The sequence below is a fragment of the Mammaliicoccus sciuri genome, from assembly GCF_025561425.1.
Classification (GTDB): domain Bacteria; phylum Bacillota; class Bacilli; order Staphylococcales; family Staphylococcaceae; genus Mammaliicoccus; species Mammaliicoccus sciuri_A.
On record NZ_CP094824.1, the window covers coordinates 2,706,575 to 2,821,917 of the forward strand.

Annotated in this window: 97 protein-coding genes, 9 tRNA genes, 10 rRNA genes, 1 other RNA gene, 4 pseudogenes and 1 other annotated feature (2 of these 122 running past the window's edge); of the genes and pseudogenes, 14 read left to right on the forward strand and 107 right to left on the reverse strand. The window is 36.4% G+C overall.

Features of this window, described 5'->3' with window-relative positions:
* Nucleotides 1–647, forward strand: partial view of an amidohydrolase gene (locus MUA60_RS14290; RefSeq protein ID WP_262648848.1) — the 3' portion only. It extends 553 nt beyond the left edge of the window; the window shows 647 of its 1,200 coding nt (coding positions 554–1,200); its start codon lies beyond the left edge, outside the window; its stop codon occupies nt 645–647.
* Nucleotides 631–1,806: a M20 metallopeptidase family protein gene (locus MUA60_RS14295; RefSeq protein WP_262648849.1), complete on the forward strand. Its 1,176-nt coding sequence runs from the start codon at nt 631–633 to the stop codon at nt 1,804–1,806. The genes MUA60_RS14290 and MUA60_RS14295 overlap by 17 nt, the downstream gene beginning before the upstream one ends.
* A 75-nt stretch (nt 1,807–1,881) precedes the next feature.
* Here the strand turns inward: MUA60_RS14295 and tuf are convergent, their stop codons facing one another.
* The 30 genes and pseudogenes from tuf to MUA60_RS14445 all read right to left on the reverse strand — a co-directional run bounded on the left by tuf (nt 1,882) and on the right by MUA60_RS14445 (nt 32,886).
* Nucleotides 1,882–3,072, reverse strand: a complete 1,191-nt coding sequence (tuf, locus tag MUA60_RS14300; RefSeq protein WP_262648850.1) for an elongation factor Tu — start codon at nt 3,070–3,072, stop codon at nt 1,882–1,884.
* 136 nt (nt 3,073–3,208) lie between these two features.
* Nucleotides 3,209–5,290, reverse strand: coding sequence for an elongation factor G (gene fusA / locus MUA60_RS14305; protein WP_239740178.1), 2,082 nt, complete (start codon nt 5,288–5,290; stop codon nt 3,209–3,211).
* Between the two features lie 142 nt (nt 5,291–5,432).
* Nucleotides 5,433–5,903 carry a 30S ribosomal protein S7 gene (gene rpsG / locus MUA60_RS14310; protein WP_262648851.1) on the reverse strand — a complete coding sequence of 157 codons (471 nt, stop codon included), beginning with the start codon at nt 5,901–5,903 and terminating at the stop codon, nt 5,433–5,435.
* Nucleotides 5,904–5,988: 85 nt separating this feature from the next.
* Complete coding sequence (rpsL, locus tag MUA60_RS14315; RefSeq protein ID WP_037589923.1) at nt 5,989–6,411, reverse strand: 30S ribosomal protein S12; 423 nt, start codon at nt 6,409–6,411, stop codon at nt 5,989–5,991.
* A gap of 91 nt (nt 6,412–6,502) precedes the next feature.
* Nucleotides 6,503–6,757, reverse strand: a complete 255-nt coding sequence (locus MUA60_RS14320) for a ribosomal L7Ae/L30e/S12e/Gadd45 family protein (RefSeq protein WP_025904865.1) — start codon at nt 6,755–6,757, stop codon at nt 6,503–6,505.
* 135 nt (nt 6,758–6,892) lie between these two features.
* Nucleotides 6,893–10,510 (reverse strand): DNA-directed RNA polymerase subunit beta', encoded by a 3,618-nt coding sequence (rpoC, locus tag MUA60_RS14325; RefSeq protein ID WP_262648852.1) that lies wholly within the window; start codon nt 10,508–10,510, stop codon nt 6,893–6,895.
* A gap of 100 nt (nt 10,511–10,610) precedes the next feature.
* Entirely contained in the window at nt 10,611–14,165 is a 3,555-nt protein-coding gene (gene rpoB, locus MUA60_RS14330) for a DNA-directed RNA polymerase subunit beta (protein WP_262648853.1), read from the reverse strand.
* 206 nt (nt 14,166–14,371) lie between these two features.
* Nucleotides 14,372–14,980 carry a class I SAM-dependent methyltransferase gene (locus MUA60_RS14335; RefSeq protein ID WP_262648854.1) on the reverse strand — a complete coding sequence of 203 codons (609 nt, stop codon included), beginning with the start codon at nt 14,978–14,980 and terminating at the stop codon, nt 14,372–14,374.
* An 82-nt stretch (nt 14,981–15,062) separates the two neighbouring features.
* Nucleotides 15,063–15,425: a 50S ribosomal protein L7/L12 gene (rplL, locus tag MUA60_RS14340; protein WP_153653597.1), complete on the reverse strand. Its 363-nt coding sequence runs from the start codon at nt 15,423–15,425 to the stop codon at nt 15,063–15,065.
* 40 nt (nt 15,426–15,465) lie between these two features.
* A complete protein-coding gene (gene rplJ / locus MUA60_RS14345; protein WP_262648855.1) occupies nt 15,466–15,972 on the reverse strand; it encodes a 50S ribosomal protein L10 in 507 nt (168 codons plus the stop codon).
* A 42-nt stretch (nt 15,973–16,014) separates the two neighbouring features.
* Nucleotides 16,015–16,155 (reverse strand) — a sequence feature (ribosomal protein L10 leader region).
* 41 nt (nt 16,156–16,196) lie between these two features.
* Entirely contained in the window at nt 16,197–16,889 is a 693-nt protein-coding gene (gene rplA / locus MUA60_RS14350; RefSeq protein WP_262648856.1) for a 50S ribosomal protein L1, read from the reverse strand.
* Between the two features lie 114 nt (nt 16,890–17,003).
* The gene (gene rplK, locus MUA60_RS14355; RefSeq protein ID WP_025904858.1) at nt 17,004–17,426 is read right to left on the reverse strand and encodes a 50S ribosomal protein L11; all 423 of its coding nucleotides are present in this window, start codon (nt 17,424–17,426) and stop codon (nt 17,004–17,006) included.
* Between the two features lie 147 nt (nt 17,427–17,573).
* Nucleotides 17,574–18,122 (reverse strand): transcription termination/antitermination protein NusG, encoded by a 549-nt coding sequence (gene nusG, locus MUA60_RS14360; RefSeq protein WP_025904857.1) that lies wholly within the window; start codon nt 18,120–18,122, stop codon nt 17,574–17,576.
* Nucleotides 18,123–18,136: 14 nt separating this feature from the next.
* Entirely contained in the window at nt 18,137–18,316 is a 180-nt protein-coding gene (gene secE / locus MUA60_RS14365; RefSeq protein WP_025904856.1) for a preprotein translocase subunit SecE, read from the reverse strand.
* 14 nt (nt 18,317–18,330) lie between these two features.
* Nucleotides 18,331–18,471, reverse strand: a pseudogene (rpmG, locus tag MUA60_RS14370) (50S ribosomal protein L33).
* A gap of 50 nt (nt 18,472–18,521) precedes the next feature.
* Nucleotides 18,522–19,136, reverse strand: coding sequence for a sigma-70 family RNA polymerase sigma factor (locus MUA60_RS14375; RefSeq protein WP_262648857.1), 615 nt, complete (start codon nt 19,134–19,136; stop codon nt 18,522–18,524).
* Nucleotides 19,137–19,214: 78 nt separating this feature from the next.
* Nucleotides 19,215–19,733, reverse strand: a complete 519-nt coding sequence (locus MUA60_RS14380) for an NYN domain-containing protein (RefSeq protein WP_262648858.1) — start codon at nt 19,731–19,733, stop codon at nt 19,215–19,217.
* Complete coding sequence (gene rlmB / locus MUA60_RS14385) at nt 19,733–20,479, reverse strand: 23S rRNA (guanosine(2251)-2'-O)-methyltransferase RlmB (protein WP_262648859.1); 747 nt, start codon at nt 20,477–20,479, stop codon at nt 19,733–19,735. Before rlmB ends, MUA60_RS14380 begins: the two co-directional genes overlap by 1 nt.
* Nucleotides 20,472–20,861 (reverse strand): Mini-ribonuclease 3, encoded by a 390-nt coding sequence (locus MUA60_RS14390; protein ID WP_262650634.1) that lies wholly within the window; start codon nt 20,859–20,861, stop codon nt 20,472–20,474. Before MUA60_RS14390 ends, rlmB begins: the two co-directional genes overlap by 8 nt.
* A 13-nt stretch (nt 20,862–20,874) precedes the next feature.
* Entirely contained in the window at nt 20,875–22,278 is a 1,404-nt protein-coding gene (gene cysS / locus MUA60_RS14395) for a cysteine--tRNA ligase (protein WP_262648861.1), read from the reverse strand.
* Entirely contained in the window at nt 22,262–22,903 is a 642-nt protein-coding gene (cysE, locus tag MUA60_RS14400; protein WP_262648862.1) for a serine O-acetyltransferase, read from the reverse strand. Before cysE ends, cysS begins: the two co-directional genes overlap by 17 nt.
* Before the next feature lie 255 nt (nt 22,904–23,158).
* Complete coding sequence (gene gltX / locus MUA60_RS14405; protein ID WP_262648864.1) at nt 23,159–24,613, reverse strand: glutamate--tRNA ligase; 1,455 nt, start codon at nt 24,611–24,613, stop codon at nt 23,159–23,161.
* Nucleotides 24,614–24,628: 15 nt separating this feature from the next.
* Nucleotides 24,629–25,108, reverse strand: a complete 480-nt coding sequence (ispF, locus tag MUA60_RS14410) for a 2-C-methyl-D-erythritol 2,4-cyclodiphosphate synthase (RefSeq protein WP_262648866.1) — start codon at nt 25,106–25,108, stop codon at nt 24,629–24,631.
* Nucleotides 25,101–25,787 carry a 2-C-methyl-D-erythritol 4-phosphate cytidylyltransferase gene (gene ispD / locus MUA60_RS14415; RefSeq protein WP_262648867.1) on the reverse strand — a complete coding sequence of 229 codons (687 nt, stop codon included), beginning with the start codon at nt 25,785–25,787 and terminating at the stop codon, nt 25,101–25,103. The genes ispF and ispD overlap by 8 nt, the downstream gene beginning before the upstream one ends.
* Before the next feature lies 1 nt (nt 25,788).
* Nucleotides 25,789–26,847 (reverse strand): PIN/TRAM domain-containing protein, encoded by a 1,059-nt coding sequence (locus MUA60_RS14420; RefSeq protein WP_037589912.1) that lies wholly within the window; start codon nt 26,845–26,847, stop codon nt 25,789–25,791.
* A 22-nt stretch (nt 26,848–26,869) separates the two neighbouring features.
* Nucleotides 26,870–28,240, reverse strand: coding sequence for a DNA repair protein RadA (gene radA / locus MUA60_RS14425; RefSeq protein WP_262648868.1), 1,371 nt, complete (start codon nt 28,238–28,240; stop codon nt 26,870–26,872).
* Between the two features lie 155 nt (nt 28,241–28,395).
* Nucleotides 28,396–30,849 (reverse strand): ATP-dependent Clp protease ATP-binding subunit, encoded by a 2,454-nt coding sequence (locus MUA60_RS14430; protein WP_262648869.1) that lies wholly within the window; start codon nt 30,847–30,849, stop codon nt 28,396–28,398.
* 16 nt (nt 30,850–30,865) lie between these two features.
* Entirely contained in the window at nt 30,866–31,873 is a 1,008-nt protein-coding gene (locus tag MUA60_RS14435) for a protein arginine kinase (protein WP_262648871.1), read from the reverse strand.
* The gene (locus MUA60_RS14440) at nt 31,874–32,410 is read right to left on the reverse strand and encodes an excinuclease ABC subunit B (RefSeq protein WP_262648872.1); all 537 of its coding nucleotides are present in this window, start codon (nt 32,408–32,410) and stop codon (nt 31,874–31,876) included.
* Between the two features lie 14 nt (nt 32,411–32,424).
* Nucleotides 32,425–32,886: a CtsR family transcriptional regulator gene (locus tag MUA60_RS14445; RefSeq protein ID WP_025904841.1), complete on the reverse strand. Its 462-nt coding sequence runs from the start codon at nt 32,884–32,886 to the stop codon at nt 32,425–32,427.
* 175 nt (nt 32,887–33,061) lie between these two features.
* Here MUA60_RS14445 and MUA60_RS14450 point away from each other — a divergent pair, with 175 nt between their 5' ends.
* The gene (locus MUA60_RS14450; RefSeq protein ID WP_262642126.1) at nt 33,062–34,282 is read left to right on the forward strand and encodes a NupC/NupG family nucleoside CNT transporter; all 1,221 of its coding nucleotides are present in this window, start codon (nt 33,062–33,064) and stop codon (nt 34,280–34,282) included.
* Between the two features lie 55 nt (nt 34,283–34,337).
* Here the strand turns inward: MUA60_RS14450 and pdxT are convergent, their stop codons facing one another.
* Both pdxT and pdxS read right to left on the reverse strand, forming a co-directional pair.
* On the reverse strand, nt 34,338–34,913 hold the full coding sequence (gene pdxT / locus MUA60_RS14455) for a pyridoxal 5'-phosphate synthase glutaminase subunit PdxT (RefSeq protein WP_037589905.1): 576 nt from the start codon (nt 34,911–34,913) through the stop codon (nt 34,338–34,340).
* A gap of 1 nt (nt 34,914) precedes the next feature.
* Nucleotides 34,915–35,802, reverse strand: a complete 888-nt coding sequence (gene pdxS, locus MUA60_RS14460; protein ID WP_262648873.1) for a pyridoxal 5'-phosphate synthase lyase subunit PdxS — start codon at nt 35,800–35,802, stop codon at nt 34,915–34,917.
* Between the two features lie 111 nt (nt 35,803–35,913).
* On the opposite strand from pdxS, the gene pdxR reads away from it, so the two are divergent.
* A complete protein-coding gene (gene pdxR, locus MUA60_RS14465) occupies nt 35,914–37,302 on the forward strand; it encodes a MocR-like pyridoxine biosynthesis transcription factor PdxR (RefSeq protein ID WP_262648875.1) in 1,389 nt (462 codons plus the stop codon).
* 25 nt (nt 37,303–37,327) lie between these two features.
* Here the strand turns inward: pdxR and MUA60_RS14470 are convergent, their stop codons facing one another.
* From MUA60_RS14470 to metG, 44 genes are all read right to left on the reverse strand, one after another.
* The gene (locus MUA60_RS14470; RefSeq protein ID WP_262648876.1) at nt 37,328–39,211 is read right to left on the reverse strand and encodes an FUSC family protein; all 1,884 of its coding nucleotides are present in this window, start codon (nt 39,209–39,211) and stop codon (nt 37,328–37,330) included.
* A gap of 86 nt (nt 39,212–39,297) precedes the next feature.
* Nucleotides 39,298–39,412: ribosomal RNA gene (gene rrf, locus MUA60_RS14475) — 5S ribosomal RNA — on the reverse strand.
* Between the two features lie 198 nt (nt 39,413–39,610).
* Nucleotides 39,611–42,537, reverse strand: a 23S ribosomal RNA gene (locus tag MUA60_RS14480).
* A 274-nt stretch (nt 42,538–42,811) separates the two neighbouring features.
* Nucleotides 42,812–44,364: ribosomal RNA gene (locus MUA60_RS14485) — 16S ribosomal RNA — on the reverse strand.
* A 231-nt stretch (nt 44,365–44,595) separates the two neighbouring features.
* Nucleotides 44,596–44,710 (reverse strand): 5S ribosomal RNA (gene rrf / locus MUA60_RS14490).
* 198 nt (nt 44,711–44,908) lie between these two features.
* Nucleotides 44,909–47,835 (reverse strand): 23S ribosomal RNA (locus MUA60_RS14495).
* A 274-nt stretch (nt 47,836–48,109) separates the two neighbouring features.
* Nucleotides 48,110–49,662 (reverse strand): 16S ribosomal RNA (locus MUA60_RS14500).
* A 132-nt stretch (nt 49,663–49,794) separates the two neighbouring features.
* Nucleotides 49,795–49,870: transfer RNA gene (locus MUA60_RS14505), tRNA-Ala, on the reverse strand.
* A gap of 17 nt (nt 49,871–49,887) precedes the next feature.
* A tRNA-Pro gene (locus MUA60_RS14510) sits at nt 49,888–49,961 on the reverse strand.
* A 10-nt stretch (nt 49,962–49,971) separates the two neighbouring features.
* Nucleotides 49,972–50,048, reverse strand: a tRNA-Arg gene (locus tag MUA60_RS14515).
* A gap of 11 nt (nt 50,049–50,059) precedes the next feature.
* Nucleotides 50,060–50,148, reverse strand: a tRNA-Leu gene (locus tag MUA60_RS14520).
* Nucleotides 50,149–50,163: 15 nt separating this feature from the next.
* Nucleotides 50,164–50,238: transfer RNA gene (locus MUA60_RS14525), tRNA-Gly, on the reverse strand.
* 34 nt (nt 50,239–50,272) lie between these two features.
* A tRNA-Lys gene (locus MUA60_RS14530) sits at nt 50,273–50,348 on the reverse strand.
* Nucleotides 50,349–50,355: 7 nt separating this feature from the next.
* Nucleotides 50,356–50,431, reverse strand: a tRNA-Thr gene (locus MUA60_RS14535).
* A 5-nt stretch (nt 50,432–50,436) separates the two neighbouring features.
* Nucleotides 50,437–50,512 (reverse strand) — tRNA-Val (locus tag MUA60_RS14540).
* A 13-nt stretch (nt 50,513–50,525) separates the two neighbouring features.
* Nucleotides 50,526–50,640: ribosomal RNA gene (gene rrf / locus MUA60_RS14545) — 5S ribosomal RNA — on the reverse strand.
* Together the 16S, 23S and 5S rRNA genes with 8 tRNA genes alongside form the textbook arrangement of a ribosomal RNA operon.
* 283 nt (nt 50,641–50,923) lie before the next feature.
* Nucleotides 50,924–52,411, reverse strand: a complete 1,488-nt coding sequence (lysS, locus tag MUA60_RS14550; protein ID WP_025905552.1) for a lysine--tRNA ligase — start codon at nt 52,409–52,411, stop codon at nt 50,924–50,926.
* Between the two features lie 56 nt (nt 52,412–52,467).
* Nucleotides 52,468–52,956, reverse strand: coding sequence for a 2-amino-4-hydroxy-6-hydroxymethyldihydropteridine diphosphokinase (gene folK / locus MUA60_RS14555; RefSeq protein WP_107577064.1), 489 nt, complete (start codon nt 52,954–52,956; stop codon nt 52,468–52,470).
* Complete coding sequence (gene folB, locus MUA60_RS14560) at nt 52,957–53,316, reverse strand: dihydroneopterin aldolase (protein ID WP_126476463.1); 360 nt, start codon at nt 53,314–53,316, stop codon at nt 52,957–52,959.
* The gene (gene folP / locus MUA60_RS14565; RefSeq protein WP_262648878.1) at nt 53,309–54,100 is read right to left on the reverse strand and encodes a dihydropteroate synthase; all 792 of its coding nucleotides are present in this window, start codon (nt 54,098–54,100) and stop codon (nt 53,309–53,311) included. The genes folB and folP overlap by 8 nt, the downstream gene beginning before the upstream one ends.
* Before the next feature lie 129 nt (nt 54,101–54,229).
* Nucleotides 54,230–55,159, reverse strand: a complete 930-nt coding sequence (gene cysK, locus MUA60_RS14570; RefSeq protein WP_262648879.1) for a cysteine synthase A — start codon at nt 55,157–55,159, stop codon at nt 54,230–54,232.
* 96 nt (nt 55,160–55,255) lie between these two features.
* Complete coding sequence (gene hslO, locus MUA60_RS14575) at nt 55,256–56,134, reverse strand: Hsp33 family molecular chaperone HslO (protein WP_262648881.1); 879 nt, start codon at nt 56,132–56,134, stop codon at nt 55,256–55,258.
* A 65-nt stretch (nt 56,135–56,199) separates the two neighbouring features.
* The gene (ftsH, locus tag MUA60_RS14580; protein WP_262648883.1) at nt 56,200–58,308 is read right to left on the reverse strand and encodes an ATP-dependent zinc metalloprotease FtsH; all 2,109 of its coding nucleotides are present in this window, start codon (nt 58,306–58,308) and stop codon (nt 56,200–56,202) included.
* A 92-nt stretch (nt 58,309–58,400) separates the two neighbouring features.
* Nucleotides 58,401–58,937 (reverse strand): hypoxanthine phosphoribosyltransferase, encoded by a 537-nt coding sequence (gene hpt, locus MUA60_RS14585; protein WP_037590339.1) that lies wholly within the window; start codon nt 58,935–58,937, stop codon nt 58,401–58,403.
* Entirely contained in the window at nt 58,921–60,201 is a 1,281-nt protein-coding gene (gene tilS, locus MUA60_RS14590) for a tRNA lysidine(34) synthetase TilS (protein ID WP_262648884.1), read from the reverse strand. The genes hpt and tilS overlap by 17 nt, the downstream gene beginning before the upstream one ends.
* A gap of 88 nt (nt 60,202–60,289) precedes the next feature.
* Entirely contained in the window at nt 60,290–60,673 is a 384-nt protein-coding gene (locus MUA60_RS14595) for a S1 domain-containing RNA-binding protein (protein ID WP_262648885.1), read from the reverse strand.
* A gap of 83 nt (nt 60,674–60,756) precedes the next feature.
* A complete protein-coding gene (locus tag MUA60_RS14600) occupies nt 60,757–61,140 on the reverse strand; it encodes an FtsB family cell division protein (RefSeq protein ID WP_262648886.1) in 384 nt (127 codons plus the stop codon).
* A gap of 16 nt (nt 61,141–61,156) precedes the next feature.
* Nucleotides 61,157–61,423, reverse strand: a complete 267-nt coding sequence (locus tag MUA60_RS14605) for an RNA-binding S4 domain-containing protein (RefSeq protein WP_037590337.1) — start codon at nt 61,421–61,423, stop codon at nt 61,157–61,159.
* A complete protein-coding gene (locus MUA60_RS14610; RefSeq protein WP_262648887.1) occupies nt 61,420–62,586 on the reverse strand; it encodes a MazG nucleotide pyrophosphohydrolase domain-containing protein in 1,167 nt (388 codons plus the stop codon). Before MUA60_RS14610 ends, MUA60_RS14605 begins: the two co-directional genes overlap by 4 nt.
* A gap of 7 nt (nt 62,587–62,593) precedes the next feature.
* The gene (locus tag MUA60_RS14615) at nt 62,594–64,102 is read right to left on the reverse strand and encodes a polysaccharide biosynthesis protein (RefSeq protein ID WP_262648888.1); all 1,509 of its coding nucleotides are present in this window, start codon (nt 64,100–64,102) and stop codon (nt 62,594–62,596) included.
* On the reverse strand, nt 64,089–67,598 hold the full coding sequence (gene mfd, locus MUA60_RS14620) for a transcription-repair coupling factor (RefSeq protein ID WP_262648889.1): 3,510 nt from the start codon (nt 67,596–67,598) through the stop codon (nt 64,089–64,091). The genes MUA60_RS14615 and mfd overlap by 14 nt, the downstream gene beginning before the upstream one ends.
* Nucleotides 67,595–68,167 carry an aminoacyl-tRNA hydrolase gene (gene pth, locus MUA60_RS14625; RefSeq protein WP_049320978.1) on the reverse strand — a complete coding sequence of 191 codons (573 nt, stop codon included), beginning with the start codon at nt 68,165–68,167 and terminating at the stop codon, nt 67,595–67,597. Before pth ends, mfd begins: the two co-directional genes overlap by 4 nt.
* Before the next feature lie 120 nt (nt 68,168–68,287).
* Complete coding sequence (locus MUA60_RS14630) at nt 68,288–68,938, reverse strand: 50S ribosomal protein L25/general stress protein Ctc (RefSeq protein WP_262648891.1); 651 nt, start codon at nt 68,936–68,938, stop codon at nt 68,288–68,290.
* 130 nt (nt 68,939–69,068) lie between these two features.
* The gene (locus tag MUA60_RS14635) at nt 69,069–70,031 is read right to left on the reverse strand and encodes a ribose-phosphate diphosphokinase (RefSeq protein ID WP_262650635.1); all 963 of its coding nucleotides are present in this window, start codon (nt 70,029–70,031) and stop codon (nt 69,069–69,071) included.
* A 46-nt stretch (nt 70,032–70,077) separates the two neighbouring features.
* The gene (gene glmU / locus MUA60_RS14640) at nt 70,078–71,436 is read right to left on the reverse strand and encodes a bifunctional UDP-N-acetylglucosamine diphosphorylase/glucosamine-1-phosphate N-acetyltransferase GlmU (protein ID WP_262648893.1); all 1,359 of its coding nucleotides are present in this window, start codon (nt 71,434–71,436) and stop codon (nt 70,078–70,080) included.
* Nucleotides 71,437–71,625: 189 nt separating this feature from the next.
* Nucleotides 71,626–71,958 (reverse strand): septation regulator SpoVG, encoded by a 333-nt coding sequence (gene spoVG, locus MUA60_RS14645; protein ID WP_262648895.1) that lies wholly within the window; start codon nt 71,956–71,958, stop codon nt 71,626–71,628.
* A gap of 56 nt (nt 71,959–72,014) precedes the next feature.
* Complete coding sequence (locus MUA60_RS14650) at nt 72,015–72,392, reverse strand: RidA family protein (protein ID WP_025905572.1); 378 nt, start codon at nt 72,390–72,392, stop codon at nt 72,015–72,017.
* A 16-nt stretch (nt 72,393–72,408) separates the two neighbouring features.
* Complete coding sequence (gene purR, locus MUA60_RS14655; protein WP_025905573.1) at nt 72,409–73,233, reverse strand: pur operon repressor; 825 nt, start codon at nt 73,231–73,233, stop codon at nt 72,409–72,411.
* Between the two features lie 69 nt (nt 73,234–73,302).
* Nucleotides 73,303–74,151, reverse strand: a complete 849-nt coding sequence (gene ispE / locus MUA60_RS14660; RefSeq protein ID WP_262648896.1) for a 4-(cytidine 5'-diphospho)-2-C-methyl-D-erythritol kinase — start codon at nt 74,149–74,151, stop codon at nt 73,303–73,305.
* Between the two features lie 148 nt (nt 74,152–74,299).
* Entirely contained in the window at nt 74,300–74,563 is a 264-nt protein-coding gene (gene veg, locus MUA60_RS14665; RefSeq protein ID WP_025905575.1) for a biofilm formation stimulator Veg, read from the reverse strand.
* 99 nt (nt 74,564–74,662) lie between these two features.
* Entirely contained in the window at nt 74,663–75,553 is an 891-nt protein-coding gene (gene rsmA, locus MUA60_RS14670; RefSeq protein ID WP_262648898.1) for a 16S rRNA (adenine(1518)-N(6)/adenine(1519)-N(6))-dimethyltransferase RsmA, read from the reverse strand.
* 4 nt (nt 75,554–75,557) lie between these two features.
* Nucleotides 75,558–76,100, reverse strand: coding sequence for a ribonuclease M5 (rnmV, locus tag MUA60_RS14675; RefSeq protein ID WP_262648899.1), 543 nt, complete (start codon nt 76,098–76,100; stop codon nt 75,558–75,560).
* 54 nt (nt 76,101–76,154) lie between these two features.
* Nucleotides 76,155–76,919: a TatD family hydrolase gene (locus MUA60_RS14680; RefSeq protein ID WP_025905578.1), complete on the reverse strand. Its 765-nt coding sequence runs from the start codon at nt 76,917–76,919 to the stop codon at nt 76,155–76,157.
* A gap of 21 nt (nt 76,920–76,940) precedes the next feature.
* Complete coding sequence (gene metG / locus MUA60_RS14685; RefSeq protein ID WP_262648901.1) at nt 76,941–78,941, reverse strand: methionine--tRNA ligase; 2,001 nt, start codon at nt 78,939–78,941, stop codon at nt 76,941–76,943.
* Between the two features lie 232 nt (nt 78,942–79,173).
* Between metG and MUA60_RS14690 the strand changes: the two genes are divergently transcribed.
* Nucleotides 79,174–79,449: a transition state genes transcriptional regulator AbrB gene (locus MUA60_RS14690; protein ID WP_025905580.1), complete on the forward strand. Its 276-nt coding sequence runs from the start codon at nt 79,174–79,176 to the stop codon at nt 79,447–79,449.
* Nucleotides 79,450–79,514: 65 nt separating this feature from the next.
* Here the strand turns inward: MUA60_RS14690 and rsmI are convergent, their stop codons facing one another.
* Genes rsmI through MUA60_RS14735 form a run of 9 tightly spaced genes read right to left on the reverse strand, consistent with a single transcriptional unit; the run spans nt 79,515 to nt 85,851 of the window.
* Complete coding sequence (gene rsmI, locus MUA60_RS14695) at nt 79,515–80,357, reverse strand: 16S rRNA (cytidine(1402)-2'-O)-methyltransferase (RefSeq protein ID WP_262648903.1); 843 nt, start codon at nt 80,355–80,357, stop codon at nt 79,515–79,517.
* A gap of 1 nt (nt 80,358) precedes the next feature.
* Nucleotides 80,359–80,607: a GIY-YIG nuclease family protein gene (locus tag MUA60_RS14700; RefSeq protein WP_025905582.1), complete on the reverse strand. Its 249-nt coding sequence runs from the start codon at nt 80,605–80,607 to the stop codon at nt 80,359–80,361.
* Complete coding sequence (locus MUA60_RS14705) at nt 80,600–81,328, reverse strand: tRNA1(Val) (adenine(37)-N6)-methyltransferase (RefSeq protein WP_262648905.1); 729 nt, start codon at nt 81,326–81,328, stop codon at nt 80,600–80,602. The genes MUA60_RS14700 and MUA60_RS14705 overlap by 8 nt, the downstream gene beginning before the upstream one ends.
* A 51-nt stretch (nt 81,329–81,379) precedes the next feature.
* Nucleotides 81,380–81,712 (reverse strand): DNA replication initiation control protein YabA, encoded by a 333-nt coding sequence (gene yabA, locus MUA60_RS14710; protein WP_262648906.1) that lies wholly within the window; start codon nt 81,710–81,712, stop codon nt 81,380–81,382.
* Nucleotides 81,713–81,726: 14 nt separating this feature from the next.
* Nucleotides 81,727–82,533 (reverse strand): PSP1 domain-containing protein, encoded by an 807-nt coding sequence (locus MUA60_RS14715; RefSeq protein ID WP_037590307.1) that lies wholly within the window; start codon nt 82,531–82,533, stop codon nt 81,727–81,729.
* Between the two features lie 4 nt (nt 82,534–82,537).
* Nucleotides 82,538–83,464 carry a hypothetical protein gene (locus MUA60_RS14720; protein WP_025905586.1) on the reverse strand — a complete coding sequence of 309 codons (927 nt, stop codon included), beginning with the start codon at nt 83,462–83,464 and terminating at the stop codon, nt 82,538–82,540.
* 52 nt (nt 83,465–83,516) lie between these two features.
* A complete protein-coding gene (locus MUA60_RS14725; protein ID WP_025905587.1) occupies nt 83,517–83,846 on the reverse strand; it encodes a cyclic-di-AMP receptor in 330 nt (109 codons plus the stop codon).
* Between the two features lie 33 nt (nt 83,847–83,879).
* Complete coding sequence (gene tmk / locus MUA60_RS14730; protein WP_262648907.1) at nt 83,880–84,500, reverse strand: dTMP kinase; 621 nt, start codon at nt 84,498–84,500, stop codon at nt 83,880–83,882.
* A gap of 1 nt (nt 84,501) precedes the next feature.
* Nucleotides 84,502–85,851 (reverse strand): aminotransferase class I/II-fold pyridoxal phosphate-dependent enzyme, encoded by a 1,350-nt coding sequence (locus MUA60_RS14735; protein ID WP_262648908.1) that lies wholly within the window; start codon nt 85,849–85,851, stop codon nt 84,502–84,504.
* 211 nt (nt 85,852–86,062) lie between these two features.
* On the opposite strand from MUA60_RS14735, the gene MUA60_RS14740 reads away from it, so the two are divergent.
* Nucleotides 86,063–86,323 (forward strand): GNAT family N-acetyltransferase, encoded by a 261-nt coding sequence (locus MUA60_RS14740; protein WP_262648909.1) that lies wholly within the window; start codon nt 86,063–86,065, stop codon nt 86,321–86,323.
* Nucleotides 86,324–86,390: 67 nt separating this feature from the next.
* Here the strand turns inward: MUA60_RS14740 and rrf (MUA60_RS14745) are convergent.
* From rrf (MUA60_RS14745) to treP, 13 genes and pseudogenes are all read right to left on the reverse strand, one after another.
* A 5S ribosomal RNA gene (gene rrf, locus MUA60_RS14745) occupies nt 86,391–86,505 on the reverse strand.
* Between the two features lie 198 nt (nt 86,506–86,703).
* A 23S ribosomal RNA gene (locus MUA60_RS14750) occupies nt 86,704–89,630 on the reverse strand.
* A 197-nt stretch (nt 89,631–89,827) separates the two neighbouring features.
* A tRNA-Ile gene (locus MUA60_RS14755) sits at nt 89,828–89,904 on the reverse strand.
* Nucleotides 89,905–89,995: 91 nt separating this feature from the next.
* Nucleotides 89,996–91,548 (reverse strand): 16S ribosomal RNA (locus MUA60_RS14760).
* Nucleotides 91,549–91,847: 299 nt separating this feature from the next.
* Nucleotides 91,848–92,696, reverse strand: coding sequence for a patatin-like phospholipase family protein (locus MUA60_RS14765; RefSeq protein WP_262648910.1), 849 nt, complete (start codon nt 92,694–92,696; stop codon nt 91,848–91,850).
* Nucleotides 92,697–92,777: 81 nt separating this feature from the next.
* Nucleotides 92,778–93,374 (reverse strand): recombination mediator RecR, encoded by a 597-nt coding sequence (gene recR / locus MUA60_RS14770; RefSeq protein ID WP_025906091.1) that lies wholly within the window; start codon nt 93,372–93,374, stop codon nt 92,778–92,780.
* 2 nt (nt 93,375–93,376) lie between these two features.
* Nucleotides 93,377–93,697 (reverse strand): YbaB/EbfC family nucleoid-associated protein, encoded by a 321-nt coding sequence (locus MUA60_RS14775; RefSeq protein ID WP_025906093.1) that lies wholly within the window; start codon nt 93,695–93,697, stop codon nt 93,377–93,379.
* Between the two features lie 91 nt (nt 93,698–93,788).
* Nucleotides 93,789–95,480, reverse strand: a complete 1,692-nt coding sequence (dnaX, locus tag MUA60_RS14780; RefSeq protein ID WP_262648911.1) for a DNA polymerase III subunit gamma/tau — start codon at nt 95,478–95,480, stop codon at nt 93,789–93,791.
* A 69-nt stretch (nt 95,481–95,549) separates the two neighbouring features.
* Nucleotides 95,550–96,086, reverse strand: a complete 537-nt coding sequence (locus MUA60_RS14785; protein WP_262648912.1) for a GNAT family N-acetyltransferase — start codon at nt 96,084–96,086, stop codon at nt 95,550–95,552.
* Between the two features lie 91 nt (nt 96,087–96,177).
* An RNA gene (ffs, locus tag MUA60_RS14790) (signal recognition particle sRNA large type) lies at nt 96,178–96,446 on the reverse strand.
* A 54-nt stretch (nt 96,447–96,500) separates the two neighbouring features.
* The gene (gene treR, locus MUA60_RS14795) at nt 96,501–97,229 is read right to left on the reverse strand and encodes a trehalose operon repressor (RefSeq protein WP_262648913.1); all 729 of its coding nucleotides are present in this window, start codon (nt 97,227–97,229) and stop codon (nt 96,501–96,503) included.
* 28 nt (nt 97,230–97,257) lie between these two features.
* A pseudogene (treC, locus tag MUA60_RS14800) lies at nt 97,258–98,901 on the reverse strand (alpha,alpha-phosphotrehalase).
* Nucleotides 98,902–98,929: 28 nt separating this feature from the next.
* Nucleotides 98,930–100,366: pseudogene (gene treP, locus MUA60_RS14805) on the reverse strand (PTS system trehalose-specific EIIBC component).
* A 119-nt stretch (nt 100,367–100,485) separates the two neighbouring features.
* Between treP and MUA60_RS14810 the strand changes: the two are divergent.
* Nucleotides 100,486–101,232, forward strand: coding sequence for a serine hydrolase (locus tag MUA60_RS14810; protein ID WP_262648915.1), 747 nt, complete (start codon nt 100,486–100,488; stop codon nt 101,230–101,232).
* Here MUA60_RS14810 and MUA60_RS14815 read toward each other — a convergent pair.
* From MUA60_RS14815 to MUA60_RS14825, 3 genes are read right to left on the reverse strand one after another with little or no spacing between them, the layout of a single operon-like run.
* Nucleotides 101,221–102,129, reverse strand: a complete 909-nt coding sequence (locus MUA60_RS14815; protein ID WP_262648916.1) for a C40 family peptidase — start codon at nt 102,127–102,129, stop codon at nt 101,221–101,223. The two genes, MUA60_RS14810 and MUA60_RS14815, sit on opposite strands and share 12 nt — an antisense overlap.
* On the reverse strand, nt 102,126–103,226 hold the full coding sequence (locus tag MUA60_RS14820) for a dipeptide epimerase (RefSeq protein ID WP_204258118.1): 1,101 nt from the start codon (nt 103,224–103,226) through the stop codon (nt 102,126–102,128). Before MUA60_RS14820 ends, MUA60_RS14815 begins: the two co-directional genes overlap by 4 nt.
* 12 nt (nt 103,227–103,238) lie before the next feature.
* Entirely contained in the window at nt 103,239–104,162 is a 924-nt protein-coding gene (locus MUA60_RS14825; protein WP_262648920.1) for a S66 peptidase family protein, read from the reverse strand.
* A gap of 562 nt (nt 104,163–104,724) precedes the next feature.
* On the opposite strand from MUA60_RS14825, the gene MUA60_RS14830 reads away from it, so the two are divergent.
* Complete coding sequence (locus MUA60_RS14830; RefSeq protein WP_262648348.1) at nt 104,725–105,891, forward strand: IS256 family transposase; 1,167 nt, start codon at nt 104,725–104,727, stop codon at nt 105,889–105,891.
* Nucleotides 105,892–106,012: 121 nt separating this feature from the next.
* Here the strand turns inward: MUA60_RS14830 and MUA60_RS14835 are convergent, their stop codons facing one another.
* Nucleotides 106,013–106,705, reverse strand: a complete 693-nt coding sequence (locus tag MUA60_RS14835; RefSeq protein WP_262648921.1) for a hypothetical protein — start codon at nt 106,703–106,705, stop codon at nt 106,013–106,015.
* 599 nt (nt 106,706–107,304) lie between these two features.
* Between MUA60_RS14835 and MUA60_RS14840 the strand changes: the two genes are divergently transcribed.
* The gene (locus MUA60_RS14840; protein ID WP_394812728.1) at nt 107,305–107,412 is read left to right on the forward strand and encodes a putative holin-like toxin; all 108 of its coding nucleotides are present in this window, start codon (nt 107,305–107,307) and stop codon (nt 107,410–107,412) included.
* A gap of 177 nt (nt 107,413–107,589) precedes the next feature.
* Here MUA60_RS14840 and MUA60_RS14845 read toward each other — a convergent pair.
* Nucleotides 107,590–108,501, reverse strand: a pseudogene (locus tag MUA60_RS14845) (LysR family transcriptional regulator).
* 182 nt (nt 108,502–108,683) lie between these two features.
* Between MUA60_RS14845 and MUA60_RS14850 the strand changes: the two are divergent.
* The 5 genes from MUA60_RS14850 (at nt 108,684) to MUA60_RS14870 (ending at nt 112,235) form a co-directional block, all read left to right on the forward strand.
* The gene (locus tag MUA60_RS14850) at nt 108,684–108,881 is read left to right on the forward strand and encodes a hypothetical protein (RefSeq protein WP_262648923.1); all 198 of its coding nucleotides are present in this window, start codon (nt 108,684–108,686) and stop codon (nt 108,879–108,881) included.
* A 43-nt stretch (nt 108,882–108,924) separates the two neighbouring features.
* The gene (locus MUA60_RS14855; protein ID WP_262648924.1) at nt 108,925–109,917 is read left to right on the forward strand and encodes a GntP family permease; all 993 of its coding nucleotides are present in this window, start codon (nt 108,925–108,927) and stop codon (nt 109,915–109,917) included.
* A gap of 105 nt (nt 109,918–110,022) precedes the next feature.
* On the forward strand, nt 110,023–110,778 hold the full coding sequence (locus tag MUA60_RS14860) for an SDR family NAD(P)-dependent oxidoreductase (RefSeq protein ID WP_037589131.1): 756 nt from the start codon (nt 110,023–110,025) through the stop codon (nt 110,776–110,778).
* A gap of 36 nt (nt 110,779–110,814) precedes the next feature.
* On the forward strand, nt 110,815–111,237 hold the full coding sequence (locus MUA60_RS14865; RefSeq protein WP_037589130.1) for a lipocalin-like domain-containing protein: 423 nt from the start codon (nt 110,815–110,817) through the stop codon (nt 111,235–111,237).
* Between the two features lie 590 nt (nt 111,238–111,827).
* Nucleotides 111,828–112,235 carry a DUF7679 family protein gene (locus MUA60_RS14870; RefSeq protein WP_037589129.1) on the forward strand — a complete coding sequence of 136 codons (408 nt, stop codon included), beginning with the start codon at nt 111,828–111,830 and terminating at the stop codon, nt 112,233–112,235.
* Nucleotides 112,236–112,319: 84 nt separating this feature from the next.
* Here the strand turns inward: MUA60_RS14870 and MUA60_RS14875 are convergent, their stop codons facing one another.
* The 4 genes from MUA60_RS14875 to MUA60_RS14890 form a co-directional block, all read right to left on the reverse strand.
* On the reverse strand, nt 112,320–112,694 hold the full coding sequence (locus tag MUA60_RS14875; RefSeq protein WP_262648925.1) for a hypothetical protein: 375 nt from the start codon (nt 112,692–112,694) through the stop codon (nt 112,320–112,322).
* A 10-nt stretch (nt 112,695–112,704) separates the two neighbouring features.
* On the reverse strand, nt 112,705–113,214 hold the full coding sequence (locus MUA60_RS14880; RefSeq protein ID WP_262648927.1) for a sodium:solute symporter family transporter: 510 nt from the start codon (nt 113,212–113,214) through the stop codon (nt 112,705–112,707).
* Between the two features lie 52 nt (nt 113,215–113,266).
* Entirely contained in the window at nt 113,267–114,574 is a 1,308-nt protein-coding gene (locus tag MUA60_RS14885) for an LLM class flavin-dependent oxidoreductase (RefSeq protein ID WP_262648929.1), read from the reverse strand.
* Between the two features lie 491 nt (nt 114,575–115,065).
* On the reverse strand, nt 115,066–115,343 hold the 3' end of the coding sequence (locus MUA60_RS14890; protein WP_262648931.1) for an ABC transporter ATP-binding protein. Its footprint extends 823 nt past the window's final position; the window shows 278 of its 1,101 coding nt (coding positions 824–1,101); its start codon lies off the right edge, out of view; it ends in the stop codon at nt 115,066–115,068.

Sequence of the window (115,343 nt, forward strand, 5' to 3'; positions counted from 1 at the left end):
CAGATGATTTCTGGATTACTTTGAAAGGTAGAGGTGGACATGCTGCTCATCCTGATCAATTAATTGATCCACTCGCTGCAGGCATACAATTATGTAACGATTTACAATACATTGTTTCACGTAAAACAAGTGCACTCTCTCCTGCCGTACTATCCATTACAATGTTTAATGCTGGAGAAACGAATAATGTCATACCAGATACATGCAAAATTGATGGAACGATTAGAACTTTCGACTCAGATACACAAAATAGTGTCATAGAAGGCTTTAAGAAAGTATTAGAAGGCATTGCGACTTCTACAGATGTTACTTACGACTTGAAATATAGTAAAGGGTATCCTCCTGTCATAAACACGGAGCGTGAAACTGATCTTATATTAGAAGCGACTAAAGAGATTGATAGCGTTGAAGAACTCGTAGAATTAGAAGCAAGTCTAGGTGGAGAAGATTTTTCTTATTATCAACAGCGTGTTCCCGGTGCATTTTTCTATACAGGCACAAGAAATGAACATTTCAAAGCTGATTTCCCTCATCACCATCCTAAGTTTGATATTGATGAGCAAGGCTTAATAAACGCTGTACGCATCTTCTTACTCACAACATTTAAGTTTATGGAAAGGAATGATATTCATGACATTAACGACTGAAGTTAATCAATACATGGATGAATTAATAGAAATTAGAAGACATTTACATCAGCATCCCGAACTTTCATTTCAAGAAGAAAACACTAAGAAATACATAGATGATTATCTTGAAAACCTTGGAATTGAAGTTAAGAGAGATGTCGGTGGTAATGGCTTGTTAGGTTATATAAAAGGTGGCCATGACGGCCCAACAATTGCATTAAGAGCTGATTTTGATGCATTGCCAATTCAAGACGAGAAAGATGTACCTTATAAATCTAAAGTCGATGGTGTGATGCATGCTTGTGGCCATGACGCGCATACGGCAAGTTTACTCATCACTGCAAAAATACTTAAAAAGCACGAGCAAGATATTCATGGGAATGTCGTGTTAATCCATCAACATGCTGAAGAGTCACTTCCTGGTGGTGCAAAAGCGATGGTAGAAGCCGGTGCACTTGATGGTGTGGATTATGTCTTCGGAACACATACAGCAAGTCATATTGACGCGAATAAAGTTGGATTTTGTTCTGGACCAGCATATGCTGCAGCTGATTCATTTGAAATTGATATACAAGGACTAGGCGGACATGGTGCTATGCCTCAACTAGCTAAAGATCCAATCGTTGCTGCATCTTCATTGATTGTCCAAGCACAAAGTATCGTTTCAAGAACAGTAGATCCATTAGAATCGGCTGTCGTAACGTTCGGTACATTTAAAGGTGGTAATGCATTCAATGTTATTGCTGATAAGGTTCAATTATCAGGCACTATTAGAACGTATTTACCATACGTTAAAGATCAAATTAAAGAACGTTTGAACGGTATATTAAACGGTATCGAATCAAGTTATGGTGTTAAATGTCATTTGAAATATCACGACGGTTATCCACCAGTAGTAAATCATGAGAAAGAAACAGAATGGGCTAAAAAACTTGCATCAGAAATTGATTCAGTTGAAGAAGCTTTCGATTTCCCTCCTTCTTTAGGTGGCGAAGATGTTGGTTATTTCTTACAACATGTTCCAGGAACTTATTTCTTTACTGGTGTAGGTAACGAAGCACTTAAAGCAACCTATCCGCATCACCATCCAAAATTCGATTTAGATGAACAAGCACTACAAAATAGCGTCAAATTATTCTTATCAATTATTGAACATAGTGATGAATTAGAAAAATAAGCAATAAAAAAACCGAGACAACTTAATGTCTCGGCTTTTATTTTGTTTAATCAAGTTTGTTCAATCAATATCGAATTAAGCTTCGATGATTGTAACAACGCCTGATCCAACTGTACGTCCACCTTCACGGATTGAGAAACGAGTACCGTCTTCAATAGCGATTGGTGAAATTAATTCAACGTCCATTTCAACGTTGTCGCCAGGCATAACCATTTCAGTACCTTCTGGTAAGTTAACTACACCAGTTACGTCAGTAGTACGGAAATAGAATTGTGGGCGGTAGTTTGTGAAGAATGGAGTATGACGTCCACCTTCGTCTTTAGATAATACATAAACTTCAGCTTTGAATTTAGTGTGAGGTGTTATTGAACCTGGTTTAGCTAATACTTGACCACGGTTAACGTCTTCACGAGCAACACCACGTAATAATGCACCGATGTTATCTCCAGCTTCAGCGAAGTCTAATAATTTACGGAACATTTCAACACCAGTTACAGTTGTTTTAGAAGATTCTTCAGTTAAACCGATGATTTCAACTTCTTCACCAACAGTGATTTGACCACGTTCAACACGGCCTGTAGCAACAGTACCACGACCAGTGATTGAGAATACGTCCTCAACTGGCATCATGAATGGTTTGTCAGAGTCACGTTCTGGAGTTGGAATGAATGTATCAACAGCTTCCATTAATTCCATGATTTTATCTTCGTAAGCTTCGTCGCCTTCTAATGCTTTTAATGCTGAACCAGCAATTACAGGAACGTCGTCGCCTGGGAAGTCATATTCAGATAATAAGTCACGAACTTCCATTTCAACTAATTCTAATAATTCTTCATCGTCAACCATGTCAACTTTGTTTAAGAATACTACTAATGCAGGAACACCTACGTTACGTGATAAAAGAATGTGCTCACGAGTTTGAGGCATTGGACCGTCAGCAGCAGATACTACTAAGATACCGCCGTCCATTTGAGCTGCACCAGTAATCATGTTTTTAACATAGTCAGCGTGTCCTGGGCAGTCAACGTGCGCATAGTGACGTTTTTCAGTTTCATATTCGATGTGTGAAGTATTGATTGTAATACCACGTTCTTTTTCTTCTGGAGCGTTATCAATTTGGTCGTAAGAACGAGCTTCTCCGTCACCAGAACGTTTTGATAATACAGTTGCGATAGCAGCTGTTAAAGTAGTTTTACCATGGTCAACGTGACCGATAGTACCAATATTGGCATGTGTTTTTGAGCGATCAAATTTTTCTTTAGCCATTATGAAATCTCTCCTATTCATATTAAAAATTATTTTTTATTTAAGCCTCATGATGGTTACTCACCATCATGAGGATAACCTATAGTTAATTTATAAATCATTTTGATGAAAAAATCAATTTATTAAAGCGAATGTATTATTCACCTTTGTTTTTCTTGATAATTTCTTCAGAAATTGATTTAGGAACTTCTTCGTAGTGGTCAAATACCATAGTATAAGTACCACGACCTTGAGTGTTAGAACGTAAGTTTGTAGCGTAACCGAACATTTCTGAAAGTGGAACAAATGCACGAACAACTTGAGCGTTACCGCGTGCTTCCATACCTTCAACACGTCCACGACGACTTGTTACGTCACCCATGATGTCTCCCATGTATTCTTCAGGCATAACGATTTCAACTTTCATCATTGGCTCTAAGATTACAGGGTTACATTTTTTAGCTGCTTCTTTAAGTGCTAATGACGCAGCAACTTTGAAGGCCATTTCAGATGAATCGACATCATGATATGAACCATCATATAGTTTAGCTTTAACGTCAACTAATGGATATCCAGCTAATACACCGTTTTCCATAGCATCTTTAAGACCAGCTTCAACTGATGGAATGTATTCACGAGGAACTACACCACCGACGATAGCGTTTTCGAATTCGAAGCCGCCACCTTGTTCGTTAGGTGTGAATTCAATATGAACATCACCATATTGTCCACGTCCACCTGATTGACGAGAGAATTTACCTTGAACTTGTGCAGATTCTTTGAACGTTTCACGGTAAGATACCATTGGAGCACCAACAGTACATTCTACTTTGAATTCACGTTTCATACGGTCTACTAAGATATCAAGATGTAATTCACCCATACCACCGATGATAACTTGTCCAGTTTCATGGTCAGTGTGTGCGTGGAATGTTGGATCTTCTTCTTGTAATTTAACTAATGCGTTAGTCATTTTATCTTGGTCAGCTTTAGATTTAGGCTCAACAGATAAGTGAATAACAGGTTCTGGGAATTCCATTGATTCTAAGATAATGTTATCTTTTTCATCACATAAAGTATCACCAGTACCAGTATCTTTAAGACCAACAGCACCTGCAATGTCACCAGAATATACAGTAGAAATCTCTTCACGAGAGTTAGCGTGCATTTGTAGAATACGACCTACACGTTCACGTTTACCTTTAGTAGAGTTTCTTACGTATGAACCAGATTCCATTGTACCTGAATAAACACGGAAGAATGTTAATTTACCTACGAATGGGTCAGTCATAACTTTAAACGCTAATGCAGCGAATGGCGCTGAATCATCAGGTTTAGCAATTACTTCTTCGTCTTCGTTATCAGCTCTATGTCCGATAATAGGTTTAACATCTAATGGTGATGGTAAGTAGTCAATAACAGCGTTCAACATTAATTGAACACCTTTGTTTTTGAATGCTGTACCACATAATACTGGGTAGAATTCAACGTCACAAGTAGCTTGACGGATAGCCGCTTTAAGCTCATCAACTGTGATTTCTTCTCCACCTAAGTATTTTTCCATTAATTCGTCATTTGATTCAGAAACAGCTTCAATTAAAGCTTCACGAGCTTCTTCAGCTTGTTGTTTGTGAGATTCTGGGATCTCGATTTCGTCAATTTCAGTACCTAAGTCATTAGTGTATTGGAAACATTTCATTTCTACTAAGTCAATAATAGCGTTGAAATCGTCTTCCGCACCAATTGGTAACTGAATTGGGTGAGCATTTGCTTGTAAACGCTCATGTAGTGTACCAACTGAATATTCAAAGTTAGCACCCATTTTGTCCATTTTATTAATGAATACAATACGAGGTACTCCGTAAGTTGTAGCTTGACGCCAAACTGTTTCAGTTTGAGGTTCAACACCTGATTGCGCATCAAGAACAGTTACAGCACCATCAAGTACACGTAATGAACGTTCAACTTCAACTGTGAAGTCTACGTGTCCTGGTGTATCGATGATGTTTACACGGTGACCATCCCATTGTGCAGTAGTCGCAGCAGAAGTGATTGTAATACCACGCTCTTGCTCTTGTTCCATCCAGTCCATTTGTGAAGCACCTTCATGTGTTTCACCAATTTTATGGATACGGCCTGTGTAATAAAGAATACGTTCAGTAGTAGTAGTTTTACCAGCATCGATGTGAGCCATGATACCGATATTACGAGTGTTTTTCAAAGAAAAATCTCTTGCCATAGTATTCTTACTCCTTCCAAAACATTGGATATTTGGTTGTTGTTTATATAGATACTTTGATACCCTAAGTGTTTAAAAAACTATAGATGACCTATAAATAAGCCTCTTTATAATTTTAACGCTTAGGGTTCTAAGTTCTATCTTACCAACGGTAATGAGCAAACGCTTTGTTAGCTTCTGCCATTTTGTGAGTGTCTTCACGTTTCTTAACAGCACCACCAGTGTTATTGGCAGCATCTAAGATTTCATTAGCTAAACGCTCTTCCATAGTTTTTTCACCACGAAGACGCGCGTAGTTAACTAACCAACGTAAACCTAAAGTAGTACGACGTTCTGGACGTACTTCTACAGGTACTTGATAGTTTGAACCACCTACACGGCGAGCTTTAACTTCAAGTACAGGCATGATGTTGTTGATAGCTTCATCGAATACTTCCATAGCATCTTTACCTGAACGTTCTTGAACAAGTTCGAATGCAGAATAAAGAATTCTTTGAGCAGTACCACGTTTACCATCAAGCATGATTTTGTTGATTAATTTTGTTACTAATTTAGAATTGTGAATTGGATCTGGTAAAACAGCTCTTTTTGCAACTGGACCTTTACGAGGCATAATCGTAATCCTCCTTCCTCATTATAAAGTTTAATTGATTTATCGTCATTTAAAAAACTGTTATTTACAGAAATTTAATGTCAAATTATTTTTTAGCAGCTTTAGGTTTTTTAGCACCATAAAGTGAACGGCTTTGCATACGACCGTCAACACCAGAAGTGTCTAAAGCACCACGTACGATATGGTAACGCACACCAGGTAAGTCTTTTACACGTCCACCACGAATAAGTACAACACTGTGTTCTTGTAAGTTGTGGCCAATACCAGGGATATACGCGTTTACTTCGATGTTGTTTGATAAACGAACACGAGCATATTTACGTAACGCTGAGTTAGGTTTTTTAGGTGTCATAGTTCCTACACGAGTACATACACCACGTTTTTGAGGAGAGTATACAGTAGTCATTTTTTTCTTCATGCTATTGTAACCTCTGTTTAATGCTGGTGCAGTTGATTTTTGTGTTTTGCTAGTACGAGGTTTACGTACTAATTGGTTAATAGTAGGCATCTTTAATGTCCTCCTCTCTTCATTTCTTAATTCCACACATCCAGGTGGTTCATTTTAAGTCAAATAAAAATAGTAAGCACAGCTTACACATTTATTTAAGCAATGCAACAACTGTCGCATTAACTTCTATTCCATAGCGTGATCCAAGTTCTTGTCGACTAGGACTATAACTTATCGGAACGCCTGTCTCAAATGCTATCGATAACACTTTCGACAAAATATGAATATTGACATCTTGAGCAATGATTACTTGACGTACATCATGCTTCAATAATGCTTTAGTGGTCTGTTTTAAACCAATGACATAACTGTCTTGATTTAAGCTTAAGGCTTTTTCATTAGACATTTCATATCCTCCAAAGCGTCTGCTTTCATCAACCTTAACAATAATAACATTGCACAGTTATAAAGTCAATCATTTTTAAGGTGTTTTTATAATAAAATACAAGCTGTTCTAGGAACCTAGAACAGCCCATATATATTAGTCAGTCACAACTTGTTCTTCAGGTACTACTTCTTTTTCAACTTTTTCAAAGTCAACACCTGTATATCTTCTCATACCTGTTCCGGCAGGGATCAATTTACCGATGATAACATTTTCTTTAAGCCCAAGTAAGTCATCACGCTTACCTTTAATAGCAGCATCTGTAAGTACTCTTGTTGTTTCTTGGAATGAAGCAGCTGATAAGAAACTTTCAGTCTCAAGAGATGCTTTCGTAATTCCAAGTAATACAGGTTTAGCAGTTGCTGGACGTTTACGCGTCGCAAATACTTCTCTGTTTGCATCAGTAAATGTATGAATATCAACTAATGCACCTGGTAATAATTTAGTATCTCCTGCTTCAATAATTCTTACTTTACGAAGCATTTGTCTAACCATAACTTCAACGTGTTTATCTGAAATTTCAACACCTTGCATACGGTAAACTTTTTGTACTTCTTTAAGTAAGTAACTTTGAGTAGCATTTAAGCCTGCAACAGCTAGTAATCCTTTAGGTTCAATTGAACCTTCAGTCATAACTTCACCACGTTCAACGTATTGACCTTCTTCAACCTTAAGTCGAGCAGTACCTGGTGCGTTATAAGTACGGATTTCATTTTCGCCTTTAACTTTAATTTCTTGTTGACGATCTTTAACGATCGTAATTTCAGTTACTTCACCATTAATTTCAGAAATAACAGCTTGTCCTTTAGGGTTACGTGCTTCAAATAGCTCTTGAATACGAGGTAAACCTTGAGTGATATCGGCACCTGCTACACCACCTGTATGGAATGTACGCATTGTAAGCTGAGTACCTGGTTCACCGATTGATTGTGCAGCAATTGTACCAACTGCTTCACCAACTTCAACTTGTTCACCAGTTGCTAAGTTCTTACCATAACATTTTTCACATACACCGTGACGAGTGTTACATGTAAATGCAGAGCGAATATGCATCTCAGTAATACCTGCATCAACTATTTGTTTAGCAATATCAGCAGTTATTAATTCATTAACTTTAATAATTACTTCATCTGTTTCAGGATGACGTAATGTTTCTTTAGAGTAACGACCTTCAATACGTTCAATGAATGGTTCGATTAACTCTGATCCTTCTCTAATATCTGAAACAAGTAAACCACGGTCAGTTCCACAGTCTTCTTCTCTAACGATAACATCTTGTGCTACGTCAACTAGACGACGTGTTAAGTAACCTGAATCGGCAGTTTTCAGTGCTGTATCGGCAAGACCTTTACGTGCACCGTGAGTAGAGATGAAGTATTCAAGTACTGTTAAACCTTCACGGAATGAAGATTTAATAGGTAACTCGATAATTCGACCAGATGGGTTGGCCATCAAACCACGCATACCAGCTAATTGAGTGAAGTTTGATGCGTTACCACGGGCACCAGAGTCACTCATCATGAAGATTGGGTTTAAGCTGTCTAATGACATCATTAATTTAGCTTGAATATCATCTTTAGCTTTTGTCCAAATTTCAATTACAGCAGCATAACGTTCGCTTTCAGTAATTAAACCACGGCTAAATTGTTTTTGTACTTTATCTACTTTGATTTCTGCTTCTCCAATAATTTCTTGTTTATCAGGAAGTACCACAATGTCAGAAACCCCAACTGTAATACCAGCTTTAGATGAGTATTTAAATCCTAAATCTTTCATCTTATCAAGCATTACTGATGTATCTGTAATGTGGAATTTATTAAAGATTTCCGCAATGATTTGACCTAAGAATTTCTTGTTAAATGGTTTAACAAGTTCAACATCTTGTAAGTACTCAATTAATCCACCTTCTGGAATATCAGTAGGTGCAACAAAGTATTTATCAGGTGTTGATTTTTCTAAGTTGAAATTCGTTGGTTCATTAATGTACGGGAATGAATCCGGCATAATTTCATTGAAAATCACTTTACCAACAGATGTGATAAGTAATTTATTGTTTTGTTCTTCTGTAAATGTTGGGTTCTTTAATGATCTTGCATGAACAGCTATACGTGAGTGTAAATGAACATAACCATTTACATACGCTTTAATAACTTCATCTGTTTCACTAAAGATTTCACCAGCTCCTGTAGCGCCTTTACGTTCAAGTGTTAAGTAATAGTTACCTAATACCATATCTTGAGAAGGTGTTACGACTGGTTTACCATCTTTAGGGTTCAAGATGTTTTGAGCTGCAAGCATTAACATACGTGCTTCTGCTTGTGCTTCTTTTGATAATGGAACATGGACAGCCATTTGGTCACCATCAAAGTCAGCGTTATAAGCAGTTGTTACAAGTGGATGAAGTCTGATTGCACGACCTTCAACTAGTGTAGGTTCAAATGCTTGAATACCTAAACGGTGAAGTGTTGGTGCACGGTTTAATAGTACTGGATGTTCTTTAATAACATCTTCTAGTACATCCCAAACTTCTTCTTCCATTCTTTCTATTTTACCTTTTGCATTCTTGATGTTCGTAGCAATTTCGCGTTCAACAAGTTCTTTCATAATGAAAGGTTTGAACAATTCTAACGCCATTTCTTTCGGTAAACCACATTGATACATTTTAAGGTTTGGTCCAACTACGATAACTGAACGACCTGAATAGTCAACACGTTTACCAAGTAAGTTTTGACGGAAACGACCTTGTTTACCTTTTAACATATGTGACAATGATTTTAATGGACGGTTACCTGGTCCAGTAACTGGACGACCACGACGACCATTATCAATTAAAGCATCTACAGCTTCTTGTAACATACGTTTTTCATTTTGAACGATAATACCAGGTGCACCTAAATCTAATAAACGTTTCAAACGATTATTACGGTTGATAACACGACGGTATAAATCATTTAAATCACTTGTTGCGAAACGTCCACCGTCTAATTGAACCATTGGACGAATTTCAGGTGGAATAATTGGTAATACATCTAAGATCATCCATGATGGGTCATTACCTGAGTGACGGAATGATTCAACAACTTCTAGACGTTTAATTGCTCTTGTCAATCTTTGTCCTGTTGCTGATTCTAATTCTTCACGTAATTCTTTTAATTCTTTATCTAAGTCGATATCGCTTAATAAGTCACGGATTGCTTCTGCACCCATTTTTGCTGTGAATTTACCAGGATATTTATCATAATACTCACGGAATTCACCTTCAGTTAATAATTGTTTCTTCTCTAATCCAGTTGGACCTGGATCAATTACAGTGTAAGAAGAAAAGTATATAACTTCTTCAAGTGAACGTGGTGACATATCAAGTAAAAGTCCCATACGACTTGGGATACCTTTGAAGTACCAAATGTGTGAAACTGGAGCTGCTAATTCAATGTGCCCCATTCTTTCACGACGCACTTTTGATTTAGTAACCTCTACACCACAGCGGTCACAGACCATGCCTTTATAGCGTACTCTTTTATATTTACCACAACTACATTCCCAGTCCTTAGTTGGACCAAAAATTTTCTCACAGAACAAACCATCTCTTTCAGGTTTTAACGTACGGTAGTTAATTGTTTCTGGTTTTTTCACTTCACCAAATGACCAAGAACGGATCTTTTCAGGTGAAGCAAGTCCTATTTTCATGTAATGGAAATTATTTACATCAATCAAGGAGCCTACCTCCTTCAATTTAAATTAGTTGTGCCGGTTGATTGATAATGTATAACAAATGTAAAGCGCAAATGGTTAATCAAATGCGCTTTATTAACTTTTAGTCAGTTACTTGTTGCCCTTCTATTGATGCATCTTGTGAAACACCTAAATCAACTTTCTTGTCCATCATATCTTCATCTTCTAAATCACGCATTTCGATTTCGTTATCGTGTTCATCCATAACTTTAACGTCTAGACCTAAACTTTGTAACTCTTTCATTAATACGCGGAATGATTCAGGAACACCCGGTTTAGGGATGTTTTCTCCTTTTACGATAGATTCGTAAGTTTTAACACGACCTACTGTGTCATCAGATTTATAAGTTAAAATCTCTTGTAAAGTATATGCTGCACCGTAAGCTTCAAGTGCCCATACTTCCATCTCACCGAAACGTTGTCCACCAAATTGAGCTTTACCGCCAAGTGGTTGCTGTGTAACAAGTGAGTATGGTCCAGTAGAACGCGCATGTAATTTATCGTCTACCATGTGTGCAAGTTTAAGCATGTACATTACACCTACAGATACACGGTTATCAAACGGTTCACCAGTACGACCATCGTATAGTACAGTTTTACCATCACGAGCTATACCTGCTTCTTCAATAGTTGACCAAACATCAGCATCGTTTGCACCATCAAATACTGGTGAAGCAACATGAATACCTAAATTCTTAGCTGCCATTCCAAGATGAAGTTCTAATACTTGTCCGATATTCATACGAGAAGGTACACCTAATGGGTTTAACATGATGTCAATTGGTGTTCCATCTGGTAAGTAAGGCATATCTTCTTCAGGTAAGATACGTGAGATAACACCTTTGTTACCGTGACGACCACACATTTTATCTCCGACATGTATTTTACGTTTTTGAACGATGTATACACGTACTAATTGGTTTACACCTGGAGATAATGAATCATCGCCTTCTTCTCTGTTAAATACTTTAACATCTAATACAATACCACCTGCACCGTGAGGTACACGTAATGATGTATCACGAACTTCACGAGCTTTTTCACCAAAGATTGCATGTAATAATCTTTCTTCAGCTGTTAATTCAGTTACACCTTTAGGCGTTACTTTACCAACTAGGATATCTCCGTCTTTAACTTCAGCACCAACATAAACGATACCACGATCATCTAAGTTCTTAAGCGCATTGTCAGAAACGTTAGGAATATCACGTGTGATTTCTTCAGGTCCTAGTTTAGTGTCACGAGCTTCTGATTCATATTCTTCAACGTGAATTGAAGTATAAACATCATCTTTAACAAGACGTTCACTCATGATTACAGCATCCTCATAGTTATAACCGTCCCAAGTCATGAAACCAACGACTACGTTACGTCCAAGTGCCATTTCACCAAGTTCCATCGAAGGACCATCAGCTAAAATTTCACCTTTAGAAACAATATCTCCGCTCGCAATGATTGGACGTTGGTTGTAACAAGTACCTGAGTTACTACGTTTGAACTTAGATAATGGGTAACGATCTAATTCTGTTTCGATCTCTTTACCATTTTCTTCAACAATACGTCTAACAAGGATTTCTTTTGCTTCTACGTGCTCAACTCTACCTTTATACTTAGCAACTACTGCTGCACCTGAATCACGTGCAGTTACGTGTTCCATACCAGTACCAACAAATGGTGCTTCTGGGTTCATTAAAGGTACCGCTTGACGTTGCATGTTCGCACCCATAAGCGCACGGTTAGAGTCATCGTTTTCTAAGAACGGAATACATGCTGTCGCTGCAGAAACAACTTGTTTAGGAGATACATCCATGTAGTCCATACGTTCTTTAGGTTTCGTAGTGTTGTCCCCACGGAAACGACAAAGTACTTCGTCATCTACGAATTTACCTGTTTCATCAAGTACAGAGTTTGCTTGCGCAACTACATAGCTGTCTTCTTCGTCAGCTGTTAAGTAGTCGATTCTGTCAGTAACTTGGTTTGTTTCGATGTTTACCTTACGATAAGGTGTTTCAATGAAACCAAATTCATTAACTCTTGCATAACTTGATAATGAGTTGATTAAACCAATGTTTGGTCCCTCAGGCGTTTCAATTGGACACATACGACCATAGTGAGAGTAGTGAACGTCACGTACTTCCATACCAGCACGCTCACGAGTTAAACCACCCGGTCCTAATGCTGATAGACGACGTTTATGCGTCAACTCTGCTAATGGGTTTGCTTGGTCCATGAATTGAGATAATTGAGAGCTACCAAAGAATTCTTTAATAGATGCAATTACTGGACGAATATTGATTAATTGTTGAGGTGTGATTGAATCAGTGTCTTGAATTGACATACGTTCACGTACAACACGTTCCATACGTGATAAACCAATTCTGAATTGGTTCTGTAGTAATTCTCCTACTGAACGTAGACGACGATTACCTAAATGGTCGATGTCATCTGTGTAACCTACACCATGTAACAAGTTAAAGAAATATGATAGTGAAGAAATAATATCTGCTGGAGTAATACATTTCACTGCTTCATCAGGGAATGCATTACCAATCACTGTTGTCGTACGTTTTTCTTCATCACCAGGAATATAAATTTTAACTGTTTGAACTTCTACTGGCTCATCTAAGACACCACTATTAAGCTCATAAACATGAATATTAGCGTTTGATTCTAAAACATCGATGATTTTATCTAAATTACGACGGTCTAAAATAGTACCTTCTTCAGCCGCAATTTCACCTGTTTCAACGTCAACGATAGGCTCAGCTAAAGTTTGGTTGAATAAACGATGTTTAAGATGTAATTTTTTATTCATTTTGTAACGACCTACTGCCGCTAAATCATAACGTTTTGGGTCAAAGAAACGTGAATATAATAGACTTTTAGCGTTCTCTACTGTTGGTGGTTCTCCCGGACGTAAACGCTCATAAATTTCAAGCAATGCTTGGTCTGTTGTTTCAGTATTATCTTTGTCTAATGCATTTCTTAAATACTCATTATCACCAAGTAAATCAATGATTTCTTGATCTGATGAGAATCCTAAAGCACGGATTAATACTGTAATTGGTAATTTACGTGTTCTGTCTATTCTTACGTAAGGAACATCTTTAGCATCTGTTTCATACTCTAACCATGCACCACGGTTAGGAATTACAGTAGTTCCAAAACTCACTTTACCGTTTTTATCAACTTTTTCGTTGAAGTAAACGGATGGTGAACGTACAAGTTGAGATACAATAACACGTTCTGCACCGTTAATTACAAAAGTACCAGTGTCAGTCATTAATGGGAAATCACCCATGAATACTTCTTGATCTTTCACTTCGCCTGTTTCTTTGTTAATTAAACGGACTTTAACGCGTAATGGTGCTGCATATGTTGCATCACGGTTTTTAGATTCTTCTAAATCATACTTTGGTTCACCTAGACGGTAATCTACGAACTCTAAAGAAAGGTTACCTGTAAAATCATCAATTGGAGAAATGTCGCGGAACATTTCTAGTAAACCTTCTTTTAGAAACCATTCATATGATTTCGTTTGAATCTCTATTAAGTTAGGTAGTTCTAAAATCTCGGAAATTCTCGCATAACTTCTACGAACACGATGTCTTCCATACTGGATAAGTTGACCTGTCAACAGATTCACCCCTCAAATATTGTGAATATAACTTTGCGCCTTACAAAATAAATATAATAAGACAAAAAGAAAACGGAAAGTCAATGATTCCATTTTCTATTTCGTACGACTTATTCCTAACATTCAATTAAGGGCGACGCAAAAGTACACACTTATTGAATATAATTTTTAACATTCTATTACTATATCAGAACAAAACACCAAAATCAAGCTTTTACACTTTTTAAAATGTGATAACCCTTGCTTTTTTCGATTATTTCTGCATTACCAAAAATATCTTGCATTTTTTTCTTTGCAGAAGGCATACCTTGCTTCTTCTGAATAACAACTAAAAGCTGTCCACCATTCGATAATACTTCGATGCTTTGCTCAAGAATTTTATGAACAATTTCCTTCCCTGCTCTAATTGGAGGGTTTGTTAATACAAAATCAAATTCTAAATCTAATACATCATCTAAACAGTTACTTACTTTCAACTGAGCATTTTGAATGTTGTTAGATCGTTGATTATCTTTTGCCAAATCCAATGCGCGTTCGTTCACATCTACCATAGTCACTTCACTATGCGAAAGTACTTTCGCACACATTAAACCTATTGGACCATAACCACAGCCCACATCCAATATTTTCTTTTTAGGACCAGGGGGATTTGCATTTAAGAAAGTTGTTACGAGTAAATCAGACCCAAAGTCTATTTTCCCTTTTGAGAAAACACCATGATCTGTCTGAAGAGAGAGTTTGTTATCGCGATAAAAATAATCGAAACTTTCTCGTTCCGACTTCACGTTTGGATCGTTATCAAAATAATGACTCATTACGCCACCTCTTTATTGATTAAATGAGTAAATAAAAACCCGTTATCATGATAATAACGGGTTTTTTGATTTAATACAGAGATTATTTTAATTCTACAGATGCGCCAACTTCTTCTAATTTTTCTTTTAAAGCTTCAGCGTCTTCTTTAGATAAACCTTCTTTAACAACTTTAGGAGCGTTGTCTACGATTTCTTTAGCTTCTTTTAAGCCTAAGCCAGTTGCTTCTTTAACCGCTTTAACAACTTTAATTTTTGAATCTCCAGCTGAAGTTAATTCAACGTCGAATTCAGTTTTTTCAGCTGCTGCATCTCCACCAGCTGCGCCAGCTGCTGCTACAGGAGCTGCTGCTGTTACACCAAATTCTTCTTCGATAGCTTTTACTAAGTCATTTAATTCTAATACTGACATTTCTTTAATTGCTTCAATAATTTTTTCATTAGACATGATATATATCCTCCATTAAATAGTTTTATTTGTTGCTGAATTATTCAGCACTTTCTTCTTTTTGTTCTCCAACAGCTTTAACTGCATAAGCAAAGTTACGAACTGGAGCTTGTAATACAGATAGTAACATTGATACAAGACCGTCTTTTGATGGTAATGAACCGATAGTGTTAACTTTTTCTGCAGATACAACTTGTCCTTCGATAACACCTGCTTTGATTTCTAACGCTTCGTTTTCTTTAGCGAAGTCAGCAAGAATTTTAGCTGGTTCAACAACTTCTTCGTTTGAAAAAGCAATTGCGTTAGGACCAGTTAATGTTTCTTCTAAACCTTCGATACCAGCAGCTTCAGCAGCACGACGAACTAAAGTGTTTTTGTAAACTTTATATTCGATACCTGCTTCACGTAATTGTTTACGTAATTCAGTAACTTGCGCAACTGTTAAACCACGGTAGTCAACAATAATTGTTGAAACAGAATTTTTAAGTTGTTCGGTAATTAAATCAACTTTTTGTTGTTTAGCTTCAACGATTTTTGAATTAGACATCTCTACACCTCCATATTAATTGTCCGTGCTTTTATGATGAGGTTTCTCAACAAAAAAGCACTTTTTACCCACGGCAAAAAGTGCTTGAATTTTATACGTTCAAGTCAATTTAAGCCTCGGTAGGATCGCTTTTTAAGTTCAAAAATGAACTCCTACTGTCTTAGGTTAAATATTACACATCCAAAACTATAACGCGTTTTGGAGTTGAAGTCAATATTTTTATATTATAATTTAAAGCTTGAAGTATCAACTTTGATACCAGGACCCATTGTTGTTGTAACAGCAACAGATTTGAAATAAGTACCTTTAGATGATGCTGGTTTAGCTTTAGTTAATGTATCTTGAATTGTTTTGAAGTTATCAACTAATTGTTGCTCGTCAAATGATACTTTACCAATAGATGCATGAACAATACCAGATTTTTCAGCACGGTATTCTACTTTACCTGCTTTAATTTCTTCTACTGCTTTTTTGATATCCATTGTTACTGTACCAGCTTTAGGGTTTGGCATTAAACCTTTAGGTCCTAATACACGACCAAGTTTACCAACTTCACCCATCATGTCAGGTGTTGCAACGATTACATCAAAGTCGAACCAACCTTGGTTGATTTTGTTAATGTATTCTTCACCTACATAATCTGCTTCAGCTTCTTCTGCTTCTTTGATTTTATCGCCTTTAGCGAATACTAATACACGTTGTGTTTTACCAGTACCGTGTGGTAATACTACAGCACCACGGATTTGTTGGTCATTCTTACGTGTATCAATGCCTAAACGAAATGCAACTTCTACAGATGCATCAAAGTTAACAGTACTTGTTTCTTTTGCTAATTTAATCGCTTCTTCAACAGCGTATGTTGCAGTACGATCGATTTTAGCAACTGCTTCTTGATACTTTTTACCTTTTTTAGCCATTTTGTTTTCCTCCTTTAGTGGTTTTAGCGGAATGTTACCTCCCACGTGCATTATCATAAAGACAATGCAATAGCAGACAGCGAAATAGCCGCCTGCTTAAACTTTAAAACTCAATTATTCTACGACAATACCCATGCTGCGTGCAGTACCTTCAACGATACGCATAGCTGCTTCTTCAGATGCCGCGTTTAAGTCAGGCATTTTAGTGTTAGCAATTTCACGTACTTGGTCTTGAGTTACTGTAGCAACTTTAGTTTTGTTAGGTTCACCAGAACCTTTTTCTACTTTAGCTGCTTTTTTAAGTAATACTGCTGCAGGTGGTGTCTTAGTGATGAAAGTAAATGAACGATCTTCAAATACTGTAATTTCAACTGGAATGATTAAACCTGCTTGCTCTTGTGTACGAGCGTTGAATTCTTTACAGAATCCCATAATATTCACACCGGCTTGACCTAATGCAGGACCAACTGGTGGTGCTGGGTTTGCTTTACCTGCAGGAATTTGCAATTTAACAACTTTAACTACTTTTTTAGCCACGATGTGCACCTCCTTGATATCGTGATGTGGTCATGGGGTAATGATATTTTACCCTCCCACTCTTCATTTCGTGACGAAATGGTTGCGCATAGTCCGAGCGCGACCTTTAAATAATAACATTGAAATTATGAAATTTCAAGTGTTTTTTTACAACTTTTCAATTTGATCGAATTCAACTTCGACTGGTGTTTCTCTACCAAACATGTCAACAAGTACTGTTAATTTATACTTCTCAACATCGATTTCTTTGATTTCACCAACTTGGTTACTAAATGGTCCGCTTGTTACGCGAACTTGTTCACCTAATTCAACTTCTACATCGACAGTTTTTTCTACCATACCCATTTGTTTAAGGATGAATTTCGCTTCCTCAGGTAATAATGGATTTGGTTTAGATCCTGCACCAGCAGAACCAACGAAACCTGTAACGCCAGGTGTATTTCTTACGACATACCATGATTCATCAGTCATAATTAACTCAACTAATACGTATCCAGGGAAAGTCTTCTTGATTTGTGTCTTCGCTTTACCATCTTTAATAGATGTTTCTTCCTCTTCAGGAATCACAACTCTAAAAATTTGTTCTTGCATGTTCATTGTATCAACACGCTTTTCTAGGTTTGTTTTGACTTTATTTTCATAACCTGAATAAGTGTGCACTGCATACCATCGTTTAGCGCCTATCTCTTCTGACATTTTGCCACTCCTTACTATCTAATCAAATTAATTAATTCTGTAATTCCTAAATCTAATGCATAGAAAAAGATTAAGAAAAAGATTACTGTACACACTACTATTGTTGTATATTTAACAAGTTCTTTGCCAGTTGGCCAACTTGTTTTCTGCATTTCTGATTTTACGCCTTGAAAGAAGTTTTCTTTTTTAGCCATTGATTTTCCTCCTTTTAGATGGATTCTTTATGCAATGTATGCGTATTACAAGTTTTACAAAACTTTTTTAGCTCTAATCGTTAATCTGTATCTTTTTTAGGGACTGTATAATTCCTAGCTCCGCATTTCTCGCAATTTAAAGGGACTTTTCTCATCTTATCACCTAATTCATTCTAATCCTAGATTAATATACAAAACAAAACACCTAATTGTCAAACAAAGCTGAAGTAATTTCAGCCTTGTTCAGTTTCTTTTTTAATCTGTATTGTGCGTTGTATATATGTTTCACTGGTACATCTAGTTCATTTGATATTTCTTTTTTTGTTTTTCCTTGTGCCGTTAATTTTAGAATGTCCGTTTCTATAGGTGATAGTTTATTAGAATCCATCAAATAGGATAGCGAACATTCTGTTAACATTTGATTTTCAAAATCCTGACCATGACCATCTCTTAGACACTCTATTAAATTAACCGAATCACTTTTTGTTTCATCAATACTCAATGAATCTTTTAATATTTGATACTTTGTACTTTTAACTTTTCTTATATAATCAATTTTAGCATTTTTAATAATGACATTCACACAATGTATAAAGGACTCCTGCTTGTCACAATCAAATGTGAGTGCTTGTTTATACAACTTATATCTTATAATTTGTGCGATGTCCTCTTTATCATTATAAGGTAGTCTCAATGTGCTTACCCGCTTCTGAATGTCACTTTCGAAAACATTTAATAGTTGATTAAACGCTTCTTTGTTACCACGCTGAATGTCAGCAATCCATTTTAACAACTGCTTGTCTGTATTCATGTCATTCATCATGCTCATCCCTTGTTATTGTTTTGAGCATATTTTACAGAGCGCGTTCCTTATAAATCAAACTCCAAAAAATCATATTTATCGATTATTTCTTCTCCATTTTTCAAATTGCTGTAATACTTCATCCGGCAAGTTCAATCTATTTCTAGGTGTCTTAGTTTTAATTTCTGATAGGTGCTTTGTAACTACAGATTCTTGATTTGCAATTGTTGACCACATTTCTCTTGATGAGATTCTATACGCACCTGAACCAAAAATAGCATGTTGTTCACTCATATCACTAGTGACTACTGTAATATGCGTAATGTGCTTTCGATATAATTCATACGTTAGTCTTTCAATATAACTATCTGCTGTTTCTTTCCCTTTCGTATAAAAAACTTTCACACCGTGCTTAAATTCTACTGATTCAGTACCTTCTACACCATATGCATCAAAAACAACAATCATTTCACCATCATGCTGGGTATTATAATTGATAAGTGTGATTAACAATTTATCTCTCGCTTCTTCTAAAGAAACTTGAGCAATGGAAGACAATTCGTTTGATTGTCCTATTAAGTTATAGCCATCAATAATTAAATAGATATCTTTCATTATGATTGTCCTATTGGATGTCTTTTTCTATATACTTCATACATAAGCAGACTTGCTGCAACAGAAGCATTTAAGCTATTAACGTGTCCAACCATTGGTAATTTAATATAAAAATCACACTTATCTTTCACTAATCGACTCATACCTTCGCCTTCACTGCCTATAACGATAACAAGTGGCATTCCAGCATCCATTTGTCTATAATCAGTCGCATTCTTTGCATCTGTACCTGCGACCCAATATCCTACTTCTTGAAGTCTTTCAATTGTTTGCGGTAAATTCGTCACGCGAATAACTGGAACATGTTGAATGGCACCTGTTGAAGCTTTTGCTACTGTTGCATTTAACTGTACGGATTTTCTTTTCGGAATGATAATGCCATCAATACCTATTGCATCAGCTGTTCTCATTATTGAACCTAAATTGTGTGGATCTTCTAAACCATCTAACATCAATAAACAAGGTACATGGTCAATATCTTTAGTTTCTGAAATGAAATCTTCTAATTCTTTGTATGGATATGGCGCAATTTGAGCAGCAATACCTTGATGTGGAACATCTGTTAAATAGTCAATTTTTGATTTAGGTACAGTTTGGACGACTATTTTTTCAGATTTTGCAATTTTTAAAATTTCACCAATTTGTTTCTTGTTGATACCTCCTTGAATCAATACTTTATTAATCGTATGACCTGAAGTTATCGCTTCTTTGACTGCATGCCTACCAACTATAATCGATTCATCCATTGGCTCCCACCCTTTCTTCTGTTATTTCAATCATTTTATTAACGAGTTCTTCCAAACGTTCTGTTTCATCTATTAAGAATAAATAACCAACGACCGCTTCGATCGCTGAACTTTTTCTATACGTTTGTATATCCGTATTCTTCGCTTTCGTACAACTCTTTGCGTTACGACCTCGTTGAATAATTTCTAATTCTTCTTCTGTAAAAAATTCATTCTCCATCAAAATATTAAGTGCATATGCTTGTCCCTTTGCAGAAACATATTGTTTAGACAATTGATGTAATCGATTAGGTTTCCCTTTTATTTTAAGGATAATATGCTTTCTGACATACGTATCTAATATCGAATCACCCATGTAAGCTAAGGATAACGGATTTAACATTTTAATTGTTAATTTATCCACGTCTAAACCTCACACCTTGAGCCGTGTCTTCAAGAATAATATTTTGTTCTTTTAGTGCATCTCTAATTTCGTCCGCTCTTTGGAAGTTCTTAGCTTTTCTTGCTTCATTACGTTCTTCAATTAATGCTTCAATTTCTTCATCAAGCAATTCATTTTGTTGTTTACCTACTAACGGTACACCGAGAACTTCACTAAATATTTCATACACTTCTTTGAAACGATTAATTGTTTTTGTAGAAGTTGTATTTTCAAGTAAATATTTATTAGCTAATTTATTCAAATCATACCATGCAGTAATTGCATTAGCTGTATTGAAATCATCATCCATAGATGTTTCAAAGTCATTTAATATTTCATTAATACGTTCGATATGTTGTTCTGTTTCATCTTCTTCTAATACAGCATGTTGTGCTCTATCAACTAATGATTGATAACTATTTCTAATTCTTTCTAAACCTCTATTAGCTGCTTGTACAAGTTCTAAATCATAGTTTATTGGATTTCTATAGTGCGCACCTACCATAAAGAATCTTAATACATCAGGGTCAATTTCTTTTATAATGTCATGAACTAAAATAAAGTTACCTAATGATTTACTCATTTTTTCGTTGTTAATATTTACAAAGCCGTTGTGCATCCAATAATTCGCAAATGTCTTATCATTGTGTGCTTCTGATTGGGCAATTTCATTTTCGTGGTGAGGGAATTGTAAATCTGTTCCACCAGCATGGATATCAATCGTATCGCCTAAATGAACTTGTGCCATTACAGAACATTCGATGTGCCAACCTGGTCTACCTTCTCCCCATGGGCTATCCCATTTAATTTCGCCTGGTTTAGCTTTTTTCCATAAAGTGAAGTCTAGCGCATCTTCTTTTTGTTCACCTGATTCTATTCTAGCGCCAACTTTTAAATCATCTAATGATTGATGGCTCAACTTACCGTAATCATCAAAACGTCTTGTACGATAATAAACGTCACCACCGCTTTCATATGCATAGCCTTTTTCGACTAATACAGCTATGAACGCAATAATATCGTCCATGTGATCCATTACTCTTGGATTCGCTGTTCCACGTTTACAATTTAAAGCACCTGTATCTTCGTAGAATGCTTCAATAAAACGATCCGCAATTTCCGGAACTGTTTCACCTAATTCATTTGCAGCTTTGATTAATTTGTCATCAACATCTGTAAAATTAGATACATATTGTACATCGTAACCACGGTATTCTAAATATCTTCTTACGACATCAAATGCTACTGTTGCTCTTGCATTACCAATATGAATGTAGTTGTAAACTGTCGGTCCACATACATACATTTTTACTTTTCCTTCCTCGATAGGAATAAATTCTTCTTTTTGCCTTGTTAACGTATTATATAACGTAATCATCAACAATCTCTCCATTCTTCGTCTTTTCAAGTTGACGTTCTAATTCTTTTAATTGTTCATATATTGGGTCTGGTAAATTTGTATGATTAAAGTTCTTACCAATTTTCAATCCATCTTGTTTAACAATTCTACCTGGAATACCAACTACTGTAGAATAATCTGTTACATCTTTGAGAACGACTGAATTCGCGCCAATATTCACATTGTTGCCGACTTCAATATTACCTAATACTTTTGCACCAGCAGCTATCAGTACATTATCACCTATATCTGGATGTCTTTTTCCGCGTTCTTTACCTGTCCCACCAAGTGTTACACCTTGATAGATTGTTACATTATTGCCGATACGACATGTTTCACCTATTACGATACCCATGCCATGGTCGATGAATAGCCTCTTGCCGATTGTAGCACCTGGATGAATTTCAACTCCTGTGAAAAATCGAGCAATTTGAGATATAGATCTTGCTATAAAGTACATTTTTTTCTTAAAGAACCAATTAGCGATCAAATAACTCCATATAGCATGTAGTCCTGAGTAAGTCATAACGACTTCAAATGAAGATCTTGCTGCAGGGTCTTGATCGAATACCATTTGAATATCATCTTTGACTCGTTTAAACATTTAAATCCCCCCCTCAGATAACAAAAAGGCGCCCCTAACAATAATTGCTAGAGGTGCCTTTTTGCACGGTTCCACTCTTTTTAGCATTAAAAAATGCTCACTCTTTTAAATATTAACATCATCATATTTGTAATAAAGGTGCATTCGCTTAAGTAATGTGGCACATTTTCAGCAACCATGTACTCTCTAATTTCACATTATCTAATCTACTTGTCCTTTAAGTCATTTATATAATAATTTCTCGTTCTAAAAAAATCAAACAAAGCGTTTTAATCTGTTAAGTACTTTATCTCGACCTAACAACGCAATTGTATTTGGTAATTCAGGGCCATGAGTTTGACCTGAAACAGCAACACGTATAGGCATAAATAATTGTTTACCTTTGATGCCTGTTTCTTTTTGAACAGCTTTAATTGATTTTTTAATTTCTGCTGGTTCAAACGGCTCTAAAGTTTCAAGTTGTTTCACAAGTTCAGCCATAACAGTTGGAACTTGTTCACCATCTAAGACTTCTTGTGCTTCGTCACTGAAATCAAGATGTTCTCTGAAGAATAACTCAGATAAAGGAACAATTTCTCCTGCGTAACTCATTTGTTGTTGATATAAACCTACTAAGTCCCTTGCCCAAGTTAATTCAGCTTCAGATGGACTTTCAGGTAATAAACCTGCTTTAACCATATGAGGAATTGTCATTTCAAAGACTGTTTCAGAATCTTTTTCTTTCATGTATTGGTTATTAATCCATTCTAATTTTTTCTTATCAAAGAATGCTGGTGATTTAGAAAGACGTTTTTCATCGAAGATTTTAATAAATTCTTCTTTAGAGAAGATTTCTTCTTCGCCTTCAGGAGACCATCCTAGTAAACCAATAAAGTTAAAGATTGCTTCAGGTAAATAACCTAAATCTTTATATTGTTCGATGAACTGTAGAATTTGACCATCACGTTTACTTAATTTTTTACGCTCTTCATTAACGATTAATGTCATATGCGCAAATTGTGGAGGCTCGAATCCAAACGCTTCATAAATCATAAGTTGTTTAGGTGTGTTTGAAATATGATCATCACCACGAATAACGTGTGAAATTTCCATGTAGTAATCATCAATCGCAACCGCAAAATTATAAGTTGGGATACCATCTTTTTTAACGATTACCCAGTCACCGATACCATTTGAATCAAATGATACTTCACCTTTAACGATGTCATCGAATTTATATTCTTTATCTTGTGGCACTCTAAAGCGAATACTTGGTTGTCTACCTTCTGCTTCAAATGCTTCTTGTTCTTCTTTTGTTAAGTGTGCGTGTTTTCCACCATAACGAGGCATTTCACCTCTTGCAATTTGCTCTTCGCGTTCCGCTTCTAATTCTTCTGAAGTCATATAACATTTATATGCTTTGTCTTCAGCTAATAATTTTTCAATTAATGGCTTATAAATGTCGCCACGTTCAGATTGACGATATGGACCGTATCCTCCGTCTTTATTAACAGACTCATCCCAATCTAAACCTAACCATTCAAGGTTAGAAAATTGTGATGCTTCTCCGTCTTCTAAATTTCTGGCTATATCTGTATCTTCAATACGTATAACAAAGTCCCCATTATAATGTTTCGCAAATAAATAGTTAAATAATGCGGTTCTTGCGTTACCGATGTGTAAGTAACCAGTCGGACTTGGCGCGTATCTTACTCTTACTTTGTTACTCATCGTCTCACTCCTGTTTTATTCTTTACTTGTTAATAATACCACAGCTTGTGCTTGTATGCCTTCTTCTCTTCCTAGAAATCCTAATTTTTCATTCGTTGTTGCTTTTACATTTATATCTTCAATAGACACGTCTAATACTGAAGCAATTGCACTTCGCATTTGATCTATATAAGGCCTGAATTTAGGTTGTTCCGCTACAATTGTAGCATCTACATTCCCAAGTTTATATCCTTTTTTCAAAACTTGTTCATAAGATTCTTTAAGCAATAACTTTGAATCTGCATCTTTAAAAGCTGGATCTGTATCTGGGAATAGCTTTCCTATATCTCCTAGACTTGCAGCACCAAGAATAGCATCCGTAATTGCATGGAGCAACACATCTGCATCACTGTGACCTTTCAAACCATGTGTATGTTCAATCTCAAGACTACCAATGATCAATGGTCTAGTCGGATCAAATTCATGCACATCATAACCGTAACCTATTCTAAACATCGCAAATACCTCGCTTCTCTAGTATAGAATGTGCAATGATTAAATCTTCGTGTGTTGTAATTTTGATGTTGTCGTAATCACCATTTGATATGTGAACTTGATACCCTGCTCTCTCTACTAACGAAGCATCATCCGTACCTAAATAATTTTGTGCTTCTGCTTGTTCATAAGCTTTTAAAATTATGTCTCTTTTGAACGCTTGAGGTGTTTGAACTTGCCACATTGTTGAGCGATCGTAAGTTTGTTCAACAACACCATCGATAACTTGCTTGATTGTGTCCTTAGCTTGAACTGCTAAGATTACTGCATCTTTTGTTAAGACATCTTGATATAATTGATTGATTTTTTCTTGTGTAATAAATGGTCTTGCACCATCATGAACCATCACAATTTCGGTATCAATCAATACTTTCAAGACTTCATTAATGCTATGTTGTCTTTCTTGACCACCTGGAATAACACCAGCAACTTTACTATAGTCCTTTAAATGTTCTTCCATTAATTCAACTTCGTCTGGATGCGCAGCAATAAAAATCTGTTCACATGAATCTATTTCTTGAAACACGGCAACAGTTTGACGAATAATTGTTTCACCGTTAATTTCTAGAAATAATTTGTTGATTTCAGTTCCCATTCTTTTACCTTGTCCAGCTGCAGGAATAATTGTCGTAAACCCCAATTTATGACACCTTCTTCGCAAATATAATTCTACCAGAGGAAGTTTGTAGTAAGCTCATCACTTCAACAGGAATTGTCTTTCCTATATATTCTCTTCCTTTTTCAATGACGACCATTGTACCATCATCAAGATAACCGACACCTTGATCATCTTCTTTACCTATTTTCGTAATTAATAAATCGAAAATATCCCCTTGGTGTAGTACTGGTTTAATCGCTTCTGATAAATCATTTACATTTAGAACTTTTATACCTTGAACTGCACATACTTTATTCAAATTATAATCTGTTGTAATAATACTTGCTTGATATCGCTTAGCTAAATTGATTAAGAGGGCATCTACATCTTTATGTGTAGACGTTGGTTCAATAATTGAAATCGAGAAATCCGTTTTTTTCAATTCATTTAATATATCTAACCCACGTTGTCCTTTATCGCGTTTAACACTGTCCTTAGCATCCGCAATGACTTGTAACTCTTCAATAACACCTTGAGGTACGAGGATTTCTCCATCTATAAAATGACACTTCACGACGTCTAATATTCTCCCGTCAATAATGGCACTTGTATCTAAAATTTTGGCGTATTTCGAAGTGGTTTGCCTTGTTAAAGAATTTGATATACTTTCTGGAAATAATCGTAATATTTCTTCTCGCTTTTGCAAACCAATCTGAAAGCCTAAATAACATAAAAAAGCAGCAATAATAATAGGTAAAATATGTTTCAGAACTGGTGCACCGATCATTTCTAATATAAACGAAACCATAACCGCGATCATTAAGCCTATCATGACACCAACTGTGGCGAAGAATATTTCAAGAATACTCCTTTTTAATAAATATTTTTCTCCTTGATCAGCCATGTCTACAATTTTATCAATCAAAAACCCAAACAATAGGAAAATAACAACCGCACCTATAAGACCATCAATATATGGATTTGTCAGTACTTGTTCGGGTTGGATACTAAACGCATTAATCAGTTCTGGAATCACCATAATGCCTAGTGAGGAACCTATGACTAAATAACACAGTATGATTAGTCCTTTTAAAATTTTCATACGTTAACCTCCTAATGGTTAATTATGCATTAAAAGCAATTTTCAATGCTTCTCTTGTTGTTGATACGCCAATAACTTCTGTACCTTCAGGGAATTCTAAACCTTTAATATTATTTTTAGGTATGATAATACGTTTAAATCCTAATTTAGCCGCTTCTTGTACACGTTGATCAATTCTAGCAACCCTTCTTACTTCACCTGTTAAGCCAACCTCTCCTACGAAACAATCATCACCTTTAGTAGGTTTATCTTGGAAACTTGAAGCTATCGCGATAACAATACTTAAATCTACTGCGGGTTCACTTAATTTTACACCACCGGCAATTTTGATATATGCGTCTTGTTGTTGTAATAAGAAATTCTCTTTCTTCTCTAATACAGCCATCAATAAGCTTAATCTATTGTGATCGATACCTGTTGCCATTCTTCGTGGATTATGAAAAGTCGTTGGCGTTACTAAAGCTTGTACTTCAACTAAAATAGGTCTCGTACCTTCCATAGTTGCCACAATAGTCGAACCCGATACATGTTTCGTTCTTTCTTCTAAGAACATTTCAGACGGATTTTTAACTTCGTTAAGACCCGTTTGCTTCATTTCAAAAATACCCATTTCATTTGTCGAACCAAAACGGTTTTTGACTGCTCTTAATATTCTGTATGCATGATGTGTATCGCCTTCAAAATATAATACTGTATCTACCATATGTTCTAACAAACGTGGACCAGCAATTTGTCCATCTTTCGTTACGTGTCCAACAATAAATGTAGCAATATTCATTTGTTTTGCGATATGCATTAAATTTTGTGTACATTCTCTAACTTGAGAAACAGAACCTGGCGCAGAAGTGACTTCAGGGTGGAAGACAGTTTGAATGGAATCTATTACTAATACATCTGGTTTTTCTTTTTGAACCATACTATGTATAATCTCTAAATTCGTTTCAGCATAAACATTTAATTCTCCTGAATCTTCAACTAATCTTTCAGCTCTTAATTTTGTTTGTCTTACAGATTCTTCACCTGAAACATATAAGATATTTTTTTGTTGAGATAAAGCCGCACAAATTTGTAATAATAATGTGGATTTACCAATACCAGGGTCCCCACCAATGAGTACAAGCGAACCTTCTACAACACCGCCACCTAATACGCGATTAAATTCATTGATTTTAGTCTTAATTCTAGGTGTATCTTCTTCTTTAACGTCTTTTAATTTTTCTATTTTTTGTGCGGGTACATCTGACTTGAATGTATTTTTAGGACCTTTAGTTTCTTTATGTTCTATTGATTCTTCCATTTGGTTCCATGCACCACAATTAGGGCATTTCCCCATCCATTTTGGAGATTGATATCCGCAGGCTAAACACTCAAATATTACTTTCTTTTTGGCCATTCATGTTACCTCCGTATTAATTGAATAGTTATATTTTAAACTTGACTGACATTAAAAACAAATTAATATACTTTAAAATCAATATAAAAGCCCGCAAACTATTATGATAAATAGCTTGCGGACTCTTAATAATATTAAATTAACATTGTTAATTTTTAAGCTTTTGAAGTTTCTTCTGCTTCTTTGTGATCTGATAAATCGAATTTAAATTCATCATCTCTATAATCTACAATGACATCTTTACCTACTAAATCTTGTCCAGATAAGATTAATTCACTTAAATTATCTTCGACGTGTTTTTGAATAGCACGTGTTAATGGTCTTGCACCATATTCTAGATCGAATCCTTCATCAGCAATTTTTTCTTGTGCTGAATCTGAAAGCGTAATGTGAATGCCTTGTTCTGATAATCGGTTCGTTAAGTTACCAGCCATTTTATTCACAATTTCTTTAAGATGTGTTTTTTCAAGTTTGTGGAAGACGATAATATCATCTACACGATTTAAGAATTCTGGTCTAAATTGTTGTTTTAATTCATCCATCATTGTTTTTCTGATAGTTTCGTAATCCGGTCCACTTTCTTTAGCGCCGAATCCAACAAATTTAGCATTTTGTAATTCTTGTGCACCAACGTTTGATGTCATGATAATGACAGTATTTCTAAAGTCTACTTTACGACCTTTAGAATCTGTTAAATGACCATCATCTAACACTTGTAACAAGATATTAAATACATCTGGATGTGCTTTTTCAATTTCGTCAAATAGGATAACTGAATATGGTTTACGTCTTACATTTTCAGTTAATTGTCCACCATCATCATGACCTACATAACCTGGAGGAGAACCTACTAAACGGCTGACAGAGTGTTTCTCCATAAACTCACTCATGTCCACTCTGATCATAGCATCTTCTTCACCGAACATTGCATCAGCTAATGTACGTGCAAGTTCAGTTTTACCAACACCTGTTGGTCCTAAGAATATGAAGCTACCAATTGGTCTCTTAGGATCTTTAAGACCAGCACGGGCACGTCTTACTGCTTTAGAAATTGATTTAACTGCATCGTTTTGACCGATTACACGTTCATGTAAGATAGTTTCTAAGTTTAGTAATCGTTCTGACTCAGTTTCGTTTAATTTCGTAATTGGAATACCTGTCCAATTTGCAACAACGACTGCGATATCTTCAGCAGTTACACAAGTGTTTTTCTCACCTTGTGCTTTTTTCCATTCGTTTTTAGTATCTTCTAATTGTTTTTCAAGTTTTGTTTGTTTATCTCTTAAATTAGCTGCATTTTCAAACTCTTGAGAATGTACGGCAGCATCTTTTTCTTTCTTAACTGTTTCTAATTCTGATTCAAGTTCTTTAAGACTTGGAGGTGTTGTATAGTTTCTAAGTCTTACTTTAGAACTTGCTTCATCGATTAAATCGATTGCTTTATCAGGTAGGAATCTATCTGAAATGTAACGGTCACTCATATTAACGGCCGCTTCAATCGCTTCATCTGAAATATTAATACGGTGATGCGCTTCGTAACGATCTCTCAAACCTTTTAAAATCGCAATTGAATCTTCAGTATTTGGTTCATCAACTGTTACAGGTTGGAAACGACGTTCTAATGCAGCATCTTTTTCAATATATTTACGGTATTCATCTAATGTAGTTGCACCGATACATTGTAGTTCTCCACGAGCTAATGCTGGTTTCAAGATGTTTGATGCGTCGATAGCACCTTCTGCTCCACCTGCACCAATCAGTGTGTGTAACTCATCGATGAATAACACGATATTGCCTGCTTGATGAATTTCTTCCATTACTTTTTTAAGTCTTTCTTCAAATTCACCACGATATTTAGTACCTGCTACAACAGTACCCATGTCTAATGACATAACGCGTTTACCTTTTAATGTTTCTGGTACTTCGTTTTGTACGATTGCTTGTGCTAAACCTTCAACGATAGCCGTTTTACCGACACCTGGTTCACCGATTAATACTGGATTGTTTTTAGTTCTTCTACTTAACACTTCAATGACACGTGTAATTTCATCTGAACGACCAACTACTGGATCTAACGTACCATCTTGCGCAATGACTGTTAAGTCTCTTGCTAATCCATCTAAAGTTGGTGTTGCTTGATTTTTAGTCGTTTGAGCATTTTTTGAACCTTGCTCTGGACTACCTAATGATTTAACAACTTGTGCTCTTGCTTTCGTGATATTTAAATCTAAATTAGCAAATACACGTGCTGCCACACCTTCGTTCTCACGAATTAATCCAAGTAATAGATGTTCTGTTCCAACAAATGTATGGTTTAACTTTCTTGCTTCATCCATTGAAAGTTCAATTACTTTCTTAGCTCTTGGTGTGTAATGAATCGCACCAACTTGTTCTTGACCTTGGCCAATTAAGTTTTCAACTTCTTTTGTTACTTTTTCTTCAGTAATACCGAAAGCATCTAACACTTTAGCTGCTATGCCTTCAGGTTCTTTCATTAAACCTAATAATAAATGTTCCGTACCTATATTTGAATGATTCAATCTCATTGCTTCTTCTTGTGCATGCGCTAATACACGTTGCGCACGTTCTGTTAATCTACCAAATAGCATAAACTAACCTCCTATTTTATATATGTTCTCTTAAAAAGGTTGCTCTTTGTTCATCTACAGATTGTTCCGCGTCATTACCTTCAAAGAATGGTGTTTGTATTGTAACCATTAAATTATCAAAATTAAAGTTATTACTCTCGATATGTCCTAAATCTATACCCAGTTTCATTTCACTTAATCTCAATGAAGCTTCTTCAACAGACATTAATTGTGCAGATTTCAATATTCCTTTCGCACGATGAACTCTGTCTTTTGTTTCCATGTGATTAAAACGATCAAGTCTTTGTCTAATTTGTTCTTCTTCACTAATGATTTGTTCAACAATTTGTGTTAAATCTTCAATGATTTCTTCTTCAGTCTTACCAAGTGTTAATTGATTGGAGATTTGATACACATGCCCAAGTGCACCTGTACCTTCACCATAAATTCCTCGAATAGTATATCCGAATCTATTGATAGCTTGTACAATTCTCTTCATACGTTTCATAATGCTTAAACCAGGTAAGTGCAACATAACACTCGCTCTTAACCCTGTTCCAATGTTCGTTGGACAAGTCGTTAAAAATCCGTGTTGTTCATCATATGAAATCGTTAGATGTTTATCAAGCTCATCATCTAATTTAGATGCTGTTTCATACAACTCGTTTAGCACAAGATTGTGACCCATAACTTGTATTCTAACGTGATCTTCTTCGTTGATCATAACACTTGTTGATTCATCTTCATTTAATAATACTGCACCAAATTTTTGTTTTGTCAGTGCCGGGCTAATGAGATGTTTGAACACGAGTTTATTCTGATCCAATTCACTTAAATCTGATAACTTCGTCAATTTCAATTCTGATAATGCTTTACTCACTTTTTCTATTACTTTATTGCCTGTTTCGTCATCTTCTTCATATTTGAGCGGATGAACTTCGTCTTGAAGGTTACGTGCAAGTCTTATTCTAGAACTCATGACAATTGGCGTGTCTTCTGTTTCTTTCATCCAATCGCTAATGTGTTCATTCATATGCTCTTCCATTTACTCGACCTCACCTTCTGCTTTCAATGCTTTTATTTCATCTCTTACAACTGCTGCATCTTCAAAGGCTTGCTCTTCAATTAAGCCTTTGAGTATTTTTTCTTTCTCAGCAATTTGTTGTTTGAGTTGTATTTTACTTCTTGAAGATACAGGTATTTTACCTGTATGCTCCCCACTGCCTGCTTGAACTCTTCTAATAATTTGCGGTACATCATCTTTAAAAGTTTCATAGCAGTCATGACAACCAAACTTACCAACTTTAGCAATATCTGTTAAAGTCATGCCACAAGTAGGACAGTGCTTTTCTTCTTGTGGTTGAACTTGTTTAAAGTTAATACCATGTTTACCTACTAAATATTGTAGAAATTGGTTCACAACAAATTCTTGGTCCAAATTTTGATCACTCATATGATCATCTTGGAAATAAAAATGTTCTGAAGCACAGTTTTTACATATCCATTGTTCTGTTTTATGTTTCTTACCTGTTGATGTTAATTGAATTGTTGCTTCTTCTTTACCACAAATTTCACAAAGCATACTGTCACTCCTTTTTAACTATAATGTATGACGGCAAGTATACGTTTCAATATATTTGCTCGAATAATATCTCTATATGGTATTTCTATTTGCAATGTATCTCTATGAAGTGTTTGAACAATCATTTTTTTCTCTCTATCTGTAATTAAGTCATTTTCGTACAAACCATCCACAATTCTAAATGCATTTGCTTGTGAGATTTGATCACCTGTCAATTCAATTAGATGTCTAATGAATGCTGATTGACTATTCGTTTCAACTTTTGAAATACGAATGTAACCACCGCCGCCTCTTTTACTTTCAATAGCGTATCCGTGCTCATTTGTAAATCTTGTTTTTATAACATAGTTTAATTGGGAAGGTACACAATCAAACTTTTCAGCAATATGTGCACGTTTAATTTCAACGACATCTCCTTGAGCCTCCTCTAGCAATTGCTTTAAGTATTGCTCAATGATATCCGACATGTTGTGCATTAATTCATCACCTCTTTTGACCTTCTTTGACTATATTATATGTTCTGTTGTTTATTATTTCAATTAATTTGTTTCTTTAAAAATTTTTAAAAATTTATACCGCTTTCAAAAGAAATAAGTTATCATATAAGGTAGGTTATGATTGAGTATAAACGAAGGGAAAGGTGTGTCAATTATGCATTATATTATCGGGATTATCGGTATCTTATTATTCCTATTTCTAGCATGGTTAGTAAGCTCTGATAAAATGCGTGTCAGATGGCAGTATATAGGATTAATGATCGTAATCCAGTTTATATTTGCTTTCTTATTATTAAAAACAACAGGTGGATTAACTATCATAGGTGGTATTTCAAGTGGTTTTGGCTACATCATAGCAAAAGCTATGGAAGGGATAAACTTCGTATTTGCGGGTATTGCAAATATCGATCCTAAGACAGATAAGCCTGTTTCAGTTTATTTCCTTAATGTATTAATGCCAATTGTGTTTGTATCAGCACTTATCGGTATTTTACAATATCTTAAAATCTTACCTTTTATCATTAAATATTTAGGTTTAGTCATTTCTAAAGTTAATGGTATGGGTAAATTAGAATCATATAATGCGGTCGCATCTGCAATTTTAGGTCAATCAGAAGTGTTTATTTCTATCAAAAAACAACTTCCATTAATTCCCAAACATCGTATGTATACATTAACAGCTTCAGCTATGTCTACAATATCTGCATCAATCGTTGGTGCATATTTTACAATGGTTGAGCCAAGATACGTTGTAACAGCTATCGTATTAAACTTATTCGGTGGATTTATTATGGCATCCATTATTAATCCATATACAGTAGATTCAAAAGAAGACGACATCATGATTCAAGAATCAGAAGAAAAACAATCATTCTTCGAAATGTTAGGTGAATATATTTTAGATGGTTTCAAAGTTGCCGTTATCGTAGCAGCAATGTTAATCGGTTATGTTGCATTAATCGGACTATTAAATGGTGTTACGTCTAACATTTTAAGTTTCGTTTCTGGCGGTTCAGTATCATGGGACTTCCAAACATTAATCGGATTTGTATTTGCACCATTTGCCTTCTTAACAGGGGTTCCTTGGGCAGATGCAGTACAATCAGGTAGTATTATGGCTACTAAAGTTCTTTCAAATGAATTTGTTGCGATGGGTATTTTACCTGATGCAGATATTTCAGAAAGAGCAAATGGTATCATTTCAGTATTCTTAGTTTCATTCGCAAACTTTGGTTCTATTGGTATCATCGCGGGTGCTGTTAAATCATTAAATGATAAACAAGGGGATAATGTCGCACGCTTCGGTATTAAATTATTATACGGTGCAACATTAGTATCATTCTTATCAGCTACAATCGCAGGATTTTTCTTATAATAAATAGAAGCAGTCTACAGAACAATAATCGTTCTGTAGACTGCTTTTTTGTTTGTTATACTTGTTCTGTTTGATATTGTTTCACGATTTCTTCAATGAAATACGCCATAATTTTGTAGTCTTCAGTAAGTTCCGGATGGAATGAAATACCTAAGTATTGATTTTGTCTTACAGCTACAATTCTATCTTCAACCTTAGATAATACCTCCACACCTTCATGAGCTGATTGTATGTGAGGTGCACGTATAAATACTGCATTAACCGCTTCTTCAATACCTTTAACATCTAAATCTTGTTCAAAGCTATCTACTTGTCTACCAAATGAATTTCTCTCAACAACAACGTCCAATTTATTTAAATGACTTTCTTGGCCGACTACTTCTTTTGCTAAAAGTATCAACCCAGCACAAGTTCCATACATAGGTAAGGAACTATTTCTAAGTGCTTCAGTAAAGCCGTATAAATCCATTAAACGACGCATAGTCGTTGATTCTCCACCAGGTAAGACTAAACCATCAATTTCATCTAATTGCTCTACATGCTTAATTGTAATACCTTCATGGCCAGCTTTTTCAATATGCTTTATATGTTCTCTTACAGCACCTTGTAAACCTAGGACACCTATCTTCATATTACCATCCACGCTCTTGCATACGTTCTTCTAATGATAATTGATTGATGTCTAAACCTTTCATAGCTGGTCCTAATTCTTTAGACAATTCGGCAATTAATTTATAATCTTGATAATGTGTAGTTGCTTGAACAATTGCTTTAGCAAATTTTTCTGGTGCTTCAGATTTAAAGATACCAGATCCAACGAATACACCATCAGCGCCTAATTCCATCATTAATGCAGCATCAGCTGGCGTTGCAACCCCACCTGCTGCAAAGTTTACAACTGGTAAACGACCTAAATCTTTAATTTCTTTTAATACTTCATATGGCGCACCAATATTTTTAGCTTCAGTCATAATTTCGTCGTCACTCATCACAACTAATTTACGCACTTCTGCATTCACTTGTCTCATATGACGAACTGCTTCAACTATATTACCAGTTCCTGGTTCACCTTTCGTACGTAACATTGCAGCACCTTCACCAATTCTACGTGCAGCCTCACCTAAATTACGGCAACCACAAACAAATGGCACTGTAAATTCATCTTTTTTCAAATGATATTCTTCATCAGCTGGTGTTAACACTTCTGACTCATCAATATAATCTACGCCCATTGATTCTAGTACGCGAGCTTCTGTGATATGACCAATTCTACCTTTAGCCATAACAGGAATAGATACACCATTCATAACTTCTTCTACAATACGTGGGTCAGCCATTCTTGCTACCCCTCCTGCTGCTCTAATATCAGATGGTACGCGTTCTAATGCCATTACAGCAACAGCACCTGCTTCTTCAGCTAATTTAGCTTGTTCGGCATTAACCACATCCATGATTACGCCACCTTTTTGCATTTCTGCCATACCTCTTTTAACTTTATCTGAACCAGTAATTTTTGACATCGAAAAACTTCCTCCTTTTAAATCGCTTATTAGTAGGTTATACTAAATTCTGAACTGGTAAAAGAGTCAGATTTACCAAATAATTAGTGGTCAGTTTTCGAGGTGAATAAAATGGAAATGCTCATGTTCGACATCAATAGGAAGATTAATACGCCTATATACATACAACTATATGAAAATATTAAAAAAAATATTATTAACGACGTTATGAGGTATAACGAGAAATTACCTTCCAAAAGACAATTAAGTCATTATTTATCGGTAAGTCAAACAACGATAGAACACGCTTATCAACTACTTTGCGATGAAGGTTATATCTATAGTAAAAATCGTTCTGGCTTTTATATTAATGACATCGTTAATCTACCGGTAACCTATAAATCTAAGATTCCTGAAGCTCACTACATAGAAGAACAAAAGTATCAATATAGCTTTAAACTAGGTGCAATAGACAAAACGCATTTCCCGAATGACCTTTTTAGAAAATACGCTAAAGAAGCATTTGATGAACAACAAATAGATTTATTAGATAGTGGCCATAAACAAGGGGATTTTAATTTAAGAAAAGAAATCAGCTATTATGTCTTTCATAGCCGTGGCGTAAATTGTTCTCCAGATCAAATTGTCGTTGGGTCGTCAACAGAGCAGTTATTATCCATTATTACGGATATCATTTCAGAGTCTAAATATATGATTGAAGATCCTCTATACAAGCAAGTAAGAGATTTATTAAAAAGAAAACATATCCCATTTGATTTTATACCGGTTACGCAAAATGGGATTGATATAGAACAAATTATCAAGACGGATAGTGATGTTGTGTATATAACACCTAGTCATCAATTTCCAACTGGTGTCATTATGGACTTAAAACGACGAACACAACTCATTAAATGGGCTTCAGAACGAGACAATCGATTTATTATTGAAGATGACTATGATTCAGAGTTTAGATATAGTGGAAGGCCGATACCAGCACTACAAAGTTTAGATCATTCAGATAGCGTCATCTATGTTAGTACATTCTCTAAATCTATTTCTCCTTCGTTGCGTGTGGCTTATGCTGTACTTCCGAAAAATTTAATTGCTTTATATCACAAAAAGACAAACATAGAAGGTGGCACCGTACCAAGACATACCCAATATATGTTAGCAAGGTTTATGAATGAAGGTCATTTCGAAAGACATTTAAATCGCATGAGAAAAATATATCGAACTAAAAGAGATATTATACTCGAACAACTCAAAAAATACCCTGAAACCTTTTCGATTTCAGGGGAATTAACGGGAATGCATTTTATATTAAATGTTCATAATGGTTTATCTTTAGAGGAATGTATAAGTAGAATTGAAGCATGCAATATCGATATAAAACCCCTCTCTCATTATCGCTTTAAACAAACTGATGAGAAACCTCACTTTGTTCTTGGGTTCGGTGGTATTAATATTGAAGATGCCAAAACACATATCAATAGTTTAATAGAATGTTTAACCAAATAAAAAAGACTTCGCGATGAAGTCTTTTTTATTTGGTATGACTTAAACTTTGTAATTTCATTAGTTCATTTCTAATACTTGTATATTCTTTTAATTCTGGTAAATCAATTTTTTTATAGTCTGCATTAAAGACCACTTTTTTACAAATATTCTCATAAGTCGTTAAATAAAGTCCTAAGTCATGATCTGATAGCGTCGAAATGTTACCTTGTGCATAAGCTCTTTCTAACGTAAATGCTAATTGTTCTACTGTAAATATAATCGGATAAACATATTCAATCTTTTTAACTTTGTTATCCATTTCATTCAACGCAGCTTGATACATTGCCTTCGTATTCATGATTTCAGTGTGCAAATCTGTGATGATTTTTGATTTTGCAATATTATGATGATACTTATTAGAAGAAAATATTGCATGTAACAAACTTGCTTGTAGTTTTAACGTATTATTAATCGTCTTAGGCAATTTTTTAGATGCTTGATTTCTTCCCACTATCAGTACACCAATTAAACCTATTACTGAACCAATTACAACATCAACAATTCTTGGCATTACTAAATATGTATCGAAATGTTGTGTGATTGCTGCTGACATTAAAAGAACATTCGGCGTAATAAATGTGACTGCAATTGTATAATTAAATGCGACTAATAACTCAGCTGTTCCCATCAAGATAGCCATTAGTATGACAATCGTCCATGTATTAGGCTCAAATGCTAAAATTAAAATTGCGACTAACATACCTGTAATTGTACCTACTGTTCTTTGTAATGCTCTTTGGATTGTAGAAAGAGATGATGAACCTAATAATACAGAACAACAAGATATTGGTATCCAATAAGCTCTTTCAAACCCCATACCAAATGCAATAATAACTGAAGTAAATAATATAACCCCATATTGCATAGAAGACATTAAAACTAAAGAATCTCTTGATAAATTTTCTTTAATAATTCTTGAGTACATCGGTTTTCTATAAATAATTTGTTTATCAAATTGCAAATTCTTATCATTAAGAATCATGACTGTATCATTAATTAATTCAGCTAATGACTTTATGTAAGAGCTCTCTCCATCATATTCAATCGGTACATATTGGGCAGATTCATTACCTGCAATTCTAAGCTGAATATAAGTAAGTGCTTCACTTATTTCTTTTGGTAACTCTTCATAACCTTTTGAAGATAATTCTAAACAAGCAGACCATATAGCTTCAGCACGTCCTTTTAACTGTAACATTCTATTATAACCATGCGTTTTATTCCAAAAAGCATTAGCTGTCGTCAAAGTATTTGTTGCATGATGTATCGCATTTAAAGTATTTCTACGTGCATCATCAAATTTTTTCCCACTAAAATTTTCAGTTAAATATGCTAAATTCTTATAAATATTTGATACACTTTCAGCTTCCGGCTTTTTATGATTAAACATTGCATCAATTATTACAACAATTGTACTAACAATACCCCCACATAAAACAAGTAATCCTCTGTTCAGGAAATCCTCAGGCATAATTGGCATAATAGAAGCTACACTATATGTAAGTACAAAGAATAAAGAAGAAGGACCAGGTATTTGAAAAGCTTTTAAAACGAAATGACCTATCATTCCTATAAGTCCTAATACTAATGCATATAAAAATGGAATTGTTATTGTAATCGTTCCTAACATGATACAAACACTTAATACTATAGAAACTGCTATAACTTTTCTAATTCGTGAAGGATATAATCCATTAATAATGTATATATTACTAAAAGATCCTAATAACGCAGTTAGTCCTAGATCGAATCTTCCAAGTAATACACTTCCAGCTAAAATGATAAAAACAATAATAGCTTGCATAAATGCTTTTTTAGTTGCTAAATTATTTTTATTCACTTTAAACATCACTTCAAAATATTTTTTCATGTCATATCTCCTCTCACAATTTTCAAACAAAAAAAGAGACCTAACAGGTCTCGAGTGCGGCTCATCGCATCCATTTATAAACATTTGCCCGGCAACGTCCTACTCTCGCGGAACGTAAGCCCAACTACCATCGGCGCTAAAGAGCTTAACTTCTGTGTTCGGCATGGGAACAGGTGTGACCTCTTTGCTATCGTCACCAGACAAATTATTGCTTGAGTCAATCGTTTACATACTTCCTCATCACCGCTGTCTTCCTCATTCATTTACGAAAGTAAACTCATTTGTCAGCCATTGTGATTCGTTGTCTATAAGCGTTTTCTCTACGCAATACAAATTGAAATGTATTACACATTCAAAACTAGATAGTAAGTAGATTTTACGGCTAAAACCGATTTAAATTTGATTAAGTCTTCGATCGATTAGTATTCGTCAGCTACACACATTACTGCGCTTACACCCCGAACCTATTAACCTCATCATCTTTGAGGGATCTTATAACCGAAGTTGGGAAATCTCATCTTGAGGGGGGCTTCATGCTTAGATGCTTTCAGCACTTATCCCGTCCATACATAGCTACCCAGCTATGCCGCTGGCGCGACAACTGGTACACCAGAGGTATGTCCATCCCGGTCCTCTCGTACTAAGGACAGCTCCTCTCAAATTTCCTACGCCCACGACGGATAGGGACCGAACTGTCTCACGACGTTCTGAACCCAGCTCGCGTACCGCTTTAATGGGCGAACAGCCCAACCCTTGGGACCGACTACAGCCCCAGGATGCGATGAGCCGACATCGAGGTGCCAAACCTCCCCGTCGATGTGAACTCTTGGGGGAGATAAGCCTGTTATCCCCGGGGTAGCTTTTATCCGTTGAGCGATGGCCCTTCCATGCGGAACCACCGGATCACTAAGTCCGTCTTTCGACCCTGCTCGACTTGTAGGTCTCGCAGTCAAGCTCCCTTGTGCCTTTACACTCTGCGAATGATTTCCAACCATTCTGAGGGAACCTTTGAGCGCCTCCGTTACTCTTTAGGAGGCGACCGCCCCAGTCAAACTGCCCGCCTGACACTGTCTCCCACCATGATCAAATGGTGCGGGTTAGAAAGTCAACACAGCCAGGGTAGTATCCCACCAGCGCCTCCACGTAAGCTAGCGCTCACGTTTCAAAGGCTCCTACCTATCCTGTACAAGCTGTGCCAAATTTCAATATCAGGCTACAGTAAAGCTCCACGGGGTCTTTCCGTCCTGTCGCGGGTAACCTGCATCTTCACAGGTACTATGATTTCACCGAGTCTCTCGTTGAGACAGTGCCCAAATCGTTACGCCTTTCGTGCGGGTCGGAACTTACCCGACAAGGAATTTCGCTACCTTAGGACCGTTATAGTTACGGCCGCCGTTTACTGGGGCTTCGATTTGTAGCTTCGCAGAAGCTAACCACTCCTCTTAACCTTCCAGCACCGGGCAGGCGTCAGCCCCTATACATCACCTTACGGTTTAGCAGAGACCTGTGTTTTTGATAAACAGTCGCTTGGGCCTATTCACTGCGGCTCTTCAAGGCTTGCACCCTAAAAAGCACCCCTTCTCCCGAAGTTACGGGGTCATTTTGCCGAGTTCCTTAACGAGAGTTCGCTCGCTCACCTTAGAATTCTCATCTTGACTACCTGTGTCGGTTTGCGGTACGGGCACCTATTTTCTAACTAGAGGCTTTTCTTGGCAGTGTGAAATCAACGACTCGTCGGATACATGATCCAACTCCCCATCACAACTCAACCTTACGAGTGCCGGATTTGCCTAACACTCAGTCTTATTGCTTGGACGTGCACTCCAACAGCACGCTTCGCCTATCCTACTGCGTCCCCCCATCGTTCAAACAATCATAGGTGGTACAGGAATATCTACCTGTTGTCCATCGCCTACGCCTATCGGCCTCGGCTTAGGTCCCGACTAACCCAGAGCGGACGAGCCTTCCTCTGGAAACCTTAGTCAATCGGTGGATGGGATTCTCACCCATCTTTCGCTACTCACACCGGCATTCTCACTTCTAAACATTCCACATGTCCTTACGATCATGCTTCGACACGTTTAGAACGCTCTCCTACCATTATCCTTACGGATAATCCACAGCTTCGGTAATATGTTTAGCCCCGGTATATTTTCGGCGCAGTGTCACTCGACTAGTGAGCTATTACGCACTCTTTAAATGATGGCTGCTTCTAAGCCAACATCCTAGTTGTCTGGGCAACGCCACATCCTTTTCCACTTAACATATATTTTGGGACCTTAGCTGGTGGTCTGGGCTGTTTCCCTTTCGACTACGGACCTTATCACCCATAGTCTGACTCCCAAGTTAAATTATTTGGCATTCGGAGTTTGTCTGAATTCGGTAACCCGAGAGGGGCCCCTCGTCCAAACAGTGCTCTACCTCCAATAATCATCACTTGAGGCTAGCCCTAAAGCTATTTCGGAGAGAACCAGCTATCTCCAAGTTCGATTGGAATTTCTCCGCTACCCACACCTCATCCGCTCACTTTTCAACGTAAGTCGGTTCGGTCCTCCATTCAGTGTTACCTGAACTTCAACCTGGACATGGGTAGATCACTTGGTTTCGGGTCTACGACCAGATACTCATTCGCCCTATTCAGACTCGCTTTCGCTACGGCTTCACATTTACTGCTTAACCTTGCATCAAATCGTAACTCGCCGGTTCATTCTACAAAAGGCACGCCATCACCCATTAACGGGCTCTGACTATTTGTAAGCACACGGTTTCAGGTTCTATTTCACTCCCCTTCCGGGGTGCTTTTCACCTTTCCCTCACGGTACTGGTTCACTATCGGTCACTAGAGAGTATTTAGCCTTGGGAGATGGTCCTCCCAGATTCCGACGGAATTTCACGTGTTCCGCCGTACTCAGGATCCACTCAGGAGAGAAATGACTTTCGACTACAGGACCTTTACCTTCTATGGTTGGCTTTTCCAAAACCATTCGTCTAATCATTTCCTTTGTAACTCCGTATTGAGTGTCCTACAACCCCAATAGGCAAGCCTATTGGTTTGGGCTCTTCCCGTTTCGCTCGCCGCTACTCAGGGAATCGAGTTTTCTTTCTCTTCCTCCGGGTACTAAGATGTTTCAGTTCTCCGGGTGTACCTTCTCACATACTATGTATTCATATGCGGATAACATGACATAACTCATGCTGGGTTTCCCCATTCGGAAATCTCTGGATCAAAGCGTACTTACAGCTCCCCAAAGCATATCGTCGTTAGTAACGTCCTTCTTCGGCTTCTAGTGCCAAGGCATTCACCGTGCGCCCTTAATAACTTAATCGTGTAAAAGCTTGGTCAAACGAATGTATCAATAATGATACTTGTTTACCAGTTTTACGAGTTATTAATCTGTGATGTCGTCTATAAAGACGACGCGCGATTATTAAGCTTGTTGAATTTCGTTAAAAATTCACTCGTTTTTTTGCTTGGTAAAATCTATTTTACTTACTTATCTAGTTTTCAATGTGCAATGTTGAATGTTATAAACATTCAAAACTGAATACAATATGTCTTCGTTATTCCATGACCTAATGGTCATTCCGTAATATCCTTAGAAAGGAGGTGATCCAGCCGCACCTTCCGATACGGCTACCTTGTTACGACTTCACCCCAATCATTTGTCCCACCTTCGACGGCTAGCTCCTAAAAGGTTACTCCACCGGCTTCGGGTGTTACAAACTCTCGTGGTGTGACGGGCGGTGTGTACAAGACCCGGGAACGTATTCACCGTAGCATGCTGATCTACGATTACTAGCGATTCCAGCTTCATGTAGTCGAGTTGCAGACTACAATCCGAACTGAGAATAATTTTATGGGATTTGCTTGGCCTCGCGGATTCGCTGCCCTTTGTATTATCCATTGTAGCACGTGTGTAGCCCAAATCATAAGGGGCATGATGATTTGACGTCATCCCCACCTTCCTCCGGTTTGTCACCGGCAGTCAACCTAGAGTGCCCAACTTAATGATGGCAACTAAGCTTAAGGGTTGCGCTCGTTGCGGGACTTAACCCAACATCTCACGACACGAGCTGACGACAACCATGCACCACCTGTCACTTTGTCCCCCGAAGGGGAAGACTCTATCTCTAGAGCGGTCAAAGGATGTCAAGATTTGGTAAGGTTCTTCGCGTTGCTTCGAATTAAACCACATGCTCCACCGCTTGTGCGGGTCCCCGTCAATTCCTTTGAGTTTCAACCTTGCGGTCGTACTCCCCAGGCGGAGTGCTTAATGCGTTAGCTGCAGCACTAAGGGGCGGAAACCCCCTAACACTTAGCACTCATCGTTTACGGCGTGGACTACCAGGGTATCTAATCCTGTTTGATCCCCACGCTTTCGCACATCAGCGTCAGTTACAGACCAGAGAGCCGCCTTCGCCACTGGTGTTCCTCCATATCTCTGCGCATTTCACCGCTACACATGGAATTCCACTCTCCTCTTCTGCACTCAAGTTTCCCAGTTTCCAATGACCCTCCACGGTTGAGCCGTGGGCTTTCACATCAGACTTAAGAAACCGCCTACGCGCGCTTTACGCCCAATAATTCCGGATAACGCTTGCCACCTACGTATTACCGCGGCTGCTGGCACGTAGTTAGCCGTGGCTTTCTGGTTAGGTACCGTCAAGACTTGTTCAGTTACTAACAAATTTGTTCTTCCCTAACAACAGAGTTTTACGATCCGAAAACCTTCGTCACTCACGCGGCGTTGCTCCGTCAGGCTTTCGCCCATTGCGGAAGATTCCCTACTGCTGCCTCCCGTAGGAGTCTGGACCGTGTCTCAGTTCCAGTGTGGCCGATCACCCTCTCAGGTCGGCTACGTATCGTCGCCTTGGTAAGCCGTTACCTTACCAACTAGCTAATACGGCGCGGGTCCATCTATAAGTGACAGCCGAAACCGTCTTTCACTATTGAACCATGCGGTTCAAAATATTATCCGGTATTAGCCCCGGTTTCCCGGAGTTATCCCAGTCTTATAGGTAGGTTACCCACGTGTTACTCACCCGTCCGCCGCTAACATCAGAGAAGCAAGCTTCTCATCTGTTCGCTCGACTTGCATGTATTAGGCACGCCGCCAGCGTTCATCCTGAGCCAGGATCAAACTCTCCATAAAAGAAGTAAGCTTGATAAGCTCATTTTGATTGGTTAAGCCAATCACTCTGAAGTACTTTTAGTACTCAATTATTGGAATTAACGTTGACATATTGTCATTCAGTTTTCAATGTTCATTTTGTCTCACAAGAAACTATTATACACTTGTTATATTCTTGTGTCAACATTTAATTCAATTTATTTTTCAAGAAAATTTCAAGAAAAAAAGACCCAAGGGTCAAAATTGAATTTTGCCCGGCAACGTCCTACTCTCGCGGAACGTAAGCCCAACTACCATCGGCGCTAAAGAGCTTAACTTCTGTGTTCGGCATGGGAACAGGTGTGACCTCTTTGCTATCGTCACCAGACAAATTATTGCTTGAGTCAATCGTTTACATACTTCCTCATCACCGCTGTCTTCCTCATTCATTTACGAAAGTAAACTCATTTGTCAGCCATTGTGATTCGTTGTCTATAAGCGTTTTCTCTACGCAATACAAATTGAAATGTATTACACATTCAAAACTAGATAGTAAGTAGATTTTACGGCTAAAACCGATTTAAATTTGATTAAGTCTTCGATCGATTAGTATTCGTCAGCTACACACATTACTGCGCTTACACCCCGAACCTATTAACCTCATCATCTTTGAGGGATCTTATAACCGAAGTTGGGAAATCTCATCTTGAGGGGGGCTTCATGCTTAGATGCTTTCAGCACTTATCCCGTCCATACATAGCTACCCAGCTATGCCGCTGGCGCGACAACTGGTACACCAGAGGTATGTCCATCCCGGTCCTCTCGTACTAAGGACAGCTCCTCTCAAATTTCCTACGCCCACGACGGATAGGGACCGAACTGTCTCACGACGTTCTGAACCCAGCTCGCGTACCGCTTTAATGGGCGAACAGCCCAACCCTTGGGACCGACTACAGCCCCAGGATGCGATGAGCCGACATCGAGGTGCCAAACCTCCCCGTCGATGTGAACTCTTGGGGGAGATAAGCCTGTTATCCCCGGGGTAGCTTTTATCCGTTGAGCGATGGCCCTTCCATGCGGAACCACCGGATCACTAAGTCCGTCTTTCGACCCTGCTCGACTTGTAGGTCTCGCAGTCAAGCTCCCTTGTGCCTTTACACTCTGCGAATGATTTCCAACCATTCTGAGGGAACCTTTGAGCGCCTCCGTTACTCTTTAGGAGGCGACCGCCCCAGTCAAACTGCCCGCCTGACACTGTCTCCCACCATGATCAAATGGTGCGGGTTAGAAAGTCAACACAGCCAGGGTAGTATCCCACCAGCGCCTCCACGTAAGCTAGCGCTCACGTTTCAAAGGCTCCTACCTATCCTGTACAAGCTGTGCCAAATTTCAATATCAGGCTACAGTAAAGCTCCACGGGGTCTTTCCGTCCTGTCGCGGGTAACCTGCATCTTCACAGGTACTATGATTTCACCGAGTCTCTCGTTGAGACAGTGCCCAAATCGTTACGCCTTTCGTGCGGGTCGGAACTTACCCGACAAGGAATTTCGCTACCTTAGGACCGTTATAGTTACGGCCGCCGTTTACTGGGGCTTCGATTCGTAGCTTCGCAGAAGCTAACCACTCCTCTTAACCTTCCAGCACCGGGCAGGCGTCAGCCCCTATACATCACCTTACGGTTTAGCAGAGACCTGTGTTTTTGATAAACAGTCGCTTGGGCCTATTCACTGCGGCTCTTCAAGGCTTGCACCCTAAAAAGCACCCCTTCTCCCGAAGTTACGGGGTCATTTTGCCGAGTTCCTTAACGAGAGTTCGCTCGCTCACCTTAGAATTCTCATCTTGACTACCTGTGTCGGTTTGCGGTACGGGCACCTATTTTCTAACTAGAGGCTTTTCTTGGCAGTGTGAAATCAACGACTCGTCGGATACATGATCCAACTCCCCATCACAACTCAACCTTACGAGTGCCGGATTTGCCTAACACTCAGTCTTATTGCTTGGACGTGCACTCCAACAGCACGCTTCGCCTATCCTACTGCGTCCCCCCATCGTTCAAACAATCATAGGTGGTACAGGAATATCTACCTGTTATCCATCGCCTACGCCTATCGGCCTCGGCTTAGGTCCCGACTAACCCAGAGCGGACGAGCCTTCCTCTGGAAACCTTAGTCAATCGGTGGATGGGATTCTCACCCATCTTTCGCTACTCACACCGGCATTCTCACTTCTAAACATTCCACATGTCCTTACAATCATGCTTCGACACGTTTAGAACGCTCTCCTACCATTATCCTTACGGATAATCCACAGCTTCGGTAATATGTTTAGCCCCGGTATATTTTCGGCGCAGTGTCACTCGACTAGTGAGCTATTACGCACTCTTTAAATGATGGCTGCTTCTAAGCCAACATCCTAGTTGTCTGGGCAACGCCACATCCTTTTCCACTTAACATATATTTTGGGACCTTAGCTGGTGGTCTGGGCTGTTTCCCTTTCGACTACGGACCTTATCACCCATAGTCTGACTCCCAAGTTAAATTATTTGGCATTCGGAGTTTGTCTGAATTCGGTAACCCGAGAGGGGCCCCTCGTCCAAACAGTGCTCTACCTCCAATAATCATCACTTGAGGCTAGCCCTAAAGCTATTTCGGAGAGAACCAGCTATCTCCAAGTTCGATTGGAATTTCTCCGCTACCCACACCTCATCCGCTCACTTTTCAACGTAAGTCGGTTCGGTCCTCCATTCAGTGTTACCTGAACTTCAACCTGGACATGGGTAGATCACTTGGTTTCGGGTCTACGACCAGATACTCATTCGCCCTATTCAGACTCGCTTTCGCTACGGCTCCACATTTACTGCTTAACCTTGCATCAAATCGTAACTCGCCGGTTCATTCTACAAAAGGCACGCCATCACCCATTAACGGGCTCTGACTATTTGTAAGCACACGGTTTCAGGTTCTATTTCACTCCCCTTCCGGGGTGCTTTTCACCTTTCCCTCACGGTACTGGTTCACTATCGGTCACTAGAGAGTATTTAGCCTTGGGAGATGGTCCTCCCAGATTCCGACGGAATTTCACGTGTTCCGCCGTACTCAGGATCCACTCAGGAGAGAAATGACTTTCGACTACAGGACCTTTACCTTCTATGGTTAGCTTTTCCAAAACCATTCGTCTAATCATTTCCTTTGTAACTCCGTATAGAGTGTCCTACAACCCCAATAGGCAAGCCTATTGGTTTGGGCTCTTCCCGTTTCGCTCGCCGCTACTCAGGGAATCGAGTTTTCTTTCTCTTCCTCCGGGTACTAAGATGTTTCAGTTCTCCGGGTGTGCCTTCTCACATACTATGTATTCATATGCGGATAACATGACATAACTCATGCTGGGTTTCCCCATTCGGAAATCTCTGGATCAAAGCGTACTTACAGCTCCCCAAAGCATATCGTCGTTAGTAACGTCCTTCTTCGGCTTCTAGTGCCAAGGCATCCACCGTGCGCCCTTAATAACTTAATCGTGTAAAAGCTTGGTCAAACGAATGTATCAATAATGATACTTGTTTACCAGTTTTACGAGTTATTAATCTGTGATGTCGTCTATAAAGACGACGCGCGATTATTAAGCTTGTTGAATTTCGTTAAAAATTCACTCGGTTTTTTGCTTGGTAAAATCTATTTTACTTACTTATCTAGTTTTCAATGTGCAATGTTGAATGTTATAAACATTCAAAACTGAATACAATATGTCTTCGTTATTCCATGACCTAATGGTCATTCCGTAATATCCTTAGAAAGGAGGTGATCCAGCCGCACCTTCCGATACGGCTACCTTGTTACGACTTCACCCCAATCATTTGTCCCACCTTCGACGGCTAGCTCCTAAAAGGTTACTCCACCGGCTTCGGGTGTTACAAACTCTCGTGGTGTGACGGGCGGTGTGTACAAGACCCGGGAACGTATTCACCGTAGCATGCTGATCTACGATTACTAGCGATTCCAGCTTCATGTAGTCGAGTTGCAGACTACAATCCGAACTGAGAATAATTTTATGGGATTTGCTTGGCCTCGCGGATTCGCTGCCCTTTGTATTATCCATTGTAGCACGTGTGTAGCCCAAATCATAAGGGGCATGATGATTTGACGTCATCCCCACCTTCCTCCGGTTTGTCACCGGCAGTCAACCTAGAGTGCCCAACTTAATGATGGCAACTAAGCTTAAGGGTTGCGCTCGTTGCGGGACTTAACCCAACATCTCACGACACGAGCTGACGACAACCATGCACCACCTGTCACTTTGTCCCCCGAAGGGGAAGACTCTATCTCTAGAGCGGTCAAAGGATGTCAAGATTTGGTAAGGTTCTTCGCGTTGCTTCGAATTAAACCACATGCTCCACCGCTTGTGCGGGTCCCCGTCAATTCCTTTGAGTTTCAACCTTGCGGTCGTACTCCCCAGGCGGAGTGCTTAATGCGTTAGCTGCAGCACTAAGGGGCGGAAACCCCCTAACACTTAGCACTCATCGTTTACGGCGTGGACTACCAGGGTATCTAATCCTGTTTGATCCCCACGCTTTCGCACATCAGCGTCAGTTACAGACCAGAGAGCCGCCTTCGCCACTGGTGTTCCTCCATATCTCTGCGCATTTCACCGCTACACATGGAATTCCACTCTCCTCTTCTGCACTCAAGTTTCCCAGTTTCCAATGACCCTCCACGGTTGAGCCGTGGGCTTTCACATCAGACTTAAGAAACCGCCTACGCGCGCTTTACGCCCAATAATTCCGGATAACGCTTGCCACCTACGTATTACCGCGGCTGCTGGCACGTAGTTAGCCGTGGCTTTCTGGTTAGGTACCGTCAAGACTTGTTCAGTTACTAACAAATTTGTTCTTCCCTAACAACAGAGTTTTACGATCCGAAAACCTTCGTCACTCACGCGGCGTTGCTCCGTCAGGCTTTCGCCCATTGCGGAAGATTCCCTACTGCTGCCTCCCGTAGGAGTCTGGACCGTGTCTCAGTTCCAGTGTGGCCGATCACCCTCTCAGGTCGGCTACGTATCGTCGCCTTGGTAAGCCGTTACCTTACCAACTAGCTAATACGGCGCGGGTCCATCTATAAGTGACAGCCGAAACCGTCTTTCACTATTGAACCATGCGGTTCAAAATATTATCCGGTATTAGCCCCGGTTTCCCGGAGTTATCCCAGTCTTATAGGTAGGTTACCCACGTGTTACTCACCCGTCCGCCGCTAACATCAGAGAAGCAAGCTTCTCATCTGTTCGCTCGACTTGCATGTATTAGGCACGCCGCCAGCGTTCATCCTGAGCCAGGATCAAACTCTCCATAAAAGAAGTAAGCTTGATAAGCTCATTTTTGATTGGTTAAGCCAATCACTCTGAAGTACTTTCAGTACTCAATTATTGGAATTAACGTTGACATATTGTCATTCAGTTTTCAATGTTCATAATCTATTTTTAAAATGGTGGAGACTAGCGGGATCGAACCGCTGACCTCCTGCGTGCAAAGCAGGCGCTCTCCCATCTGAGCTAAGCCCCCATAAGTATTAATAGAAGTCGGGAAGACAGGATTCGAACCTGCGACCCCTTGGTCCCAAACCAAGTGCTCTACCAAGCTGAGCTACTTCCCGTTATTTAAAATGGCGCGCCCGAGAGGAGTCGAACCCCTAGCCTCTTGATCCGTAGTCAAACGCTCTATCCAATTGAGCTACGGGCGCAAAAACAAAAATGGTGCCGAGGACCGGAATCGAACCGGTACGGTAATCACTTACCGCAGGATTTTAAGTCCTGTGCGTCTGCCAGTTCCGCCACCCCGGCAAGAAAAAATAAAAATGGAGCGGAAGACGGGATTCGAACCCGCGACCCCAACCTTGGCAAGGTTGTATTCTACCGCTGAACTACTTCCGCTAAATAATTATTTTTATATATAGTATATTTAAAATGGTGAGCCATAGAGGATTCGAACCTCTGACCCTCTGATTAAAAGTCAGATGCTCTACCAACTGAGCTAATGGCTCTAAAACATGGTGCCGGCCAGAGGACTTGAACCCCCAACCTACTGATTACAAGTCAGTTGCTCTACCAGTTGAGCTAGGCCGGCAAAAATGGTGGAGAATGACGGGTTCGAACCGCCGACCCTCTGCTTGTAAGGCAGATGCTCTCCCAGCTGAGCTAATTCTCCAATTAACAATATTGCCCGGCAGCGTCCTACTCTCGCGGAACGTAAGCCCAACTACCATCGGCGCCAAAGAGCTTAACTTCTGTGTTCGGCATGGGAACAGGTGTGACCTCTTTGCTATCGCCACCAGACAATGTTGTTTCGTTTTTGTCTTACCTTATATATTATAAAGAACTCATCAAGGCTTTTCAATAGTAAATTTTACACCTTATTAACTTTCTTTACAAACATCTCGAATTGATATGCGCTTGTTTTCAGCGACCTTTATATAATACACAATTTAGAAACACTCGTCAACACTTTACGATAAAAAAGTTTATATTTCTTTAAAAAACTTCATCAATCGCATTTTAAAGCCTTTCAAAAGTATAAAACCGCACACAATATGGAATTGTGCACGGCTTTTAGTTACATTTATTTTTGTCTCATATAAGGGAATAGTAATACATCTCTAATAGATGCAGAGTTTGTTAATAGCATAACTAATCTATCAATACCTATTCCTAAACCACCTGTTGGAGGCATACCATATTCAAGTGCTTCAATAAAGTCATCATCCATTTCATGTGCTTCATCGTTACCTTGATCTTTTTCTTTCATTTGTGCTTCAAATCTTTCACGTTGATCAATTGGATCATTTAATTCAGTAAACGCATTTGCATGCTCTCTACCAACAATAAATAATTCGAATCTGTCAGTGAATCTTGGATCTTCAGGATTTTTCTTAGCTAATGGTGATATTTCGATTGGGTGTCCATAAATAAATGTAGGTTGAATAAGTTTCTCCTCTACTCTTTGTTCAAAGAATTCATTCAGAATATGACCATATGTCATACGATCTTCTACTTCTATATTATGTTCTTTTGCTAAAGCATGTGCTTCTTCATCAGTTTTAACTTCATAGAAATCTACACCCGTATATTCTTTAACGGCATCAACCATATGCCATCTTCTCCAGTTTGGTGCTAAATCTATAGATTCTTCGCCATATTGTACAGTTGTAGAACCTAATACTTTTTCAGCGATTGCTGCTACCATAGATTCAGTTAAATCCATAATGTCGTTGTAATCAGCATATGCTTCATACAATTCAATCATTGTAAATTCAGGGTTATGTCTTGTAGATACACCTTCATTACGGAATACTCTTCCAATTTCATATACTTTCTCTAATCCACCTACGATTAATCGTTTCAAGTGTAATTCAATTGCAATTCTCATGTATAAAGTAGCATCTAACGCATTGTGATGTGTTACGAAAGGACGAGCTGAAGCCCCACCTGCGATTTGGTGCATCATTGGTGTTTCTACTTCTAAGAAACCTTTATTATTTAAGTAAGTTCTCATTTCTTGAATGATTTGGCTTCTTGTAATGAATGTTTTAGTTGATTCTTCACTTGTAATTAAATCTAGGTAACGTTGACGGTAACGTTGTTCAATATCTTGTAAACCATGATATTTATCTGGTAATGGACGTAAAGATTTCGTTAAAACAGTGAATTCTTTCGCTTTAACAGATAATTCTCCAGTATTCGTTTTAAACATAACACCTTTCACGCCTACGATATCACCTAAATCTGCATGTTTCCATATTTCAAATTGTTCGTCACCTACTTGGTCTTTACGAACATAAATTTGAATTTGACCAGTAATATCTTTAACATGTGCAAATCCAGCTTTACCTTTACCTCTTTTAGTCATTAAACGACCTGCGATAGCAACAGCTGATTCGTCTTCTTTATCATGTAATTCTTCTTTACTGAATTCGTCCCATTCTTGGTGTAATGATTTAGAGTCTCCACTGCGGACAAATTTCTTACCGAAAGGATCGATACCTAAATCTCTTAATTCTTGTAATTTTTCTCTACGAACCAACATTTGGTCATTCATTTCTTCTGACATGATTTTCCACTCCTTATTTAAATTACACTTGTTATTTTATTTAAACCACACGTAGATTATTTACTTTCACCATTATACTTTACTACATGTTCATCGTTTGGCAATAGCTCCCAAATATATTTCTTCGATATAGGTTCCACAACATTTGAGGCGATATCATTCAAAGGTATCATCACAAATGCTCTTTCAGTCATTCTAGGGTGAGGTACTTCTAGTTCTGGTGATTGAATAACAGATTGATCATATAATAAAATATCTATATCAATTGTACGTGGTCCCCATCTTTCAACTCGAACACGGTGAAGTTGTTGTTCTACCATCATACAAACTTTCAATAATTCTGATGATTCTAATTCAGTTGAGATTTCAATACACATATTTAAAAAATCAGGTTGATCTGTGTATCCTACTGGTTTCGTTTCATATATTGGAGATTCTTGAATAACTTGAATACCGTCCATTTCATTCAGCAATTTAACAGCTTCTTGCAGTTGATGTTGCCTATCTCCCATATTACTGCCTAAACCTAAATATGCAGTATGCATTTATCTCTTCCTCACTATCTCAATACCTACACCTTTATAATGTCCAGGTATCGGTGGATTATTTTTAGTAATCTTAACTTTGGTTTCCAATACTCGATTATAGTGCGAAAATAGCTCTTTTGCAATACGTTCTGCAAGATGTTCGATTAATTTTACCGGTTTACCTTCCATAATTTCTTTGACAACTTCAAATACTTCACCGTAGTGAACAGTCTTTTCTAAGTCATCTGTTTCGCCCGCTTCAGAAAGATCTAAATATAATTCTAAATCTACTATAAAGATTTGTCCTAGTTCATTTTCCGCTTCAATTGCACCATGGTATCCGTAAAAAGACATGCCTTCTAATATTATTCTATCCATTTAATCGAATCTCCTTCAGAGCATCTATCGTCTTAGCTACTCTTTTGTTCATTTGTACATTGTGGACTCTAACAGCATGGACACCTTTTTCAATTCCGTAAGCTGTTGTTGCTGCTGTACCTTCATCACGTTCATCAACTTTACTTTCGCCACCTAATAAGTCATTAATTAATCGCTTTCGGCTTGTCGCAAGCAACACATTGTAACCTGTAGCGACCAATTCATCTAATCGCGACATAACAATACGTTCTTCTTCTCTAGACTTTGCAAAACCAATACCAGGATCTAACCAAATATTTTTTTCGGGTATGCCACAAATCTCTGCTTGGTTTGCTTGTTTTAATAAAGTAAGCAATAATTCTTCCATTACCGGAACATCTCTCTTGCCGTCGCCGTTATGCATTAACACAATTTCAGCATTATATTCTGCAACGACGTTCAATATATTCGGATCATATAAACCAGCCCACTGGTCGTTAATCATCGTTACGCCTCTTTTTAAAGATTCTTCAGCAACTTTACTTCTGTATGTATCTACTGAAAGTTGTACATCTAAATCACTGAGCGCTTCTACAACTGGGATAACTCTATCCAATTCCTCTTCTAAACTTACTTCTGTATAACCTGGGCGAGTAGATACACCACCGATATCAATAATATCCGCACCTTCTGAGATAAGTTTCTCAGCGTGTTGTCTCGCTTTATCTACACTATTATATGAACCACCGTCAGAAAATGAATCTGGCGTAACATTTAATATACCCATAATTTTCGTATTCACCAAGATAGTCTTCCTTCCTTTTTCATAGATAAATTTATTATAACAAATTTAAAAAATCACGCCTAAATGAAATAACTTCAAAAGTTATTTATTATAGACGTGATACTTATTTTATGATCATTTATTTATCAATTAGTCTTCAAAAGCGTAAAGTGGTGTAGATAGGTAACGCTCACCATTACTTGGAAGAACTGTTACTACTGTTTTGCCTTTACCTAGTTCTTTAGCTTTTTTCAATGCAGCTACAATTGCAGCGCCAGATGAAATACCACCAAGGATACCTTCTTCTTTAGCAACTTTTCTAGACATTTCCATTGCTTCTTCATTACCTACTTTAATAACATCGTCATAAACATCTGTGTTTAAAGTATCTGGTACGAAACCTGCACCTAAACCTTGTAATTTATGAGGACCTGGTGAACCACCACTTAAAACAGGAGAAGCTTCTGGTTCAATCGCAACTATTTGAATATTAGGATATTTTTCTTTAAGAACTTTACCTGCTCCAGATAAAGTACCACCAGTACCTACACCAGCTAAGAAAGCGTCAATTTGAACACCTTCAAATTGTTCAACAAGTTCAGGACCAGTTGTTAATTCATGGACTTTAGGGTTCGCTGGGTTTTCGAATTGTTGTGGTTCAAAATAGCCTTTTTCTTCTTTTAATTCTTTAGCTTTTTTGATAGCACCTTTCATACCTTCTGCACCAGGTGTTAATACTAATTCAGCGCCATAAGCTTTTAATAAAGCACGACGTTCGCTACTCATTGTATCCGGCATTACAAATACAGCTTTATAACCTTTAGCTGCTGCAACCATTGCTAAACCGATACCTGTGTTACCAGATGTTGGCTCAATAATTGTGTCGCCCGGTTTGATTTTGCCTTCTTTTTCAGCAGCTTCAATCATCGCTAAACCAATTCTATCTTTAACTGAGCTACCTGGGTTTTGATATTCTAACTTTACATAAACGTCTGCTGAACCTTCTTCAACTACTTTGTTTAATTTAACTACAGGTGTATCTCCAATTAATTCTACAATATTATTTACTCTCTTAGCCATTTACGCTTCACTCCTAAATAGTTTTTATACCCTAGTTTATTTATCGGATATAATGATTATAACAAAACTTCATATAAAGTGAAAGTATTTACTAAATTAAAGTGCGTTCTTAAGTTCGATTAATTCTTCTTCGCTATATTGATACTTTGTTCTACAGAAATGACATTCTGCTTCAGCACCATGATCTTCTTTAATCATTGCATCAATTTCTGCTTCTCCAAGACCTTTAATTGCATTTAGGAATTTTTCTCTAGAACAATTACATTTGAACTCAACATCCATATGGTCAATAATTCTAGTATTTTCTTTACCTAATACTGTTTCAATTATTTCTTCTGGTGATAATCCTCTATCGATCAATTTAGATACAGGTTCCATTTGATTAATTTTTTCTTCAATTGCTGAAATTGTTTTTTCAGGTGCACCAGGCATAAGTTGAATGATGAAACCTCCTGCTGCTTTAATTGTATTATCAGGATTTACTAATACACCTAAACCAACAGCTGAAGGCACTTGTTCACTTGTTACAAAATAATAAGTGAAATCTTCGCCAAGTTCTCCAGAAACAATTGGTGTAGAACCTGTGAAGTAATCTTTCAATCCGATATCTTTTACGACACTTAATATACCGTCTGTTCCAACAGCACGTCTAACATCTAATTTACCTTGATCATTTAATGGGAAATGCGTTTGTGGATTTTGTACGTATCCTCTTACTTTACCTTTCGCATTAGCATCGACCATAATTTTACCAATTGGTCCTCCGCCATCAATTGTTACGGTTAATTTTTCTTCATTTTTTAGCATTGATCCCATCATCACACCAGCTGTCATTGATCTACCTAATGCTGCTGAAGCTGTTGGCCATGTGTAATGGCGTGTTTGTGCTTCTTGTATTGTATTTGTTGTTTGAACAGCAAAAGCTCTCACTTCATCATTGAAAGCTAATCCTCTTACTAAATAATCTTTTGTCATGTTTTATACTCCTTCTTTAAAAAAAGCCCCTCTCAATCAAATTGTTGAAAGGGACTTTTGTGAAATTATTCTTTACGATCTGTCGGTTTATTGTCACCTAGGTCATCGATATTTGGCTCTTGTTCATGAGCTGGTTCGTCTGAATCACTATCTGAATCTTTGTCTTCACGACGTTTATCATGTGACACTTCTTCTTTAACTTCTTCATATGATTTACCAACTTCATCATCGCCAATATCTAATGTACCTTCTTGTTGCGTTAAGTCACCTTCATATTTATCTTCATCTGAGTCTTCATTTTGGTTAAGATGAGAATCATCATATTTAACTTCTGGTAACTTACCTTCATGGAATAATGATTGAATTTGTTCAGCTACTAATGTTTCTTCTACTAGAAGTGTCTTAGCAATTAATTCTAATTGTGATTTATGTTCAGTTAGAATTTGTTTACAACGTTCGTATTGTTCTTTAATGATACGTTGTACTTCTGAATCAATTTCATAAGCAATTTGGTCTGAATAATTTGGTTCAGATTGCATATCTTTACCTAAAAATACTTGGCCACTATCCGTACTACCGAATTGTAATGGACCTAATTTTTTACTCATACCATATTCAGTAACCATCTTACGCGCAATGTTTGTTGCACGTTGGAAGTCATTATGAGCACCTGTTGATGCTTCTCCAAAGTTTATTTCTTCAGATACACGACCACCAAGTAAACCTACTATCTTATCTAATAATTCTGGTTCAGTCATAAAGTAACGATCTTCTTTAGGAAGCATCATTGCATATCCACCAGCTTGACCACGTGGAACGATTGTAACTTTATGAACCATTTCTGCTTCATCCAATACACAACCGATAATTGTATGACCCGCTTCGTGATAAGCAACAATATTTTTTTCTTTTTCAGAAATCATTCTTGTTTTCTTAGCTGGACCTGCAATAACTCTATCAGTCGCTTCTTCGATATCTCTCATATCAATTTTCGTTTTGTTAGAACGTGCTGCTACTAATGATGCTTCATTTAACAAGTTCTCTAAGTCTGCACCAGAGAAACCAGGCGTTCTTTGAGAAATGGCTTTTAAGTCAACAGTTTCGTCTAACGGTTTATTACGAGCATGTACTTTAAGTACTGCTTCACGTCCTTTTACATCTGGGCGTCCAACTTGGATTTGTCTATCGAAACGTCCTGGACGTAATAATGCAGGGTCTAAAATATCAGGACGGTTAGTTGCAGCTATCATAATGATACCTTCATTTTCACCGAATCCATCCATTTCTACTAATAATTGGTTTAATGTTTGTTCACGTTCATCGTGACCGCCACCAACACCAGCGCCACGTTGACGACCAACAGCATCAATTTCATCTATAAAGATAATACATGGTGCATTTTTCTTAGCGTTCTCGAATAAGTCACGCACACGACTTGCACCGACACCAACGAACATCTCAACGAAGTCTGAACCACTGATTGAGAAGAATGGTGTACCCGCTTCACCTGCTACAGCTCTAGCAAGTAATGTTTTACCTGTACCTGGAGGACCAACTAGTAAAACACCTTTCGGAATACGCGCACCCATTTTCTTGAATTTACGATTATCTTTAAGGAAATCAACTATTTCAACTAACTCTTGTTTCTCTTCATCGGCACCTGCTACATCAGAGAATCTTACACGTTTCTTCTGATTATCATATAGCTTGGCTTTTGACTTACCAAAGTTCATTACTCGGCCGCCGCCACCGCCGCCGCCTTGCATTTGGCTTAAGAAGAAGATGAATAAAAATGCAATAATTAAAACTGGAATAAGCGTTGTTAATACACTAACAAACACACTTTGTTTTTCTTCTTCTTTAACATTAAATTTCAAATCATCTTGTTTCTCAGCAGTTGCTGTTATTTTTTTCAAGTCATCTTGATTATTAAATAAAATAGAAGATGTATATGTTTCATCTTTACCTTTTTTCAATTCACCGCTAACCATATAAACATTCTGTTCTGGTTGAATAGTTAACGTTTTTAAATCGCCTTTTTCTAGCTTCGTCATAAACTCATTATATGTAAGCTGTTTTGGTGATTGTCCATTGCCATTAATGAACTGGAATACACCAAATAGGACGATAGCTAAAAGCGCGATCATTAATATATTACGAAAAGCTTTTTGCATTCAATTTGTCCTCCTACTCAATTAATAAAACTAACAAAAATTTTACCATATTTGTAATTTCATACGCTAGTAATTAAACTTGCTTATACGCATCATTGATATATTTCTGGTTTAAGTGTGCCAATGTATGGTAAATTACGATATTTCTCAGCATAATCTAGTCCGTATCCTACAACAAATTCATCAGGAATTTTTTCTCCGACATATTTTGCTTCGATATCTACTTTACGTTTCATCGGTTTGTCTAACAATGTTACGATTTCAATAGAATTAACATTTCTATATTTCAATAAATCAACGATAGAATTTAAAGTTGTACCTGTTTCTAAAATATCTTCAATGATAATAACATCTCTATTTTCAACAGAAGTACTTAAGTCTTTTAAAATTTTAACTTCTCCAGTTGATTCTGTACCACCGTGATAACTAGAAACATCCATGAAGTCTAATTCTACGTGTGTATCAATGTATTTAATTAAATCGGCCATAAACATGATTGAACCTTTTAAAATACCTACACAAATAGGTGTCTTCCCATTATAATCCTCTGTGATTTGCTTTCCTAATGTTTTGCATCTTTCTTGAATCTGTTCTTCTGATAATACAACAGACTTAATCGAGTCTTTCATTAAAGTCATCTCCAATATAAGTAATAGTTAGTGCGTTTTTAAAGTTAGAATCTATCCAAAAATCACCAATTGCAATAATGTCATCATCATTTAAAATAATTGGACAATTGTTTCTTTTATGTATGTCAATCTTGTTGTCAATCATGATTCTGTTAACTTTTTTGTGATGTTTATTTCCCCGGTTATAATACTGAACACGATCTCCAGACATTCTCGTTCTTACAAATAAAGGCGATGCTATGTCTTTCGTTTCAATTAACCAATTCCCAAATACATATTGTTCATTACGATTTATAAATTTAGAATTTACATTGAACTCAATATCTTCACATAGTAATAATTTATCATATGCTACTATAAACTGCCAATCATCAGATATAGGAATGACGGATTGTTTTGAAAAATTTTTAAATACGTGCATCCATTCTTTATATGACTTCTCGCTATATCTTCGTTTAACATATTGAGCCATTAATTGATCTAATACTTGAATCTTAATTAAATCGTTCAGCTGATTAAATGCATCACGATTAATTTCAACTTGATCAGACAGTTTTATTTCATTAGCAATAAAATTATCTGCTGCAGTTATAATTAATTTTCTTGCATCATTCATCCATTGATTCAAATCCAGTAAATGATCTGTTGAAAATTCTGATCTTTCTTCAATAACAGGCAACAACTGATTTCGTAAATAGTTGCGAGTATATTTACTATCTTTATTTGAATCATCTTCGTAGTACTTAAAATCATTTTCTTGTTGATATTGTTTTATAAATGATTTGGATACATTTAACAACGGTCTACAAATCATATAATCATTTCTTTTTTGAACTTGTTGAATACCTAAAGGTGCACGGCCAATTCTCCCAGTAAATAATCGATAAGCAATGGTTTCTTTTTGGTCATCCATATGGTGTGCTGTCAACAATACATCGCTACCGGTTTGTTTCATCATTTCATCAAACCATTCATATCTCATTTGTCTAGAAATATCTTGTATGCTCTTATTGTGACTAACTGTTTCGCTCAAATCCAATGTCTTGATATATATTTCAATATGATGTTTTTCACAAAATTGTTTAATAAATTCCGCTTCTTCTCGAGAGGCTTCTCTTAAACCATGGTTGACATGTAAACAAATTAACTTATGATATGTGTCTTTATAAGTTGTATTTAACATGTGTAAAAGTGACATGCTATCTATCCCTGTAGAAACAGCTAAAGCTAAATCATCCTCTTGTTGCCAAGTTACATTCAGCATGATTACACACCTCAATTTTCAAAAATTCATTTGATCTTGTCAAAATAAAAAGAGGCTCAACTAATTAGCCTCTTTTTATTATAATCCATTATCGTCTTGCACCTTTACCGCCACGACGTGATTCAGTTTGTCTCTTAATAGATGTTAACTTATCCTCACTATCTTTTAAAAAGTTTGATAATTTCTTCTCAAAGTCTTCAGGCTTAGCTTCTTTCTTAGGCGCTTGGCGCTTTGGACGTTCTTTAGCTTTTTTTATAGATAAACTAATCTTTCCATCTTCAGCTACTGTTAATACTTTAACTTCTACTTCATCGCCTACAGTTAAATGGTCATTCACGTTCTCGACGTAGTTATCAGCAACTTCACTGATATGCACAAGGCCACTTTTCCCTTCAGGTAATTCAACAAATGCACCAAAATTCTTAATACCTGTAACTTTCCCTTTGACTTTATTGCCTACTTCAATTGACATATTATTACTGTATCCTCCTGATATAAATTCACTTTAACCTTATTATATGCTTCTATACAAAATTATACAACGCCATAAACAGATTATTTATCATTTTCCGCGTCTTTTTTGTCTTCTGGTAATTTAAAAATAATTTCACCATCATTGCTTAAAAAGTATTCGCTTCTCGCGAGTTTTTCTATATATTCTTTATCGTTCAGTCGTTTAATTTGTTCTTTAAGTTCTATCTCTTTATCTTGCAATTTTTCATACTTGACAGCTTTTTCTTTACGCTCTTGTACTAATTCATCATTACGATTTTTTTGTAGAAACAGCATGACGATCATAATAACCATTATTAACAATAATACTCCACCAAATAAGGTAAGTCGCTTGCGTATCACTTGGCGCGTTTTATTGACAGTCTTTTTTTGTTTGTTTTGGGACTGTGTATATTCATTATCTAGATTTTTAATTTTTTGCGCCATTGGTGTACCTCCTTATTTATATAGAATCTTGAATTTTTTCTTCTTTAATGACTTCAAACATTGTCTTCGCATTTTCTTTATTAGCATGTTCAGATAATCCCGTCACTTTGACAACAATTATTCTATTACCTAATCTAATTTCTAATTCATCTTCAACACTTACAGTCGTTCCTGCTTTAGCAACTTGACCATTTACTTTAACTCTACCTTGGTCACTCACTTCTTTAGCAAGTGTACGACGTTTAATCAGTCTAGATACTTTTAAATATTTATCTAATCTCAAATTGTTAAATCTCCTTTATTTATAAATTCTTTTAATGATTGTTCACCGTATCCCTCTAATTTGGTTTTATCATACAACTTCAAAAAGTAATCAGCAAATATTTTTTCTAGTTTCTCACGTTTAACTTTGCCTTCTTTTTGTTTTTCATCATTCCAAATTTTCTTGAGGTCTTCAATATCATTCGCTTCTTGGTCACCAAACACATGCGGATGTCTACGTATCATCTTAGACGTTAATGTTTGTACCACTTCTCTTACATCAAAGTACGCTTCTTTCTTTCCAATCGCAGCATGTAACATCACTTGTAACAATATGTCTCCAAGTTCTTCTATCATATGATCAATATCATCTTCATCAATTGCTTCTATTAATTCAAACGCCTCTTCAAGCACATAACGTTTCAATGTTTCATGGGTTTGTACTTTATCCCATGGACAGCCTTCTTCAGACACAAATGTATCAATAGTTTGTTCTAAATATTGAAAATCACCGTAAAGTTGTTCATCTTCAGTTATTTTCGGAATGAATAAACTTGTTAAATTTGATAGCTCAGCATGATGGTCCATTTCATACAATGGACATGAAATAACTTCCGCTTCACCTAGTCTTGCATTAGAAACAAGTTGCACAGGATGGTCATCTGAATATCTTTCCATCAATGTAACTTTAATATCCGATGCAACTAATTGATCATACACTTGGGTAATAATCGTATTCGTTCTTATATTTAATGAAGTCTCAGACAAACTTGTTCCATCTAATAATGTAAACCCGTCATTTGGGTCAATATTAACAGCTCTGAACATATCATCTAGAAAGCTTTTCCCACCTAACACGTGAACATCCGGTGCTTTCTCTAACAAAAGCTGCGTCGTTGTTTCAGCTACCATTGGGTCACCAGGTACCGCATAAATAATGTTTTCATGTTCAGCTTTTTCAATCAATGTATCGACAATTTCAGAATATACATTAAGGAAATCATCGTGCTTTTCATAAATATAATCAAAACCTTGCCAATTTAAGTCTTCTAATTCTTTAACGACTGGATGGTCTAACGTACGCGCATATATAACATCAGCTGATTGAAGTTTGCGGTAAACGCCCATTGGCAATTCTTCTAAACTATAATTACCTAAGCCAACAACTAAAATTTGTTGTGCCATATGTTAATTACTCCTTTATTATTTTATCCATTAAAGGCAAATGTTTCCATTCATCTTTTATTAATATTTTCATTTTTATTATACCTATTATGACAACCATTACGCCAACAATACCTGCCATTAACATAATTAATAAACTGGTCATTCTCGTGTGCGTTGGAATGAGCAGTACCGCTTGTACAAATACAGACATGATCGCAAGCAAAGTGATTACTTTAATCATAAATAAACCCATACGTTGAAATTGATAAAACTTCATTACACGTATATGCAAAATCAATGTATATATAGCGAGTGACAAGACGGTCGACAAACTTGCACCAAATATACCAAACTGCAGTACAAACCAGTAATTCCCGATCAATTTCGCTACCATACCAATCATGAGCGCAATAAATAATATATTTCTATTTAATTTCACTTGCAATAAAGCTGTATACATGATGATAAAAGTCACAAATACAACTGCAAGCATAAAGACGCTCAGTGTGCCGATCAATTCATTCGTCTTAAAGAATACAGTATTTAATAATGGCAGTAAGTTCATTAAGCCAAATGCAGCAGCCATACTAAATAACACTGTTATCTTCAACGATGTATTAGCATATTCATTTACGAGTTGATGGTTTTTCTTTTGCAGTTGTTCTGTTAACAATGGAATAAGCACAAAACTAAATGTCGTTGTGATGATAAGCCCCATCTGAATTAATGAAGCACCTCTATCAAACACACCTTTTACTTTTATACTCTCATGAAAGCTATATCCATTCTCTTGCAACAAATGTATAAGCGTAAATGAATCTACAATTTGCCATAAGATCAATATCAAATAAGAAATGGCATACAAAATTGTCATCGTCACGATATTTTTAGTGTCTTGCAACTTTATTTCCCAGGAAAATCTCAGTCTAGGTTTTCTTTTAAACCAGAAGTAAATTGCAATACAACTTAATCCCAATACAGATCCACTGATTGCGATTGTGCCAGCTTGATAAATTGAAATATTCAAGCCAACAAACAGCAAGATCGCGGTTAAAATCACACCGACTCTAACGACTTGATCAATCACCTGTGAAACGGCAATAAAGTTCATCTGATGTTTCATTTGATAATACCCTCGTACCATTGAGATAAATACAAGTGGTATTAGCGCTAAACTCGCCATACGAATCATAGGCGCTAAGTTCGCGTCACCCATCAGTCCACTTATCAAGTGTGCACTTAAAAATATGACTACACTTAATAATAAACAAGTCATTTGTAAGAACCAGAACATACCTACTATTTGTGATTGTTTACGTTGAATCATCCAGCTACTCATCACACTAGGAAGCGCGTTTAAACTTACAACACTTACAATCGCAACAAGCGGATATACTTGTTGGTATGCATATAATCCTTCATCACCCAAAACATTCTGGTAAGGTACTCTATAAATTGCGCTTAAAATTTTAACAATGACCATCGTACCTGTTAACAACAATACACTATTAAAAATGGGTTTAGATTGTGTCATCGTCTACCAAACTTTCATTGATCACATTAGTTAAGAATTTCAGATCTTCTAACCATTGTTTTGATTTTTGTAATTTAAACACCATTTGATTGTCTGAAACAGCTATTTTTAATTTTCTACCTAATGGTTCTGTAACTTTAAACAACACGTCACCTTTTAGATGATTTGTTGTATATTCCGAAGCTGTCAATTGTATCACTTTAGCGACTTCTTTAATTTCTGTAACACCGAAATGAATACCGTTCAATCTTACTTCCACAACATCTAATAAACGCTGAACTTCAACAGGATATTCACCAAAACGATCAATTAATTCATCTTGAATATCTTCCAATTGAGATTGAGTCGTAATTGATCTTAATTTTTTGTACATTTCAATTTTGGCTTGTTCATTCTTAATGTATTCAGCTGGAATATAAGCATCTATTTTAATGTCCACTTCTAGTTGTGGTACTTCTGATTCTGGTTCAATACCTCGTTTCACATTAACCGCTTCTTCTAACATTTGAGAATATAAGTCGTAACCTACAGAATCTATGAATCCATGCTGCTGACTACCTAATAGATTTCCTGCGCCACGAATATTCAAATCTCGCATGGCAATTTTAAATCCTGAACCTAGTTCTGTAAATTCTTTAATAGCTTGCAGTCTTTGCTCTGCAACTTCAGTCAGTACTTTATTTTGTTCATGTAAGAAATATGCATAACCAATTCGACTTGAACGGCCAACTCGTCCACGTAATTGATACAATTGACTCAATCCAAATCTATTAGCGTCTTCAATAATCAATGTATTAGCATTTGGAACATCGACACCCGTTTCAATAATCGTCGTTGTTACTAAAATATCGTATTCTCCATCAACAAAATTCAACATCGTTTCTTCTAATTCTCGTTCTGTCATTTGTCCATGAGCAACGCCAATTCTCGCATTAGGCATGAGCATAGATAACTGTTCACTCTTTTGATATATAGACTGCACGCGGTTATATAAATAGAATGCTTGTCCACCACGTGAAAGTTCACGTTCTAGTGCTTCTTTAACAAAACTCATATTCTGTTCTAATACATATGTTTGAACAGGGAATCTGTTTTCAGGTGGTGTTTCAATAACAGATAAATCTCTAACACCTAATAAACTCATATGAAGTGTTCTCGGAATTGGTGTAGCTGTTAAAGTAAGAACGTCTACATTTGTCTTTAATGCTTTAATTCTTTCTTTATGTTTCACACCAAATCTTTGTTCTTCATCGACGATTAATAATCCTAAATCTTTATATTCAACATCTTTACTTAGTAATTTATGTGTACCTACAACAATGTCTACAAATCCAGATTTGATACCTGCTTTCGTTTCTTTTACTTGTTTAAGCGTTCTAAATCTACTCATCATTTGAATTTCTACTGGATATTCTTGCATACGTTCTCTGAATGTTTCAAAATGCTGTTGGGCAAGAATCGTTGTTGGTACGAGCACGGCTACTTGCTTACCTTCCAAGACTGCTTTAAATGCAGCTCTTATCGCTACCTCAGTCTTACCATAGCCAACATCACCACAAAGCAGTCTATCCATCGGTCTTCTTTTTTCCATATCTGCTTTAATTTCTTCTAAAGAAGTGACTTGGTCAGGCGTAGGTTCATATGGAAAGTCCATTTCAAATGTCATTTGTTCTTCAGTATCCGGACCGTATTGATAACCCTCAACTTGTTCTCGCTCTTGATAAAGTTTCAACAGTTCATCCGCAATGTCTTCCACATTTTTTTGAACTTTAGCTTTTGTCTTTTTCCATTCTGTACCGCCAAGTTTATTCACCTTTGGCTCTTTATCATCGGATCCAACAAACTTCTGAACATCATTCATTTGATCAACTGGTACAAATAGTTGATCGGTACCTTTATATTGAATTTTAATATAATCTTTATGAATGCCGGATACTTCTAATGTTTCAACACCTAAATATTTACCAACACCATGATGTACGTGTACAACATAATCTCCCACATTCAATTCTTGGTAAGATTTTATTTTTTCAGCGTTAGATAACTTTTGTCTTCTTTTAGATTGTTTTCTTTCACGTGCTTTGAAAAGTTCTTTTTCTGTCACGACGACAAGTTTCATATAAGGTAATTCAAATCCTTCTGACAGCGCGCCATCTGTTACGATAGCCTGTCCTCTATCACCGACTTGTTCTACCCTATCTATAACAGTTGGAATTTTCATGTCGTTTAACATACTTTGAATACGAGACTTTCTCGTTTCGGATTCTGCTAATAATACGACTGTGAATCCTTGTTTCATAAAGCGATCAAACTCTGATTGCATAATGTCATATTGTCCATAGAATCTTTGAACAGGTTTACATGAGAATTTTACCATCTCTTCAATTTCAACTGGCATACTTGCAGTAAATAAAGTGAAATAGGCAATTTTATGTTGATGTAACAGTTCTGTAAAAGCATGTTCTGAAATAAAACGTTGACCAATAAATCCTTGCCCTGATTCTATTAGCGATTGCGTAAATTCTTCGATTTCAACATCTAATGAATGTTCAGTTTCTTTAATTCGATTATATTCGTCTACAACAACAAGTGCATCATCCGCAAAATAATCTGTTAAAGTTGTGACTTCATCATACATAAACGAAATCACACGTCTTAAAATTTGATGATCTTTCAATTCATCACTTTGCATCAATATCGTTTGATACGTATCTTTTAAGTCGGGACGCATTTCTGTAGCTAGTTGTTGCCTTGTTTTTTCATATGCATCTTCCATACGTTCTGGAAGCTGGCTAATTTGTTCACTTGTAAAAATATAATCACTAGCCGTTGTAATTTCAACTTGTTCAACATTACCTAAAGAACGTTGTGTTTCAACGTCAAACAATCTCATACCGTCTACTTCAGTATCAAACAATTCAATTCGAACTGGGTCTCCAGTTACCGGATAGATATCAATCAATCCACCACGAATCGAGAACTCACCAACTGCTGATACTAACGATTGCCTCTTATAGCCCATATCAACCAATTGATTAGCCCATTCATCTAAATCAATATCATCACCTATTTGAATCGATTTATAATGTTCATTCCAAATATGCTTCGGTGTTAATTGTTTTTTCAACCCGTTTATAGGCACGATAAATAAGCCCTTCTTGCCTTGAGCAAGTTGGGTTAATGTTCTAATACGTTCACTCATTAAATCGGGACTTTGCGTCGAGAACGCCTCTATCATAATATCTTGTACAGGAAACTTAAATACTTCTTCAGGTGGTAATAATTGAAGAATATCCGCTTCTAATTTATCCGCCTGATACAAGTTATTTGTTACGATAACGAGTTGTTTATCGTTTTTAAGATATTGTTCTAATATGAGTAGCGCTTTACTCGACTGATTCAGTCCTGTTATGAGTATGTTCTTTTCTCCAAATATTTGCGTTAATTCTTGAAATCGTTCATCTGCTTGTATGATTTCATGGATAACGTGTTTCATATAACTTCACCATTATACTGGTTCATCACATTCTGAAAAGTTTCGCCTTTAATTATAGCTTCACAAGCATCTGCTGCGCGATCGATCACTTTTTCCATTGTAATCATTTCATCATCAGAGAACTTTTGAAGCACATAACTCGGTACACTCATACCATTTGTAGGACGATCAATTCCGATTCTAATACGGTTAAAACGATCTGTCCCTAAATGTTGAATTAAAGACTTCATACCGTTATGACCACCAGCACTTCCTTTCTGACGTAGTCTCAAATGACCTTGAGATTGGTCCATGTCATCATAGAGTACAACTAGATCCTCTATATCTATATTATAATAATCCATTAGTGGTCTTACAGCTTCACCTGATAAATTCATGAAAGTCATAGGCTCAATAAGCATTACTTTCTCTCCATTTATAAGCCCTATTGTATATGCGCCTTTAAATTTTTGTTTATCTAAGTCTAATTGGTGACGATCAAGCAATTTATCAACTACTTCAAAGCCAATATTATGACGTGTAAGGTCATATTTCTTTCCGATATTTCCAAGTCCAACAATACATTTCATGTTGTAACCTCCATATTAATACTAAGTATATATTATAGCATTTTTGTGATTTATTTCATCTATCTATACTCAAATAAAAAAACCCAACACAAATGTGTTGGGTTGAAGATTTAAAAAATATTATTTTTCTTCTTCTTCTGCTGCTTCTTCTTTTTCAGCTTCTTCTTCTGCTACTGCATCAGCTTCTTCAGCTGCAGTTTCTTCAGCATCTTCAGCAGGTTCTTCTGTTGGAGGAACTACTGTTACAACTGCTTCTTCTTTATCGTTTTCGATAGTGTATTTATCAGTTGCATCTAAGTCGCCTACTAAGTAGCTATCACCAATAGCTAATTCTGTAATATCAACTTCGATATTTTCAGGAATTGCATCTGGAGTAGTTGTAACTTGTAAGTCGAATAATGGTTGTTGAACTACGCCACCTTCAGAAGCACCAACTGATTCACCTACTAATACTACAGGTACGTCTACAGTTAATTCTTCTTTCATGTTGATAGCTAAGAAGTCAACGTGAGTGATTTGGTTTTTAAGAGAATCATATTGATAATCTGAAACCATAACTTTGATTGTTTTTGAACCAACACCTAATTCGATAACGCCGTTACGTCCAACTTCACGAATTGTTTTGATGAATTCAACTTCATCAACTTTAACAGATGTATTTTTAGCACCGTAACCGTATACGACTGCTGGAATAACACCTGAAGCTCTTAATTTACGTAAACTAGAACGAGTTTGTTTACCTTGACGGATAACTGACTTTAATGAAGTCATTATCTTTTCCACCTTTCATTTATGCGCAATATGCGCTCCTACACTTACCCATCAACAACAATTGCTGCTTGTAAGTGGTTATTTAGTCCATAAAAATGAACCGTGTGTTATTATACACGAATATTATAAATTAATCAAATAGCACACTAACAGATTCTTGTTCATATACTCTAACAATTGCTTGTGCTAATAATTCTGCTACAGACAATTCTTTAACGTTTGAAGGTTTTCTATCTTCTGGTAATTGAATAGAGTTTGTAACAACTAATTCTTTAATTTGAGAATTTTCGATACGTTCTTTTGCTGGTCCTGATAATACAGGGTGTGTACAACAAGCATATACTTCTTTTGCACCTTTTTTAACAAGTGCATCTGCTGCTAATGTAATTGTTCCAGCTGTATCAATAATATCGTCGATAATGATGGCAGTCTTACCATTAATATCTCCAACAATATTCATAACTTCTGCTACGTTCGGTTTCGGACGACGTTTATCAATAATAGCGATAGGTGTTTTTAGACGGTCAGCCATTTTACGCGCTCTTGTTACGCCACCATGGTCAGGTGAAACAACTACTGTTGATTCAGGATCTAAACCTTTTTCTAAGAAGTAATTTGATAAAATTGGTACGCCCATTAAATGATCAATCGGTATGTCAAAGAACCCTTGAATTTGAGGTGCATGTAAATCAAGTGCTATCATTCTGCTTGCGCCAGCTTTTTCAATAATATTTGCCACAAGTTTAGCAGTGATTGGTTCACGGCTTCTAGCTTTACGGTCTTGTCTTGCATAACCGTAATAAGGCATTACAATATTAATATTTGCTGCTGATGCACGTTTACAAGCATCAATCATAATTAATAATTCCATCAAGTGTTCATTCACTGGGTTTGATGTTGGTTGAATAATAAACACATCACAACCACGGATACTTTCTTCAATATTAATTTGAACTTCACCATCAGCAAATCTCTTAACTGTAGATTTACCTAATGGAATCCCTACTAAATTGGCAACTTCTTGTGCTAATGGTTGGTTACCTTCAAGCGAAAATATTTTTAATGAAGAGTTCTTATATTCAGTGTTCAACATTTCTGTTCCTCCGATATCATTTTGACTCATGTTTTGACGGCTCCTTTTATTTCGTTTTATAATATCCTTCTTTTGTCGTTTGTCTAGCGCGACCTAGCGCCAAGCTTTCATTTGGTACATCATCTGTAATTGTTGACCCTGCTGCTATGAATGATCCATCTCCAATTTCTACTGGTGCAACTAGATTTGAATTACATCCAATAAATACATCATCTCCTATAACCGTACGGAATTTATTCACGCCATCATAATTTACAGTGATAGAACCACAACCAATATTTGTTCTTGCACCTACTTCTGCATCTCCGATATAACTTAAGTGTGAAACTTTAGCCCCATCTTTTAAGACAGCCTTTTTAGTTTCAACAAAGTTACCAATTTTCGTATCTTTGCCTAGTTCAGAACCTGGTCTTAATTGTGCAAATGGTCCTACTGTAGCGTTTTCGCCTACAACTGAATCTGTAATAACAGATTGTTTAATTGCAGCATCATCTTTAATTGTACTATTTTTGATGTCAGAATTCATTCCTATCGTAACATTTTTTCCTATAATTGTTGTGCCAGAAAGTCTTACACCTGGTTCTACAACTGTATCTTCACCAATTACGACTTGTTTCCCGATATAAGTTGTAGCTGGATCAATAATTGTTACGCCATTTAGCATATGTTGATGATTAATACGTTCTTTCATTTTCTGTTCCGCTTTCGCAAGTTGCACTCTATCATTCACACCCATAATGCCGTCAACATCGTTCGTAATAAAAGCAGAAACTTTTTCATTTTCTTCTTTTAGGATGCGAATCACATCTGGTAAATAATATTCACCTTGCGCGTTATCATTGTTTACTTTTTCAAGTGTTTCAAACAACTTTTCGTTATCGAAAGCAAATATACCAGAACTTATTTCATTAACTTCAGCTTCAGCAGAAGAAGCATCTTTTTGTTCGACAATTCCAGAAATCAAACCATTTTCATCGCGAATGATTCTGCCGTAACCAAACGGGTTATCAACTTTTGCAGACAAGACAGTTGCTACTGCACTTTCAGACTCATGAAAATCTAATAAGTTTTTAATCGTTTCATCACTGATTAATGGTGTGTCTCCACATACAACAATTGTTGTGCCTTTTTCAGTACCTAATATATCTTTAGCAGTCTTTACTGCATGTGCTGTTCCTAATTGTTCTTCTTGATGTACAAACTGAGATGCATGACCGATTGTTTCTTTGACTTTTTCAGCACCATGCCCAACAACTGTTACGACTTTATCAACACCTGCATTTTTCACACTATCTATAACATGTTGAACCATTGCTTCTCCAGCTACTGTATGTAGTACTTTGTAAAGTTTAGATTTCATTCTTGTACCTTTACCAGCAGCTAATACAACTGCATATTTTTGCATTGCAAATACCTCCATTTATACACACTTTAGTCTATTATAATTTAATTGACCGCATAGTATCAAGAAAGAGTTCAAGTAAACGTTTCCTTATTAACAAACCCATCATCATGACACAAAAAACAGCAGTTAAAATCTTGTGATTTTAACTGCTGTTTATCAATATACGTGAGCTGAGTACTTTAAATATCGTTATTCTTCTTCACTGTCTGATGCTTCATTGCTATCCTCTGAATTTGAGGCTTCTTGAGCTGATTTTGGAATAATGACTTCATCTGTTTTATCATATACTTTCATAACCGCTTCTTGAATTTCTTGTCTCATTTCAGAATTAATGGGATGCGCAATATCTCTAAATTCCCCATCTAGCGTACGCTTACTAGGCATAGCCACAAACAGTCCTGAATTTCCCTCGATTACTCTTAAGTCGTGAACAACAAAAGCGTCATCTAATGTTATAGAAACTAATGCTTTCATTCTTCCATCCGTTTGAATTTTTCTTAATCTCACATCTGTTACCTTCATGATTTGTGTGCCCCCTGTTTTGTCTATTTAAAGTAGCAGCATCATATTAATTGAAGTTAGTTATTTATTTTTGCAATCATTTCGATTTCAACTTTTACATCTTTCGGTAAACGTGCAACTTCCACACAACTTCTAGCAGGCAAATGTTCATTAAAATATTCGCCGTATACGGCATTGATGTCTTGGAAATCGTTCATATCTTTTATAAAAATTAAAGATTTAACGACACTATCTAAAGATGCGCCACTTTCTTGAAGTACGACTTTTAAATTTTCTAGTACTTGCTTAGTTTGTTCTTTGACATCTTCAGAAACGACTTCACCTTGTTGATTTAATGGTATTTGACCAGAAGTAAATACTAAACTATCTACTACTACTGCATGGCAATATGGTCCTAAAGCTTCTGGAGCGTTTGTTGCGTTAATACTTTTCATGTTGATTACTCTCCTTTTAATTAAATCTTTTTAAACAGTTGCCTTCTTCTACTGAAAATTGTTGATTGTACTCGTCTACGTCAGATAACCTAACTAAAGATGTATAATCTTCAATCAATCGATGTTTAACTTCTTTTGATTCTACAAGTACTGATACCCCTTTTACTGTAGCTTTAAACTCATTCATCAAATTGATTACACCATTAATAGATCCGCCTGCTCTCATAAAGTCATCAACAATCAATACATTCGAATATTCAGGCAATGTTCTTTTTGATAAAACCATTGTCTCAATCTTTCTAGAAGACCCAGACACATAGTTAATCGATACTGTAGATCCTTCTGTAACTTTATTGTCTTTTCTTATAACCACAACTGGCAAATTAAGCACTTTCGCCACGGCATTTGCTAAAGAAATACCCTTTGTTGCTATTGTAACTACCGCATCAAGTTCTTCATCCATGTACATTGTAGCGATTAATTCCCCTACTTGATTTAATAGTTTAGGATTCCCTACTAAATCTGACATAAATAAATAGCCACCTGGCAACAGTCTTTCTTTTTCTTTTAGTAATTCACACAATTTTTCAATCAATTCACGTGCTTCTTCGACGTACATTTTAGGTCGGTAAGTTACGCCGCCGCTTGCACCGGCAGTCGTTTCTATAATACCAAGTCTCTCAGCAGTAAACGTTTCTTTAATAATTTGTATGTCTTCACTAATAGACGACTTTGCCTGACCAAAATGATTCACAAAATAAGTCAACGGCACTAACTCGTTCGGATGTTTCAATAAATATTGTGTCATATAAACGATTCTTTCACTTCGTTTAAACCTCATTTATAAAACTCCAATCTCTATTCCGTATTTTAAGCCTAATTATACTATAATCGTTCGCATTCCTCAAAGCTATCCGAGCAGTCTCGCGATGTATACATCGTTACAACATCCCATCAAAGCATTATATACTTGCTTAGCTTGTCTTTCTTTTTGAACAAAGCCATATATAGTCGGGCCACTGCCACTCATTAAAGCAGCATCTACTCCAGTATTACTCATAGTGTTCTTCAATTTCTCAACTTCTGGATACAGCTGCATAGTAACTTTTTCAAGGCTGTTGCCAAGTGACTGACACATTGCGGCATAATCGTTATTTTCGATTGCTTTAAGACACGCTTGTGTTTGTACTTCTTCCTTGTTTTCCAAATCTAATGCGCCGTATATTTCAGGCGTTGAAACACCTATATCTGGTTTCGCGATAACGACCCATGCTGAAGGTGATTTAGGTAAGTGCGTAATTTTCTCACCTCTACCTTGGCATAAAGCAGTTTTTCCATAAATACAAAATGAAATATCTGATCCAATTTCCGAAGCCAACTCACTTAATGTTTCTAAAGATTCGTTAATCCCCCATAATTCATTCAAACCTCTAAAAGTAGCGGCTGCATCACTTGACCCACCAGCTAAACCTGCTGAAATCGGTATACTTTTTTCTAATGAAATCTTCACACCTTTTTCAATATTGTATCTATCTTGCATCAACTTTGCTGCTTTATAAGCTAAATTTCTATGATCACTTGGTACAAAATTATGTTCTACATCAATTATAATTTCCCCATCGTCTCTACACTCAAATGTTAATCGGTCATTCAAGTCGATGGTCGTCATAATCATTTCCACTTCATGATACCCATCTTCACGTTTATATAACGTATCTAATGTTAAATTAATTTTTGCTGGTGCAGTTTCATAAATCATATACTTGCCCTCTCTAAAACTTATTATTATGATTTTACCATAAATAAAAGTTAGAAAGTATTAGCTTTATTCTATTTTTTGGCATAATAAAAACCCCTACGCCATATCACAGTCATATCGCGTAGAGTTTTTTATTAAATACCTTTAATTATTGAACGATGAATTCCTCTTTATGTTCATTCATAAAAGTTACTTGGACATTCTCAGTTAATACATCAGTGTATGTATAAGATACACGCTCAAAATTATGTTTCTCTTGATCTAATTCGACCACGAAAACTGATGGATACGTTTCCTTAAGCACGCCACTTCGCTCAATTAACTTCTTACGTCCTCCATTAGCTTTAAGTACAATACGATTTCCTAATTGACATTCCAATATTTTTTTGATGTCTACTAAAGTCTTCGGCATATTGACCCACCTCGCTATAGATAAAATTATACTACGAAAGCGGATTTTTGTCAAATAAAATTTAAATTTTATCAAGATGATAAAGCAATGTCAATATATTTACACAGATAAATTCGGGTATTTTTTCAAATTGTTACAAAGATGTGCATATTCTTGTATTGTTATCGTTTCACCACGTCGCTTAGGGTCTATGTTTGAAGCATTTAGCCATTCGACGATTTCATCTTTATGCAGTTTGCCATCTTTAATTGTATTAATATAATTGTTCAAAATTGTTTTTCGTCTTTGTCCGAAAGCACCTTTTGAAAGTTTGAATAGTAGTTTCTCATCATCTACTTCGACGATCGGTTCAATACGTTTCGTTAATTTAATAACGATTGAATCAACATTCGGTGGTGGCATAAAGACAGTCTTCGGGACGACTAAAACACGTTCAGTTTCAGTGTAATACTGACAAGCTATTGATAATGAACCATAACTCTTACTACCTACTTCAGCGTTTAAGCGTTCTCCTACTTCTTTTTGCATCATGACAACATAGCCATCTATTGGTAAATCATTTTCTAGTAAATTCATCAATATTGGCGTCGTAATGTAATAAGGTAAATTAGCAACCAACATAATTTTATCGCAGTCTTTTAAGTGCGTTTCAATTTCTTGTTTAACGTTGGCTTTCAATATATCTTCATTTACAACTGTTACATTGTTATATGGACTTAACGTATCTTCTAATACAGGTATTAATCTTTGATCAATTTCAAAAGCCAATACTTTCTTTGAAGCTCTCGCTAATTGTTCAGTAAGTGAACCCATTCCTGGTCCAACTTCAATAACACCTGTATGCTCATCTATATCACTAACAGCAATAATTTTTTGAATAATATTTGTATCGATTAAAAAGTTCTGACCTAAACTCTTTTTGAATTTAAATCCATATTGATCTAATAACGCTTTTGTACGTTTAGGTGTTGCTATATCTTTATCGTTCATCGTGTCACTCCTCTTTATATCCCAGTGCTTCTTTTACATCTTTCTCAGTATAACCGAAGGCATTTAATTTGTTTAGCAATTGTTTGCCATTTGAATGGCCTATATTTAATTTACTGCATAGTATTTCACGTTTTCTTCTAGCGTCTGGTCCTATAATTAAACCAAGATTAATTAAGACTGCTTTATCAATTGTTTCAATATCCGCTTCTAATGGAGAACTTACATTTGTAAGTGCATCTTTAATTGTTTCAATTGAGGCATGTTCAACGCCTATTTTCCCTCTTTTATTTTTAGCTTTATCTCTTGGTATAAATGCATGTTTCACACTAGGGATATACTGCTTAATTGTATTTCTAATTTTATCACCTGGGAAATCTGGGTCAGTTAGTACAATGACACCACGTTTTTCATGCGCTTGTCTTATAACTTCTAGTGTTTCTTTTGATATTGCTGAGCCATTTGTTTCTATCGTATCACAATCTACTGCTCTTTTAACATTAACTGTATCATCGCGTCCCTCAACAACAACAAATTCATTTATCTTCATATTCATTTCCTTCTTTAAAGATGCCCCAAAACAACCGTTTTGGGGCATCATATTTTATAATTTAAATAATCTTTCAGCATTTTCTGTAGTAGCTTTACATACTTCCTCGTAAGAAATTCCACGTAATTCAGCAATTTGTTCTGCAACAAGTTTTACACGCGCAGGTTCATTTCTTTTACCTCTATAAGGATGAGGTGATAAGTATGGTGCATCTGTTTCAACGAGTAATCTATCTAAAGGTACATGTTGAGCTACTTCTTTTGGTTGTTTCGCATTTTTGAACGTGACAGGTCCACCCAATGAAATATAGAAATTCATTTTGAGTATTTCATCAGCTATTTCGTTTGAGCCACTGAAACTATGCATAATGCCACCAACTTCACTTGCATTTTCTTCTTTTAAGATATCAACGCAATCTTGAGTTGCTTCTCTATTATGAATAATGATCGGTAGTTGAACACGTTTAGCTAATGCGATTTGCTTTCTAAATACTTCTTTTTGGATATCTTTAGGTGACTTATCCCAGTGATAATCTAATCCCATCTCACCTATACCGATGATTTTTGGGTGTTTAGACAATTCTTCAATCCATTGTAGTCGTTCTTCCGTACAATCAATTGCATCAACAGGATGCCAACCTATAATGCCATATATAAAATCATACTGGTCTATTAATTTCATCGTTCTTTCAATCGTGTTCGTGTCGAAACCAACAACGAACATTCTATCGATACCTTCTTCCAAAGCTCGATCGATTACTTCTTGTAAATCTTCATCGTATTGATCCGCATTTAAATGGACGTGTGTATCTATTAACATTCGAATCTTCCTTTCAGTACTTTACTTAATGATAGATCCGTTTTGTATTGCATTTGGTAAACCTACTAAAGTAAGTGTGCCGTCTTTCTCAGCTGATAAAATCATACCCTCTGATAATTCACCACGTAATTTTACTGGTTTTAAGTTCGTAACGACAGCTACTTTTTTACCAACAATATCTTCAGGTTTATAAAATTCAGCTATACCTGAAACAATTTGTCTCTTTTCGTTACCTAAATCTACTTTTATTTTTAAAAGTTTATCTGATTTTTTCACATAGTCTGCACCTGTAACAGTAGCAGCTTTGATTTCTACTTTATCAAATTGATCAATTGTGATTTCTGGTTTAGATGGCACTACTTCTTCCTCAGCAGTTTCAGTTTCTTCTTCAGTTGATTCTGCAGTCGTTCCACCTTGCATAGAATCTTTGATGAACGCCACTTCTTGTTCTACATCTAATCTAGGGAAAATAGGCTCAGGTTTTTCAATCACTTTAATATCTTGATCAATAGCGCCATATTGTTCGATACTTTCAAATGTATCAAGTTTACCTTTTTCCAAGTTTAATTGACGGAAAATCTCATATGGTGCATGAGTTAAGAATGGACGTAATAATACTGCTGCAAATCTAATGTTTTCAACTAAGTGAATCATGACATTTTCTAGCATTTCACGTTCATTTTCATCTTTAGCTAATACCCATGGTGTTGTTTCATCAATATATTTGTTTGTACGACTAATCAACTTCCAAACTTCTGCTAAAGCAACTGAGAATTGCATGTTTTCCATTGATGAATAGAATTTATCTTTAGTATCTAAAGCCATTTGTTCCATTTCCTCATCTAATGGGTGTAATTTGCCTTTATATTTAGGAAGTACGCCGTTAAAGTATTTATTAACCATTGCTATAGTACGATTCACTAAGTTACCTAAGTCATTAGCTAAATCGTAATTTGTTCTTTCAACGAATGCTTCAGGCGTAAATACACCATCTGCGCCAAATGGTAATTCTCTCATGAGATAATATCTTGTTGCATCTAAGCCGTATTTATCAATTAAGACGTTCGGATCTACAACATTACCTTTAGATTTACTCATTTTACCGTCTTTCATCAAGATCCAACCGTGAGCAAATTCACGTTTAGGTAAAGGTAAGTCTAAAGCCATCAATAAGATTGGCCAAATAATTGAATGGAATCGAACGATTTCTTTAGCCATTAAATGCACATTTGCTGGCCAATATTTTTTAAATAACGTATCGTCATCTGATAAATAACCTAACGCAGAAATATAGTTCACAAGTGCGTCAATCCATACATACACAACGTGTTTAGGATTAGAAGGTACTTTAATACCCCAATCAAAAGTCGTTCTAGAAATCGCTAAATCTTCTAGACCAGGTTTAATAAAGTTGTTGATCATTTCATTCTTACGAGAAATCGGTAAAATGAATTCCGGATTTTCATCGAAGAATTTGAGCAGACGATCAGCATAATTATCTAATTTAAAGAAATAACTTTCTTCTTTCACAAGTTCTACTTCATGACCTGAATCAGGACTCTTACCACCGACGATTTTGCCATCTTCATAAACTGGATCGACAAGTTGTGTTTCTGTGTAATATGTTTCATCTGGTATTGAGTACCAACCTTCATACTCACCTAAGTATATGTCACCTTGTGCTAATAACTTTTCGAAGACTTTTTCGACAACTTGTTTATGTCTTTCTTCAGTAGTTCGAATAAAATCATCATTAGAGATGTCTAATTTTTTCCATAAAGATTGGATATTTTTAATAATGCCATCTAAATATTCTATTTCAGATAAGCCCGCTTCTTTAGCTTTTTCTTGTATTTTTTGACCATGTTCATCTGTACCAGTTAAATAATGAACATCATAGCCTTGTAACCGTTTATATCTAGCAATTACATCACCAGCAACCGTAGTATACGCATGACCTATGTGTAAATTCCCGCTCGGATAATAAATCGGTGTCGTAATGTAAAAAGTCTCTTTCGTCATCAGCGTTTCCTCCTAATATCTTATCTATATAATATACCGAAAATTAAGCATTTTTTCAATATTACCTGATTATGGTATAGAGATAACAATTGTTTTATATTTCAAAAATTAAACGTATGCAATATATTGTTATATTGACATCTTCTTCAATTCATATTAGTATACTATTTATATAATTGTCGAATGAATGTCGAATTAGATAATTATGGTTTTATTAAACGGAGGTAAAAAGATGAAATCAACTGGAATCGTGCGTAAAGTAGATGAACTAGGCCGTGTAGTAATTCCTATCGAATTACGACGCATATTAGACATTGCTGAGAAAGATGCTTTAGAAATTTATACAGATGACGATAAAATTATCTTAAAGAAATACTCACCTAACATGACTTGTCAAGTTACTGGAGATGTTTCTGAAGACAATTTTGTTTTAGCTGATGGTAAAATTGTCTTAAGTAAAGAAGGCGCTCAGCAACTAATTAATGAGATTGAGAAAAAATCAAAATAATAAAAGCTGCATATAAAAAAAGGAAATTTAAAGTACATCATTTACTTTAAATTTCCTTTTTTTGTTTATTCGTCAATATGATACGCTTCGTATACATCTCTTTTTTTCATATTTCTATCTAATGCTACTTGTTTGATTGCATCTTTAGATCTCATCTGATGTTCATTGATATAAATTTCGACATGTTGAACGAGATCTAAGTCTTCCCACCAATGATCCACTTGTGTCGATTCATCGACACCTTCAATCAAGATGACAAATTCACCTTTTTGAGGTATGACTTCTTCTGATAACATTTTTTCAATAACCTTTATTTGATTCGTTTCCACTTGTTCGAATTTCTTAGTAAGTTCTCTTCCGATTGCCACTTTTCTTTCTGGATCTATTTCAGCTATTGCTTGTACCGTTTGTTTAATTCTATAAGGTGACTCATAAATCATAGACGTTGATTCTCTACTCATCCATTTTTCCAATACATCATGCTTCTCTTTCGCATGTCTAGGTAAAAATCCTAAAAATACAAATTTATATGATGGTAATCCACTTGTCATTAATGCCGTAATGGCCGCATTAGGTCCAGGAATCGTTTCAACACGATAACCATTATCCCTCACTTGATTCACTAGTTCATAACCAGGATCACTTATACAAGGACAGCCTGCATCAGAAACGAGCGCAATATCTTTGCCCTCTTCTAATAACCTCAATATTTGCTCAGATGACTTATCTTTATTATGTTCGTGGTAAGACTTAAGAGGCGTTTGTATTTCATAATGCTGACAAAGCTTTCCTGTAACACGTGTATCTTCACAAAAGATATAATCGACTTCTGTTAACATTCTAACCGCACGATAAGTGATATCTTCTAAATTTCCGATTGGGGTTCCTACTAAATATAATATAGACATATTACCCCTCCTTAATAAGCGCTAATTTTTGTTTTCTACTTAACTGTTTTAAAGCATATTCTCGTTTTAAAGCTTCGGATTTATTATCGAATGTCTCATGATATACAAGTTTAACAGGACGTCTCACTTTAGTATATTTAGCACCCTTACCTTCATTATGGACTTTTAACCTTCTGTCTAAATCTGTCGTATAACCAGTATATAATGTTTGATCCTTACACTCTAATATATATGTATAATGGTTAACCATAATATACAACCTTCATTTCTTTTGAATAATCTCCATTTTCATCATAAATATAAAATGGCTGCTCAACTTTCAATCCTGTTTGACCACCACTTCTACCTTCAACTAAAATCGTAACCGCTTCTTTTTTGTTAGGTGTGCTATATACCATTCTTAATCTTTTAGGCTCGATTTTATATTGTCGAAATGCGCTTAAGACATCCATCAGTCTTTCCGCTCTATGGACCATTACAAGTTTACCACCTTGCTTTAATAAATGCTTACTTGCTTTTAAAACATAATCTAATGTGCAGTATATTTCATGTCTCGCAATTTTATGTGCTTCTTTTTGATGTTGTATTTGTTGATTTTCTTTAAAGTACGGTGGGTTTACCGTTACAACATCAAATGTTGAAGGATGATATGAGGTTGAAACATTCTTTAAATCCATTTGATTGATAGATATTTGGTCTTCTAATTGATTATGAGCTATCGTTCGTTTAGCCATATCCACTAAAGCCTCTTGAATTTCAACCGCTTCAATACTAGCTTGAGATTTGTGTGCCAATAACAAAGGAATAATGCCATTACCAGAACATAAATCCATTACTTTATCTTTATTTCGTACCTTTGTAAAATCTCCTAATAACAATGCATCTGTTGAAAATGAAAACACATCATCATTTTGAATAATTTCAAATTCTTCTCTTAATAATTGGTCGAGTCTTTCTCCCGAATTCAGCATTTAAACACCTCACTTAAAAAAATCAGGCATATAACATGCCTGATTTTCTTATTATCTATTCAACACTTCTAAACAAAATAAACAATCTTGTCCTTGTCTGTGTTTACCAAACAATTCTCCTCGACAAATATGAAAACCTTCATGATATAACATTGCTAAGTTATCTTTACTTTGAAGTGGCTTTAATTTCTTGTTTGGCTTTTTCTGTTGATTGTCTTCACTTGTTTCCATTACACGCTTCAAACTTTCATTCTCCATTTGAAGGGCAACATTGTCTTCAACTAACTCAACTGCCTGGTTTTTCAACTTTTCCATATGTTCATTAATTTGCTTAAATTCATTCTCTAATGTCATAATCGTTTCAAACAACTCGTCCCTATTCACAATATAATCCTCCCTTATGAATGGACTTCAAGTAATTCATCAAGTTTATAATCAAAGAGTTGTTCGAAACCTTTCACTTTAACTTGCATTGTTATATCTAAAATATTTAATCCGACAACTTTGCCGTCACCCTCTGGCGTCACAACAGTTGTACCAATATCAGGTAATTCATTTCTAACTTCTTCATAATAGTCATTTTCGTATTTTAAACAACACATTAAACGACCACAAGCACCTGATATTTTAGTTGGATTTAATGATAAGTTTTGATCTTTAGCCATTTTGATTGAAACAGGTTCAAAATCACCTAAAAATGTTGAACAACATAATGAGCGACCACATGGACCAATACCCCCAAGTAATTTCGCTTCGTCTCTCACACCAATTTGTCGTAACTCAATTCGTGTTTTTAATTCATATGCTAAAGATTTTACTAAAGTTCGGAAATCTATTCTATCATCAGCTGTAAAATTAAAGATGACTTTACTTTTATCTAATGTATATTCACAATTAACAAGTCGCATATCAAGCTCGTGAGTCGCTACCAACTCTTTACATAAAGCTAAAGCATGGTCTGCATCCTTTAAATTATCTTGATATTTTTGAATATCAGCTTCTGTTGCATGACGGATAACTTCTTTCAATGGTAAAACAACATCATCTTTACCTACATGGCGATTTGTTAATTTAACTTTACCAAGTTCAATACCACGTTTAGATTCAACGACAACTAAGTCATTTTCTTTGAAACGTTCCCCATTTGGTGAGAAATATTCTTTCTTCCCAGCTTTTTGGAATTGAACACCAATTATTTCATACATTTAATCACCTCTTCCCATTTATAACCATTTGTTCTAATACTAACGTTGCATTAACGTTTTGCGCTAATTTACGGTTTGCTTCCGTTATAACTTGTATATAATTTGAAATGTCATTTAAAGATAAATATTGACTGATTTCTCTAATTTCCACTTCTAAATCTGGATATGCCTTTATCGTATCTATTTGAATTTTGGCATGTAATAAATCTTGAAAATAAGCATTCAAGCTATTTAAAAATAATTGCTGCAACGGGCGTGTATTAGCAATTTTTATGCAATCGATCAAATAAATCATTGCCATCTGTGTATCTTTGACCATCAATTCAGCAAGTTTCGTTACAGTTTTTCTAAGCTGTACAAACAATTGTTCTTCTGTAAGAGCAAGTGCTTCTTCTTTATCAGAAGTAACAAAACTCAATGTATGCGCAATTGCAGAAGAAATACCAGACAGTTTTAATTCTTCTATATAATTTTCTTTAGATGCAGGTTTAAAATGAACGAGTTGGCATCTTGAATGTATAGTTGGCAATATTTGATCTTTCTTTGTTGTCAGTAACAGGGCAATTGTATTTGGAGGTGGTTCTTCCAAAAATTTAAGTATACTATTTTCACCCTGTACTGTTAGTTTATCAAAAGCTTCAATAATGTAAACTTTATATTGGCTTTCGATAGGTTTTTGATTCATTTTTCTGAGTAATTCTTCTATTTGTTGTTTCTTTATCGTCGTTTCATCTGATTGAATATATACAAAATCAGGATGATTAAAATTTTGAACTTTAACCACACAACTTTGTTCTGATTCACATAATATTTGTTCAGCAAAATATAAAGCTGTAGATTTCATTTCAAACATATTATCTCCCTCAAATAAATAGGCATGAGATAATTGTTGTGCACTTAATAAATGATCAATCTCTTTGGTTAATTGCATATTTTACGCTCCTTGCAATAAAAAAGCTGCTCAAACGGCAGCTCATCAGTTCTTAAAATTGATGGAATTGTTCAATTGGCATAACGAATACAGTTGCGCCACCTACTTCAACCTCTACAGGGTAAGGAATATAAGAATCCGCACTACCGCCCATTGGTGTGATAGGTGAAACAAGTTGTTCACGATTACCACAAGTTCCATCGATAACACGTAATAATTCATCTACACGTTCATCTTTGACACCGCATAAGAATGTGGTATTTCCAGCTCTTAGAAATCCACCAGTTGTTGCAAGTTTAGTGGCTCTAAAATTCTTTTCTATAAGTGCTTCTGACAAGTTTTGACTATCTTGATCTTGGACAATCGCTATTACCATTTTCATATCTAAACACCTCTTTATTTATTATATCATATTTTAATCTTGTTTCAGATATTTTACTATCGTAGAATATGCATCATCTACAACCTTTTCTAATGGTTGCGTCGCATCAATTACTTTAATTCTATCTGGATACTCAGCAATTAATTTTTTGTAACCATCTGTAACTTTGTGATGAAATTCTATTTTTTCTTTATCCAAACGATTCGCATTACGTTGATTATCTTTAATTCGATTTAAACCAACTTCAGCAGGTACATCAAAATATAATGTTAAATCAGGATAAAGGTTATCAATGGCAAATTCATTAATTGCCTTAACTTCTTCTACCCCAATTTCACGTGCGTAACCTTGATAACTTAAAGAACTATCAACAAATCGGTCACATAATACCGTTCCACCTTTATTAAGTTGAGGTAAAATTTTCTCTACTAAATGTTGTCTTCTAGCAGCAGCAAAAAGCAGCGCTTCTGTTCTTTCATCCATGTCATCATCACTATCTAATAACAAGTTTCTAATCGCTTCGCTTATTTTGATACCACCTGGCTCTCTAGTCAGTAAAATATCATAATCTTGTTTTAACTTTTCATATACTTTATGTATAACCGTCGTTTTACCAGAACCCTCTGGACCCTCAAACGTAATAAATCGTCCCATTTTATTGTTCATCCTTTACCTTGATTTGCTTGTTTAATATACCTTCCACTCTACCACCTCTATCAAGCCATTGTAAAAGAGAATCCACTATTTCTTTACGAATATTTTCTCCTTTTAAAATGACTGGTATACCCGGTGGATAGGGCACAATATCTTCCGCAGCAATATAGCCATACGATGTATTCAAGTCCATCATTTTAGTTTTTTCAATATCGCTGTATTTATACATTGTACTATCTGTTTCATATGGTAATTTAAATTGTCCTTCTTCTTTGAGTTGATGCTTAACGTTCACTTTAATATTTTTAACACGATCAATCATATCTTCAAATGGAAACTTATCTGATTCATGCCATAATGGTAAGACTAATAACACAAATTTATAATCACATAACTCTACATAGATATGCACATCTTCAAATAGTTTTTGAATTTCAAATCCGCTTAATCCTCTATAAGAAACAATTAATTTAAGAGGGTCCTCTAGACTACCCACTTCAAATCCAACATTCTCCATCGTTTCAATGAATGTTTGTCTATTGTGTTTGAATTTTTCATCATCATACTGCTTATAAAATTTTTCTGCACTTTCTAAACTAGCCATAATGAGATATGAAGGACTAGATGTTTGTAACATCTTCAAATACTGTTGAATATCTGCTTTTATTTCTAAACCTTCTCTCATATATAGAACAGATCCCATTGTTAAGGCTGGTAACGTCTTGTGGTAAGACTGCACGACTATATCAGCGCCATATGTCATAGATGATTTAGGGAAGATTGAACTCATACCAAAATGTGCACCATGTGCCTCATCTACCAATACAGGAATTTGGTGTTCTTTTAAGATTTTAATACTTTCTTCAATATCAAATGTTTCACCATAGTAATTTGGATAAGTAAAAACAGCTAATTTAATATGATTCAAATCTAAATACCTTAATGAAGTTACACCGTTATATTGGTTTGTCTTATCTGATATGGTCATAGGCATAAACTTAGCATCTTGCTTCGTTAAATTCAAAGCATTAAATACTGATTTATGTGCATTTCTAGGAATTAGTACTTCCCCCTCTAAATGCGCCACTGCATAAATTGCAGATAGTATTCCAGCAGTTGTACCATTAACGAGATACTGCCCATAATAACCAGGATACCTATTCAATTCAGACATACTCATCTTTATACATGATTCTGGTTGATGCAAATCATCAAGCCCAGTTATTTCAGTCATATCCATAGCAAGATTTATCTCATCTAAATAACCAATTGTATGATTATGATGCCCTGGAACATGTAGTGAAATGGCATCATGATCATTTAGAGATTTTAATTTTTCATTAATATTCATAAGGCTACCTCTTAATTTTTAGTCTTTATCATTATATCAATGATAAAGTTCAACGTCATTCCTGTAATAATTAAAATAAGATATACTTAAAAAAAGGAGTGAATAAAATGTTTATTAGAAATGCAATTGACACAGATATACAACCATTTATGAAATTGCTCAACAAGAAGGTTGGAAAACATTCAGTATTGAAAAAATCCAACAATTGCTTATGACATCTCATATTATTGTAATAGAAGTAAATAATGAGGTTGTTGGTTATACTAGATTCTTAACAGACGAAACTGTCACATTATATATTACAGAACTCGTCGTTACAAAGACTCATAGAAAGAAAGGATATGCTAAAGCACTTATAGACTATTTATTAGCACAATATCCATCTGTTCGAATAGAATTATTATCAGAGAACAATTCGTTTTACGAGAAATTACATTTTAGAAATATTGGAACAGGTTATAGACTACCTTAAAAAATTACAAAAAAAAGAGACCTAACAGGTCTCGAGTGCGGCTCATCGCATCCATTTATAAACATTTGCCCGGCAACGTCCTACTCTCGCGGAACGTAAGCCCAACTACCATCGGCGCTAAAGAGCTTAACTTCTGTGTTCGGCATGGGAACAGGTGTGACCTCTTTGCTATCGTCACCAGACAAATTATTGCTTGAGTCAATCGTTTACATACTTCCTCATCACCGCTGTCTTCCTCATTCATTTACGAAAGTAAACTCATTTGTCAGCCATTGTGATTCGTTGTCTATAAGCGTTTTCTCTACGCAATACAAATTGAAATGTATTACACATTCAAAACTAGATAGTAAGTAGATTTTACGGCTAAAACCGATTTAAATTTGATTAAGTCTTCGATCGATTAGTATTCGTCAGCTACACACATTACTGCGCTTACACCCCGAACCTATTAACCTCATCATCTTTGAGGGATCTTATAACCGAAGTTGGGAAATCTCATCTTGAGGGGGGCTTCATGCTTAGATGCTTTCAGCACTTATCCCGTCCATACATAGCTACCCAGCTATGCCGCTGGCGCGACAACTGGTACACCAGAGGTATGTCCATCCCGGTCCTCTCGTACTAAGGACAGCTCCTCTCAAATTTCCTACGCCCACGACGGATAGGGACCGAACTGTCTCACGACGTTCTGAACCCAGCTCGCGTACCGCTTTAATGGGCGAACAGCCCAACCCTTGGGACCGACTACAGCCCCAGGATGCGATGAGCCGACATCGAGGTGCCAAACCTCCCCGTCGATGTGAACTCTTGGGGGAGATAAGCCTGTTATCCCCGGGGTAGCTTTTATCCGTTGAGCGATGGCCCTTCCATGCGGAACCACCGGATCACTAAGTCCGTCTTTCGACCCTGCTCGACTTGTAGGTCTCGCAGTCAAGCTCCCTTATGCCTTTACACTCTGCGAATGATTTCCAACCATTCTGAGGGAACCTTTGAGCGCCTCCGTTACTCTTTAGGAGGCGACCGCCCCAGTCAAACTGCCCGCCTGACACTGTCTCCCACCATGATCAAATGGTGCGGGTTAGAAAGTCAACACAGCCAGGGTAGTATCCCACCAGCGCCTCCACGTAAGCTAGCGCTCACGTTTCAAAGGCTCCTACCTATCCTGTACAAGCTGTGCCAAATTTCAATATCAGGCTACAGTAAAGCTCCACGGGGTCTTTCCGTCCTGTCGCGGGTAACCTGCATCTTCACAGGTACTATGATTTCACCGAGTCTCTCGTTGAGACAGTGCCCAAATCGTTACGCCTTTCGTGCGGGTCGGAACTTACCCGACAAGGAATTTCGCTACCTTAGGACCGTTATAGTTACGGCCGCCGTTTACTGGGGCTTCGATTCGTAGCTTCGCAGAAGCTAACCACTCCTCTTAACCTTCCAGCACCGGGCAGGCGTCAGCCCCTATACATCACCTTACGGTTTAGCAGAGACCTGTGTTTTTGATAAACAGTCGCTTGGGCCTATTCACTGCGGCTCTTCAAGGCTTGCACCCTAAAAAGCACCCCTTCTCCCGAAGTTACGGGGTCATTTTGCCGAGTTCCTTAACGAGAGTTCGCTCGCTCACCTTAGAATTCTCATCTTGACTACCTGTGTCGGTTTGCGGTACGGGCACCTATTTTCTAACTAGAGGCTTTTCTTGGCAGTGTGAAATCAACGACTCGTCGGATACATGATCCAACTCCCCATCACAACTCAACCTTACGAGTGCCGGATTTGCCTAACACTCAGTCTTATTGCTTGGACGTGCACTCCAACAGCACGCTTCGCCTATCCTACTGCGTCCCCCCATCGTTCAAACAATCATAGGTGGTACAGGAATATCTACCTGTTATCCATCGCCTACGCCTATTGGCCTCGGCTTAGGTCCCGACTAACCCAGAGCGGACGAGCCTTCCTCTGGAAACCTTAGTCAATCGGTGGATGGGATTCTCACCCATCTTTCGCTACTCACACCGGCATTCTCACTTCTAAACATTCCACATGTCCTTACAATCATGCTTCGACACGTTTAGAACGCTCTCCTACCATTATCCTTACGGATAATCCACAGCTTCGGTAATATGTTTAGCCCCGGTATATTTTCGGCGCAGTGTCACTCGACTAGTGAGCTATTACGCACTCTTTAAATGATGGCTGCTTCTAAGCCAACATCCTAGTTGTCTGGGCAACGCCACATCCTTTTCCACTTAACATATATTTTGGGACCTTAGCTGGTGGTCTGGGCTGTTTCCCTTTCGACTACGGACCTTATCACCCATAGTCTGACTCCCAAGTTAAATTATTTGGCATTCGGAGTTTGTCTGAATTCGGTAACCCGAGAGGGGCCCCTCGTCCAAACAGTGCTCTACCTCCAATAATCATCACTTGAGGCTAGCCCTAAAGCTATTTCGGAGAGAACCAGCTATCTCCAAGTTCGATTGGAATTTCTCCGCTACCCACACCTCATCCGCTCACTTTTCAACGTAAGTCGGTTCGGTCCTCCATTCAGTGTTACCTGAACTTCAACCTGGACATGGGTAGATCACTTGGTTTCGGGTCTACGACCAGATACTCATTCGCCCTATTCAGACTCGCTTTCGCTACGGCTTCACATTTACTGCTTAACCTTGCATCAAATCGTAACTCGCCGGTTCATTCTACAAAAGGCACGCCATCACCCATTAACGGGCTCTGACTATTTGTAAGCACACGGTTTCAGGTTCTATTTCACTCCCCTTCCGGGGTGCTTTTCACCTTTCCCTCACGGTACTGGTTCACTATCGGTCACTAGAGAGTATTTAGCCTTGGGAGATGGTCCTCCCAGATTCCGACGGAATTTCACGTGTTCCGCCGTACTCAGGATCCACTCAGGAGAGAAATGACTTTCGACTACAGGACCTTTACCTTCTATGGTTGGCTTTTCCAAAACCATTCGTCTAATCATTTCCTTTGTAACTCCGTATTGAGTGTCCTACAACCCCAATAGGCAAGCCTATTGGTTTGGGCTCTTCCCGTTTCGCTCGCCGCTACTCAGGGAATCGAGTTTTCTTTCTCTTCCTCCGGGTACTAAGATGTTTCAGTTCTCCGGGTGTACCTTCTCACATACTATGTATTCATATGCGGATAACATGACATAACTCATGCTGGGTTTCCCCATTCGGAAATCTCTGGATCAAAGCGTACTTACAGCTCCCCAAAGCATATCGTCGTTAGTAACGTCCTTCTTCGGCTTCTAGTGCCAAGGCATTCACCGTGCGCCCTTAATAACTTAATCGTGTAAAAGCTTGGTCAAACGAATGTATCAATAATGATACTTGTTTACCAGTTTTACGAGTTATTAATCTGTGATGTCGTCTATAAAGACGACGCGCGATTATTAAGCTTGTTGAATTTCGTTAAAAATTCACTCGTTTTTTTGCTTGGTAAAATCTATTTTACTTACTTATCTAGTTTTCAATGTGCAATTTAAAATGGTGGGCCTAAATGGACTCGAACCATCGACCTCACGCTTATCAGGCGTGCGCTCTAACCAGCTGAGCTATAGGCCCATTCTTAAGTTGAATGTTATAAACATTCAAAACTGAATACAATATGTCTTCGTTATTCCATGACCTAATGGTCATTCCGTAATATCCTTAGAAAGGAGGTGATCCAGCCGCACCTTCCGATACGGCTACCTTGTTACGACTTCACCCCAATCATTTGTCCCACCTTCGACGGCTAGCTCCTAAAAGGTTACTCCACCGGCTTCGGGTGTTACAAACTCTCGTGGTGTGACGGGCGGTGTGTACAAGACCCGGGAACGTATTCACCGTAGCATGCTGATCTACGATTACTAGCGATTCCAGCTTCATGTAGTCGAGTTGCAGACTACAATCCGAACTGAGAATAATTTTATGGGATTTGCTTGGCCTCGCGGATTCGCTGCCCTTTGTATTATCCATTGTAGCACGTGTGTAGCCCAAATCATAAGGGGCATGATGATTTGACGTCATCCCCACCTTCCTCCGGTTTGTCACCGGCAGTCAACCTAGAGTGCCCAACTTAATGATGGCAACTAAGCTTAAGGGTTGCGCTCGTTGCGGGACTTAACCCAACATCTCACGACACGAGCTGACGACAACCATGCACCACCTGTCACTTTGTCCCCCGAAGGGGAAGACTCTATCTCTAGAGCGGTCAAAGGATGTCAAGATTTGGTAAGGTTCTTCGCGTTGCTTCGAATTAAACCACATGCTCCACCGCTTGTGCGGGTCCCCGTCAATTCCTTTGAGTTTCAACCTTGCGGTCGTACTCCCCAGGCGGAGTGCTTAATGCGTTAGCTGCAGCACTAAGGGGCGGAAACCCCCTAACACTTAGCACTCATCGTTTACGGCATGGACTACCAGGGTATCTAATCCTGTTTGATCCCCACGCTTTCGCACATCAGCGTCAGTTACAGACCAGAGAGCCGCCTTCGCCACTGGTGTTCCTCCATATCTCTGCGCATTTCACCGCTACACATGGAATTCCACTCTCCTCTTCTGCACTCAAGTTTCCCAGTTTCCAATGACCCTCCACGGTTGAGCCGTGGGCTTTCACATCAGACTTAAGAAACCGCCTACGCGCGCTTTACGCCCAATAATTCCGGATAACGCTTGCCACCTACGTATTACCGCGGCTGCTGGCACGTAGTTAGCCGTGGCTTTCTGGTTAGGTACCGTCAAGACTTGTTCAGTTACTAACAAATTTGTTCTTCCCTAACAACAGAGTTTTACGATCCGAAGACCTTCGTCACTCACGCGGCGTTGCTCCGTCAGGCTTTCGCCCATTGCGGAAGATTCCCTACTGCTGCCTCCCGTAGGAGTCTGGACCGTGTCTCAGTTCCAGTGTGGCCGATCACCCTCTCAGGTCGGCTACGTATCGTCGCCTTGGTAAGCCGTTACCTTACCAACTAGCTAATACGGCGCGGGTCCATCTATAAGTGACAGCCGAAACCGTCTTTCACTATCGAACCATGCGGTTCAAAATATTATCCGGTATTAGCCCCGGTTTCCCGGAGTTATCCCAGTCTTATAGGTAGGTTACCCACGTGTTACTCACCCGTCCGCCGCTAACATCAGAGAAGCAAGCTTCTCATCTGTTCGCTCGACTTGCATGTATTAGGCACGCCGCCAGCGTTCATCCTGAGCCAGGATCAAACTCTCCATAAAAGAAGTAAGCTTGATAAGCTCATTTTGATTGGTTAAGCCAATCACTCTGAAGTACTCTTAGTACTCAATTATTGGAATTAACGTTGACATATTGTCATTCAGTTTTCAATGTTCATTTTGTCTCACAAGAAAATATTATACACACTTCTCAATCCGAAGTCAACAACTTTTTAAAATTAATTTTCAAAGTATTTTGATGTTTCATTTATCTCTCGCTCACAAGATATAACTATACACGCTAAATACCCTTTACTCAAGCATAAAAATTACACCAAAACACTCAATACACTCAAATAAGCTTAATTCTCAACATATTCTTTTAATTTATCGTATATTTTTTCAGCATCTTTATATCCTTGTTTGTATAAAGCATCTAATTTTCTAGGGTTTTTCTCGATTCTATCAACAGATAATGAATCAGAAGGTCTGATAACAAACAAATTACCTTTCTCTTCTTCCGCTTCTATCCATTCTAAAGTCTGATTATAATGTTTATATCTAATTGCCATTAAGTGATTTATTTTAGGATATGCTTTCAATCTAAATACTTTTGAAAATTTACTTTGTTTTTTGCGATAGCCTTTCGGTCTTGTCAAAATCAAAACATTTTTCTTATAGCCTTCTTCAATTGCTTTATCAATTGGAATAGGATTGACGATACCATCATCTAATAAAGTATGACCTTTATATTGAACTGGGTTGGCCATCATTGGTAAAGAACTTGTTGCCTCTAGAGCAGTCAATATAGAACCTTCTGTTTCTTTCTTATTGAAATAAACCGCTTCTCCTGTGTCACAGTCTGTCGTTACAACAACAAACTCTTCCTCTGCTTGATCAAACTTTTCAAAGTCAAAAGGTTCCAAGTAAGTTGGTATATGATGATACACAAAGTCCATACCAAATATTTCTTTATTTTTTACATAATTTGATAGCGAAATATAGCGCTTATCTTTAATGTATTTAGTTGTGACACGATGATTGCGTCTAAATTGTCGAGATATATAACTTGCAGCCATAGATGCGCCGGCTGAAACGCCAATATTATATTTAAAATATAAATCTTTCTTAATGAAGAAATCTAGCACACCTGCTGTGTACATACTTCTCATTCCGCCACCTTCTAATATTAATGCTGTGTCTTTTATCATAGTTACACTTCTTTCTATATTATTAGTTGAATGAAAGCGAGGCTGAGACATTCTTCATTGTCCCAGCCTCAATTATTGTTATTAAATTTCTGTTCTTCCAGTTATAGCTTTCGAAAGTGTTACTTCATCAGCGTATTCTAAATCCCCACCTACTGGTAGACCATGTGCTAGTCTAGTTGTCTTAATACCAATCGGTTTAACAAGTCTAGATATATACATTGCTGTTGATTCACCTTCTATATTAGGATTAGTCGCTAATATAATTTCTTCGATTTCATCATTCTTCAATCGTTCTAATAATGAGGGAATATTAATATCTTCAGGTCCAATACCTTCCATTGGAGATATCGCTCCATGTAATACATGGTATAACCCTTTATATTCACGCATTTTTTCCATAGCTATGACATCTTTAGAATCTTGAACAACACACACAACTGAACGGTCTCTTTGTTTATCTTGGCATATATGACAAGGCGAAACATCCGTAATGTGTCCGCAAGTTTCACAATAAGTCAGTTCTCTCTTAACATCTACAAGAGATTTGGCAAAAAGTACAACGTCGTCTTCCTTCATATCTAATACGTGGAAAGCTAAACGTTGTGCAGTCTTCGGACCTATTCCCGGCAATTTCATAAAGCTATCGATGAGTTTAGATATTGGTTCTGGGTAGAACATCATTACATCATTCCAGGAATGTTTAGACCTTTTGTATGTTTACCTAAACGATCTGCTGTTACATCATCTGCTTTAGATAAAGCGTCATTTGTTGCTGCTAGTACTAAATCTTGTAGCATTTCAATATCTTCAGGGTCTACTACATCTTCTTTAATGATAACGTCTAATACTTCTTTATGACCAGATACAACAACTGTAACCATTCCGCCACCAGCTGTTCCTTCAATTCTTTCTTCTTTTAGCTTTTCTTGTTCCTCAGCCATTTTCTTTTGCATTTTTTGCATTTGTTTCATCATTTGTTGCATATTTCCGCCACCGCGCATAATTTCGTCCTCCTAATTTCTAATTTATACATTTAAAGTTATTAATTTTTGTCATATTCATTATACATGCCTTTAGAGGCGATGTCATGTATTACTCATCCGTAACATGTACGGTATCTTCACCAAACAACTCTTGAGCTTTCTTTACAACATCCGCTTCTTCCGGCTTTTCTTCTTGCTCAACTTCACCTTGAGCCGTATTCGCTTTTTTAGATTGAATATACTGTTGACGGACTTGTAACCATTGTGAATTTGGTACGCCAACAACTTTTACATTCTTGTTAACGATTTCGCATACAATCGCTTCGATATGATTTCTTTTTTCATCATTCTTATTCACGATTTCGCAATGAATATCCTCGTCAAATTTCACGAGCACATGATCTTCACTTGCTGCAACGGGTTCAGAGTTTAAGAGCAGACTGACTAGCGCTCTTTGTTCTTTCTCTTTAACCGATTCAATTACAGCTTGCCATTTTTCTTTAAGTAAATTCAAATCATCACGATTAGCATGGTCAAGCACACGTTCGATTTGACGAATAGAGAAGACATGCTTAGATTGTTTACGAGCGATATTTTGTTTATTTTCAACTGGTTTAGCCTTTTGACTGACGCCATTTTGAGCTAGTTGCTGAATCGTCGCTTCAAGTTGTTGGATTTTATCCATCACTTCACTAGAGCCAGCGTTTTGGTTTGAACTGACAGATACTGTTTGTCCACTATTATTCTGATCAATTAATTCCGTTAACTTAACGATTAGTATTTCTATATGAACATTTTGGTTAATTGCAAATCTCATTGAAACTAATGTGTCGTTAATACAATCAATCATTTTGTACATTGTATTTAAGTCTACTTGATTCAGTGCGTGGTCGTCTTCAAATTGTTCAGTAGTCTTAGCGACAATTGAATCTCTTATGAAATAAATCATATCATTTACAAGCCTATTCACTTCTTTACCAGCAGCTATAAATTCATGATACCTAGTAAAAGCTTGTTTAATATCTTTAGCCACCATGTCTTTAAACAAAGCATTTAAAGCCGCTTTATCTACACTACCCGTTACATTCAAAGCATGTTCGAGTGATAAGTGCCCATCTCCAAAAGCGATTGCTTGGTCCATGATACTTAATGCATCTCGCATACCACCTTCTGAAACTTGAGCGATAAATGCCAAAGCTTCTTCTTCGTAGGTAATGTTCTGCTCATTAGCGACAAACGCGAGTCTACTTTCTATTTCACCAGAATGGATGGCTTTAAAATCAAATCTCTGACATCTAGATATAATAGTAGGTGGTATCTTGTGAGGTTCAGTAGTTGCGAGTATAAAAATAGCATGACTTGGTGGTTCTTCAAGTGTCTTTAAAAGTGCATTGAAAGCACCTGTTGTAAGCATATGCACTTCATCTATAATATAGACTTTAAATTTAGATTCACTTGGTGCGTATTTTACTTTATCTCTAATATTACGTATTTCATCTACACCGTTATTACTGGCAGCATCAATTTCAATGACATCTGAATTTGTTCCGTGTGTAATGCCTTTACAAATCGCGCATTCATTACAAGGTTCCCCATTCATATTCTCTGTACAGTTAATTGCTTTAGCGAAGATTTTAGCAATACTTGTCTTACCAGTTCCACGTGGGCCATTAAACAAGTAAGCATGTGATTGCTTTTCTTTTTGGATGGCGTTTCTTAATGTTTTTGTGACATGTTTTTGACCGACAACATCTGCAAATGATTGTGGTCTATACATTCGATACAAAGCCTGGTAGTTCAAAGTGGCACCTCCAAAATTTAATAAGATATTGGCTATATTATATCACGAATCAATAGGTACACCCTATTATTAATTATCAAAAGCTTCTGGGTAGTGAACAGTGCCTTTAATTTCTTTTGTTGGATGATCCCATAAATATTTAAACATGAAATTCTCATCTGGCACTTCAAATGGTGGGTATATATTAAACTCTGAAGCTGCATGATAACCTAATTTATGATAATAATCAGCATGACCTAGTACGACTACACCGACATAGCCATTTTCATAAGCTCTATATTCTAAAGCTTCTATTAAAGCTTTCCCTATTCCTTTATTTTGATACTCTGGCAAAACCGAAACAGGTGCAAGCGCTAATACTGTATGCGTTTCTTCATCAGAATTAACGGTCACTTCTGACATCATGGCATGCCCTAGAATTTTGCCTGATTCTGTCTTTGCTACAACTTCAAGTTCTGCATTATAATTCATTGATTTTCGTATTTTACCGATTAATTCGTGTTCTGTTCCATCAGAATAACGTTCATCTTCGAATGCTGCTTTAACGACTTCTTTAGCTAATTCATATTCCGATTCTATAATCGTTCCAATTAGTAATTGCGTCATGTATAAAATATCCCCCTGATATTAGAAAAAGGGTGACCGCGGTCACCCTTTTGAATTTATATATAATTTGATAAGTTTATAAAATTTAAAACCGTGCACCTTTGCTTTGAACAAACATCACAAGCGTTACCTCAGTCGTTAGCTAAACTTCGGCTACCCTACGGCACATACAATGATCCACTTAATGCTGCTTCCTTCCGGACCTGACATGATTCATGGGTTTGTATTGCATAGGACCGACGTCTTCAGACACCACGTGCTGAGGGCAGACCTCACAATAATATGTCCGCGGCAAAGGAATTCAGTCTTGCATAAGCGGATTTCAAGTACAGGGAACCGCTACCTCCCCACTTAGCACGGCAATATATATACTACAACAAAATGTTATGATTTGGCAAGAAAAAACTACTTCAATCAAAGCGTTTTATGAATCACTCTGCGAGAAAAATCTACAAACTTGAATTCCGTCGCGATATGCCTTGAAATGTTATATTGAAATTTTTCTGCATTATTAAGATACACAGTACCTCTAACTGTTGCTGTATAAGGCGGATTCAACTCTCCAAAATATAATATTTCGTTCTCCGTCATCTGTTCAAATGTAATAGACTTGTTCGAGTAACTGATTTCTACATGCATTTCTTGTTCAATAAATTTATAGATGGATTCAGCCGCGACTTCTTTAGTGAGTTGAGGAATAATCTGACATATAAAGTAATCCTCATCCATAATATGCACGGCGTCATCTTTCGTTCTCGTTCTAATGACATGCCACAACTTATCTTGGTCTCTTAATTCAAGCGCATGTTGAACGACAGGAACGTCTTTAGCATCTATAACCTCAAGTAATTCAACTTTAGTTTCATAATCAAGTCCTAAACGTTTATTAATTTCTTGAAAACTCACCATTTCCGATATCGGAAATTGAATAACATCTTCATAAATAACGACAGACCCTTTGCCTCTTAACTTTTGAATATAACCTTTTTCTTGCAATAAATTTAAAGCTTTCCTTACAGTCTCTCTAGAAGTTGAATATATCTTTGTTAATTCATTTTCTGAAGGTAGTTGCTGTAAATGAGCATATTCACCATTTAAAATTTTTTCACAAATAGATTGGTAGATTTTCATATACTTGTTCATGCGTTCACCTCTATACCTTCAACATCAATTAGTCACCACTTACTTTTACGACAAAAGCATCGAATGGTTGCAAAGCGTTACCCTTTAAATCGTTATTTGTAATCATGATTTCACCCTCTAAATCGATATCTTCTGGGATATCAACGATTTGATTAGAGTAGTTTGCAACAACTAACCAAGTTTCATTATTTAAATGTCTCTTGTAAACGAACAACTCTGGATGCTCCATATGAAGTGGTTCAACTTCTCCATAAGTTATCACATCGTGTTCATGACGTAATTGTATTAACTTTTGATACGTATAGAATATAGAATCTTTATCTTCCAATGCCGCTTCAACATTAATATGCTTATAATTTTCTGGGATACCAATCCATGGTTCTCCAGTTGTAAAGCCTGCCTCAGCATGCGCATTCCATTGAATAGGCGTTCTAGAATTATCTCTAGATTTCTAACCTATTACTTTCATAATCATTTGTTCATCCATACCGCGTTCTTTTAATAATTTGTATGCATTAAGCGATTCGACATCTTTATATTGATCAATATCCGTGAAACCTGGATCTGTCATGCCAATTTCTTCACCTTGATAAATATACGGCGTACCTTGAAGCATGTGTAATGATATCGCAAGCATCTTAGCAGATTTAACTCTTTCTGCTTCTGTATCATCTTTACCGAATCTCGTTACGACTCTAGGTTGATCATGGTTACACCAGAAAATAGCATTCCATCCGTTACCTTTTGCGATATTCACTTGCCAATCCATTAATATACGTTTCAGTTCAAGAAAATCAAATTTCATATCTGACCACTTTTCACCATCTTTATAATCTACTTTTAAATGATGAAAATTAAACACACTACTTAACTCATTACGTTCTGGATTTGTATATTTAATACAATTATCAATCGTTGTTGATGACATTTCTCCAACTGTCATAATATCTTTATTGCCAAATGTTTGTTTATTGAGTTCTTGTAAATACTCATGGACTTTTGGTCCATCTGTATAAAATTCTTTACCGATTGCTGTTGAATTTTCGAAAGCACCTTTGGAAATTAAGTTGATGACATCAAATCTGAAACCATCTACGCCAAAATCAATCCAATAATTAATCATTTCATATATTTCAGCCTTTAAATTGTCATTCTCCCAATTTAAATCAGCTTGAGAAACATCAAACAATCTTAAATAATAACTTTCTGTTTGTTCATCATAAGTCCAAGCATTACCACCAAACTTAGACTCCCAGTTAGTTGGCGGCTCTTCTTTAGTGCCTTCTTTCCAAATATAATAATCACGATACGGATTATCTTTAGACTTGCGAGATTCTACAAACCAGTGATGTGACGTCGAAGTGTGATTGATCACAATATCGAGCATCACTTTAATACCTAAACTGTGCGCTTCATCTAGTAATGTTTTGACGTCTTCCTTTGTACCAAAATCAGGATTAATTTGATAATAATCACTAATATCATATCCATTATCGTTCATTGGTGATTGATAAATTGGTGTTAACCAAATGTAATCTACACCTAACGTTTGTAAATAAGGTAATTTTTCTATAATACCTGGTATATCACCTTGTCCATTTCCAGTCGTATCATTGAATGACTTTGGATAAATTTGATAAACAACGGACTTCTTCCAATCTGAAACTGCCATATAGGTATACTCCTTTTATTTATATATATTATTCTTGAACCATTTCTTTAGCTTTTTCATTAGCAAAGTTTGAAAGCACAATCGTTAGTATAGCTGGTAATACTATCGCAATCAACGTCGCAATACCGAACACACCCCAATATTCTCTTTGAATAGAGATAATTGCAGGTACACCACCTACACCTACGCTACCTAACACTTTATTAGCACCAATAAATGCACCTAGTAAACTAGACGAAATAATTGCTGCAAAGAACGGATATTTCAATGGTAAGTTGACACCGAACATCGCTGGTTCAGTTACACCTAAGAATGCTGAAATACCAGAAGTAGCCGCTAAACCTTGTTCTTTAACCATCTTACGTTGTTTGTATACTACCCAAGCGCCGAATGCTGCTGAACCTTGACAAATATTAGATATTGCCACAATTAGCCATAAGTACGTGCCGCCTAAAGGACTTCCCATGAGTTGGAAATCTACCGCTAAGAACATATGGTGTAATCCTGTAATAACAAGTGGTGCATAGAATAATCCATACACTGCGCCACCTAACCAGCCAGCAGTTTCGAAAATTGCTTTAATACCGTTTGTAATTAACGTACCTAACTCTAACGCTAATGGACCAATAACGATAAATGCTAAAAATCCAGTAATTAATAACGCTACAGGACCTACTACGAGCATTTTGATAGAATCATGTACACGTTTAGCTAAGAATTTCTCAATAATAGATAATATCCAAGTTGCGAATAATATCGGTAATACTTGACCTTGATAGTTTAATTACTTAATTTCTAAACCAAATATGTGCCATACAGGAATTTCACTCGATTTACCGCCACCTAAATCATACTGAGAAGCAAGTTGCGGATGTAACAAGATTAAACCTAATACTAAACCTAGAATTGGGCTACCACCAAATACACGCATAGCTGACCAACCAATTAAAGCCGGCAAGAAGATAAATGCGGTACTTGCGATAACGCTAATGATGTTTGCAAAGTCTGCAAGCCATGCATATTGTTCAACAAGTGGCTTAGCGCCAAATAATTTTTCTGCTGTTAATACATTGTTTAAACCTAATAGTAAACCTGCTGTTACGATTGCAGGTAAGATTGGAATGAATACATCACCCAACAATTTAATTAAACGTTGAAATGGATACATCTTCTGTTCAGAAGCTTTCTTCACATCATCTTTCGAACTTTCTTCAACACCTGTTTCTTGTTGAAAAATTTTATACGCCTCATCAACAGTTCCCGGTCCAATTACAATTTGAAATTGATTGTTTGCTGAGAAGGACCCTTTCACTAAATCTATTTGATCTAATGCATCTTTATTAACTTTACTTCCATCATTTAATACAAGTCTTAACCGTGTGACACAGTGGGTTGCGGCATTTACATTGTCTTGCCCACCAATAGCATCAATAATCTGCTTTACATCTTCTCTATTCACAGCCATTAAACTTACTCCCCTAACTTTATTTAGTTGAATTATAACTTGTATATACAAGTATGTAAAGGCTTACAATTAATATTATATAAATAATGTAGTATGATTGTGTAAAGGAGGTTTTTCATATGTCTTTTTTAACACATGAATATATCGATCATGACAACGTTGCACTCGATTTTGCAAAAGGAGATTCTATCATTTTCACAAACCATCACCACGAAAAAATATTTGAATCAGCAAGTTTAATTAAATTGCCTATTATGATTTATATTTATGAAAGTACAACTCAAGAAGATAGAAAAGCACTCGTTCAAATCAACCATAAAGTTGGCGGCAGTGGTGTTCTAAAAAATATGAATATCGATCAACTGAGCGTTCAAGATTTAATCTACTTAATGATCGTTGTTTCAGACAATACGGCGACGAATACATTAATCGATCATTTCGGACTTCAACATATTAACTTATTTATTCAAGAAACATTGCAATGTGAACAAACGCAGTTAAATCGTTATATGATGGATGCAGAAGCAATAAGTGAAGGGAAACAGAATACAACGTCTTCTCAAGATATGATTCATATTCTACGCTTTATTGCAGAACATAAACATCATCAAGACATGATGAACATCATGAATGACCAACATTTAAATGATAAAGTTTCAATCTATCAATCATTTTACGAAGATACACTTAATTTCCACTCTAAGACAGGGGAGTACGACAATGCTGTCAATGATGTAGGTATTATCCAACATGAAGACGAGCTATATTATTATTGTTTCTTATCCAACACAAATAAACCCAAAAAGGCGATCGATTTCTCTCACCAATTTGGGTCATATATTATTCAATCTATATTAGATATTTGATAATCGGGCAGCTTTAGCTAATATCTTTTGATAGTAACTACCTGATAACTTAATGATTTCGATACTTTTCGGTGTATGTGGTGCATGAATCATCATATCTTCTCCCATGTATATGCCAACATGTGATAGAAAGCCTTTATCTTCTGGTTTACTGAAGAACAGTAAATCACCTGGCAAAAAGTCTTGTGATGCTATCGAAATATCCGTCATTGCTTCATATTGTTCATCAGCATCTCGGGGGATGTGGAAGTTTTGACTTTTGTACATTTGGAAACATAATCCTGAACAATCATAACCATAGCTAGACATTCCTCCCCATAAATAAGGTAAGTCTAAAAAGCGCTTCGCATTTTCAATGACGCCTGCCATCGTGCCAATTTCGAATGCACCAGATTCATCACTGAATTCTACATCATTCGCACTAATAAGACCCTTGCCTTCAGGTGTATCAACTTCAATAAAAGGCTCATCTTTCTTAATAATAGGTAAAATCGTATTAAATGACAGAATTTGTTTCGTAGTAAAATCTAAATTAAACAATGTCGTCTTAGGTACATTAACACGAAGGCGTGGATGTGTATCGTACGCCTTCATCTCACCTAATTGACTCGTCGGAATAAATCCTGGATATCCCTTTGGATGCTGTTTAGACGGTTGCTCTAAACAGATAACGTAACTCCATCCATCTTGTTCTTCAACGACTTCTACTTTTTCGCCATAAAGTATTTGCGTATCTATTCTACTATCTTCCGTAAAAGATAATTTCTGTTCTAAATTAAGTTCAAGTAACCAACGTTGAATATTTGCTGGATACATGATGCCATCTCTATCAATTTCTCTAGCTTTATCAAAGCTTCTCCATATTGTCCCGACATTTACTCTGCAATATTTAATCATGAGCTCACCTTCTTATATAAAGATTCACGATCTATTCCTAACCCTGTTCCTTCTGAAACGGTTACTTTAGCACCTTCATAAGTAATACCACCATCAACTTGTCGCTCAACCACCATTAAAGGCGCATCAAAATCAACACGATTCACTTGTTCTGCTGCTAAACTAAAATGCAAAGCTGCCGTAACGGATACATGTGTTTCCATCATACATCCAACCATGCAAGGTATCGCTTCACCTTTAGCAATATCATGTATTTTTAATGCTTGATGAATACCACCAGTCTTCATCAGTTTTATATTCCATATATTTGTCGCACCAACTTCTACAAGCCTCTCGGCATCATGTATACTAAACAATCCTTCATCTACCATTAAAGGTATTTTGAATTCTTGAGATAGCGCACCTAGTACCTTATACTCATATCTCCCTACAGGTTGTTCGATGCTCTCAATATTTAAATCTGCTTCATCAAAATGTTTCAATGCATGACGCGCGCCTTTTTCATCCCATGCTTGGTTTGCATCCGCACTTAAAATAACCTCACTTGGTAAAGAAGAACGTAATGCTTGTAATCTATTTAAATCTGTAGAGACATCATCTTTACCCACTTTTATCTTCAAATGGTTAAAGCCATCTTCTACATATCTCAAACCATCTTCTACCATTTCATCAGCATCGTTTAGACTCACGGTATAACAAGTTTCTAAAGATTTATTTCCTGGGTTATGATTAATATATTGATATAAAGGCAATTCTGCTTCTTGTGCTAATAAGTCATAAAGCGCAATATCTATTGCAGCTTTAGCACTTGTATTACCTACTATGACTTGATGAATTTCATCTAGTAAGTCTTTCGTTAAAGGTCGGTTAATTAATAGTGGCTTAAAGACTTCTTCAATCGCAGCTTCTATACCACCTTTTGTATCACCGGTAATAACATATGTAGGTACAGCTTCACCAACACCTATAACATCTTCATAATTCGTTTCAATAAATACATATATACTTTCAATAACCTCTACTGTTCTCAGTGCTGTTTTAAAAGGCTTCTTCAAAGGTGTTTCATATCTATAGTATTTTATATCTGTTATAAACATATAACTTCCCCTTTATTCTATAATTACACCTGACTCTATATTTAATATTTTATTGTCCACATCTAATGTAGCTTCCGTGCCAAACGGTATCGCAAAATGCGGTGTGCAGTGTCCTATATTCAAATCATACGCTGCTGGTTTATTTAATGGCGTTATAAAATCATCTAACACTTCTTTCATCGTTAAAGATTTCTTTGGATTTTTAGGCTCGCTATCTGTGAATGGCCCGAAAATAAATCCAGAAGCATCATCTAACTTGCCAGCAGATTTGAGTTGTTGTAAAAATCCATCTACCTTATAAGGCACTTCCCCAATATCTTCTATAAATAAAATTTTGCCCTTAGTGTCGATTTCATATGGTGTTCCTAAACTTGAAACAAGTAAAGATAAACAACCACCAACAATTTCTCCTTCAACGTGACCACCAACCAACGATTTAAACGTTAATTGATCTGTAGGATAAGACACAGCTTCACCATTAAATAACTGCTCAAAGCTCCCAATAGAAATCTCATTATAAGTATCGCCTATATCAGATGCGATCATGGGACCTTGAAACGTCGCCAATCCCGTTTGTTGTCTAATAGCATTATGTAAGCATGTTATATCACTATATCCCCATATAATTTTAGGATGTGCTTTTACAAGATTATAATCAATACGTTCCACAATTCTAGGTGTACCATAACCACCACAGGCACATATAATACCTTTCACTTCATCATCTTCTAACATGTCATGCAAACTACCTAATCGTTCATCATCCGTTCCCGCTAAATGACCATGAACGCGGTCTATATTTTTCGCTAGTTTAAACCGAATACCATATCTCTCTTCTAAAAGTTTCAACCCGTTCTTTAAATGCTTTTGGTTTGGTGGACTCGCTAATGCTACAACACCCACCACATCTCCTCTATTTAATCCCTTTGCTTTCATTAAGACACGACCTTTTATCAGAATATTCTTATATTATAGCAAAGTTGTTATCCTTTTGTGAAAACAAAAGAAATTGTTAAAAAAGCATGATGCTATGAGGTTAGATATATGCGCGAGTTAGGTTGGATCCCGGTCCGAGTAACTTCCATTTTTCTGAATTCTGGTAATTAGAACGCGCTAACTTCCATTTTTCTGAATTCTGGTAATTAGAATGCTGTATCTTCCATTATTTCGAATTCTGGTAATTAGAGTTCGCTAACTTCCATTATTTCGAATTGTGGTAATTAGGAGGGCGCTCTCTTACGGACATTTCTCGGAATTCTGTCCCTAACGACATCTCTTACCGACATTTCTCGGAATTCTGTCCCTAACAGCACCTCTTTCGGACATTTCTCAGAATTCTGTCCCTAACAACGCCTCTTAGAGACATTTCTCGGAATTCTGTCCCTAACGACACTTCTTACGAATATGTCCATATAATTGTGTAATAAAAAAAGAGCCACATATAGCTCACTTTGGTACAATGTAATCGACTAAGAAAAAATTGTAGAGGTGACTATATATGACTCAATTAAATGTTAACTTAGATTATGAAGAATTGGCAAGTGCTATTTTTGGAAGTGATATGAATGCGTCTATGAAAACAATAGCTATGACTGTCATAAATGCATACATGGAAATGGAAAGAGACAAGTATGTTAATGCTGGATATAAACAAAAGAATTCAGGAAGAAACGCACAACTTAATGGCTATTATGAGCGTGATTTCCTGATGCCTATTGGCAATCTGACATTAAAAGTTCCAAGAACACGTGACGGTGAATTTACAACTGAAGTATTTAATCAATATTCGCGTTCTGACCAATCGCTTATTTTAGCGATGACAGAAGCATACATTAATGGTGTTTCAACTAGAAATGTTAATAAAATTGTGGAATCCCTAACGGGAAAATCTGTGTCTAAATCAACTGTTTCAGGCGTAATAAAAAACCTAGATCCTGAAATTAAAGAATGGGCTGGTAGACCTATTGTTAGTCATCAGTATAAGTATGTATTTGTTGATGCTATGCACATTAAGGTAAGAGAGAATAATAAAATTGTTTCTAAAGGTGTTTATATCGCTATGGGTATCAACGAAAATAGAAAACGCGACATTATTGGCTTTAAAATTTCTAATCAAGAGTCAGAATTAGCTTGGTCAGAGTTTTTTGAAGACTTAAGAATGCGTGGTTTAACAACACCTGAACTTATTATCTCTGATGCGCATTCTGGACTTATTAAATCTATTAAGTCACAGTTTATTGATTCATCTTGGCAACGTTGTACATTCCATTTTCTTAAAAATATTGTAGAGAGATTTCCTAAAAAGAACTCTAAAGAAGCTAGAATGTTACTTAAATCAATATTCCAAGCACCAACATATCGTCACGCTGTTCAGCTCAAAGATGAATTCATTGCACAATATGAAAGTAATCCTAAGTATGTGGAAGCTATTAAAATATTGGATGAAGGCTTCGAAGATGCCTCACAATTCTATAGATTTCCTGCTCAACATCATAAAAATCTAAGAACTACTAATTCAGTTGAAAATATTAATATGCAACTCAGAAAACGAGAAAAAATAGTTAAAACATTCCCTAATCTAGATTCAGCTTTTAGATTAATTGGCGCAGTACTTATGGATATTCAAGAAAGATTTGATAAGTCTAACAGACCATTTATCGCTTAATTAAGCTACTTATTTTTTAAAAAATAAGTAGTGATCAAACAACTATATCTGTTTAAACTTCAAAACATATATAGTTGTTCGATTCATTAAAAAACCAAAGGTTGATTACATTCTAAAGATATTACACAAACATATGGACTTGACTTTTATATTGAATGATTTCTTGTGGATATCTTATATTTTGTCCAAATTTTTCAAAACTTGCAGGTGGATTTCTGTATGCAATATTTTCTTTCTGAAGAGATGCATAAATCGCTACAACTTGTAATCTAACTTTTTCACTATCACCAGTTTGATATCCATTAAAACTAGGATCACCAGTCCATTCTTTTAATTTTATACTCGCCTCTGAAACAATTCTTCTAATTTCATTATCATTAGGAACAATATATGCCGCTGATAAAGAAGGATAGATTTGTGTACCTAACCAATGTTGATAAGGTAGGATATTTATTTTATAAGGTTTTTTGAAAATAACATTATCATCTTTATCTAAAACTTCTACAAAAAAGTGAGTGGTAAATCGTTCTATTATTTCCCTGAAAAAGTCGTAATTATAATTAATTTTAGGTTTATATATAGTTAAGGATTTCTCACATTCAATACTTGGTATTTCTTGTTCAAATTCATAAATAAAATTTGTATTTGAGTATACTTTCAACTTAATATTGTCCAAATTACAATCTTCTCTTAAATTTAGAATTTGAATTTCCCTCAATACTGCATAATCATTCTGTGCTAATGAATAGTTAATCATATCTACATAGTCTATCTTTATATCAAAATCCTTACCTTCTATGAAAGTCGCATCCACTTTTAATCATCTCCCCATCAAATGATATATAGTATAATTTTACCACAATACTATGCTTTATAAATTAAATTTAATGCAACGCTTTAATTTTTTTCACACTTACTTTTTATGATTGCAAAGCGATTTTTAATATGAAAGATTTCTTGTTTCTTAGATTGTTTAAACAAAAAAATCCCCCATCCAAATTACTTTTCCTAATTTGGATGGGGGTGGTTATTTATAGAATGACTGATTATGAAATTCTAATGGTTGTCATATCAATCATTGGTTTAATATTAATTAGCAACAATCAAAAAAAGTAACCATTCCGACTTTTGACCGAGTTCCGGAATGATTACTTATTATTGTTCTAAAAACTATGGTCACCGTCTTTCGAACGGGCTCATCGGGCAACGTGTTAGCGCACGCCGACATTTTATAATTAAATTATACAATAACCCATATTATTATGTCTATAACAACCAAAAATAATGTTACAAATACTGGTAATTTGGTATAATATAACAGAGCAAGTTGGATTGATGGTGGCTAATCTCAGTATAGAGTGAGGTGGTGCTTATGAAAGTATCTACAAAATCTTTAGAAAGGAGACGCCTTTTGTGATTCCAATTGTCGATGCAATTAGGCTGATGATAGATTTCGGTACTTTTATCGTAGTCTTAATTGGCTTAGTCATTACAATTGTGAAATTAAACACAAAAAAATAACCATCTCTAACTTTGACAGGTTAAATGGTTACTTTTTTGTAATATAAAAACTTCAGTCACCGTCTTTCGAACGGGCTCATCGGGCAACGTGTTCCACCACGTTGTCCTTTTTCATTTACATAATATCATAATTTGGTATATTTTGTCTATTTTCTATGTTCTTTTAGTTATTAACACCTACCTCTCTTTAAATCGCATTATTGCTAAGTTTAAAAAGACACTTGCTACTTTTGAGATATCATAATGTTTATTATATGCAATTGCTACTGTGTTCTTATAAACGAACTCATTTAATTTAAAATACTTTACGTTTTGATGTGATGATTTCATTTTCACACTTGCTGGCACGACTGTTATGCCTAAGCCTTCGTTTACTAAGTAAAGTGCATTATCTACATTAATGGTTTCTACTATTGTTTGTGGTTTCAAATCATGATCTTCAAAAAATGTATCTGTCACTCTGCGTAATGTCATATTGTTCTTAAGCAGTATAAATTTTTCTCGATTCAATTTATTAATCGCAAATGGTAATTTATGTTCTGAAGATTATACATATTTCGCTAATGGATTCTGGTCTGGGATGGCTAAGTACAATGCTTCTGTATATAACGTCTCATAATCTATTTCTTCATTATTGATTGGTAATATGGTTATGCAAATATCTATTTTATGTTCTGCAAGTAACACTTCTATTTGATTCGCGCTGTCTTCTATTAATTCAACTTCGATACCTGGATAGTTCTTTATAAATTCAGGCAAAATATTATATAAAGTATGTGATGCTAGAAATGGGTTCACGCCTATTTTTAAGCGTCCTTTTTCTAAATTGGCGATTTCTTGTAATTCATAAGCCATTTTTTGAGAGATATTCTCCATTTCTTCTGCATAAGCTAAATAACGTTCTCCTGCGTAAGTTAATGTTAAAGGATTACTTTCTCTGTCAATGAGTTTAACCCCTACTTCTGATTCTATATCTTTCAAAAATTTACTTAAATATGGTTGTGAAACGTATAAATGTTTAGCTGCATGCGAAATGTTTCCAAATCTCACAATAGCCTCTAAATATGATTTAGCATGTAATTTGTTCATAGGTTCATGTCCCCTTTATGTCTATCTTTATAAGCGTAACCCCTTATGATACTTGCTTTCATACACCTCTATAACTAATTAGTTATCACGCTAATAACTAAACAAGTCTTTTACTTCAGGCGATTTCAGGCGAATAATAGTATATGTAATCACATAAATCGTAATTGTTATAGAGGGATTTTATGGAAACAATAGGTACGATTGGCATCATTATAGGTATCCTCGTCATTATTTATTTATCAATGAAAGGTTATTCTATTTTGGTTATAGGGCCAATAGCTTCAATTATTGTTATTCTAACAAATGGCTTACCGTTCTTTAATTCTTTAGTGGGTACTGAAGAATCGTATATGACTGGTCTCGCCGGTTTTTATTATTAGTTTCTTTGGTGTATTCATTCTAGGTTCACTACTCGCGAAGTATATGGACCAAAGTGGTGCAGCACAATCTATCGCTGAAAAAATCATTAGCAAAGTTGGTACAAACAATCCTTACTCTATTTTAGTAGCAATCTTCTTAATTACTGCTATTTTAACATATGGTGGCATTAGCCTGTTTGTTGTTGTCTTTGTTATTGTGCCTTTAGCTAAACCATTATTCAAGCAATTAAATATCGCTTGGAACTTAATTGGGATTCCAATCATGTTAGGTTTAGGTACGTTCACGATGACGATGCTCCCTGGTACACCGTCAGTACAAAACGTTGTCCCTACTAAATATTTAGGTACAACTTTAACAACCGCACCTTTACTAGGTATTATCGGTGCAGTTGTCGCAATAGTATTTGGGTTATGGTATATGAAATATGCATTAAATAAAAGTCTTAAAAAAGGTGAAACATTCGATGACTTTAATGTCGAACAAGACGATTCTGATCAAATTAAAAATAAAACACCGAACTTTTATTTGAGTATTTTACCAATTATCGTGTTAATAGTAATCAATATTGTGGGTAGTATATTAAGAGTAGACAATGTTATTCTGATTGGTTTAGCAGTGTCCATTATCTTATCAGCAATACTATTTTATCAATATATTCCTAAACAAAAAGCAATTATTAATGATGGTGCAGTAAGTTCTATCTTACCTATGTTCTTAACAGCTTCGGCTATCGCATTTGGTACTGTTGTCACATTAGCACCAGGATTTGATGGTATTAAGACTTTCATCTTAAATATACCAGGTAATCCATTAATTAGTTTATCAATCGCATCTGCATTATTTGGTGTGATAACTGAATCTGCGTCTGGTTCACTAGGTATCGTGATGCAAGCATTCGGTAAACAATATGTTGATATGGGACTCAATCCAGATGCTATTCACAGAGTAGCTACAATGTCTTCATCAATCTTTACAAGTTATGCCGCACACAGGCGTTGTATTAACATTCTTCGCTTTAACAGGCTTAACGCATAAAAACGGCTTTAAATATTTATTCATTACGAACACAGGTGCAAACTTACTCGCACTTATCGTTGTTATTTTAGCATCAATTATTCTATAAAATTCAGGAGGTTTTACATTATGAGAAACGTAATCGTAACAGGATCAGGACAAGGTATTGGATATGCAATCGCACAAGCTTTTGATAAAGAAGGTGACCGTGTATTTATTTTTGATATGAGTAAAGAAGTAGCTGATAAAGCAGCACAATCTTTAAACAACGGTGTCGCTTATCAAGTAGACGTAACAGATGAACCAACTATTGAAAAATCAATTAAAGAAATCACTGAACAATATGGTCCAATAGATGTACTTGTTAACAATGCAGGTATTCAATTTATTTCTAAAGTAGAAGACTTCCCATTAGAAAAATGGAACCAAGTTATCGGTGTTATTCAAACAGGTACATTCTTAATGACTAAACACGTATTACCAAGCATGAAACAACAGAAAAAAGGTCGTATCGTTACAATTTCATCAGCACATGGTGAAATGGCAGACCCATTCAAATCAGCTTACGTTGCTTCTAAATTCGCTCAAATTGGATTTGCTAAAACAGTTGCACTTGAAGTTGTAGCAGATGGTATTACTTCAAACGCTGTATTACCAGGACCAGTTCGTACTGCTTTAATTGAAAATCAACTTGCACACTTAGCAGAACAAGACAATTCTACTGAACAAGAAGCAATGGAAAAATACATTACAGGTAAAATGCCAATGAACCGTTTATTAGAACCATCAGAAATTGCAGATACTGTAATATTCTTAGCATCAGATGGTGCTTCAGCAATTACTGGTGAAACAATCAGTGTATCAGGCGGTTCTAACGCATAATTTATAAATAAACAAATTATCTAAGGAAGTGTTCAAATGGCTAATTTAAAAGATCAATTAATCGGAACTTGGAAATTAGTAAGATATCAAGATGAAACTGAAAACGGAGAAATCTTTTTCCCATTAGGTAAAGATGCAACAGGTTTTATCATGTATAACCCAGACGGCTATATGTCAGCACAATTAATGCAACAAGGTCGTCCAGCATATGAATCAGGAGATTTACACACAGGTACTCAAGATGAAATGGCTACAGCAGCACACGGATACGTAGCATATTCAGGTAAATTTGAATTAGACGAAGAAAATTCAACAGTGTACCACACAATGGAAGTAAGTATGAATCCAACATGGTTAGGAGAAACACAACCAAGAATCTTCACATTAGAAGGCGATACACTAAGTATCATAAACGGTAACGTTCCCAACCAAAAACTCGTTTGGGAACGTGTGAAATAATTAAATAATAATGATGAGAAAACCGGGACTAGCATGGCAGCCCCGGTTTTTTCTATTTTGTGAAGGGTGAGTGGGGCTGGAAGGTGGAGTGGCTGGTGGATCTTTTGGGTAGGCTGATGGATCTGGGGTGGATTGGAGGAGTGATCGGATTGGATTGGCGGTTTGGCGGGAAGATTTGGGGGAGATTGGTCGATTGGATTGGCGGTTTGGCGGATGGAAATAGGGAAAGTGGGCGCTATGTTGCTAGATTGGGATGTCTTGCAATATACGGGAGGTCTATGTTGCTTGTTTGGGGAGTCTTGATAAATACGAGGCGCATATTTATCTTGTTTCACTAGTCTTGATAAATACGAGGCCGCTATTTATCTTGTTTCACCAGTCTTGATAAATACAACGCGCCTATTTATCTTGTTTGGGCAGTCTTGATAAATACGAGGTCCTGAACATTGCTAGTCGCACCCCACTTGCAATATTCACACCTCCAACATCCCCCATTCCCACCATACATTCTCGATAGACCTCCCTTATATTTCTGTTGTATAATTATAGTATTAATTTTCTCTCGGAGGTCATTTTTATCTGTGTCTAAAATGTATTTTTATGTAAAAGTTAAGCGCTTGGATGGACGTGTTCTGAACTATCAATTGCCTAATGATTTACAGGAAGCGATGCGTATATATCGAAAAGAAAATCCGAAGACTTGGACTAAGATGTTCAAACATGCTTTAATTAACATTCCTTTAGAACCATATAGCGCAAAGAATCATTATCGACCATTAATTGGTGTCGGCTTAATTAAAAATGTATTCTATCTCAATAAACCAAAAGCACTGCGCACAAGAGGTCAGTTTCTAACATTTGATAATTGGTCAAAGAAAGGTTGGAAACACTTTTGGAGAAGCTCTGCTTTTTTAAGACACGATCATAAATTGAAGTCTAAGATTAATATCATGTATCAATACTACCAATGGAAAAAATGGCATAAAAAAATAAGCTAACTATATTCGCAGTATAGTTAGCTTACACCTATTAAGGTTCGTTTGGTATTCACAATCCACCTGTGATTCTTTACTTATTAACCATCATTTCACCGACTGTTCTAAGCTATTCGGTAAAACATTTCCTTGTTGTTCTATATTTAATTCTTCTTTGAGTTGTTTATTGTATTGCTGCTTTAGGGTTGATTCGTATTTATGTGACCATTGTTTTAGACTGACGTAATACAGAACGCCTACTACAATAGCGAGTACTACGACCACTGGCCAGAACAATGATGAAACGATATTCTCCGATGAGGCTAATCCTATCGGTGAGAACAATACGAATGTAAAGATTATTGACCCAAATAAGACTACTATCACTGGAATGGTATATTTCCATGGTGTCATATCTACTTTAGGATTTAGTTTAAATTGATAAGGTGTACTTAATGGCTTAATTGCTCCAATGATAACCATTAAAAGTAATTCAATGACAAGCAATAATCCAAATTGATTGTTCGTACGTAATGCCAAACATATTGGGTATATCAAAAATTTGTATCACAGCTAATGAGCCTGAATACTGTACTGAAGGAATGGTAATGAAACCATAACCCACCATAAATAACACGACAATTAATAGTCTCATTTGATGGTCGAAACGCGTATTTATAAATTCAGGAAGCGTCGTAAAGGCGCCTCCTAAATATTTGGGTAATAGAATAGTCGCTAATATAATGACTGAAAATCCAGCTGTTACTTCCCATCCCATACTTGATAAGTTATTCTGATAACCTTGTCCGTTTAATCCTATTAATTGCTCGGCAGATAAATTGGTAAGAATTAAGGCACCTGCGATAAGTCCACCCGTTAGTCCTCTTCCACCTAAGAAAAATCCTCCAGAACTATTTACTGTATTCTTCGTCTTATAGTAAGAACACCAAGCGACAATACCGATAAAGAATGCACATGAAACAAGTGTAAAAGCTACATACATATTAATGTCCAAATCTTCAGAAGCATAACAGCTTAAACTGTTTTATTCGTTCCTAACTATGTTGCTTTGCATAACTTAATCCAATTTTTTCTCGTAATGTTCCTTCGCTATAATCTTCTTGTACTAATCCTCTATCTTTTAATATTGGAACCACTTTATCTACAAATAATTGGAATTGTGTAGGATTGAGTGGTGCCATAATATTAAAGCCATCTGCAGCACCTTTCGTAAACCATTCTTCCATTCTATCTGCAACATCTTCAGGTGTCCCAACGATAATATGATGACCTCTTGCGCCAGCTACATGTTTCATAACATCTTCAAGTGTAGAATGATGTTTCTTAGCTGTTTCTTTAATCAAATCAACACGACTTTGAATATTGTTTCCTTGATCGATTTCAACATCCTCAAATGGTGTATCTAATTCATATCCACTTAAATCTGTATCACCTAAATAAGAAGATAGTAATTCTAATCCCATTTCTTTCGGAATCAAATCTTGCAACTCATTATAATTCTTTTCCGCCGCTTCTATCGTCTCACCAATAAACGGGAATATTCCAGGCATTATCACAACTTCTTGGTGATCGCCTCTTTTTTCTTTAACTTTACTTTTTAAATTTTCAGCAAAACATACAGCTGCATCCGCATCATTCTGGGCAGTAAACACGACTTCTGCATACTTAGCCGCAAAATCAATGCCTTTCTTAGAAGAACCCGCTTGCACAAGTAAAGGGTGACCTTGAGGCGGTTGTTCAATATTTAATGGACCTTTCACACTGTAAAATCGTCCTTTATAATCAATCGTCTTAGGTTGATAATCTGGCAATAATCTACCCTCATCATGTAACTTTTCAGGATTCACATCATCCCATGAATGCCATAACTGTTTAGAAACTTCTACAAATTCATCCGCTTGCTCATACCTTAAATCATGATCCACATTATTTGTTCCATTAAAATTCGATGCAGTCGCATTAATTCCAGAAGTAACAATGTTCCAACCAGCTCTACCATTACTATAATGATCTAAAGAAGCAAAGATTCTTGCTAGATTAAACGGTTCAGAATATGTCGTTGAACCCGTTACAATAAGCCCCAAATGCTTCGTTTCTCTAGCTACAATAGACATGAGTGATAAAGGTTCGAAAAATGAAAACATATCAGGATGTGTCTTCTTATCAACATACAAACTGTCTGATACAAACAAGAAATCAAACTTAGCTTTTTCCAAAATCTTTGCCTGTTCAATCGTCTTCTCTAAATTCATACCACCCTTTTTAATAGACTCAGGATGTCTACTACTCGCAACATGATGTCCAAAACCTGTTAAAAAATATCCTAATTTCATTCTTTTCATCTTTGTTCCCCTTCATTATTTATTATTCCTATTGGATTAATAAGAAATATCTTACCATTGTCTATTTATAGAGTCAATTTACAATTTTCAAAAAAATTATTTTAGAATTAAAAAACCTACCAACATCAATTATTGGTAGGTATAGATAATTCAATTTATATAAAAAGTCGAAAACTTATTTTTTCTTCTTTTTCTCTTCCATAATCCCAAGAATAATAAAGCCAACAATGAATACAGGAATGAATGCAGCAATCATTTGAAACACCTCTTATCTTAATATTCTTTATATCATGCTGATCATAACAAGAAATAAGATAAGCTCATGGTAAACGAGTATGGTGTGATGGGAAATTAAAAAATTATTTAATATTTTGAAGTTCATGTGTTCATTTAACTTACAAGTTTTCATAATTAAAAGCAGTAAAACCTCAATAGTTAATTGAAGTTCTACTGCTTTTTCTAATATATTTATGATCCGTTTGGGCACCATTTTATAACAACAAATTACGTCCACTATCAATATCAAAGAAATGACATTTATTTATATCAATTGCTAATTCAATTTGATCTCCAACTTTCAAATCATTTCTTGCATCAATTTGAGCTATCACATTTTCACCATTTAATTTAAAATGTATCATAATATCTGATCCTAATAATTCAGAAACCTCTACTTTTGCAGTCAATTTTGTATTTTGACTCGCATTTATAAATACTGGTTCTGCCTTAATATCTTCTGGACGTATGCCAAAGTTAACGTCTTTGTTCA

What these genes read in the sequence shown, in the direction of transcription:
- recR (WP_025906091.1), bottom strand. Translation starts at nt 93,374, where the DNA reads ATGTTCTACCCAGAACCAATATCTAAACTCATCGATAGCTTTATGAAA.
- MUA60_RS14430 (WP_262648869.1), bottom strand. Translation starts at nt 30,849, where the DNA reads ATGCTATTTGGTAGATTAACAGAACGTGCGCAACGTGTATTAGCGCAT.
- ftsH (WP_262648883.1), bottom strand. Translation starts at nt 58,308, where the DNA reads ATGCAAAAAGCTTTTCGTAATATATTAATGATCGCGCTTTTAGCTATC.
- pth (WP_049320978.1), bottom strand. Translation starts at nt 68,167, where the DNA reads ATGAAATGTATTGTTGGACTTGGAAATATCGGAAAGAAATATGACCTT.
- MUA60_RS14435 (WP_262648871.1), bottom strand. Translation starts at nt 31,873, where the DNA reads ATGGAAGAGCATATGAATGAACACATTAGCGATTGGATGAAAGAAACA.
- MUA60_RS14855 (WP_262648924.1), top strand. Translation starts at nt 108,925, where the DNA reads ATGGACCAAAGTGGTGCAGCACAATCTATCGCTGAAAAAATCATTAGC.
- MUA60_RS14850 (WP_262648923.1), top strand. Translation starts at nt 108,684, where the DNA reads ATGGAAACAATAGGTACGATTGGCATCATTATAGGTATCCTCGTCATT.
- MUA60_RS14740 (WP_262648909.1), top strand. Translation starts at nt 86,063, where the DNA reads ATGACATCTCATATTATTGTAATAGAAGTAAATAATGAGGTTGTTGGT.
- MUA60_RS14870 (WP_037589129.1), top strand. Translation starts at nt 111,828, where the DNA reads ATGTATTTTTATGTAAAAGTTAAGCGCTTGGATGGACGTGTTCTGAAC.
- folK (WP_107577064.1), bottom strand. Translation starts at nt 52,956, where the DNA reads ATGCATACTGCATATTTAGGTTTAGGCAGTAATATGGGAGATAGGCAA.
- MUA60_RS14810 (WP_262648915.1), top strand. Translation starts at nt 100,486, where the DNA reads ATGTCTTTTTTAACACATGAATATATCGATCATGACAACGTTGCACTC.
- hpt (WP_037590339.1), bottom strand. Translation starts at nt 58,937, where the DNA reads ATGAAAGACTCGATTAAGTCTGTTGTATTATCAGAAGAACAGATTCAA.
- ispE (WP_262648896.1), bottom strand. Translation starts at nt 74,151, where the DNA reads ATGATTTATGAAACTGCACCAGCAAAAATTAATTTAACATTAGATACG.
- rpsL (WP_037589923.1), bottom strand. Translation starts at nt 6,411, where the DNA reads ATGCCTACTATTAACCAATTAGTACGTAAACCTCGTACTAGCAAAACA.
- MUA60_RS14720 (WP_025905586.1), bottom strand. Translation starts at nt 83,464, where the DNA reads ATGCAATTAACCAAAGAGATTGATCATTTATTAAGTGCACAACAATTA.
- MUA60_RS14690 (WP_025905580.1), top strand. Translation starts at nt 79,174, where the DNA reads ATGAAATCAACTGGAATCGTGCGTAAAGTAGATGAACTAGGCCGTGTA.
- MUA60_RS14630 (WP_262648891.1), bottom strand. Translation starts at nt 68,938, where the DNA reads ATGACTTCATTAAAGTCAGTTATCCGTCAAGGTAAACAAACTCGTTCT.
- lysS (WP_025905552.1), bottom strand. Translation starts at nt 52,411, where the DNA reads ATGTCAGAAGAAATGAATGACCAAATGTTGGTTCGTAGAGAAAAATTA.
- MUA60_RS14440 (WP_262648872.1), bottom strand. Translation starts at nt 32,410, where the DNA reads ATGCTTTGTGAAATTTGTGGTAAAGAAGAAGCAACAATTCAATTAACA.
- folB (WP_126476463.1), bottom strand. Translation starts at nt 53,316, where the DNA reads ATGGATAGAATAATATTAGAAGGCATGTCTTTTTACGGATACCATGGT.
- rsmA (WP_262648898.1), bottom strand. Translation starts at nt 75,553, where the DNA reads ATGAACGATAAAGATATAGCAACACCTAAACGTACAAAAGCGTTATTA.
- MUA60_RS14610 (WP_262648887.1), bottom strand. Translation starts at nt 62,586, where the DNA reads ATGGCACAACAAATTTTAGTTGTTGGCTTAGGTAATTATAGTTTAGAA.
- radA (WP_262648868.1), bottom strand. Translation starts at nt 28,240, where the DNA reads ATGGCCAAAAAGAAAGTAATATTTGAGTGTTTAGCCTGCGGATATCAA.
- MUA60_RS14390 (WP_262650634.1), bottom strand. Translation starts at nt 20,861, where the DNA reads ATGTTAAATCCGTTATCCTTAGCTTACATGGGTGATTCGATATTAGAT.
- MUA60_RS14615 (WP_262648888.1), bottom strand. Translation starts at nt 64,102, where the DNA reads ATGACACAATCTAAACCCATTTTTAATAGTGTATTGTTGTTAACAGGT.
- MUA60_RS14450 (WP_262642126.1), top strand. Translation starts at nt 33,062, where the DNA reads ATGCATTATATTATCGGGATTATCGGTATCTTATTATTCCTATTTCTA.
- pdxR (WP_262648875.1), top strand. Translation starts at nt 35,914, where the DNA reads ATGGAAATGCTCATGTTCGACATCAATAGGAAGATTAATACGCCTATA.
- cysS (WP_262648861.1), bottom strand. Translation starts at nt 22,278, where the DNA reads ATGATTACGTTATATAATACGTTAACAAGGCAAAAAGAAGAATTTATT.
- MUA60_RS14420 (WP_037589912.1), bottom strand. Translation starts at nt 26,847, where the DNA reads ATGAAAATTTTAAAAGGACTAATCATACTGTGTTATTTAGTCATAGGT.
- cysK (WP_262648879.1), bottom strand. Translation starts at nt 55,159, where the DNA reads ATGGCTAAGAGAGTAAATAATATTGTAGAATTAATTGGAGATACACCT.
- MUA60_RS14765 (WP_262648910.1), bottom strand. Translation starts at nt 92,696, where the DNA reads ATGATAAAAGACACAGCATTAATATTAGAAGGTGGCGGAATGAGAAGT.
- hslO (WP_262648881.1), bottom strand. Translation starts at nt 56,134, where the DNA reads ATGACAAAAGATTATTTAGTAAGAGGATTAGCTTTCAATGATGAAGTG.
- MUA60_RS14320 (WP_025904865.1), bottom strand. Translation starts at nt 6,757, where the DNA reads ATGTCTAATGAAAAAGCCTTAAGCTTAAATCAAGACAGTTATGTCATT.
- veg (WP_025905575.1), bottom strand. Translation starts at nt 74,563, where the DNA reads ATGCCGAAGACTTTAGTAGACATCAAAAAAATATTGGAATGTCAATTA.
- gltX (WP_262648864.1), bottom strand. Translation starts at nt 24,613, where the DNA reads ATGAGTAACAAAGTAAGAGTAAGATACGCGCCAAGTCCGACTGGTTAC.
- tuf (WP_262648850.1), bottom strand. Translation starts at nt 3,072, where the DNA reads ATGGCTAAAGAAAAATTTGATCGCTCAAAAACACATGCCAATATTGGT.
- MUA60_RS14785 (WP_262648912.1), bottom strand. Translation starts at nt 96,086, where the DNA reads ATGACGCAATTACTAATTGGAACGATTATAGAATCGGAATATGAATTA.
- MUA60_RS14735 (WP_262648908.1), bottom strand. Translation starts at nt 85,851, where the DNA reads ATGAATATTAATGAAAAATTAAAATCTCTAAATGATCATGATGCCATT.
- pdxT (WP_037589905.1), bottom strand. Translation starts at nt 34,913, where the DNA reads ATGAAGATAGGTGTCCTAGGTTTACAAGGTGCTGTAAGAGAACATATA.
- rplL (WP_153653597.1), bottom strand. Translation starts at nt 15,425, where the DNA reads ATGTCTAATGAAAAAATTATTGAAGCAATTAAAGAAATGTCAGTATTA.
- glmU (WP_262648893.1), bottom strand. Translation starts at nt 71,436, where the DNA reads ATGCAAAAATATGCAGTTGTATTAGCTGCTGGTAAAGGTACAAGAATG.
- MUA60_RS14705 (WP_262648905.1), bottom strand. Translation starts at nt 81,328, where the DNA reads ATGCTGAATTCGGGAGAAAGACTCGACCAATTATTAAGAGAAGAATTT.
- MUA60_RS14680 (WP_025905578.1), bottom strand. Translation starts at nt 76,919, where the DNA reads ATGTTAATAGATACACACGTCCATTTAAATGCGGATCAATACGATGAA.
- MUA60_RS14725 (WP_025905587.1), bottom strand. Translation starts at nt 83,846, where the DNA reads ATGAAAATGGTAATAGCGATTGTCCAAGATCAAGATAGTCAAAACTTG.
- rplJ (WP_262648855.1), bottom strand. Translation starts at nt 15,972, where the DNA reads ATGTCTAATTCAAAAATCGTTGAAGCTAAACAACAAAAAGTTGATTTA.
- tmk (WP_262648907.1), bottom strand. Translation starts at nt 84,500, where the DNA reads ATGGGACGATTTATTACGTTTGAGGGTCCAGAGGGTTCTGGTAAAACG.
- MUA60_RS14380 (WP_262648858.1), bottom strand. Translation starts at nt 19,733, where the DNA reads ATGAAAGATATCTATTTAATTATTGATGGCTATAACTTAATAGGACAA.
- tilS (WP_262648884.1), bottom strand. Translation starts at nt 60,201, where the DNA reads ATGCTGAATGTAACTTGGCAACAAGAGGATGATTTAGCTTTAGCTGTT.
- metG (WP_262648901.1), bottom strand. Translation starts at nt 78,941, where the DNA reads ATGACGAAAGAGACTTTTTACATTACGACACCGATTTATTATCCGAGC.
- MUA60_RS14825 (WP_262648920.1), bottom strand. Translation starts at nt 104,162, where the DNA reads ATGAAAGCAAAGGGATTAAATAGAGGAGATGTGGTGGGTGTTGTAGCA.
- secE (WP_025904856.1), bottom strand. Translation starts at nt 18,316, where the DNA reads ATGGCTAAAAAAGAAAACTTCTTTCAAGGCGTAAAATCAGAAATGCAG.
- rlmB (WP_262648859.1), bottom strand. Translation starts at nt 20,479, where the DNA reads ATGGATGAATCGATTATAGTTGGTAGGCATGCAGTCAAAGAAGCGATA.
- treR (WP_262648913.1), bottom strand. Translation starts at nt 97,229, where the DNA reads ATGAACAAGTATATGAAAATCTACCAATCTATTTGTGAAAAAATTTTA.
- MUA60_RS14885 (WP_262648929.1), bottom strand. Translation starts at nt 114,574, where the DNA reads ATGAAAAGAATGAAATTAGGATATTTTTTAACAGGTTTTGGACATCAT.
- MUA60_RS14830 (WP_262648348.1), top strand. Translation starts at nt 104,725, where the DNA reads ATGACTCAATTAAATGTTAACTTAGATTATGAAGAATTGGCAAGTGCT.
- MUA60_RS14715 (WP_037590307.1), bottom strand. Translation starts at nt 82,533, where the DNA reads ATGTATGAAATAATTGGTGTTCAATTCCAAAAAGCTGGGAAGAAAGAA.
- MUA60_RS14600 (WP_262648886.1), bottom strand. Translation starts at nt 61,140, where the DNA reads ATGGCGCAAAAAATTAAAAATCTAGATAATGAATATACACAGTCCCAA.
- nusG (WP_025904857.1), bottom strand. Translation starts at nt 18,122, where the DNA reads ATGTCAGAAGAGATAGGCGCTAAACGATGGTATGCAGTGCACACTTAT.
- purR (WP_025905573.1), bottom strand. Translation starts at nt 73,233, where the DNA reads ATGAGGTTTAAACGAAGTGAAAGAATCGTTTATATGACACAATATTTA.
- MUA60_RS14335 (WP_262648854.1), bottom strand. Translation starts at nt 14,980, where the DNA reads ATGAGTCATTATTTTGATAACGATCCAAACGTGAAGTCGGAACGAGAA.
- MUA60_RS14595 (WP_262648885.1), bottom strand. Translation starts at nt 60,673, where the DNA reads ATGTCAATTGAAGTAGGCAATAAAGTCAAAGGGAAAGTTACAGGTATT.
- MUA60_RS14445 (WP_025904841.1), bottom strand. Translation starts at nt 32,886, where the DNA reads ATGCACAACATGTCGGATATCATTGAGCAATACTTAAAGCAATTGCTA.
- cysE (WP_262648862.1), bottom strand. Translation starts at nt 22,903, where the DNA reads ATGTTTAAACGAGTCAAAGATGATATTCAAATGGTATTCGATCAAGAC.
- rsmI (WP_262648903.1), bottom strand. Translation starts at nt 80,357, where the DNA reads ATGTCTATATTATATTTAGTAGGAACCCCAATCGGAAATTTAGAAGAT.
- pdxS (WP_262648873.1), bottom strand. Translation starts at nt 35,802, where the DNA reads ATGTCAAAAATTACTGGTTCAGATAAAGTTAAAAGAGGTATGGCAGAA.
- MUA60_RS14865 (WP_037589130.1), top strand. Translation starts at nt 110,815, where the DNA reads ATGGCTAATTTAAAAGATCAATTAATCGGAACTTGGAAATTAGTAAGA.
- spoVG (WP_262648895.1), bottom strand. Translation starts at nt 71,958, where the DNA reads ATGAAGGTAACAGATGTGAGATTAAGAAAAATTCAAACGGATGGAAGA.
- MUA60_RS14775 (WP_025906093.1), bottom strand. Translation starts at nt 93,697, where the DNA reads ATGCGCGGTGGCGGAAATATGCAACAAATGATGAAACAAATGCAAAAA.
- MUA60_RS14700 (WP_025905582.1), bottom strand. Translation starts at nt 80,607, where the DNA reads ATGGTTAACCATTATACATATATATTAGAGTGTAAGGATCAAACATTA.
- rplA (WP_262648856.1), bottom strand. Translation starts at nt 16,889, where the DNA reads ATGGCTAAAAAAGGTAAAAAGTATCAAGAAGCAGTTGCTAAAATCGAT.
- MUA60_RS14295 (WP_262648849.1), top strand. Translation starts at nt 631, where the DNA reads ATGACATTAACGACTGAAGTTAATCAATACATGGATGAATTAATAGAA.
- ispF (WP_262648866.1), bottom strand. Translation starts at nt 25,108, where the DNA reads ATGTTTAGAATAGGTTACGGTTATGATGTGCATGAATTTGATCCGACT.
- rnmV (WP_262648899.1), bottom strand. Translation starts at nt 76,100, where the DNA reads ATGAAGATAAATGAATTTGTTGTTGTTGAGGGACGCGATGATACAGTT.
- fusA (WP_239740178.1), bottom strand. Translation starts at nt 5,290, where the DNA reads ATGGCAAGAGATTTTTCTTTGAAAAACACTCGTAATATCGGTATCATG.
- MUA60_RS14815 (WP_262648916.1), bottom strand. Translation starts at nt 102,129, where the DNA reads ATGATTAAATATTGCAGAGTAAATGTCGGGACAATATGGAGAAGCTTT.
- MUA60_RS14820 (WP_204258118.1), bottom strand. Translation starts at nt 103,226, where the DNA reads ATGTTTATAACAGATATAAAATACTATAGATATGAAACACCTTTGAAG.
- MUA60_RS14635 (WP_262650635.1), bottom strand. Translation starts at nt 70,031, where the DNA reads ATGTTGAACACTGAATATAAGAACTCTTCATTAAAAATATTTTCGCTT.
- MUA60_RS14875 (WP_262648925.1), bottom strand. Translation starts at nt 112,694, where the DNA reads ATGGTTATCATTGGAGCAATTAAGCCATTAAGTACACCTTATCAATTT.
- MUA60_RS14880 (WP_262648927.1), bottom strand. Translation starts at nt 113,214, where the DNA reads ATGTATGTAGCTTTTACACTTGTTTCATGTGCATTCTTTATCGGTATT.
- rpsG (WP_262648851.1), bottom strand. Translation starts at nt 5,903, where the DNA reads ATGCCTCGTAAAGGTCCAGTTGCAAAAAGAGCTGTTTTACCAGATCCA.
- MUA60_RS14650 (WP_025905572.1), bottom strand. Translation starts at nt 72,392, where the DNA reads ATGAAAAGTATTAACGCAACAAACGCTCCAGAAGCTTTAGGACCATAT.
- MUA60_RS14375 (WP_262648857.1), bottom strand. Translation starts at nt 19,136, where the DNA reads ATGAATGACATGAATACAGACAAGCAGTTGTTAAAATGGATTGCTGAC.
- mfd (WP_262648889.1), bottom strand. Translation starts at nt 67,598, where the DNA reads ATGAAACACGTTATCCATGAAATCATACAAGCAGATGAACGATTTCAA.
- MUA60_RS14470 (WP_262648876.1), bottom strand. Translation starts at nt 39,211, where the DNA reads ATGAAAAAATATTTTGAAGTGATGTTTAAAGTGAATAAAAATAATTTA.